The sequence below is a fragment of the Bacillus sp. NTK071 genome, assembly GCF_017303315.1.
Lineage (GTDB): Bacteria > Bacillota > Bacilli > Bacillales > Guptibacillaceae > Guptibacillus.
Window position 1 is genome coordinate 1 of record NZ_JAFKOI010000003.1, and the last position, 115343, is coordinate 115343.

Annotated in this window: 123 protein-coding genes and 2 pseudogenes (1 of these 125 running past the window's edge); 27 read left to right on the forward strand and 98 right to left on the reverse strand. The window is 42.6% G+C overall.

What is annotated here, in order from left to right; translation table 11 throughout:
- Positions 1–330: 330 nt before the first annotated feature.
- The 4 genes from glyA to JI666_RS07695 form a co-directional block, all read right to left on the reverse strand.
- Entirely contained in the window at positions 331–1578 is a 1248-nt protein-coding gene (gene glyA, locus JI666_RS07680; protein WP_206890417.1) for a serine hydroxymethyltransferase, read from the reverse strand.
- A gap of 137 nt (positions 1579–1715) precedes the next feature.
- A complete protein-coding gene (locus JI666_RS07685) occupies positions 1716–2282 on the reverse strand; it encodes a TIGR01440 family protein (RefSeq protein ID WP_206890419.1) in 567 nt (188 codons plus the stop codon).
- Positions 2283–2295: 13 nt separating this feature from the next.
- Positions 2296–2739 (reverse strand): ribose 5-phosphate isomerase B, encoded by a 444-nt coding sequence (rpiB, locus tag JI666_RS07690; RefSeq protein WP_206890421.1) that lies wholly within the window; start codon positions 2737–2739, stop codon positions 2296–2298.
- Between the two features lie 2 nt (positions 2740–2741).
- Positions 2742–3374, reverse strand: coding sequence for a low molecular weight protein arginine phosphatase (locus JI666_RS07695; RefSeq protein WP_286170679.1), 633 nt, complete (start codon positions 3372–3374; stop codon positions 2742–2744).
- A 154-nt stretch (positions 3375–3528) separates the two neighbouring features.
- On the opposite strand from JI666_RS07695, the gene hflK reads away from it, so the two are divergent.
- From hflK to JI666_RS21635, 4 genes and pseudogenes are all read left to right on the forward strand, one after another.
- Positions 3529–4494 carry an FtsH protease activity modulator HflK gene (gene hflK, locus JI666_RS07700; RefSeq protein ID WP_206890425.1) on the forward strand — a complete coding sequence of 322 codons (966 nt, stop codon included), beginning with the start codon at positions 3529–3531 and terminating at the stop codon, positions 4492–4494.
- A complete protein-coding gene (gene hflC / locus JI666_RS07705; RefSeq protein WP_206890427.1) occupies positions 4487–5419 on the forward strand; it encodes a protease modulator HflC in 933 nt (310 codons plus the stop codon). Before hflK ends, hflC begins: the two co-directional genes overlap by 8 nt.
- A gap of 312 nt (positions 5420–5731) precedes the next feature.
- Positions 5732–6928, forward strand: a pseudogene (locus tag JI666_RS21630) (Ig domain protein group 2 domain protein); the annotation flags it as partial.
- 33 nt (positions 6929–6961) lie between these two features.
- Positions 6962–7834: pseudogene (locus JI666_RS21635) on the forward strand (lamin tail domain-containing protein); the annotation flags it as partial.
- 177 nt (positions 7835–8011) lie between these two features.
- Here the strand turns inward: JI666_RS21635 and JI666_RS07715 are convergent.
- Entirely contained in the window at positions 8012–8569 is a 558-nt protein-coding gene (locus tag JI666_RS07715; protein WP_206890437.1) for a manganese efflux pump MntP, read from the reverse strand.
- Between the two features lie 138 nt (positions 8570–8707).
- Here JI666_RS07715 and JI666_RS07720 point away from each other — a divergent pair, with 138 nt between their 5' ends.
- A complete protein-coding gene (locus JI666_RS07720; protein ID WP_206890439.1) occupies positions 8708–8965 on the forward strand; it encodes a DUF2533 family protein in 258 nt (85 codons plus the stop codon).
- A 138-nt stretch (positions 8966–9103) separates the two neighbouring features.
- Here JI666_RS07720 and JI666_RS07725 read toward each other — a convergent pair whose 3' ends face one another.
- The 5 genes from JI666_RS07725 to prfA form a co-directional block, all read right to left on the reverse strand.
- The gene (locus JI666_RS07725) at positions 9104–10144 is read right to left on the reverse strand and encodes an L-threonylcarbamoyladenylate synthase (RefSeq protein ID WP_206890954.1); all 1041 of its coding nucleotides are present in this window, start codon (positions 10142–10144) and stop codon (positions 9104–9106) included.
- 188 nt (positions 10145–10332) lie between these two features.
- Positions 10333–10764 carry a GNAT family N-acetyltransferase gene (locus JI666_RS07730; RefSeq protein ID WP_206890440.1) on the reverse strand — a complete coding sequence of 144 codons (432 nt, stop codon included), beginning with the start codon at positions 10762–10764 and terminating at the stop codon, positions 10333–10335.
- Positions 10765–10850: 86 nt separating this feature from the next.
- On the reverse strand, positions 10851–11459 hold the full coding sequence (spoIIR, locus tag JI666_RS07735) for a stage II sporulation protein R (protein ID WP_206890962.1): 609 nt from the start codon (positions 11457–11459) through the stop codon (positions 10851–10853).
- Positions 11460–11556: 97 nt separating this feature from the next.
- Entirely contained in the window at positions 11557–12405 is an 849-nt protein-coding gene (gene prmC / locus JI666_RS07740; protein ID WP_206890450.1) for a peptide chain release factor N(5)-glutamine methyltransferase, read from the reverse strand.
- 4 nt (positions 12406–12409) lie between these two features.
- The gene (prfA, locus tag JI666_RS07745) at positions 12410–13480 is read right to left on the reverse strand and encodes a peptide chain release factor 1 (RefSeq protein ID WP_206890452.1); all 1071 of its coding nucleotides are present in this window, start codon (positions 13478–13480) and stop codon (positions 12410–12412) included.
- 140 nt (positions 13481–13620) lie between these two features.
- Between prfA and JI666_RS07750 the strand changes: the two genes are divergently transcribed.
- Positions 13621–14955, forward strand: coding sequence for a CoA-disulfide reductase (locus JI666_RS07750; protein ID WP_206890455.1), 1335 nt, complete (start codon positions 13621–13623; stop codon positions 14953–14955).
- A gap of 34 nt (positions 14956–14989) precedes the next feature.
- Here JI666_RS07750 and JI666_RS07755 read toward each other — a convergent pair whose 3' ends face one another.
- The 9 genes from JI666_RS07755 to JI666_RS07795 all read right to left on the reverse strand — a co-directional run bounded on the left by JI666_RS07755 (position 14990) and on the right by JI666_RS07795 (position 23755).
- On the reverse strand, positions 14990–15361 hold the full coding sequence (locus JI666_RS07755; protein ID WP_206890458.1) for a hypothetical protein: 372 nt from the start codon (positions 15359–15361) through the stop codon (positions 14990–14992).
- Positions 15362–15751: 390 nt separating this feature from the next.
- The gene (locus tag JI666_RS07760; protein WP_206890460.1) at positions 15752–16369 is read right to left on the reverse strand and encodes a thymidine kinase; all 618 of its coding nucleotides are present in this window, start codon (positions 16367–16369) and stop codon (positions 15752–15754) included.
- Between the two features lie 417 nt (positions 16370–16786).
- Complete coding sequence (gene rpmE / locus JI666_RS07765) at positions 16787–16987, reverse strand: 50S ribosomal protein L31 (protein ID WP_136946690.1); 201 nt, start codon at positions 16985–16987, stop codon at positions 16787–16789.
- A gap of 152 nt (positions 16988–17139) precedes the next feature.
- Complete coding sequence (gene rho / locus JI666_RS07770) at positions 17140–18405, reverse strand: transcription termination factor Rho (RefSeq protein WP_206890462.1); 1266 nt, start codon at positions 18403–18405, stop codon at positions 17140–17142.
- A gap of 520 nt (positions 18406–18925) precedes the next feature.
- Positions 18926–19894: a class II fructose-bisphosphatase gene (gene glpX, locus JI666_RS07775; RefSeq protein ID WP_206890965.1), complete on the reverse strand. Its 969-nt coding sequence runs from the start codon at positions 19892–19894 to the stop codon at positions 18926–18928.
- A 102-nt stretch (positions 19895–19996) separates the two neighbouring features.
- Entirely contained in the window at positions 19997–21286 is a 1290-nt protein-coding gene (gene murA / locus JI666_RS07780; protein ID WP_136946687.1) for a UDP-N-acetylglucosamine 1-carboxyvinyltransferase, read from the reverse strand.
- A 109-nt stretch (positions 21287–21395) separates the two neighbouring features.
- Positions 21396–22049 carry a fructose-6-phosphate aldolase gene (gene fsa / locus JI666_RS07785; protein WP_206890465.1) on the reverse strand — a complete coding sequence of 218 codons (654 nt, stop codon included), beginning with the start codon at positions 22047–22049 and terminating at the stop codon, positions 21396–21398.
- Between the two features lie 183 nt (positions 22050–22232).
- The gene (fba, locus tag JI666_RS07790; protein WP_206890467.1) at positions 22233–23096 is read right to left on the reverse strand and encodes a class II fructose-1,6-bisphosphate aldolase; all 864 of its coding nucleotides are present in this window, start codon (positions 23094–23096) and stop codon (positions 22233–22235) included.
- Positions 23097–23389: 293 nt separating this feature from the next.
- A complete protein-coding gene (locus JI666_RS07795) occupies positions 23390–23755 on the reverse strand; it encodes a response regulator (RefSeq protein ID WP_136946684.1) in 366 nt (121 codons plus the stop codon).
- 438 nt (positions 23756–24193) lie between these two features.
- On the opposite strand from JI666_RS07795, the gene JI666_RS07800 reads away from it, so the two are divergent.
- The gene (locus JI666_RS07800) at positions 24194–24721 is read left to right on the forward strand and encodes a DUF2529 family protein (RefSeq protein ID WP_206890469.1); all 528 of its coding nucleotides are present in this window, start codon (positions 24194–24196) and stop codon (positions 24719–24721) included.
- A gap of 261 nt (positions 24722–24982) precedes the next feature.
- On the opposite strand, the gene pyrG is transcribed toward JI666_RS07800, so the two are convergent.
- The 10 genes from pyrG to JI666_RS07850 all read right to left on the reverse strand — a co-directional run bounded on the left by pyrG (position 24983) and on the right by JI666_RS07850 (position 39800).
- Complete coding sequence (gene pyrG, locus JI666_RS07805; protein WP_206890477.1) at positions 24983–26599, reverse strand: CTP synthase; 1617 nt, start codon at positions 26597–26599, stop codon at positions 24983–24985.
- 523 nt (positions 26600–27122) lie between these two features.
- Positions 27123–27620 (reverse strand): DNA-directed RNA polymerase subunit delta, encoded by a 498-nt coding sequence (rpoE, locus tag JI666_RS07810; RefSeq protein WP_349769312.1) that lies wholly within the window; start codon positions 27618–27620, stop codon positions 27123–27125.
- A gap of 570 nt (positions 27621–28190) precedes the next feature.
- Positions 28191–31445 carry a fused isobutyryl-CoA mutase/GTPase IcmF gene (gene icmF / locus JI666_RS07815; RefSeq protein WP_206890974.1) on the reverse strand — a complete coding sequence of 1085 codons (3255 nt, stop codon included), beginning with the start codon at positions 31443–31445 and terminating at the stop codon, positions 28191–28193.
- A gap of 22 nt (positions 31446–31467) precedes the next feature.
- Complete coding sequence (locus JI666_RS07820; RefSeq protein ID WP_206890982.1) at positions 31468–32082, reverse strand: TetR/AcrR family transcriptional regulator; 615 nt, start codon at positions 32080–32082, stop codon at positions 31468–31470.
- A complete protein-coding gene (meaB, locus tag JI666_RS07825; RefSeq protein ID WP_206890485.1) occupies positions 32069–33067 on the reverse strand; it encodes a methylmalonyl Co-A mutase-associated GTPase MeaB in 999 nt (332 codons plus the stop codon). Before meaB ends, JI666_RS07820 begins: the two co-directional genes overlap by 14 nt.
- 14 nt (positions 33068–33081) lie before the next feature.
- Positions 33082–34224, reverse strand: a complete 1143-nt coding sequence (locus tag JI666_RS07830; protein ID WP_048311336.1) for an acyl-CoA dehydrogenase — start codon at positions 34222–34224, stop codon at positions 33082–33084.
- A 96-nt stretch (positions 34225–34320) separates the two neighbouring features.
- Positions 34321–35463 (reverse strand): acyl-CoA dehydrogenase, encoded by a 1143-nt coding sequence (locus tag JI666_RS07835; RefSeq protein WP_206890487.1) that lies wholly within the window; start codon positions 35461–35463, stop codon positions 34321–34323.
- Positions 35464–35483: 20 nt separating this feature from the next.
- Positions 35484–36338, reverse strand: coding sequence for a 3-hydroxybutyryl-CoA dehydrogenase (locus JI666_RS07840; RefSeq protein WP_206890983.1), 855 nt, complete (start codon positions 36336–36338; stop codon positions 35484–35486).
- A 14-nt stretch (positions 36339–36352) separates the two neighbouring features.
- Positions 36353–37531: an acetyl-CoA C-acetyltransferase gene (gene mmgA, locus JI666_RS07845; protein WP_206890489.1), complete on the reverse strand. Its 1179-nt coding sequence runs from the start codon at positions 37529–37531 to the stop codon at positions 36353–36355.
- Positions 37532–37691: 160 nt separating this feature from the next.
- Positions 37692–39800: a (Fe-S)-binding protein gene (locus JI666_RS07850; protein WP_206890491.1), complete on the reverse strand. Its 2109-nt coding sequence runs from the start codon at positions 39798–39800 to the stop codon at positions 37692–37694.
- A gap of 238 nt (positions 39801–40038) precedes the next feature.
- On the opposite strand from JI666_RS07850, the gene cls reads away from it, so the two are divergent.
- Positions 40039–41226, forward strand: coding sequence for a cardiolipin synthase (gene cls / locus JI666_RS07855; protein ID WP_206890493.1), 1188 nt, complete (start codon positions 40039–40041; stop codon positions 41224–41226).
- Between the two features lie 81 nt (positions 41227–41307).
- Positions 41308–42264, forward strand: coding sequence for a UV DNA damage repair endonuclease UvsE (uvsE, locus tag JI666_RS07860; RefSeq protein ID WP_206890496.1), 957 nt, complete (start codon positions 41308–41310; stop codon positions 42262–42264).
- Positions 42265–42273: 9 nt separating this feature from the next.
- Here uvsE and JI666_RS07865 read toward each other — a convergent pair whose 3' ends face one another.
- From JI666_RS07865 to bacA, 6 genes are all read right to left on the reverse strand, one after another.
- Complete coding sequence (locus JI666_RS07865; RefSeq protein ID WP_206890498.1) at positions 42274–42444, reverse strand: XapX domain-containing protein; 171 nt, start codon at positions 42442–42444, stop codon at positions 42274–42276.
- A 297-nt stretch (positions 42445–42741) separates the two neighbouring features.
- Entirely contained in the window at positions 42742–44403 is a 1662-nt protein-coding gene (gene argS / locus JI666_RS07870) for an arginine--tRNA ligase (protein WP_206890500.1), read from the reverse strand.
- Complete coding sequence (locus tag JI666_RS07875) at positions 44400–44825, reverse strand: YwiB family protein (RefSeq protein WP_206890502.1); 426 nt, start codon at positions 44823–44825, stop codon at positions 44400–44402. Before JI666_RS07875 ends, argS begins: the two co-directional genes overlap by 4 nt.
- A 297-nt stretch (positions 44826–45122) precedes the next feature.
- Positions 45123–46001 carry an agmatinase gene (speB, locus tag JI666_RS07880; RefSeq protein WP_206890987.1) on the reverse strand — a complete coding sequence of 293 codons (879 nt, stop codon included), beginning with the start codon at positions 45999–46001 and terminating at the stop codon, positions 45123–45125.
- A gap of 7 nt (positions 46002–46008) precedes the next feature.
- Complete coding sequence (speE, locus tag JI666_RS07885; RefSeq protein ID WP_206890504.1) at positions 46009–46836, reverse strand: polyamine aminopropyltransferase; 828 nt, start codon at positions 46834–46836, stop codon at positions 46009–46011.
- A gap of 369 nt (positions 46837–47205) precedes the next feature.
- A complete protein-coding gene (gene bacA, locus JI666_RS07890; protein ID WP_206890989.1) occupies positions 47206–47991 on the reverse strand; it encodes an undecaprenyl-diphosphate phosphatase in 786 nt (261 codons plus the stop codon).
- Positions 47992–48215: 224 nt separating this feature from the next.
- On the opposite strand from bacA, the gene JI666_RS07895 reads away from it, so the two are divergent.
- The gene (locus JI666_RS07895; protein WP_206890506.1) at positions 48216–50273 is read left to right on the forward strand and encodes a transglycosylase domain-containing protein; all 2058 of its coding nucleotides are present in this window, start codon (positions 48216–48218) and stop codon (positions 50271–50273) included.
- 29 nt (positions 50274–50302) lie between these two features.
- Here JI666_RS07895 and JI666_RS07900 read toward each other — a convergent pair whose 3' ends face one another.
- Both JI666_RS07900 and JI666_RS07905 read right to left on the reverse strand, forming a co-directional pair.
- Positions 50303–50551, reverse strand: a complete 249-nt coding sequence (locus JI666_RS07900) for a DUF2164 domain-containing protein (protein ID WP_206890508.1) — start codon at positions 50549–50551, stop codon at positions 50303–50305.
- A gap of 405 nt (positions 50552–50956) precedes the next feature.
- Entirely contained in the window at positions 50957–51484 is a 528-nt protein-coding gene (locus tag JI666_RS07905; RefSeq protein WP_206890510.1) for a YwhD family protein, read from the reverse strand.
- A gap of 187 nt (positions 51485–51671) precedes the next feature.
- On the opposite strand from JI666_RS07905, the gene JI666_RS07910 reads away from it, so the two are divergent.
- From JI666_RS07910 to JI666_RS07920, 3 genes are all read left to right on the forward strand, one after another.
- Positions 51672–52988, forward strand: coding sequence for an NCS2 family permease (locus JI666_RS07910; RefSeq protein WP_206890512.1), 1317 nt, complete (start codon positions 51672–51674; stop codon positions 52986–52988).
- Positions 52989–53143: 155 nt separating this feature from the next.
- Positions 53144–54355 (forward strand): EAL and HDOD domain-containing protein, encoded by a 1212-nt coding sequence (locus tag JI666_RS07915; RefSeq protein ID WP_206890514.1) that lies wholly within the window; start codon positions 53144–53146, stop codon positions 54353–54355.
- 277 nt (positions 54356–54632) lie between these two features.
- Positions 54633–55061 carry a hypothetical protein gene (locus tag JI666_RS07920; protein ID WP_206890516.1) on the forward strand — a complete coding sequence of 143 codons (429 nt, stop codon included), beginning with the start codon at positions 54633–54635 and terminating at the stop codon, positions 55059–55061.
- A 158-nt stretch (positions 55062–55219) separates the two neighbouring features.
- Here JI666_RS07920 and JI666_RS07925 read toward each other — a convergent pair whose 3' ends face one another.
- The 3 genes from JI666_RS07925 to JI666_RS07935 form a co-directional block, all read right to left on the reverse strand.
- The gene (locus tag JI666_RS07925; protein ID WP_206890518.1) at positions 55220–55714 is read right to left on the reverse strand and encodes a YwgA family protein; all 495 of its coding nucleotides are present in this window, start codon (positions 55712–55714) and stop codon (positions 55220–55222) included.
- A gap of 116 nt (positions 55715–55830) precedes the next feature.
- Positions 55831–57111 carry an HD domain-containing protein gene (locus JI666_RS07930; protein ID WP_206890520.1) on the reverse strand — a complete coding sequence of 427 codons (1281 nt, stop codon included), beginning with the start codon at positions 57109–57111 and terminating at the stop codon, positions 55831–55833.
- Positions 57112–57293: 182 nt separating this feature from the next.
- Positions 57294–58526 (reverse strand): dicarboxylate/amino acid:cation symporter, encoded by a 1233-nt coding sequence (locus JI666_RS07935; protein WP_206890522.1) that lies wholly within the window; start codon positions 58524–58526, stop codon positions 57294–57296.
- A 462-nt stretch (positions 58527–58988) separates the two neighbouring features.
- Here JI666_RS07935 and lipL point away from each other — a divergent pair, with 462 nt between their 5' ends.
- Entirely contained in the window at positions 58989–59822 is an 834-nt protein-coding gene (gene lipL / locus JI666_RS07940) for an octanoyl-[GcvH]:protein N-octanoyltransferase (RefSeq protein ID WP_206890523.1), read from the forward strand.
- Between the two features lie 47 nt (positions 59823–59869).
- Here lipL and pta read toward each other — a convergent pair whose 3' ends face one another.
- A complete protein-coding gene (gene pta, locus JI666_RS07945; RefSeq protein WP_206890524.1) occupies positions 59870–60844 on the reverse strand; it encodes a phosphate acetyltransferase in 975 nt (324 codons plus the stop codon).
- A 694-nt stretch (positions 60845–61538) separates the two neighbouring features.
- Here pta and hemQ point away from each other — a divergent pair.
- From hemQ to gerQ, 3 genes are all read left to right on the forward strand, one after another.
- The gene (gene hemQ / locus JI666_RS07950) at positions 61539–62285 is read left to right on the forward strand and encodes a hydrogen peroxide-dependent heme synthase (RefSeq protein ID WP_206890525.1); all 747 of its coding nucleotides are present in this window, start codon (positions 61539–61541) and stop codon (positions 62283–62285) included.
- 188 nt (positions 62286–62473) lie between these two features.
- On the forward strand, positions 62474–62905 hold the full coding sequence (locus JI666_RS07955) for a cell wall hydrolase (RefSeq protein ID WP_206890526.1): 432 nt from the start codon (positions 62474–62476) through the stop codon (positions 62903–62905).
- 23 nt (positions 62906–62928) lie between these two features.
- On the forward strand, positions 62929–63384 hold the full coding sequence (gene gerQ / locus JI666_RS07960; RefSeq protein WP_206890527.1) for a spore coat protein GerQ: 456 nt from the start codon (positions 62929–62931) through the stop codon (positions 63382–63384).
- A 209-nt stretch (positions 63385–63593) separates the two neighbouring features.
- Here gerQ and JI666_RS07965 read toward each other — a convergent pair whose 3' ends face one another.
- The 33 genes from JI666_RS07965 to flgB form a co-directional block, all read right to left on the reverse strand.
- Complete coding sequence (locus JI666_RS07965; RefSeq protein ID WP_206890528.1) at positions 63594–63962, reverse strand: DUF423 domain-containing protein; 369 nt, start codon at positions 63960–63962, stop codon at positions 63594–63596.
- A gap of 92 nt (positions 63963–64054) precedes the next feature.
- Entirely contained in the window at positions 64055–65302 is a 1248-nt protein-coding gene (locus JI666_RS07970) for an ABC transporter permease (protein ID WP_206890530.1), read from the reverse strand.
- Positions 65299–66000, reverse strand: a complete 702-nt coding sequence (locus JI666_RS07975) for an ABC transporter ATP-binding protein (protein WP_206890532.1) — start codon at positions 65998–66000, stop codon at positions 65299–65301. Before JI666_RS07975 ends, JI666_RS07970 begins: the two co-directional genes overlap by 4 nt.
- 48 nt (positions 66001–66048) lie before the next feature.
- The gene (locus tag JI666_RS07980; protein ID WP_206890534.1) at positions 66049–66294 is read right to left on the reverse strand and encodes a helix-turn-helix domain-containing protein; all 246 of its coding nucleotides are present in this window, start codon (positions 66292–66294) and stop codon (positions 66049–66051) included.
- Complete coding sequence (locus tag JI666_RS07985) at positions 66291–66437, reverse strand: YvrJ family protein (RefSeq protein ID WP_206890536.1); 147 nt, start codon at positions 66435–66437, stop codon at positions 66291–66293. Before JI666_RS07985 ends, JI666_RS07980 begins: the two co-directional genes overlap by 4 nt.
- Complete coding sequence (locus JI666_RS07990) at positions 66434–66997, reverse strand: sigma-70 family RNA polymerase sigma factor (protein ID WP_206890538.1); 564 nt, start codon at positions 66995–66997, stop codon at positions 66434–66436. Before JI666_RS07990 ends, JI666_RS07985 begins: the two co-directional genes overlap by 4 nt.
- Positions 66998–67153: 156 nt before the next feature.
- Positions 67154–67588, reverse strand: coding sequence for a YaaR family protein (locus JI666_RS07995; protein ID WP_206890540.1), 435 nt, complete (start codon positions 67586–67588; stop codon positions 67154–67156).
- Positions 67585–68100 (reverse strand): DUF6115 domain-containing protein, encoded by a 516-nt coding sequence (locus JI666_RS08000; protein ID WP_206890542.1) that lies wholly within the window; start codon positions 68098–68100, stop codon positions 67585–67587. Before JI666_RS08000 ends, JI666_RS07995 begins: the two co-directional genes overlap by 4 nt.
- Positions 68101–68115: 15 nt before the next feature.
- Complete coding sequence (locus JI666_RS08005; protein ID WP_206890544.1) at positions 68116–68901, reverse strand: FliA/WhiG family RNA polymerase sigma factor; 786 nt, start codon at positions 68899–68901, stop codon at positions 68116–68118.
- A gap of 26 nt (positions 68902–68927) precedes the next feature.
- On the reverse strand, positions 68928–69791 hold the full coding sequence (locus JI666_RS08010; protein ID WP_206890547.1) for a MinD/ParA family protein: 864 nt from the start codon (positions 69789–69791) through the stop codon (positions 68928–68930).
- Positions 69784–70965: a flagellar biosynthesis GTPase FlhF gene (gene flhF / locus JI666_RS08015; protein ID WP_206890550.1), complete on the reverse strand. Its 1182-nt coding sequence runs from the start codon at positions 70963–70965 to the stop codon at positions 69784–69786. Before flhF ends, JI666_RS08010 begins: the two co-directional genes overlap by 8 nt.
- Positions 70962–72995 (reverse strand): flagellar biosynthesis protein FlhA, encoded by a 2034-nt coding sequence (gene flhA / locus JI666_RS08020; protein WP_206890551.1) that lies wholly within the window; start codon positions 72993–72995, stop codon positions 70962–70964. The genes flhF and flhA overlap by 4 nt, the downstream gene beginning before the upstream one ends.
- Before the next feature lie 2 nt (positions 72996–72997).
- A complete protein-coding gene (flhB, locus tag JI666_RS08025) occupies positions 72998–74098 on the reverse strand; it encodes a flagellar biosynthesis protein FlhB (protein WP_206890552.1) in 1101 nt (366 codons plus the stop codon).
- 4 nt (positions 74099–74102) lie between these two features.
- Entirely contained in the window at positions 74103–74879 is a 777-nt protein-coding gene (gene fliR / locus JI666_RS08030; RefSeq protein WP_206890555.1) for a flagellar biosynthetic protein FliR, read from the reverse strand.
- 2 nt (positions 74880–74881) lie between these two features.
- A complete protein-coding gene (gene fliQ, locus JI666_RS08035; RefSeq protein WP_048311296.1) occupies positions 74882–75151 on the reverse strand; it encodes a flagellar biosynthesis protein FliQ in 270 nt (89 codons plus the stop codon).
- A gap of 11 nt (positions 75152–75162) precedes the next feature.
- Positions 75163–75846 (reverse strand): flagellar type III secretion system pore protein FliP, encoded by a 684-nt coding sequence (gene fliP, locus JI666_RS08040; protein WP_206890563.1) that lies wholly within the window; start codon positions 75844–75846, stop codon positions 75163–75165.
- A complete protein-coding gene (locus tag JI666_RS08045) occupies positions 75847–76434 on the reverse strand; it encodes a flagellar biosynthetic protein FliO (RefSeq protein WP_206890570.1) in 588 nt (195 codons plus the stop codon).
- A gap of 18 nt (positions 76435–76452) precedes the next feature.
- Positions 76453–77580, reverse strand: a complete 1128-nt coding sequence (gene fliY, locus JI666_RS08050; protein WP_206890572.1) for a flagellar motor switch phosphatase FliY — start codon at positions 77578–77580, stop codon at positions 76453–76455.
- A complete protein-coding gene (gene fliM, locus JI666_RS08055) occupies positions 77570–78553 on the reverse strand; it encodes a flagellar motor switch protein FliM (protein WP_206890574.1) in 984 nt (327 codons plus the stop codon). The genes fliY and fliM overlap by 11 nt, the downstream gene beginning before the upstream one ends.
- Positions 78554–78573: 20 nt before the next feature.
- A complete protein-coding gene (locus JI666_RS08060) occupies positions 78574–78774 on the reverse strand; it encodes a flagellar FlbD family protein (RefSeq protein WP_206890576.1) in 201 nt (66 codons plus the stop codon).
- Between the two features lie 37 nt (positions 78775–78811).
- Positions 78812–79609 (reverse strand): flagellar hook-basal body complex protein, encoded by a 798-nt coding sequence (locus JI666_RS08065; protein ID WP_206890585.1) that lies wholly within the window; start codon positions 79607–79609, stop codon positions 78812–78814.
- 73 nt (positions 79610–79682) lie between these two features.
- Positions 79683–80051, reverse strand: a complete 369-nt coding sequence (locus JI666_RS08070; RefSeq protein ID WP_206890586.1) for a TIGR02530 family flagellar biosynthesis protein — start codon at positions 80049–80051, stop codon at positions 79683–79685.
- A gap of 1 nt (position 80052) precedes the next feature.
- Positions 80053–80472: a flagellar hook assembly protein FlgD gene (flgD, locus tag JI666_RS08075; RefSeq protein ID WP_206890587.1), complete on the reverse strand. Its 420-nt coding sequence runs from the start codon at positions 80470–80472 to the stop codon at positions 80053–80055.
- Between the two features lie 12 nt (positions 80473–80484).
- Positions 80485–81684 carry a flagellar hook-length control protein FliK gene (locus tag JI666_RS08080; protein WP_286170683.1) on the reverse strand — a complete coding sequence of 400 codons (1200 nt, stop codon included), beginning with the start codon at positions 81682–81684 and terminating at the stop codon, positions 80485–80487.
- A gap of 22 nt (positions 81685–81706) precedes the next feature.
- Positions 81707–82555, reverse strand: coding sequence for a MotE family protein (locus JI666_RS08085; protein ID WP_206890590.1), 849 nt, complete (start codon positions 82553–82555; stop codon positions 81707–81709).
- 47 nt (positions 82556–82602) lie between these two features.
- Positions 82603–83061: a flagellar export protein FliJ gene (fliJ, locus tag JI666_RS08090; RefSeq protein ID WP_136946628.1), complete on the reverse strand. Its 459-nt coding sequence runs from the start codon at positions 83059–83061 to the stop codon at positions 82603–82605.
- Positions 83058–84377 (reverse strand): flagellar protein export ATPase FliI, encoded by a 1320-nt coding sequence (fliI, locus tag JI666_RS08095; protein ID WP_206890591.1) that lies wholly within the window; start codon positions 84375–84377, stop codon positions 83058–83060. The genes fliJ and fliI overlap by 4 nt, the downstream gene beginning before the upstream one ends.
- Positions 84367–85164 carry a FliH/SctL family protein gene (locus JI666_RS08100; RefSeq protein WP_206890593.1) on the reverse strand — a complete coding sequence of 266 codons (798 nt, stop codon included), beginning with the start codon at positions 85162–85164 and terminating at the stop codon, positions 84367–84369. The genes fliI and JI666_RS08100 overlap by 11 nt, the downstream gene beginning before the upstream one ends.
- Positions 85157–86170 (reverse strand): flagellar motor switch protein FliG, encoded by a 1014-nt coding sequence (gene fliG / locus JI666_RS08105; protein WP_414635135.1) that lies wholly within the window; start codon positions 86168–86170, stop codon positions 85157–85159. Before fliG ends, JI666_RS08100 begins: the two co-directional genes overlap by 8 nt.
- Before the next feature lie 10 nt (positions 86171–86180).
- Positions 86181–87833, reverse strand: a complete 1653-nt coding sequence (fliF, locus tag JI666_RS08110; RefSeq protein WP_206890594.1) for a flagellar basal-body MS-ring/collar protein FliF — start codon at positions 87831–87833, stop codon at positions 86181–86183.
- A 21-nt stretch (positions 87834–87854) separates the two neighbouring features.
- Positions 87855–88151, reverse strand: a complete 297-nt coding sequence (fliE, locus tag JI666_RS08115; protein WP_206890595.1) for a flagellar hook-basal body complex protein FliE — start codon at positions 88149–88151, stop codon at positions 87855–87857.
- Positions 88152–88169: 18 nt separating this feature from the next.
- A complete protein-coding gene (flgC, locus tag JI666_RS08120; RefSeq protein WP_206890596.1) occupies positions 88170–88616 on the reverse strand; it encodes a flagellar basal body rod protein FlgC in 447 nt (148 codons plus the stop codon).
- Between the two features lie 5 nt (positions 88617–88621).
- On the reverse strand, positions 88622–89014 hold the full coding sequence (gene flgB / locus JI666_RS08125; protein ID WP_206890597.1) for a flagellar basal body rod protein FlgB: 393 nt from the start codon (positions 89012–89014) through the stop codon (positions 88622–88624).
- Positions 89015–89255: 241 nt separating this feature from the next.
- Here flgB and JI666_RS08130 point away from each other — a divergent pair, with 241 nt between their 5' ends.
- Positions 89256–90074, forward strand: a complete 819-nt coding sequence (locus tag JI666_RS08130) for a flagellar hook-basal body protein (protein WP_206890601.1) — start codon at positions 89256–89258, stop codon at positions 90072–90074.
- Positions 90075–90085: 11 nt separating this feature from the next.
- Entirely contained in the window at positions 90086–90871 is a 786-nt protein-coding gene (locus JI666_RS08135) for a flagellar hook-basal body protein (protein ID WP_206890603.1), read from the forward strand.
- A gap of 48 nt (positions 90872–90919) precedes the next feature.
- On the opposite strand, the gene flgL is transcribed toward JI666_RS08135, so the two are convergent.
- From flgL to fliW, 15 genes are all read right to left on the reverse strand, one after another.
- Complete coding sequence (gene flgL, locus JI666_RS08140) at positions 90920–91798, reverse strand: flagellar hook-associated protein FlgL (protein ID WP_206890606.1); 879 nt, start codon at positions 91796–91798, stop codon at positions 90920–90922.
- Positions 91799–91812: 14 nt separating this feature from the next.
- The gene (flgK, locus tag JI666_RS08145) at positions 91813–93138 is read right to left on the reverse strand and encodes a flagellar hook-associated protein FlgK (RefSeq protein ID WP_206890607.1); all 1326 of its coding nucleotides are present in this window, start codon (positions 93136–93138) and stop codon (positions 91813–91815) included.
- Between the two features lie 31 nt (positions 93139–93169).
- The gene (flgN, locus tag JI666_RS08150) at positions 93170–93646 is read right to left on the reverse strand and encodes a flagellar protein FlgN (protein ID WP_206890609.1); all 477 of its coding nucleotides are present in this window, start codon (positions 93644–93646) and stop codon (positions 93170–93172) included.
- Positions 93647–93657: 11 nt separating this feature from the next.
- Positions 93658–93918 carry a flagellar biosynthesis anti-sigma factor FlgM gene (flgM, locus tag JI666_RS08155; RefSeq protein WP_206890612.1) on the reverse strand — a complete coding sequence of 87 codons (261 nt, stop codon included), beginning with the start codon at positions 93916–93918 and terminating at the stop codon, positions 93658–93660.
- A gap of 111 nt (positions 93919–94029) precedes the next feature.
- Positions 94030–94461, reverse strand: coding sequence for a flagellar basal body-associated FliL family protein (locus JI666_RS08160; RefSeq protein WP_206890615.1), 432 nt, complete (start codon positions 94459–94461; stop codon positions 94030–94032).
- A gap of 18 nt (positions 94462–94479) precedes the next feature.
- Complete coding sequence (gene motB, locus JI666_RS08165) at positions 94480–95274, reverse strand: flagellar motor protein MotB (RefSeq protein ID WP_206890991.1); 795 nt, start codon at positions 95272–95274, stop codon at positions 94480–94482.
- Complete coding sequence (gene motA, locus JI666_RS08170; protein WP_206890616.1) at positions 95264–96076, reverse strand: flagellar motor stator protein MotA; 813 nt, start codon at positions 96074–96076, stop codon at positions 95264–95266. The genes motB and motA overlap by 11 nt, the downstream gene beginning before the upstream one ends.
- 24 nt (positions 96077–96100) lie before the next feature.
- On the reverse strand, positions 96101–96472 hold the full coding sequence (fliS, locus tag JI666_RS08175; RefSeq protein WP_206890618.1) for a flagellar export chaperone FliS: 372 nt from the start codon (positions 96470–96472) through the stop codon (positions 96101–96103).
- A 12-nt stretch (positions 96473–96484) separates the two neighbouring features.
- Positions 96485–96862, reverse strand: coding sequence for a flagellar protein FliT (gene fliT / locus JI666_RS08180; protein ID WP_206890620.1), 378 nt, complete (start codon positions 96860–96862; stop codon positions 96485–96487).
- Positions 96863–96864: 2 nt separating this feature from the next.
- A complete protein-coding gene (fliD, locus tag JI666_RS08185) occupies positions 96865–98343 on the reverse strand; it encodes a flagellar filament capping protein FliD (RefSeq protein ID WP_206890630.1) in 1479 nt (492 codons plus the stop codon).
- Between the two features lie 89 nt (positions 98344–98432).
- Positions 98433–98795: a flagellar protein FlaG gene (gene flaG / locus JI666_RS08190; RefSeq protein ID WP_206890632.1), complete on the reverse strand. Its 363-nt coding sequence runs from the start codon at positions 98793–98795 to the stop codon at positions 98433–98435.
- 35 nt (positions 98796–98830) lie between these two features.
- On the reverse strand, positions 98831–99007 hold the full coding sequence (locus JI666_RS08195; protein WP_206890633.1) for a YjfB family protein: 177 nt from the start codon (positions 99005–99007) through the stop codon (positions 98831–98833).
- 290 nt (positions 99008–99297) lie between these two features.
- Positions 99298–100452, reverse strand: coding sequence for a flagellin N-terminal helical domain-containing protein (locus JI666_RS08200; RefSeq protein ID WP_206890635.1), 1155 nt, complete (start codon positions 100450–100452; stop codon positions 99298–99300).
- Positions 100453–100654: 202 nt separating this feature from the next.
- Complete coding sequence (csrA, locus tag JI666_RS08205) at positions 100655–100888, reverse strand: carbon storage regulator CsrA (RefSeq protein WP_206890636.1); 234 nt, start codon at positions 100886–100888, stop codon at positions 100655–100657.
- Positions 100889–101338 carry a flagellar assembly protein FliW gene (gene fliW, locus JI666_RS08210; RefSeq protein WP_206890637.1) on the reverse strand — a complete coding sequence of 150 codons (450 nt, stop codon included), beginning with the start codon at positions 101336–101338 and terminating at the stop codon, positions 100889–100891. It lies immediately after the preceding gene.
- 504 nt (positions 101339–101842) lie between these two features.
- Between fliW and pxpB the strand changes: the two genes are divergently transcribed.
- Genes pxpB through JI666_RS08225 form a run of 3 tightly spaced genes read left to right on the forward strand, consistent with a single transcriptional unit; the run spans position 101843 to position 104246 of the window.
- Positions 101843–102565: a 5-oxoprolinase subunit PxpB gene (gene pxpB / locus JI666_RS08215; protein ID WP_206890639.1), complete on the forward strand. Its 723-nt coding sequence runs from the start codon at positions 101843–101845 to the stop codon at positions 102563–102565.
- Entirely contained in the window at positions 102562–103329 is a 768-nt protein-coding gene (locus JI666_RS08220) for a LamB/YcsF family protein (RefSeq protein WP_206890640.1), read from the forward strand. Before pxpB ends, JI666_RS08220 begins: the two co-directional genes overlap by 4 nt.
- Positions 103326–104246 (forward strand): 5-oxoprolinase subunit C family protein, encoded by a 921-nt coding sequence (locus JI666_RS08225; RefSeq protein ID WP_206890641.1) that lies wholly within the window; start codon positions 103326–103328, stop codon positions 104244–104246. Before JI666_RS08220 ends, JI666_RS08225 begins: the two co-directional genes overlap by 4 nt.
- Here JI666_RS08225 and JI666_RS08230 read toward each other — a convergent pair.
- Positions 104243–104521, reverse strand: coding sequence for a hypothetical protein (locus tag JI666_RS08230; RefSeq protein WP_136946600.1), 279 nt, complete (start codon positions 104519–104521; stop codon positions 104243–104245). The two genes, JI666_RS08225 and JI666_RS08230, sit on opposite strands and share 4 nt — an antisense overlap.
- A 146-nt stretch (positions 104522–104667) precedes the next feature.
- Here JI666_RS08230 and JI666_RS08235 point away from each other — a divergent pair, with 146 nt between their 5' ends.
- The gene (locus tag JI666_RS08235) at positions 104668–106125 is read left to right on the forward strand and encodes an aldehyde dehydrogenase family protein (protein ID WP_206890642.1); all 1458 of its coding nucleotides are present in this window, start codon (positions 104668–104670) and stop codon (positions 106123–106125) included.
- A gap of 211 nt (positions 106126–106336) precedes the next feature.
- Positions 106337–106849, forward strand: a complete 513-nt coding sequence (locus tag JI666_RS08240; protein ID WP_206890643.1) for a GNAT family N-acetyltransferase — start codon at positions 106337–106339, stop codon at positions 106847–106849.
- 42 nt (positions 106850–106891) lie between these two features.
- Here the strand turns inward: JI666_RS08240 and JI666_RS08245 are convergent, their stop codons facing one another.
- Positions 106892–107185 carry a DUF5327 family protein gene (locus JI666_RS08245; RefSeq protein WP_206890644.1) on the reverse strand — a complete coding sequence of 98 codons (294 nt, stop codon included), beginning with the start codon at positions 107183–107185 and terminating at the stop codon, positions 106892–106894.
- 94 nt (positions 107186–107279) lie between these two features.
- On the opposite strand from JI666_RS08245, the gene JI666_RS08250 reads away from it, so the two are divergent.
- Positions 107280–107828, forward strand: coding sequence for a beta-class carbonic anhydrase (locus JI666_RS08250; RefSeq protein WP_206890646.1), 549 nt, complete (start codon positions 107280–107282; stop codon positions 107826–107828).
- Between the two features lie 38 nt (positions 107829–107866).
- Here JI666_RS08250 and JI666_RS08255 read toward each other — a convergent pair whose 3' ends face one another.
- Complete coding sequence (locus JI666_RS08255) at positions 107867–108391, reverse strand: type 1 glutamine amidotransferase domain-containing protein (RefSeq protein ID WP_206890648.1); 525 nt, start codon at positions 108389–108391, stop codon at positions 107867–107869.
- Positions 108392–108615: 224 nt separating this feature from the next.
- Here JI666_RS08255 and JI666_RS08260 point away from each other — a divergent pair, with 224 nt between their 5' ends.
- The gene (locus tag JI666_RS08260) at positions 108616–109437 is read left to right on the forward strand and encodes a MeeY/MeeF family manganese export membrane protein (protein WP_206890650.1); all 822 of its coding nucleotides are present in this window, start codon (positions 108616–108618) and stop codon (positions 109435–109437) included.
- Positions 109438–109473: 36 nt separating this feature from the next.
- Here the strand turns inward: JI666_RS08260 and JI666_RS08265 are convergent, their stop codons facing one another.
- A complete protein-coding gene (locus JI666_RS08265) occupies positions 109474–109851 on the reverse strand; it encodes a DUF1499 domain-containing protein (RefSeq protein ID WP_206890652.1) in 378 nt (125 codons plus the stop codon).
- A gap of 158 nt (positions 109852–110009) precedes the next feature.
- Positions 110010–111008: a sigma-70 family RNA polymerase sigma factor gene (locus JI666_RS21900; protein WP_206890653.1), complete on the reverse strand. Its 999-nt coding sequence runs from the start codon at positions 111006–111008 to the stop codon at positions 110010–110012.
- Positions 111009–111267: 259 nt separating this feature from the next.
- On the opposite strand from JI666_RS21900, the gene JI666_RS08275 reads away from it, so the two are divergent.
- Positions 111268–111459: a hypothetical protein gene (locus tag JI666_RS08275; protein ID WP_136946591.1), complete on the forward strand. Its 192-nt coding sequence runs from the start codon at positions 111268–111270 to the stop codon at positions 111457–111459.
- Between the two features lie 296 nt (positions 111460–111755).
- On the opposite strand, the gene fumC is transcribed toward JI666_RS08275, so the two are convergent.
- From fumC to JI666_RS08295, 4 genes are all read right to left on the reverse strand, one after another.
- The gene (gene fumC / locus JI666_RS08280; RefSeq protein WP_206890654.1) at positions 111756–113144 is read right to left on the reverse strand and encodes a class II fumarate hydratase; all 1389 of its coding nucleotides are present in this window, start codon (positions 113142–113144) and stop codon (positions 111756–111758) included.
- Between the two features lie 272 nt (positions 113145–113416).
- Positions 113417–113974, reverse strand: a complete 558-nt coding sequence (locus tag JI666_RS08285) for a DUF1850 domain-containing protein (protein WP_206890655.1) — start codon at positions 113972–113974, stop codon at positions 113417–113419.
- 41 nt (positions 113975–114015) lie between these two features.
- Positions 114016–114984, reverse strand: a complete 969-nt coding sequence (locus tag JI666_RS08290) for a TAXI family TRAP transporter solute-binding subunit (RefSeq protein ID WP_206890656.1) — start codon at positions 114982–114984, stop codon at positions 114016–114018.
- A gap of 212 nt (positions 114985–115196) precedes the next feature.
- Positions 115197–115343, reverse strand: partial view of an SLAP domain-containing protein gene (locus tag JI666_RS08295; RefSeq protein WP_206890657.1) — the end only. It continues 231 nt past the right edge of the window; only the last 147 of its 378 coding nucleotides appear in the window; its start codon lies off the right edge, out of view; its stop codon occupies positions 115197–115199.

The following is a 115343-nucleotide window of genomic DNA, read 5'->3' on the forward strand; positions in this document are numbered from 1 at the left end:
ACAGAGACTTAGAAAGATTTCTGGTGTTAATTTACTAAGCCTTTGTGAGAAACCAGTTTCCATGGCGGTTTTTCTTACAGATTTTCGATCAAATACATGATTAATTGTTTGAGTCAACGACCAAAATTGTGATTTAATACCCACATTATCTTCCTTCCTTAGAATATTCTTCTAGGAAGGATAACGTTTAAAGGCGGAGTATCAAAAACAATTAGCTTAGCTTGACGGCTATGGAGGCTCACCGCCCGCCCCGCGGAAAGCGAGCATCCTGGAGCGGAAATCAACCACTTTATAACATCAATGTTGAAAAACAGTCTAGAAAAAATCTATTTAATAAGTTAGTTCTTCATACATTGGAAACTTGTCAGTCAATGCTTGAACACGCTCTTCTGCTTTTTTAAGAACATCTTCGTTCTCGAGGTCTTTCAGGACATCGCCGATGATGCTTGCGATTTCCGCCATTTCCGCTTCGCCAAATCCGCGAGATGTGACTGCTGCTGTTCCAATTCTAAGACCGCTTGTCACAAATGGACTTTGTGGGTCGAATGGAATGGTGTTTTTGTTTGTTGTAATCCCAATATCATCAAGAGCTTTTTCAGCTACTTTACCTGTAATATCAAGGCTCTGTAGATTTAGTAGCACAAGATGGTTATCCGTACCATTTGATACAAGGTTGATGCCTTCTTTTTCAAGAGCCGAAGCTAGTTTTCTTGCGTTAGAAATGACTTTCTCAGAATAAGCTTTAAACTCATCCGAAAGTGCTTCACCGAATGCTACTGCTTTAGCAGCAATAACATGCATAAGTGGTCCACCCTGGATACCAGGGAAGATCGATTTATCAATTTTCTTCGCATATTCTTCTTTAGAGAGGATCATTCCTCCACGAGGGCCGCGAAGTGTTTTGTGTGTTGTTGTTGTTACAAAGTCTGCATATGGTACAGGGCTAGGGTGGTGACCTGTTGCTACTAGACCTGCAATATGCGCCATATCAACCATTAAATAAGCATCTACTTCATCTGCAATTTCACGGAATCGTTTAAAATCGATTTCACGTGGATAGGCACTTGCTCCAGCTACAATCAATTTTGGACGATGTGTTTTTGCTTTCTCCAGAACATCATCGTAGTTAATACGCTCGGAGTCTTTGTCTACGCCATACTCAACGAAGTTATACTGGACGCCACTGAAGTTAACTGGGCTTCCGTGTGTGAGATGTCCACCGTGTGAAAGGTTCATTCCTAGAACAGTATCTCCCTGCTCAAGGATCGTGAAATAAACAGCCATATTCGCCTGTGCACCTGAGTGAGGCTGAACGTTCACATGATCTGCGCCAAATAACTGCTTCGCGCGGTCTCTTGCAATATTTTCAGCGACATCGACATATTCACAGCCACCATAATAACGACGGCCAGGATAGCCTTCCGCATATTTGTTTGTTAGAACTGACCCTTGAGCCTCCATAACGGCTTGTGACACAAAGTTCTCTGATGCGATTAGTTCAATCTTGCTGCGCTGTCTACCAAGCTCGTCTTTCATTGCCTGTAAAAGTTCTTGATCCTGCTTTGCTAGGTTTTGCATTGATATCCCCTTTCCATCCCACACAATTTTCCATTCGTTTGCACGAACAGGAGTGATTCAATCTAGTTTGCATTGTACCATAGAAGTACGGAACCGTATATTAAATTAATGAACTAAATTATCGTTCGGTTTTGAGCCTAAAAACAGTGCTCATTTTTCCCAAGATACGATGCTCGTTCTCCACCTATTAACTTTGGTCTTGATCGTGCCATCGTTAAATGGGCATGTCCAATTGACTTATGTCTGCTTCTTACTGGTACTGCTACGTGCCTAATGTGCATACCAATAAACGTATCACCGATATCGATTCCGGCATCAGCAGAAATGAACTCGACTAGGACAGGATCACTCATTTGTGAGTACGCAAGCGTCGCCATGGAGCCACCTGCTCGCATCGTTGGAACAGCCGCTACAATATCATAGCCTTTCGCGTTTGCTGTCTCTCGTTCCACAACAAGGGCACGATTTAAATGCTCACAGCATTGAAACGCAAGTTGAACACCTGTTTCCTTCTGAAAGGAGTGAATACTTTCGTAGATCACCTCTGCTGCAGAAGTTGTGCCAGCTGTTCCAATACGCTCACCAATGACTTCACTTGAACTCATTCCTATTACGAGTAAGTGACGATTCGAAAGACGCGCATCCACTTGAAGATCCTGTAGTGCTTCAAGCGTATGTTGCATTAGCACTGTTTGTTCGTCCATACGTAACGCCTCCTTATGCTCTTGCTTCATACTCTGTTATTTTACTAACACGTTTAGCATGACGCCCAGCCTCATACTCGGTTTCTAACCACACCTTTGCGATTTCTGAAGCAAGCCCAGGTCCGATAATACGCTCACCCATGGCAAGCACGTTTGAGTCGTTGTGAAGTCTCGTTGCTTTCGCACTGAAGAGATCATGGACAAGGGCACAGCGAATTCCGCTCACTTTGTTAGCGGCAATCGACATTCCGATGCCAGTACCACAAATCAAAATTCCACGGTCCGCTTCACCAGAAGCTACTTTTTCAGCTACGGGAATAGCATAATCTGGGTAATCGACTGAATCACTACAGTCACACCCTAGATCAATAACGTCCATCCCAAGTTCTTTAATAACATGAATGATGTCTTCTTTAATGTTAACACCAGCATGATCTGCTCCAATTGCTACTCGCATGATTATTCCTCCAAGCCATTGTCTTTATTTATTTTCTCAATCATACGTTCTATTGCTGCTTCTATTTCAGCATAGGTTTCCCTATACTGTTCAATTGTACCGCCGAATGGATCGGAGATATCTAATGAAGGAAGCTTGAGCTCAAGTCTTTGTAATTCCTCAAGATCTTTCTTCAGCTCTTCTTCAAACTGATTACGCTTCGTTTGCTCAGCTTCGCCTTCGAAGCTCGTAATATCATGTGAAAAAGCCGCACGCTTCATTTCAATTTCAGCCGCTTTTTGCTGATACTCATTATATTTCTGTGCATCCTCACCAACTGCAAATTCTTTCAATGTATATACATTTTCAGCAAGCTCTGGGAAATCTCGAAGGACGAGTGCCTTGTGACTACTTGTCATCGTCAGTATGACATCTCCCCACTCTGCAAGCTGTCGATCGAGCATTTGTGCCGTATGATTGAAAGGAACATTCTTTTCCTCAAACAGGAGCTCTACCTGTCGACTTGCCGGAGAGCCATTCGCCGCAAAAACTCCTGCTGATTTCGCTTCAATTTCTACCTCTTTATTCTTCAAAACCACTTCTGCCATTGGACTGCGGCATGTGTTTCCTGTGCATACAAATAAAACTCTCACCATGACCACTTCCCTTCTCTCCTTATTATGAGAGATGGGCGTGGATAAATCCACCCTCTATCAATCTAGAATAAATGTGAAAAACCATGGGACTTTTGAAACCTTTTTGTTATCAGTACGTAATACTTGTTATAAGCAAAACAAGGGGGGAAACTACATGTCACAAAGAAAAATCGTTATTCTATCCGGGTCCATCGTTCTGTTTCTATTATTAGGGGTGGTTCTTGTTACAAGCTGGTATACAGTCGATGAATCTGAACAGGCGGTTATTATGACATTCGGAAAGGTAGACGAAGAAATTAGCGAAGCCGGTCTTCACTTCAAGTTGCCATGGCCTATTCAACAGGTAGATATTCTACCAAGAGAAACGTTCAGTTTAACGTTTGGTTATGATGAGGAAGATGGCAAAATCGTTGACTACCCAGAAGAAACAAAAATGGTTACTGGAGATGAAAACATCGTTCTCGCTGACCTCGTAGTTCAGTGGCGAATTACGAACCCTAAACAATACCTCTACTACTCAGACGAACCGAAAGAAATTCTTTATAACGCAACATCCGCTTCACTAAGGGGAGTCATTGGAAGCTCTGAAATTGACGAAGCACTCACATCAGGTAAAGCGGAAATTGAAGGAAATGTTCGAGATATACTAACAAAATTAATTGATCGATATGAGATTGGAATTTCAATTCTAGATGTAAAGCTCCAGGATGTTGAACTTCCGAATGATGAAGTACGTAAAGCATTCACTAACGTAGTAGATGCTCGTGAACAGAAGGAAACAACAATCTATGGTGCTAGAAAATATAAGAACCAGGAACTAAGCGTTGTGGAAGGGCAAAAGGATGCTCGTATATCAAGGGCGGAAGGTGATAAAGCGCAGCGAATTGAGCAAGCTCGTGGGGACGTTGCAACATTCAACGCGTTGTACAACGAATATAAAACCAATCCTGATATTACACGACAGCGTCTTGTTCTAGAAACGCTTGAAGAAGTACTCCCTGATACGAAAATCTACATTACAGATGGGGGTGGCGACACGGTAAAGTACTTGCCAATTCAGCCGGCGAAAGAGAAAAAGACTGAGACTGAGAAGCCGAAGGGAAGTGAAACGAATGAGTGATCAAAATGTTTTTAATATGGATGAGCATCGTCGGAATATGAATCCTCGTAAAATCGTTAAAAGCGCATTGCTTATCGTTCTACTTATCATCATCATCGGCTCGATTTTCAGCACAGTATTCGTCGTAAAAGAAGGAGAATACAAAGTTATTCGACAGTTTGGTGATGTTGTAACCATTGAAACAGAGCCAGGATTGAAATTTAAGATTCCTTTTATTCAGTCTGTCACAACCTTACCTAAATACAAGATGCTATATGATGTAAATCCTGAGGAAATTACGACTAGGGATAAAAAACGAATGACGGTAGACAATTACGCCGTTTGGTCTGTTAGCAACCCCAAGGACATGATTACGAACGCAAGAACAATTGAGAATGCAGAAGCGAAAATGGGCGAATTTATTTTCTCAGTGATTCGTTCTGAGCTAGGGCAATTGGAATACGAAGAAATTATTAATGAAGAAAAATCAAATCGAGGTAGTTTTAATGACAACGTTCGCGAACGTGTTAATAAATTGCTTGAGCGTGATGCATACGGCATTCAGGTAACGGATGTACGAATGAAACGAACGGACCTCCCTGATGCAAACGAACAATCGGTGTTCCAACGGATGATTTCAGAACGGGAATCAAAAGCGCAGGAATACTTATCACAAGGTGACGCTGATTCAGATCGAATTAAAGCAGAAACGGATAAAGAAGTCGATACGATTCTAGCAAAAGCAGATGCTGATGCACAGGAAATACGTGCAGAAGGTGAATCTGAAGCTGCGAAGATCTACAACAAAGCATTCAGCAAAGATCCTGAGTTCTACGAGCTTTATAGAACGCTTGAATCTTATAAGACAACGTTAAATGACGAAACCGTTATTATGTTGCCTGCTGATTCTCCATATGCAAGACTACTACAAGGGATTACTGAATAGCACCAAAGACAAAGCCGCTGGTTTATCAGCGGCTTTTTGTTGTGCAATTATTTAGTATGAAAATGTTATTTCAAACGTAATCTTCCTGTTGATCCTTGAATTTCCATTCATACCGCGAAGTGAGCTCCAAAAAACAATTAGGAAGACCTATTTAGAAAAATCCAAGATTAATGAGAAATTACCTATTCCTTTTCCATTTAATTCTTGAAATATTTCAATTAAACAAAATTCGACATATTTTGTTAATATTCTTTTAATATTTGTTCGTTAGGATACAGGAGTACCAGTTAACTACTAAGGAGGATGATGTAAGTGCACAAAAAGAATTGGTCCATTTTCAATCTCGTTACCGTCTTCGCTCTAAGTCTCTCAACCGTTCTCACACCTATCGCTGATGAAGCCTATGCGGAAGGTCCAGCGGATCCAGCTCCAGAAATTTCACCTGTAGGTACTCCGAGCGGGAAAGATATTTTGTTTGATAACACTCACGGTCAAACAGCAGGTGCAGCAGATTGGGTTATTGATGGTGCTTTCTCTGATCTTGGGAACGCTCTAGCAAACGAAGGTCATCATGTAAAAGAATTACGAAAAGACTCGCCTCTCACTCTCTCAGATTTAAGTACATATGAAGTTTTTGTTATTGGAGAAGCGAATATCCCTTATAAAGCTTCTGAACAAGCAGCAATGCTTCAATACGTCCAAAATGGTGGAAGTATTTTCTTTGTAGCGGACCATTACAATGCGGACCGAAATAAAAACCGCTTTGATTCTTCTGAGATCTTCAATGGTTACAGAAGAGGTGCCTGGTCTAACCCGACTAAAGGAATGAACTCAGAAGAAGCGGCTTCAGAAGCCATGCAAGGAGTAACGAGCTCTGATTGGTTATCAAATAACTTTGGCATTCGCTTCCGTTACAATGCAATTGGAAATGTAACGGCAAATGATATTGTTTCTCCTGATCAAGCTTTTGGTATTACGAGCGGCGTTTCAACAGTTGCGATGCACGCAGGCTCAACTCTTGCTGTAACTGATCCGGATAAAGCAAAAGGAATTGTATATCTTCCTCAAACGTCAGCTAAATGGTCTTACGCAGTTGATCAAGGTGTTTATAACGGCGGAGGGCGCGATGAAGGTCCATTTGCTGCAATTTCGAAAGTGGGTAAAGGGAAAGCCGCTTTCATTGGCGATTCTTCACCTGTTGAAGACTCTTCTCCAAAATATAAGCGTGAAGAAACCGGCGGCACTAAGACAACTTATGATGGTTTTTCTGAACAAGACGACTCTACTCTTCTAGTAAACCTTGTAGATTGGCTGTCAACTCAGGAAAATTATACAGATTTTACACAAGTAAGCGGACTTCAACTTGATCAGCCTACTCCTGTTCTAGCGATGGAGGATCCACAATCGTCAACTGAACCACAAGCTGAACCTTGGGCTCAACCAGATCCAGGCTACAAATGGTATGACCCTTCGACGTTCAAAGCAGGTTCTTACGGTTATGTAGGTGCTCCTTCCGGCGGTGGCGATCCATCCGGCGGAGAGAATGTTTACTTCTCTGAATATGTCGAGGGATCTGGCTATAATAAAGCGCTAGAAATTTTTAATGGCTCTTCTGCAGCTATTGATCTATCATCCTACTCAATTGAATCATCGAACATCACGACAAGCATTCCACTTTCAGGCACGCTAGCAAGCGGAGATGTGTTTGTGATTGCCAATCCGAATGCGTCATCATCCATCCTTTCAGTAGCAGACGCTCAGGATAGTTCAATCTCATTCAATGGTGATGATTCTGTTACGTTAAAGCACAACAACGTTACAACAGACACAATCGGTACAAACGGCACTAATTTTGGTTCAGATGTTACTCTCGTTCGAGATTCCTCTGTTGCAAGCGGATCAACGACGTATGTAGCAAACCAATGGAACTCATACTCAACAGATACATTTTCTTACCTTGGTAGCCACAGTGGATCAACAGCAACACTTGGCGAGGATTTCGAAACGGGTTCAAAGGGTTCCTATACAACTGGAGATGTTACGACTTCAACAGGATCATGGGCATTTACTAATGCTCTCCTTGGTGACCTTTCGAATGACAAGAAAAATGGCGCACAATCTGCAAGAATTAAAGCTTCTGGATCCATCGCTATGAATTTCGACGCACCTTCTGCGTCAAAAGTGAAACTAACTCATGCGAATTTCAGTTCAGATTCTGGCGCGACATGGAAGCTTCAGAAGTCTACTAATCAAGGAGCAACGTGGACAGATGTGACTAGTGCTTCTACAAGTGGTAGTACATTAACTGAAGAAACAATCGCTGTGAATGTTAACGCACCAGTAAGATTTAAAGTTGTCGCATCAGGGACAACAGGTGCGCGAATGAACATTGATGACTTTACGATTCTAAATTAATTACCCTGTTTTAGCCGCTGACATTCAGCGGCTTTTTTTAAAGGCTGTTTTCGTAGACATTGTCGCTATAAAACGATTGATTTCCGCTCCAGAATGCTCGCTTCAATCGGCTATGTGTGGCTTTTTATACAAAAACCTTTCAAAAGAAAAAAACCAACCTTTTAGAAAAATGGATTCTCAGATGATTAGCAGTTTAAGTCCAAACCCAAATAGAATACAACCACCAAGCAGCTCGCTGTATGATCCGATGTAATGCTGAAATTTGCGCCCCATCATTAACCCAGCCCAAGTTAGCATCATACTAAAGACGCCAAATAGAATAATCGTTACAAAAACGCGTGCTCCGTAAATTCCGAGACTGAGCCCAACTGAAAAACTATCAAGGCTAACACTTAATGAAAAAAGCATTAAACCAAAACCTAGTGGTGTTACGAATGGCTTATCACTTGAAGAAAGCGAGGATAGTCCCATTTGAAGGCCTAACAAGAGCAATAATCCACCACCTACCATTGTTGCGATTGTTCCGAAATGCTCTGATAAAAAGCGTCCAATCAACATGCCAGCGAGCGGCATCCCCATATGAAATAATCCAATCACAATCCCAATTTTGGCAATTTGGCGAAGCCTGAGCGGAATCATCCCCATTCCAAGTCCAACCGAAAAAGCATCCATACCGAGAGCAAATGCCATTATACTTAACGTTGCAAACTCTCCAATTAACGCAGTGGAAATCATTCCATCTCCTCCCGGGACGTGCTATTCAACTTTTATGCGTGTCCACTTGAAAATAGAAGGAAAAGAATGAATAATAGATTAGGAAGGGTTCGCTAAGGGTAAAGTTTAAGGATGAGCCGAATTGGAGGAACTAATATTATGAGCGTTCACAAAGGAATTTCAGATCAGCTTAGCCAAAAAAACCGCGAGATTAATTTATTTATACAGTTAGACAAAGAACGGGAAGAAGCTATCGCTCGGGCAGTTGCACGTTGTGAAGCAAACGAAGAATATACAACTGACCGCATCAATGAACTATCTTCTCAAATTAATGAACTTGCCAAACAAGGAAGCATTCCAACACGCACCTATGTAACAAACGCTATGATTCATGAATATTGCCAAAAGAAACGCTAACAAACGAGAAAGACCCGCTCAGGATCCTGAGCGGGTCTTTCTTTTAGCTAGCGGGTTAATTTCCGCTCCAATTAACGAAGGGTTGAGTTTTATTTACTAATTGTTTCAAAAGCCAATCTTTTAGAAATGAGCTTTCTTTTATTCTATGATAATCCGATTGTTAGCGGCTTTCGTTAATCGATTCATAACGGCTGCCCCTACACCCTCATGTGTAAACATTTCGCTATATATTTCATCCACATTTGATTCATCAAATTTCCTTAGAACATCATATAACCGATTGGCGACTGTGATGAGATCGTGTTTCGATCCGCAAGGAATAACAACGTCAGCTTTGAATAATTCTTTTGACTCCTCCGTTGCCAGCACACCAACTTTCAGTCCTTCTGCTCTTCGTTTATCCACAATTTCTTGGATAAACGAATAAGAACCATCCACAAGGGTTACCGGCGCGGTTGGTGCATAATGCTTATATTTAACTCCAGGTGACTTAGGTTGATGCCCATCATCACTAAGCGCTGGATCAGTTTTCACTTCTCCAACAACTTCTTCAAGCTGTTCTTTCGTTACGCCACCCGGTCTTAGAATCGTCACAACATCGAGAGAGCAATCAACGACCGTCGATTCCAACCCAACTCCAGTTGAACCACCATCCACAACCCCAGCAATCCGTCCGTCTAGATCATGAATGACGTGCCTCGCTGTTGTTGGACTCGGTTTACCGGATAAATTCGCACTTGGAGCTGCCAGTGGCAAATTCGCTGCCTTCAATAATGCGAGTGCTACTGGATGATCGGGCATTCTAACCGCAACCGTATCAAGACCTGCTGTTACATTTGTTGCTACACTCTTTCCACCAGGTAAGACTATTGTTAATGGTCCTGGCCAAAATGCATTCATTAATTGATCCGCTTGCTTCGGAATATTTGTTACTAACTTTTCCACATGTGGACGAGATGCGACGTGCACGATGAGTGGATTATCGGCAGGACGTCCTTTTGCTTCAAAAATTTTTGCGACAGCCTTCTCAGACAAGGCATTTCCCCCGAGACCATAGACGGTCTCTGTCGGAAAAGCGATCACTTCATCTTGTTTTAAGTATTCCGCTGCTTCCACAATCTGTGGATAATGTTTTTCACTGTCCACATTTTCATCCACATACCAAACATTTGTGTGGATACCTTCCACGTTATTCACCCTCTTACTTGATAAAGACTAGTAAACCCGCTTATTTCGGGATAATAAGTGGTTATTCCACAGAATTCTACACAATCTGTAAAAACGCTTCCTTTTGCTTTTTCATCATTCATCCACATTGTGTGGATAACATACGTTCGTTTTGTGTATAACATTGTTGATGAAACAAGCTAAACTAACCGTTTTCTCATAATGACTCGATTGCTTTCTTGATCTGTGAATAACCTGTTACTTTTCATTTGGATCGGTACGTTTTCTACGTTAATTGTCGAGAAACCAAAAACTTGGAAGAAAAAAGACTCTTCATTAGACGTGAGGTACAACTCGTCCAACTTTGTTTTCTTCGCATATTGAATGACTGATTCAAAGAACTTGAGCAACCCTTCAGAGGTTGATTCCGAGCTGTTTAAAACGAGCGCTCGAAGTAGACCTGCACCTCCAAACGTTTCAAGTCCAATAACACCGAATAGTTCTTTCGTTTCCGTTTCAGCAATTAGAAATGATTCAATCTCAGGAAGCCCGTCCACTTCAAGTCCAGATTGTTTCACAATGTTCCAAACAACAGATTCGTCTTCCGCTATTGCTTTTCTTAGTAGAAACAAATGAATCATCCTCCTTCATTCTTCAAATAAAGAGCACAAAACCGTTCTGTTATGGTCTTATGCGTAAAAGGAGGATAATAGACTAACTATTTAAATATTCCCTTGAACCAGTCTCCAACTCCATCAATTAGTTTAACAAGGAAGAAATCAACTTCCACTTCATCTGAAGGTTCTTGAACCTTTTCCTCATCGCCTGCAGCTTGTACGGCATCTCCATTTGCGAAGTCAAGGAAGCAAAGTGGAGGAAAAAGCACACACCACCAGTTATCCCCAAGTCCTTCACCGATGGTAATCAGTACAGCTTCATAATTCCCTGCAGGATAAACAAAATCACCATACAATTTCGTTGGGAAAGCAACTTCTTCAAACTTCACGGAAAATGATTCACTGCTCCCGACTTTTGCAAGCTCCGTCTTAACAATTGCTTCAATTTCACTTAAATGACCTTTAATCACTTTACGTGAAGCTTCAATGGAAGTTAAATCTGCAACCCAGCCGTTAATGGATTCATTTACCTGATCACGAATTTGGCGTTTAACCGTTTGGTCTTCATCGCTATTACTATTTGCTAGTATACGAAGACGAATCGCTTCGTCTGGAATCACCTGGTTTGCTGAAGCACCTTCCGAACCCTGGAGACTTGAAGCAAGAATAAAAATTGAGATTAATAGATTTATAAGTCCTTTTTGATTCATCATCTTGTATCCCCGTCCCTTCTAGCTCTCATTCTGGCCAGAATTACACGTTCTAAACGTATAACTCTTCACCAGAATGTGAGTAGATTCGACGAGACTAGTTTACAACACCAAATACCATGCGCTCTTTGCCACTAATGTCTTTTACCACTTCGACCTGAATCCGATCCCCGAAAGAGGCTTCTAACATACCGGCGACTGTTCTTGCTTGTGTGTCTCCGACTTCAAACCCGATTAACCCTGGGTTTGCGATAATATCCGTAAGATCGGTTGCGAGACGCCGATACAGGTCATATCCATCTTCTCCTCCAACAAGTGCCTGAATCGGCTCATTATCGCGGACAAGCGGATCAAGCTCTTGATAATCAGCTTCAGAAATATAAGGTGGATTCGATACAACAATATCCACCTTTCTTTCTTTAAGAGGATCAAGCAGATCTCCATGAACAAATGTAACAGGAGCTTGAAGATCCCGAGCATTTCCTTCTGCAACGTGAAGCGCTTCTTCCGAAAGGTCAACAGCCGTTACATTGCTATTGGTTAATTCAAGAGCAAGACTAATCGCAATCGCCCCGCTTCCTGTTCCAATGTCAGCAATCGACGCGCGCGCAGGATCAGGAAAAAGACGTTTCGCTCGAGATAGAATGCCTTCAACTAGTTCCTCTGTCTCAGGGCGTGGCACAAGTACATGATGATTCACCCGAAACGTTCGGCCATAGAATTCTTCTTTTTCACAAATATGCTGAACTGGAATGCCACTCGCATGCTGATGTATTTTGTCCTGAAAGCTTGAATAATTCGGCATTTCATCTCTCATCATGAGTAACAGTTCTGTTCGGGATAGATTAAGCTCATGTTTCATTAACCATTCTGCGGCTGAAGATTCTCTACCATGCTTTTCTAAAAAAGAAGAAGCCCATTTAAGGGCTTCAAATACAGTCGTCATAGGGTCACTCTCCAGCTTCTGCCATCAAGCGCGTTTGCTCTTCCGTAATAAGCGCATCAATAAATTCATCAAGCTTTCCTTGAAGAATTTGATCCAGCTTTTGAATCGTGAGGTTAATACGGTGATCTGTTACACGATTCTGCGGGAAATTATACGTACGAATTCGCTCTGAACGGTCCCCAGTACCTACTGCTGATTTACGATTGTCATCATACTCTTTCTGTGCTTCTTGCTGGAACTTATCATACACTCGAGCACGTAACACTTTCATCGCTTTTTCTTTGTTCTTGATCTGAGACTTCTCATCCTGACACGATACAACAACGCCTGTTGGAGTATGCGTTAGACGAACGGCTGACATTGTTGTATTAACACTCTGTCCACCAGGTCCACTGGATGTAAATGTGTCCACACGAACATCCTTGTCGTGAATCTCTACTTCGACTTCTTCCGCTTCAGGAAGAACAGCTACAGTTGCAGTTGACGTATGAATACGACCACCTGATTCTGTTGAAGGAACACGCTGAACGCGGTGTGCACCATTCTCATACTTCATCTTGGAATAAGCGCCTTCACCGTTAATCATGAAAATGATTTCTTTAAAGCCACCAAGCTCAGTGGAACTGTACTCGATTACTTCAGATTTCCATCCCTGCATTTCAGCAAATCGACTGTACATTTTGTACAAGTCACCAGCAAATAAAGCCGCTTCATCTCCACCCGCAGCACCACGAACTTCGATAATAACGTTCTTATCGTCGTTTGGATCTTTAGGAAGAAGAAGAATTCTGAGACGCTCCGCATACTCTTCTGCTTGCGGATTAAGTTCCGATAGCTCAGCCTTCACCATTTCACGCATTTCTGCGTCTTTCTCTTCCTCAAGCATGGCTTTCGCATCTTTAATGCCTTCAAGGACTTCCTTATATTCACGATATACTTGCACGGTTTCCTCAAGGCTTGACTGCTCTTTGGAATATTCGCGGAGTTTCGTTGTGTCATTAATGACTTCAGGATCACTTAACAACTGATTTAACTTATCATAACGTTCTTCTACTATTTCTAAACGGTCTAACAAGATCTTTCACCTCGTTTTCGTTGCATAACATTCTAATTATAGTATAGGACATTTCACCCGTCAAAAGCAAAAACAGCTTGAACTTCTTTTAAACGGGGTAAACTTAAAACAAGAGACCGTTAGAAGAAAGGTGATGGGTTATGAAAGTTGTGATTATAGGTGGAGACGCTGCCGGGATGAGCGCAGCAATGCAAATTGTTCGGAACGATGAAAATGCTGAAGTAGTAACGCTCGAAAAAGGAAATATTTACTCTTATGGACAGTGCGGACTTCCATATGTCATAAGCGGAAAAATTGAATCATCCGAGAAGCTTATTGCACGTACAGTCGATACATTTCGTAATAAGTATGGTATAGACGCAAGAGTTTACCATGAAGTTACCGAAGTAGATACTGATAACAAGGTTGTGAAAGGCACGAATCTAAAGACAGGTGAAGCTTTCACGGAAAACTTTGATAAACTTCTTATCGCAACGGGTGTAAGTCCAGTTAAACCAGGATGGGATGGCATTGACTTAGATGGTATACATACACTTAAAACGATCCCAGATGCAGAGAAAGTCATTATGGATTTAGATGATTCTATTAACAAAGTCGCAGTGATTGGCGGAGGATACATTGGCCTTGAAATGGCAGAGGCGTTTAGAGAGCTTGGCAAAGAGGTTCGTATTATTGAGTTAGGGCCTCAACTGGCGAGTATCTTCGATGAAGATATGGCAGAATTCATTCATGAAGAAGCTGAACGCAACAACGTTTCTGTGCATACGAACGAAGGTGTTCAATCATTCAAAGGCGATACGCGCGTGAAAAAAGTGGTTACCGATAAAGGAGAATACGAGGCTGATCTCGTTCTCGTTTCTGTTGGCGTTAAGCCTAACACAGGCTTCTTAAAAGATTGTGGCCTTCACATGACTGAGAATGGTGCTATCCAAGTAAATCGTTATATGGAAACTAGTATGGAGAATATTTATGCCGCTGGTGACTGTGCAACACACTATCATCGAGTAAAAGAACGGGATGATTTTGTTCCTCTTGGCACTACAGCAAACAAACAAGGGCGAATTGCTGGACTTAACATAATTGGCCAACCGAATACGTTTAAAGGCATTGTCGGATCATCTGTTATCAAGTTCTTTGAACTAACACTCGGTCGAACTGGTTTATCTACGAAGGAAGCAGAGGAGTTAAATCTTCCGTATGCAAATTGTTCCACAGAGGCAACGGACATTGCAGGGTACTACCCAGAAGCAAGAGAGCTTCGTGTGAAAATAGTGTACAGAGATGACAATGAACGCATACTCGGTGGCCAATTCATCGGAAAGTACGGTGTTGATAAACGTGTAGACGTTCTCGCTACAGCTCTCTACCACAACATGTCGCTTCATGATATTGAAGACCTTGACCTTTCTTATGCACCACCATACAACAGCGTATGGGATCCGTTGCAACAAGCAGCCAGAAGAGCTCAGCATTAACATATGTAACAAATAACCCTCTCAGCAGAGAGGGTTATTTAATTCTGACGTGAATTTTATATCTTGGTACTGTTTTGTAGATCTTCGCTGCAAGTTGTTTCTTCAGCCCATTCACGTCTTCCTTCGGATTGCCGAAATTCACATTAACCCAGGCATGATTGCCGGTGATTGAAATAGCGCCTGCATTATAGCCCTCTGCTTCCACAACTTCTCTAATCTTGTTCTGATCATCGCTAATGGTTGATTTATTTACACTCATATTACGATAGGACTGCGGGTTTAAGTTAATATCGGTATTTAACTGTTGCCCTTCTCCGGCCTGTCCATCAGCTGATGGTGGCTTAAGTGGTGAACATGCAGAAGCAATTAGAACAGTTAGTACCATCAAAAAAGTAAAAATTCTCATGCGTCTGACACCTCCTGTTCTTAAAGTGCCCAATGAACGAGGAGATAGATCAGTTAAAAAATGTAAATGAAAAAATTACTTCACTTAACATTGTGGCTATAAAAGTATGTTGTGGGTGATTTGCGCTTCAGGTACTCGCTTTCCGCGGGGCGGGCGGTGAGCCTCCTCGTCGCTAACGCTCCTGTGGGGTCTCACCTGTCCCGCTCATCCCGCATAACGAAAAGCGAAAGTGGGCGTTTAGGCTCGACAAGCGCTGGAACCTTTCAATTTGAACACGGTCTTTGTGTTCGGATTGAAAGGTGAAGCGACTCGAGAGCCTGCCCACTGCAGCTAGATCAGAAAAGCAGAAGTGGGCTTTTGAGGCAACAAAAAAAGCCCGGTATCCCGGACTTAATTCGATACTTCTTGTTGTTTAGGATCTCTTGCTGTTGGTTTACCGGGTACTTTATGGCAGTGACGGCAGCGCGGTTCATATGATTCTGATGCTCCTACAAGAATAATTGGATCATCATAATGAGCGGGCTTGCCATCGATTAAGCGTTGGGTTCTACTTGCTGGAGAACCACACACCACGCAGATTGCCTGTAGCTTTGTAACCGATTCTGCTACTGTAAGAAGTTCAGGTACCTGTCCAAATGCCATCCCACGAAAATCCTGGTCAAGACCTGCTACAATGACACGCACGCCTTCATCAGCAAGCTGCTGAGCAACTTCCACAATGCCATTATCGAAGAATTGAACCTCATCAACTGCAACCATATCCGTATCTTCTGAGACGCGGTCTAGAATAGCCTGTGAGTGGTCAACTGGAACAGCAATAACTGACATCCCATTGTGAGACACAACAGATTCTTCACTATATCTATTATCGACTTTTGGTTTAAACACCTGAACCTTTTGCTTTGCGTAAGTCGCTCTTCTTACTCGGCGAATCAACTCTTCTGACTTTCCTGAGAACATACTTCCACAAATAACCTCAATCCAGCCGCTGTGTTTCATGACATGCATGCAACCGCTTCTCCTTTCTCCAGCATAGGCATTAAAAAATCGGCCTAGCCACCATAGTGGCAACAGCCTGATCCATTGTTTACTGCTTATACTTTCATTCATTTTGATTTTTATTAATTAAAAGAAACAAGGGGATAGAGTAACACTAATAGCTACCACGATTTTTGGCTCATTCGAGTAAAACCTTAGTTTCACTCGCCTTTAAGGCCTTTAAGCGTAGCTTAAAGGTCGCACTTGTAGAAAGAAACGAGTGAGCAAACTCATTTGCTCCAACCGTTTCTTTCTACAAGTGCGGAAATGAGCCAAAAATCATCCCCATATAACACCACACCAACAACGTTTGCATTGTTCAATCATACTTATAGTGTTAAAAAAACAGGCAAGAAGTAAATACTTGCCTGTTTTCTATTATTAACCTTAACGGTTGTATTTTTTTCTAAACTTATCTACGCGTCCACCAGCGTCATTAAACTTCTGACGTCCAGTATAGAACGGATGACACTCAGAGCAAACCTCTACGCTGACGCCGTCCTGTTTTGTAGAACCAGTTTCGAATTCGTTACCGCAAGCACACCTAACAGTGATTTTTTCATAACCTGGATGAATTGCTTGTTTCATGAATTTCATCTCCTTCCGCCCTGATCCCTGAGGAACCAGAGTTATCTGAAGCTAGAAGGCAATACCTTCTAGCTTCTGCACACATAGAAGTATTATAGCAGGGAGATACCTACAATGCAATTGGTCATTCCTACCTCAAATCAGTTCAACCTTTAACGTGAAGAACCGCTTTTTTCTTTCTCAAATAGATCAAAAAATTCACTATTTGCTTTCGTTTTCTTAAGGCGTTTTAAGAAATTATCCACAAATTCAAATGAGTCATCCATGCTCTTACGAATTGTCCACAGCATTTCAAGCTGTTCTTTCGGAAGAAGAAGTTCTTCCTTACGCGTACCAGAGCGACGTATATCAATCGCAGGGAACACGCGACGTTCTGCAAGTTTACGATCAAGATGGAGTTCCATGTTTCCTGTACCTTTAAATTCCTCATAAATGACGTCATCCATACGAGAACCTGTTTCAACAAGGGCTGTCGCAAGAATCGTCAAGCTACCGCCTTCTTCAATGTTTCTAGCAGCACCAAAGAAACGCTTAGGACGGTGAAAAGCAGCAGGGTCAATACCACCTGAAAGCGTACGTCCACTCGGAGGAATAACAAGGTTATAAGCACGCGCTAGACGCGTAATACTATCGAGTAGAATAACGACGTCTTTCTTATGCTCAACAAGGCGCATGGCACGTTCAAGAACGAGTTCTGCCACTTTAATATGATTGTCTGGAGTTTCATCAAAAGTTGAATGCACAACATCGCCATCAACAGAACGTTCAATATCCGTTACTTCCTCTGGACGTTCATCAATTAGCAGAACAATAAGCTCTGTTTCTGGATGATTTGTTGTAATGCTGTTTGCAATTTCTTTCAATAGCATCGTTTTACCTGCTTTTGGAGGTGCCACGATTAATCCACGCTGTCCAAATCCAACGGGCGCAATCATGTCAATAATACGTGTTGAAAGACTACCCGACTGATTTTCAAAGTTCATGCGTTTCTCAGGGTAAAGAGGTGTAAGCGCAGGGAAATGGACACGTTCTTTGGATGAGTCAGGGTCTTCACCATTTACTGCCGCTACATGCAACAGTCCGTAGTAACGCTCATTTTCCTTTGGAGGACGGACTTTTCCAGACACACGGTCACCATTACGCAAATCGAATCTACGAATTTGCGATGCCGAGATGTAAATATCTTCTGCACTTGAAGAGTAATTAATCGGTCGAAGAAATCCGAATCCTTCAGAAGAAATGATTTCAAGTATCCCTTCCATGAAAAGAAGTCCAGACTGCTCTGCCTGTGCTTTTAATATGGCAAAGACAAGCTCTCTTTTGTTTAACTTGCTATAATACGAGACTTTATACAATCTTGCCTGCTCATACAGGTCTTTTAACGTCATTTGTTCTAATTCTGATAAATTTACTGCCATGTTGACACCACACTTTTTATATAATGATAGGTTTTATCCCCAAAATTGAAGCACGAAATGACAATTAGGTCACAGTGGGTTGCCACAAATAAGCGAAAACCTTGAGATCTAATGCAACATTCCTTTAAATCAATAAAACGTTTTTGAAGTCCAAAAGCTGTTTGAAAACAATAGAATTCTGCTGAGAGAAATAAACTAAATCGATCTTCGAAAATAAAGAAAGAGAGAAAAGAGTTTGTTGAGATCCTATGAGAGGCTATCCATTCAGGCATCTCTTAAGTGAGAGTAGAGGAAGAACACAACGAAGGTGTTGCTTAACAATCGTTACTCTTAGTTTAATTGGTCCAATAGCATTGAAGGTTTTCGGATGGTATTGAATCCGAAATGAACTAGCTTGTTTAACTACTTTGATAACTTACACGTTAATTATACAGCACCTTATAGTTTTACCAGATTCCACAAGAATATTCAACATGAAATGAGCGATGCTGTTTATCACAGCACCACTCTTTTCTATTCACTAAGCTCTGATGACCAGATCAGGCTTCTTTTTCAAGCTGTGTTTGCCGTCAATAAAGCGGACTGTTCCTGATTTAGCACGCATTACAACGGACTGTGTTGTTCCAGAAGTTCCCTTGAACCTTACACCTTTTAGTAATTCGCCATCTGTCACTCCAGTAGCAGCAAAAATGGCGTCATCACCTTTTACGAGATCTTCCATGTAAAGAACACGGGATACATCCTCAATCCCCATATGCTTACATCTAGCTAACTCTTCATCATTCTGGGGGAGAAGTTTCCCTTGAATTTCGCCACCCAAACATTTCAGGGCAACAGCAGCAAGAACGCCTTCAGGAGCACCACCTGACCCAAACAGAATATCAACTCCAGTATCTTCAAACGCAGTGTTAATGGCAGCTGCCACGTCTCCGTCTGTTATCAACTTGATTCTAGCACCTGCAGAACGAACTTCTTCTATAATATTTTCGTGGCGCTTACGGTCTAATATGACCGCCACACAATCTTCAATTTCTTTACCCTTCGCTTCAGCTACTGCTTTCAAGTTATCAAGCACGGAAGCATTAATATCGATTTTCCCTACAGCTTCTGGTCCTACTGCAATTTTGTCCATGTACATATCAGGCGCATGCAAAAGGTTCCCGTGGTCAGCAACAGCAAGTACGGCAAGTGCGTTCCATGTTCCTGCAGCTACAATGTTCGTACCCTCAAGTGGATCGACCGCAACGTCAACGCGAGGTCCATAGCCTGTTCCAAGCTTTTCCCCTATGTATAGCATTGGTGCTTCGTCCATCTCACCTTCCCCAATAACAACTGTTCCTTTCATTGGTACAGTGTCAAATACATCACGCATCGCAGTTGTTGCCGCATCATCAGCCTCTTCCTTCTTACCTCGACCCATCCAACGAGCTGAAGCAAGGGCAGCTGCTTCTGTTACCCTTACTAGTTCCATCGATAAACTTCTTTCCATCATGCTCTCCTCCCCGAATTAAAACGATCTCTGTATTTAAAACGCTTACACGAAAAGATTACAGAAAGGCGGTTTGCACCGCCGCTTCTGTTGCATACTACTTTAAGAGCTTTCTACTTCTTTCAACTCTTCCTGATCGAGCTTTTCTCGCCAAACTCGCGCACCAAGGTTATTTAGCTTTTCTACTAGTCGCTCATATCCTCGATCAATGTGCTCAAGTCCTGATATTTCAGTTACTCCTTCAGCCATCAGTCCTGCAACAACAAGCGCTGCCCCAGCACGTAAATCTGTTGCACGCACCTTGGCTCCCTGGAGCTTAACAGCGCCATTAATAATGGCAGATCGGCCTTCTACCTTAACGTTTGCTCCCATTCTGCGAAGCTCGTCAATGTGTTTAAATCGAGCTCCATAAATCGTATCCGTCACAATGCTACTACCTTCAGCATTAGTGAGCAACGATGTGAACGGCTGTTGAAGATCTGTTGGAAACCCAGGATAAACGAGCGTTTTCAAGTCTACACTTGTCCAACCTTCACGTGGAGACTTTATATACACTTGATCTTCATTCGTTTCTACTTTCACACCCATCTCACGCAGTTTCGAAATGAGCGATTCAAGGTGTTGTGAGATGACATTATCAATGACAACCTCGTCTCCCATCGCAGCTGCCATAATCATGTAAGTTCCTGCCTCAATTCGGTCGGGAATGATGGAATGGTAACAACCGCTAAGCTCGTCTACCCCATCAATTCGGATGACGTCCGTTCCAGCTCCTTTAATCTTTGCACCCATGCTGGATAGAAGTGTTGCCACATCAATAATCTCAGGCTCTTTTGCAGCATTTTCGATAACGGTGCGTCCTTTTGCACGAACAGCAGCAAGCATAATGTTAATCGTAGCTCCGACACTAACCACATCAAGGTAAATGCGGGCACCTTTTAATTCATCAGCACGGAGATAGATGGCGCCCTGTTCATTTGTTACCTTTGCTCCTAAGGCTTCGAACCCTTTAATATGCTGATCAATTGGACGCGGCCCGAGATTACATCCTCCAGGAAGTCCGATTACTGCTTTCTTAAAACGCCCAAGCATCGCTCCCATTAAGTAGTAAGAAGCACGTAGCTTTTTCACTTTCCCATTCGGCAAAGGCATAGCAATCATATCCTGTGGGTTCACAGTTAATGTATTTCCATTCAATTCAGCTTGTCCGCCGATCTCTTCAAGAAGATCACGGAGAATTCCCACGTCAGAAATGTTTGGTAAGTGATCAATCGTGACAGTGGAATCTGCTAAAATAGCCGCCGGGATTAAAGCAACTGCGCTATTTTTGGCACCGCTCACTTGAACGGTTCCACTTAAACGGTGACCTCCGGCGATCATCAACTTTTCCATAATGGTCTCCCTTCTTCGTCCGCATCTCATTCCTCTAGCAATGTCGAAATTTGATACTTCTTAAGAATAGTATGGGCAAAAACAGGAAGTTCATGCCAATTTGTTCTTGTTATTCCATCTCTTTTTTTGCTTCTTCCCAATCAGCAAGGAATTGGTCAATCCCTTTATCTGTAAGTGGGTGTTCAAGCATTTGCAAAACAACCTTAAGCGGCATTGTTCCAATATCAGCACCTCGAAGCGCTGCTTCAGTTACATGTAGAGGATGACGAATGGATGCAGCAATAATTTCTGTTTCGATACCATGTACAGCGAATAGATCTGAGATTTCAGAGATGAGATCAAGACCGTTGTGTCCGATATCATCGAGTCGTCCAAGGAATGGTGAAACGTACGAAGCCCCTGCACGGGCAGCTAGTAATGCCTGATTCGCTGAAAATACAAGCGTGACATTTGTTTTGATACCAGCTTCTGAGAAAGCTTTAACAGCTTTCATCCCTTCACGATTCATTGGCACCTTCACTGTAATATTTGGCGCAATATCAGCCAGTTGCTTTCCTTCTTCAATCATTTCCTCCGCTGTCGTTGAAACAACTTCTGCACTGACAGATCCAGATACAAGGCTTGTAATTTCTCTAAGACGGTCATGAAAATTCACTTTTTCTTTCATCACTAAAGAAGGATTTGTAGTTACACCAGCAACAACACCCATGTCATGTGCTTCTTTAATATCATTCAGGTTTGCAGAATCTATGAAAATTTTCATTACGTATGTCCTCCTTCAATTTAGAAAGCGTTTACGAGAAAAATTTTAACATATTTTGTTTTAAGTTAGACGATTTGAAGGTAAATAAATGAAAAATAGTCGCAAGGTAGTAGATGAGGGGTTAAAACGGAAATCAGAAACCGCCCGTAACCGAGCGGTTTTGATGATCCGATTTTAAGAAGTTTATGCTTTGTTAGAAGAACCGAACTCACGCATTTTACCGATTACTGTTTCTTTAATCGCATCGCGTGCTGGTCCCATGTATTTACGAGGGTCGTAAAGGTCTGGCTTCTCTTCAAGAACAGAACGAACTGCTCTAGCAGAAGAAATTTGGCTCTCAGTGTTCACGTTGATTTTAGCATGTCCAAACTTGATCGCTTTTTTAACGTCAGCTGTTGGGATACCAGTACCACCGTGAAGTACTAGAGGAACACCAGTCATTTTGCTGATTGTTTCCATGCGGTCGAATCCAAGATTAGGTTCACCTTTGTAAGGGCCGTGTACAGAACCTAGTGCAGGTGCGAAGCAGTCTACACCAGTTTCGTTGATAAGGCGCTCACACTCTTCAGGAATCGCGTAAGCAGCATCAGCGTCTTCAACAACAAGATCGTCTTCTTGTCCGCCAATACGGCCAAGCTCAGCTTCTACAGAAACACCAACTGCATGTGCAGCTTCCACTACTTTAGAAGTAAGTGCGATGTTTTCGTCTAGAGGGTAGTGAGAACCGTCGATCATAACAGAAGTGAATCCAGCATTGATCGCTTGCATACACTTATCGAAGCTAGAACCGTGGTCAAGGTGGATCGCAACTGGTACTGTAACCTTGTACTCTTCCATAAGAGCTTCAACCAATTTCACGATTGTTTTGAATCCGCCCATGTAACGAGCAGCACCTTCAGAAACACCAAGGATAACTGGTGATTGTTCTTCTTGTGCAGCTTGTAGGATCGCTTGAGTGAACTCAAGGTTGTTAAGGTTAAATTGGCCAACTGCGTAGCCTTCTGCTTTACCTTTTTCGAGCATTTCTTTCATAGAAACTAAAGGCATAATAAATCCTCCTCAATATAATTTAGAATTGCCAGGGTCTGACCTGGACCATCTTAATAACCAATACCTGCCGTTGAAGCATGCAGATGCATCCAGAAAAAACTGTCTTCTTCAAGATGGCACAAACATCGTGTTTTTATGTATGTCCCGTTCCAAGAATTTTCTGCTAATCTGAATCCATTACCTCTACAAATTCTTCAAAAACACGGTTCTATTATAGCATATGAATTCTATAAAAGAAGGGGGAAAAGCTTGATTTAATGGGATTTGTTTATGTAAGCGCTACCTCTTTGTTAAGAGAGCGCTGCTAATTCTTTTTTAACTGATGCTTTGATTTCATCAATGTCAAATGGTTTAGCAAAATGAGTAATCGCACCTAGGTCCATTGCTTCGTGAATCATGTCCAATTCACCGTAAGCTGTCATGATGATAACAAGTGCTCTTGCTTCCATTTTCTTTATTCGTTTCAAAATTTCAAGTCCATCCATGCCAGGGATTTTCATATCTAAAATAACTAAATCAGGGTCCTCACTTTTAACGATTGAAAGGGCTTGTACACCGTTCGCTGCCTGGAATGTTTGATAGCCTTCTTTTTGAAAGATTTCGTTAAGAAGGATACGAATGCCATACTGGTCGTCTACTATTAATATTTTCTCCATGTGTGAGCCACCTCTACTTTTCAGTTAGTCTTTTAGTCTTAGTGAGTTAATTCGATTAAAGTGATCAAATCCCTTCCTGATTATACCTTTCAAGCAGGAATTCGCAAGGAAACGTTGTACGCGTTATAATAGGTACCGGTAATTAAAGGAATGTTACGCATTTGCGGTGATGATTTTTGGCTCATTTCCGCCTTTTGAGGACGAAACGACTGGAGCAAATGAATTTGCTCGTTCGTTTCGTCCTCAAAAGCCGACCTTTCAGCAAGGCTGAAAGGCGAGTAAAACTTAAGGTTTTACTCGAATGAGCCAAAAATCGAGCGTATTCTTTTATTGAGTTCTTTATCAGTAGTAATAACATCATAATTACAAATACAAATACAAATCAAATAAAAAATTTTCAAGATAGAAAATCAAAGATGAAAGGTTGTGGGAATGTTGATGAAGATATTTACTACGCAATTGATGGGTAAGTTTAAGTTGATTCAAGATGATCATGAGATGGTGATTGAAGATATTTCGCGTTTGTTTGCACAGACGATTACTGGTGGAGGGACGGTTTACTTTTATGGTGAGCATGAGCTTCAGGGTGCGGCTCTTGAAGCTGTTTATGGGGCTGAAAAGCTGCCTTCTTGTTCTATTTTACATGATCCATCTGATTTAACGGAGAAGGATTGCGTTATTTTGTTTAGCCGATTCAATGACGATCAAGGATCTGCAGAACGAGCGAAGGCTTTTAAAGATAAAGGTGCAGCTGTGGTAGGAGTTTCTGCTACGCGAAAAGATACTCTTCCTGCTCTTGAGGAAAACGTGCATTTCCACATAAACACTGGACTGACGGCTGGACTTGTTCCAAATGATGATGGGGAACGTGTTGGTTACCCCTCTCTACTCACTTCTCTATATGTGTACCATGCCCTTTATTTAACGACGAGGGAAATATTGGAAGAACATGGTTACGAATTCTGATAGACGCAAATTCTCACAACAACAATCTTTTTGAAAGGCTCTTTTCTAAAAAATTGTTGCTTTTGAAATTGAATAAAAAACCAAACTTAGTCATTGGAGCGGAAGGATGCTCGACTCCTGCGGGACGAGCGGGACAGATGAGCATCCTGGAGCGGAAATTAACCCACTCATATAGCAACAATGTTTACGAAAAGAGCCTTTTGATAAGATTTATTGCAAAAAAACATCCACTTCAAGTCTGAAGTGGATGTTTTTTGTTCATTATCTATTGTTAGCAATTGTTGCGCCGATAAACTCTTTAAAGAGTGGCTGTGGACGTGTTGGACGAGATGTAAATTCTGGATGGAATTGTGATGCAACGAACCAAGGGTGGTCTTGCACTTCAACAACTTCAACAAGACGTCCATCAGGGCTAGTTCCTGAGAAAATAAATCCTGCCTCTTCCATTTGAGCACGGTATTGGTTACTGAACTCGTAACGATGACGGTGACGCTCGTATACAACCTCGTCATTATAAGCTTCGTACGCTTTTGTACCTTCAATAAGCTTACAAGGATATAGGCCAAGCCGTAATGTACCACCGAGATCTTCAACATCCTTTTGTTCAGGAAGAAGGTCAATAACAGGGTATTTTGTCGTTGGCTTGATTTCAGCAGAATGTGCACCTTCCAGGTTCAATACATTGCGCGCAAATTCAACTGAAGCAAGCTGCATACCAAGACAGATCCCAAGGAAAGGAACCTTGTTTTCACGCGCATATTGAATAGCCGTGATTTTTCCTTCAATTCCGCGATCTCCGAAGCCACCAGGTACAAGAATACCGTCAACGTCTGAGAGAAGCTCATGCACATTCTCCTGTGTAACTGTCTCAGAGTTAACCCATTTGATATCGATATCAGCATCGAATGCATAACCAGCGTGTTTCAACGATTCAACGACTGAGATATAAGCATCTTGAAGCGCAACGTATTTACCAACAAGGGCAATTTTCGTTTTGCCTGAAAGGTTCTGAACCTTCTCAACGAGCTGATTCCACTCTTTCATGTCAGCTTCTTGACAGTTCAATTTCAAGTGACGGCACGTGATTTCATCGAGCTTCTGCTCTTGAAGAGCTAATGGTACTTTATAAAGCGTGTCAGCATCTAGTGCTTCGATAACCGCATGCTCATCAATGTCACAGAACAATGCAATCTTATCTTTCATTTCCTGTGGAACTGGTTGCTCTGCACGAACAACGATTACGTTCGGTTGAATACCAAGGCTACGAAGCTCTTTAACGCTATGCTGTGTTGGCTTTGTTTTCATCTCACCTGCAGCTCTCAAATAAGGAAGAAGCGTACAGTGGATGTACATCACGTTCTCTTTACCGATATCGCTCTTGATTTGACGAATTGCTTCAAGAAAAGGAAGACTTTCGATATCTCCTACCGTTCCGCCGATTTCTGTAATAACAACATCTGCGTTCGTTTCGTTGCCAGCGCGGAAGATGCGCTCTTTAATTTCATTCGTAATATGAGGAATAACCTGAACTGTTCCACCAAGATAGTCGCCTCGGCGTTCTTTGCGAAGTACAGTGGAATAGACTTTACCTGTTGTTACGTTTGAATTCTTTGAAAGGTTAATATCAATAAAGCGCTCATAGTGTCCAAGATCAAGATCCGTCTCTGCGCCATCATCTGTTACAAATACCTCACCGTGCTGATACGGACTCATTGTTCCTGGATCGACGTTAATGTATGGATCGAACTTCTGAATTGTTACGCTCACGCCACGATTCTTTAAGAGACGTCCTAGTGATGCTGCTGTAATTCCTTTGCCTAGCGATGAAACAACGCCGCCTGTTACAAAAATATACTTTTTCTGTTTGCCTGCTGTCATATTTATGCCCCCTCATGGTTTGTATTCTGCCCTTCTTCAAAGGAAGGGAATTCATCCGAAACAGTTGATTTTAGATTTTTTTTAATAAAATCAATGCAGATGGTTAAAATGAAATTAATTTATTGGAAGGTTCACTTACTTTAGCCGCTCATTAGAGTCAAAATGAGTAGTGATTTCCGCTCCAGGTGCTCGCTTTCCGCGGGGCGGGCGGTGAGCCTCCTCGGCGCGCTAAGGCGCGCCTGTGGGGTCTCACCTGTCCCGCTAGTCCCGCAGGAGTCGAGCACCTTCCGCTCCAATCAGCCAAATTTGATTCTTTATTCAAAAATTCTTTCAAAAGCAACAATCTTTGAGAAAAGAGCCTTTTAAAAATAAGACAAAAACAAAAAAAACAAAAGTGGCACCTGTCCCATAAATGAGGGGGCACTTTTGTTTTTATATCGTATCTATAAATATATTAGTTTATTGGTGAAGCCCAAAAATGATTCTACCGATTTCGTTACTGAAAGTCAAGAAGCGAAAGAAATTATTTCTTGTCTTCTTCTGAATCGTCTTCTACGTCGTCATCGTCATCGTCATCAATGTCTTCATCGTCTAAATCTTCCGTATCATCATCAAAGTCGTCGTCGTCAAAGTCATCAAGATCATCTACTTCTAGGTCCTCAAGATCATCTTCATCATCTTCGTCAAAACCTAGCTCATCGTCGTCTTTAGACTTTTTGCGTTTCTTCGGCTTGATTGTAGTTGCTAGCTCTTCCTGTGATTGCTCAACAGGATACCAACCTTTTAATCCCCACTGGTTGTCGCCAAGCGTAACGAAACGGCCGTCTGTATTTAGGTTTGTGTATACTTCTGCAAGCATTTCTTGAAGCTGAGTAGAGCTAAGTCCTTTCATCTTCCCAATTCGGTCCATTAGTGTATAGAAAGAAACGGGTTTCTTCTCATCTTGCAAAATGAAATACATAATATCAATCATCGATGTTTCTTGAATGTCTTCAGCAGAAAGCTGCTTTAAGCTACTCACGATATCGGCACTCCCTTTCCATTATCCTACGCTACTTCTAATAAATGACTCGCGTGCTTCAGCTGGTCGCTCTCTAGTAAAAGAACAAGTTGAGAAACTAGCTTATCATTCATTCATAGCTATTATTACATCTAACCTGTAGATCCTAATACAAAACATACCATTCATTATAAACAAATTTCAGCAATCTATGCTACGATTTTTGAACAAATCTATTGAAATGCTGTTTTGCAGACCGCGTTCCTTTGAGAGAAAGGGTGATTTCCGCTCTAGGTACTCGCTTTCCTTGGTGCGGGCGGTGAGCCTCCTCGTCGCTACTGCGGGGGCTCGCCTGTCCCACTTATCCCGAAGGAGTCGAGTACCTTCCTCTCCAATCACCTTTGGATCTTTTAAGAAAATCCATTTCAAAACAACAACCTTTTAAGAGAGAGGCATTAAAAATAGAAGAATCAATCCTGTAAACTCTCTCTTTCCTTCAGTAATTCTTGGCTTTCCTCCAACGAAAAGGAGGAAAGCTTCCCTTCCTCCTACAATAATATGAACGCTTGCATTTGACAAGTTGTTAACCGTCTACATATTTCGACGATATTTCCCGCCAACTTCATAGAGTGCTGTGGTGATTTGCCCGAGACTCGCAACCTTTACTGTTTCCATTAATTCTTCGAAAATATTTCCTTTTGTAAGGGCAGCGCGCTTTAAGCGATTAAGTCCGTCATTTGTCTTGTCAGCATGCTCTCCTTGGAACTGTTTTAAGTTCGTGATTTGCTGCTCTTTCTCTTCCTTGCTCGCTCGCGCAAGTTCCATGTTCCACTCTTCTTCTGCAGGTGGATTCGGATTTTTGTACGTATTTACGCCAACAATTGGAAGCTCTCCACTATGCTTTAGCATTTCATAATGCATCGATTCCTCTTGAATTTTACCACGCTGGTATTGCGTCTCCATTGCGCCAAGAACGCCTCCACGTGCATTAATGCGTTCAAATTCAGATAGAACGGCTTCTTCAACAAGATCTGTTAGCTCTTCAATAATAAAGGAGCCCTGAAGTGGATTCTCATTCTTCGTCAATCCATGCTCTTTCGTAATAATCATTTGAATCGCCATGGCACGACGAACGGATTCTTCTGTCGGGGTTGTAACAGCCTCATCATACGCATTTGTATGAAGCGAGTTACAGTTGTCATGAATTGCCATCAAGCCCTGTAGCGTCGTACGAATATCGTTGAAATCCATCTCCTGTGCATGGAGTGAGCGACCGGACGTTTGTACGTGGTACTTCAGTTTCTGACTTCGTGCATTTGCGCCGTACTTCTCCCTCATAACAGTAGCCCAGATTCTACGAGCGACTCTACCAATAACGGTGTATTCTGGATCTAGCCCGTTACTGAAGAAGAATGATAAATTCGGTGCGAACTTATCGATATCCATACCACGGCTCAAGTAATATTCCACATACGTAAAGCCATTCGCAAGTGTAAACGCAAGCTGAGAAATTGGATTCGCTCCCGCTTCTGCAATATGATAGCCAGAAATGGAGACAGAATAATAATTTCGAACGTTTTCGTTAATGAAATACTCTTGAATGTCACCCATCATACGTAGGGCAAATTCCGTTGAGAAAATACACGTGTTTTGACCTTGATCTTCTTTAAGAATATCGGCTTGAACGGTACCACGAACTGTACTGAGTGTGCTTGATTTAATTTCCGCTAGCTCCTGCTCGGTTGCTTTACGTCCTTCTTTCTCTTCGAAGCGATTGATCTGCTGCTCAATTGCCGTATTCATGAACATCGCAAGGATGATCGGAGCAGGTCCATTGATCGTCATCGAAACTGATGTTGACGGTGCACACAGGTCGAATCCTGCATAAAGTTTCTTCATATCATCAAGCGTACAAATGCTAACCCCACTCTCGCCAACTTTACCGTAAATATCAGGGCGATAGTCTGGATCTTCTCCATACAGAGTTACCGAATCAAAAGCGGTACTAAGACGCTTGGCATCCTCGTTCTCAGAAAGGTAATGGAACCGGCGATTTGTTCGTTCCGGCGTTCCTTCTCCTGCGAACTGACGCTTAGGATCCTCTCCTTTTCGCTTGAACGGGAAAACACCGCCTGTATACGGGAAAGAACCTGGGACATTTTCTTTCAATACCCAGCGAACAATTTCTCCCCAGTCTTCGTACTTTGGAAGGGATACTTTCGGTATATCAAGACCAGCAAGACTTTTCGTTGTTAACTCTGTAACGATTTCTTTATCACGAATGACCGTTACAAATTCCTTGCCGCTATATTTCTCTTTCAACTCTGGCCAGTTCTCAATGATTTTTCTCGTTTCAGCATGCATGTCATCCATATTTTGATCTTTCATCCCTGACAACATCGAAATCGTCTCGTCATTTCCTTCTGTGCTCTCTAACATTTCAATTGTTCCTTGAAGCTGGAATGCTTTCCGAGCAAGCTGTACTTGCTTCTCCACATATTCATGGTAGCGACGAACAGAGCCTGAAATATCCTGCAAATATTGCTGGCGCTGTGGTGGAATGATTAAGTTTAATTTCTCAACGATATCGCTTGTTTCGATATCTGTTGCCCAATCATTGCGGCATTTGCGATGAATCGTATCAACAAGTGCTTTGAAAAGCGTATTGGTGCCTGGATCATTAAACTGACTGGCGATCGTGCCATAGACAGGCATCTTATCAAGGCTTTGCTCAAATAGCATATGACTGCGCTGGTATTGTTTCTTTACATCACGTAGCGCATCTTCAGAGCCTTTTCGCTCGTATTTATTAATCACAATTAAATCAGCAAAATCGATCATATCAATTTTCTCTAGCTGTGAAGGCGCACCGAATTCACTTGTCATCACATACATCGAAACATCGGCAATTTCAACGATCTCGGCATCCCCCTGGCCAATACCGCTTGTTTCAATGATGATCAAGTCATATCCGGCCGCTTTCACAACGGTTAACGCTTCTCGAATCGAAAGCGATAGTTCGGTCTTAGATTTACGCGTGGCAAGACTTCTCATAAAGACACGATCGTTATGAATGGCATTCATGCGGATACGGTCTCCAAGAAGGGCTCCACCAGTCTTTTGCTTTGTCGGATCAATCGATAGGATCGCAACCGTTTTCTCACTGAACTCATTAATGAAACGACGTACGAGCTCATCTGTTAAGGAACTTTTCCCCGCTCCACCTGTTCCTGTAATACCGATTACCGGTGTTTCCGTTGCCATTGATTTCAGCTTATCGAATACCTTCTCAGCTGTTGCTGCTGTCTCTTCTGTTACCTCCGCTCCATAGCTTTCAGCAAGCGTAATAAGGCTAGAGACGGCTTGAGGATCGCGCTCGTGAAGACGATCAATCTGGTTGTCGATTTGCTTAAATGTCGGAAAATCGCATTCTTTTATCATCAGATCAATCATTCCCTGAAGACCAAGATCACTTCCATCGTCAGGTGAGAAAATACGAGAAATGCCGTATTCATGTAGCTCCTTAATTTCTTTCGGAATAATTACGCCACCACCGCCACCGTAGATCTTAACGTGTGAAGCGCCTTTTTCTTTTAAGAGATCATACATGTACTTAAAGTACTCCATGTGACCACCCTGATAAGAAGAGATGGCAATTCCCTGTGCGTCCTCTTGAATCGCTGCATTTACAACTTCTTCAACCGAGCGATTGTGTCCAAGGTGAACAACCTCTGCTCCACTAGACTGTAAAATTCGTCGCATAATGTTAATGGATGCATCATGACCATCAAACAAACTTGAAGCGGTTACAAAACGAACGTGATGAACCGGCTTATACGTTTCCATTACACTCACTGCTATTCCTCCTCTAAACGTTTTTTGCTTCAACAGGATTCAGTGCTTGAATGATAAAAGCTTCCTGCATCTTTGTGTATTCTTCTATTGAATAACGAGATCTAAGCGCCCAGCGCCTGAACACCCACATTTGTCCTTGAACGAGAATATTATGGGCAGCCCCATATATTTCATCTTCTGAAAGATGAAGTTTTCCTTCTGCCACACATTCTTCAATCAGCTTCTCGAAGATTTCGGCCATCCCAAGTTCTTTTTTCAGTACATAAGGGAGTGTTTCACGTGGAAGGGACTTCGCTTCCTGGTACATGACAAGCACTTCATCCTGCATATCATCCATCACATGATAAAACGCATGAAGGGCCTGTCGTAACCGTTCAATTCCAGAGATATTCGGTTTTAACTGCTCTTCCAGACGCTCGCGGACTTCATCATAGATGCTGTCGCAAACGAGGTACAGTACATCTTCTTTTTTGCGGATGTATTCATAGAGCGTTCCGATGCTGAATCCCGCTACCCGTGCGATTTCTCTCGTCGTCGTACGGTGAAATCCCTTTTCTTTAAAAAGGGACACCGCCGCCTTAATCATTTGTTCACGTCTTTTCTGGATGAGTTTTTCATCCTTCACCATCGAAGGAACGTTCTTTTTCACCTTCCCATCCCCTTCCTCTTAGCGTTTGTCGACCAACATAATCCTCAAGCAGCCGAACCGCCGCTGAGTAAGGGTCAACTGAACCACTTGTCACTTCTTCGATCCAGCTTTTATCGCGAGATTCTTCTTGTTCAACGAGCTTTTTCATCATTTCCGCATGAACAACTTCAATGACTTCACGTTCAAGCGACGTCTTTCGTCTCGCCTCTCGCTCACCTGACTGCTTGCTGTATGCAAAGTGTTCCTGAATCTTCTCCCAGAGTTCCTCAAGACCTTCACTTCTTACAGAAACGGTTTTGACGATTGGCGGACGCCACGGCGCATCATGCTTCACAATATCAAGCATGCTTTCAAGCTCGGCTAGTAGCTTCGGCACCCCTGACAAATCTGCCTTATTCACTACAAAAAGATCCGCGATCTCCATGATGCCTGCTTTAAACACCTGAACGACATCACCGCTACCAGGATTCAATACAACTGCAATCGTATCGGCGATTTTCATAATATCGAGTTCGGATTGGCCAACGCCAACGGTTTCAATTAGAATGACGTCAAAACCAAACGCATCCATTAGCCGAACCGTTTCTTTCGTTGTACGTGATAATCCACCAAGACTCCCTCTCGTTCCCATGCTACGGATGAAAACACCAGGATCCGTAAAATGTTCCGCCATCCTCACCCGATCACCTAGAAGAGCACCTCCGCTAAATGGGCTCGTTGGGTCGACCGCTACTACACCAACGGATAACCCCTGTTTCCTAAGATAAGTAATGAGCCTGTTAACGAGCGAGCTTTTACCAGCACCCGGCGATCCCGTCATCCCAATATAATGAGCGCGTCCTGTCATTGGATGGATATCCTTTAGTAGCTCTAGCTTTTCTGCCGAATCATTCTCAACAAGGCTAATCGCTTTAGCAAGTGCACGTTCATCCTGATTTGACATTCGTTCTGCGAGTGGATGCATTGCTTTCACCCTTCTTAATCAGCCATCAACATTCTTGAAATAACAAGACGCTGAATTTCATTCGTTCCTTCATAGATTTGCGTAATCTTTGCATCTCTCATATAACGCTCAACTGGATAGTCTTTCGTATAACCATAGCCTCCAAACACTTGGACAGCTTCTGTTGTCACTTCCATTGAGATGTCACCTGCATACAATTTAGACATCGCTGATTCTTTGCCGTATGGTAGTCCCTGACTTTCCTTCCATGCTGCTTGATATGTTAATAGTCTTGCTGCTTCGATTTTCGTTGCCATATCAGCAAGCTTGAAGCCAATGCCCTGATTCTCTCCAATTGGTTTACCGAACTGCTTGCGCTCTTTCGCGTATGCCGTTGCAGCATCCAGTGCTCCTTGTGCAATTCCGACTGCCTGTGCTGCGATACCGTTACGACCACCATCTAGTGTTTTCATCGCAATCTTAAAGCCCTGTCCTTCATCGCCAAGACGATTCTCAACCGGAACGCGGCAATCTTCGAAAATAATTTCTAGCGTTGGAGATGAGCGAATTCCAAGCTTTTTCTCTTTTTTACCCATCGAGAATCCTGGCGTATCTTTCTCAACGATAAATGCCGTAATTCCCTTGTGACGCTTTTCTTTATCTGTTTGAGCAAACACGATATAAATATCTGCTTCGCCACCGTTTGTGATGAAAATTTTTGATCCGTTCAAGATGTAATCATCGCCATCAAGCTTAGCGGTCGTTTTCATGCCACCTGCATCCGATCCTGATCCAGGTTCAGTTAGGCCGTATGCTCCCATTAGCTTTCCTTCTGCCATCGGACGAAGGAATTTCTGCTTCTGCTCTTCCGTTCCAAACGCATTCACAGGCCAGCCGGCAAGAGACGTGTGAGCAGAAAGCGTAACGCCTGTCGATGCACAAACGCGGGAAAGCTCTTCTACCGCAATAACATAGCTTAAATAATCAGAGCCAATTCCACCATACTCTTCAGACCACGGAATGCCCGTTAATCCAAGCTCCGCCATTTGTTCAAACAAGTTGCGATCAAAACGTTCTTCCTCATCACGCTCTGCAGCTGTTGGTTCAACTTCCTTTCTTGCAAAGTCACGGACCATTTTACGTAGCATTTCATGTTCTTCTGATAGTTGGAAATTCATATGATTTCTCTCCTTTAGGTGGTTTGGACAATAAAATAAGATTTTGGACAATATATTTGATTTTCGGACAATAAACCGGGTTTCCGCGGCTAGTTTCTAGCGGAGTAAGTTCCTACTTATCACGATTTTCTGTATTTCACTCGTGCCTTCGTAGATTTCGCATACTTTTGCGTCTCTAAAGAGGCGCTCAACTGGGTAATCTTTTGTGTAACCATATCCGCCGTAGACTTGGACGGCTTCGATTGATGCTTTGACGGCTGCTTTCGATGCGAAGAGCTTTGCCATTGATACTTCCTGCATGCACGGCGTGCCGTGGTTCTTCAGGTCTGCTGCACGATAGGTTAATAGTTTCGCAGCTTCCACTTCCGTTGCCATATCAGCGAGTTTGAAACCAAGACCCTGGTTCTGGCCGATCGGCTTACCGAACTGCTCGCGTTCTTTGGCGTAAGCTGTTGCATATTCCAATGCGGCTTCTGCAATTCCAAGAGACTGTGCAGCGATCCCGATTCTGCCGCTTTCAAGGTTCGCCATCGCAATCTTGAAGCCCTGACCTTCTTCACCAAGACGATTCTCAATTGGTACACGGCAATCTTCGAAAATGATTTCTACAGTGTTGGATCCGTTAAGCCCCATTTTCTTTTCCTTTTTACCAACGCTAAATCCAGGCATATCACGTTCGATAATAAAAGCTGTGACGCCTTTACTTCCTTTTTCATCTTGATTCGTACGTGCAAAAGCAACATACGTATCAGCTTCGCCACCGTTCGTGATGAAAATTTTCGAACCGTTCAAGATATAGTGATCACCATCACGAACCGCACGTGTTTTCATACTACTTGCATCAGAGCCTGAACTCGGTTCTGTTAGAGCAAATGCTCCGAGATATTCACCTGTCGCAAGTTTTGGAACGTATTTCTGTTTCTGCTCTTCCGTTCCAAATGAAAGAATCGGCAATGTGCCAACAGATGTATGAACGGAAAGAATGACCCCAACCGTTGCACTCACTTTGGATAGTTCATGAATCGCGATGATATAAGATGTATAATCCATCTCAGCGCCACCATAGGCTTCCGGAATCGGGATACCCATTAATCCAAGCTCACCCATTCGCTTGATCAGTTCGCGTGGAAAACGGTCCGTTTCTTCCATTTCCTCAATAATTGGCGCAATTTCTTTCTCAGCAAAATCACGAACCATCTTCTGCATCATCTTCTGCTCTTCCGTAAATACAAGCTCCATGCTCGTTCCCCCTCTTGGTGTTAATCCTGGTATTGGTAGAAGCCTCTTCCTGTCTTACGTCCGAGCCAGCCGGCTTTCACATACTTACGAAGAAGCGGGCATGGGCGATACTTATCGTCGCCAAATCCTTCTTGAAGCGTTTCCATAATATAAAGACACGTATCAAGACCAATAAAATCAGCGAGCGTTAGCGGCCCCATTGGATGATTCATCCCTAGCTTCATCACGCTATCGATATCCTCAGGAGACGAAACACCTTCATACACTGTATAAATGGCTTCATTAATCATTGGCATCAAGATGCGATTGGATACAAAACCAGGGAAGTCATTTACTTCAACCGCTGTTTTCCCGAGATCCACTGCTAATTTCTCAACTGCCTGATAGCTCTCATCTGTCGTCGCTAAGCCACGAATGATTTCAACGAGTTTCATAACAGGAACCGGATTCATGAAATGCATACCGATGACTTTCTCAGGTCTTTTAGTAGCTGCAGCAATTTCCGTAATTGGAAGGGATGATGTATTCGTTGCAAGAATTGCATGCTCTGGTGCGATTTCATCAAGACGCGCGAAGAGGTTGCCTTTCACTTCCATGTTTTCAACTGCTGCTTCAATGACAATATCTACGTGCTTTGCATCGTGAATATCTGTTGTTGGCTTTAATCGATCCATCGTTCCATTTAAGTCTTCCTGTGTAATTCGCTCTTTGGAAACTTGTTTTGAAAGGTTTTTCTCAATTCTTGCAAGTCCTTTATCGATATATTCCTGCTTTAGATCGTTTAAATAGACAGTGTATCCGGATACTGCACATACTTGTGCAATCCCTGCACCCATTTGTCCTGCACCGATTACCATAATTGTTTTGATTTCCATCATCATTCCGCCTCCTATACTTGAACCATAATGGCGTCACCCTGGCCGCCACCGCTGCAGATTGCTGCAATGCCGATGCCACCGCCACGTCTTTTTAATTCATGGATAAGTGTAATTAGAATTCTCGCTCCACTTGCGCCAATCGGATGCCCCAGTGCGACTGCGCCGCCATGCACATTCACTTTTTCTTCATCAAGCGAAGCGATCTTGCCACTTGTTAGGGCAACTGCTGCAAAAGCTTCGTTGATTTCGAAAAGGTCAATCTCTTCAAGCGTCTTGCCTGTTTTCTTCAGTAGTTCATTAATGACTAGACCAGGAGTTTTTGGAAAGTCCTTTGCTTCGACGGCGATTGCGGTATGAGCTAGAATGGTCGCCATCACTTCTTTGCCTTCCTTAGCTGCACGATCTTCAGACATGAGGACAAGCGCCCCAGCTCCGTCGTTTACGCCAGGTGCATTTCCTGCGGTAATCGTTCCATCTGCACCAAAGACAGGCTTCAGCTTGCTTAATTGTTCAGTCGTTGTGCCCTTACGCGGTGCTTCATCGTGTTCAACAACGAGTGGATCACCTTTACGCTGTGGTACTTCAACCGGAACGATTTCCTCAGCAAAGATTCCTTCTTCCATTGCTTTCACCGCACGCTCCTGGCTTCTAGATGCCCAGCGATCCTGCTCTTCTCTTGATACTTCATACTCCTCTGCCGTTGTATTGCCGTATACACCCATATGACAACCGTCAAACGAACAAGTAAGCCCATCATGAACCATCAAGTCAACAATCTGCTTATCTCCCATTCGCATGCCCCAGCGTGCATCTTTCATAATGTAAGGCGCATTGCTCATCGATTCCATTCCACCAGCAACAATCACTTCTTCATCGCCAGAACGGATGATTTGATCACCGAGCGTCACACTGCGTAGTCCTGATGCACACACCTTATTAATCGTTTCCGTTTTCACTTCCCATGGAATACCTGCGTTTCTAGCAGCTTGACGAGAAGGGATTTGCCCCTGACCTCCTTGAAGGACAGAACCCATAATCACTTCACCAACAGAAGCAGGATCAACACCTGCACGCTTCAACGCTTCTTTAATCGCTGTTCCACCGAGCTGTGATGCTTCGATTGACTTCAATGCCCCACCAAACTTACCAAATGGCGTTCTTACTCCACTTACAATGACTGTTTTTCCCATTCGAAAAACCTCCTCTTGTTATTGAAAACGCTACCATAAAAGGGTAAAACACGACTGAACGCTCGCTCACCTTATCGACAAAGCGACAAAGGAAAGAGCTCATACAGGTTGTCAAAAACCTGCATAAGCTTACCCTTTGAAGAAACTTCTCTCTATCAACTTATTGAACGACTGCTTCTTTTTGAACAATAGATCGCTCTAGAATTTCAACGATATCAAGTGTTGCCACTTCTTCTTCTACTTCTTTCGCTTTCGTTCCATCGCTCATCATTGTTAAGCAATATGGACACGCACTTCCGATTACGGAAGGTTTGACACTAAGTGCCTGCTCAGTTCGAGTTACGTTGATGCGGGAACCAGTGTCTTCCTCTGTCCACATCAATCCGCCACCAGCTCCACAGCACATACCGTTTTCACGGTTACGATCCATCTCGATGACTTCTACACCAGGAATGCTGCGTAGAATTTCGCGTGGTGGATCATAAACTTCATTGTAACGGCCGAGGTAACAAGAATCATGATACGTAATTCTCTCGTTTACTTCGTGTTTCGGCTTTAGTTTTCCTTCTTTAATCCAGTCATACAATAATTCTGTATGGTGATAAACCTCTGCTTCAAGTCCAAATTCAGGATACTCGTTTTTCAATGAGTTATAAGCATGAGGATCAATCGTCACTATCTTAGTGATGTTATGTTTCTGGAACGTTTCAATATTCTTTTGTGCAAGATCCTGGAATAGGAACTCGTTCCCAACACGTCTTGGCGTATCGCCTGAGTTTTTCTCCTTGTTACCAAGGATTGCGAATGAAATGCCTGCTTCGTTCATAATCTTCGCAAAGGAAGCTGCAATCTTTTGGCTACGGTTATCATAAGAGCCCATTGAGCCAACCCAGAAAAGGTACTCAAACTCTTCACCAGCTTTTTCTTTTTCTTTCACAGTAGGTACAACGATATCATCACGCATATCGCGCCAGTTCTCACGCTCTTTACGGCTAATGCCCCACGGGTTGCCTTGACGTTCAATGTTCGTAATCGCACGCTGTACATCGCTATCCATCTTCCCTTCCATTAGGACAAGGTGGCGACGCATATCGATGATTTTATCAACGTGTTCGTTCTCTACTGGACACTGATCCTCACAGTTACGACACGTCGTACATGCCCAGATCTCTTCTTCTGTAATAACGTTACCAATTAATTCATCACTAACAAGTGATTCAGCAGCTGCTGCCGTTTCTTGCTGGCCACGTGACTGGTAAGCAATCTGGTTTCCTGCAGTATTTGAGAATGCATATGCAGGTACCCATGGCGTTCTTGATGTAACGGCTGCACCTTTTTCGGTTAAATGATCACGTAGCTTTACAATTAAGTCCATTGGCGAAAGAATTTTACCTGTTGCAGTTGCTGGGCACATGTTTGTGCATCGACCACATTCTACACATGCGTATAGATCAACAAGCTGTTTCTGATTAAAATCTTCAATCTTATTGACACCATATTCCTCTTGACTCTCATCTTCAAAATTAATGGAGGAAAGCTGACCGACTTTGTTTGTACGACCAAGGAATACGTTAACAGGTCCTGCAATTAAGTGCGCGTGCTTGGACTGCGGTACGTATACCATAAACGTTAGTAATACAAGAAGGTGAATCCACCAGAAGAAGAAAAAGAGTGCAATGGCAGCTGTCTCATTAATCCAGGAAAAGAGAAATGCAATTCCTGAAGCGATAGGAGCACTCCATGAATAATCAAGGTCATGCCAGAGGATTTCCATTCCGTTTCCAAATAGAACTGAGATCATTAAAAGCCCAATAAATAAAAGCACGAGTCCTGCTTTAAATCCTTTTTTCAACCTTGCAATCGCTTCAATATAACGACGATAAAATGCCCAAACGACGGCTGTCAAAATCATAAGCGTTACGAGTTCTTGAAAGAACGTAAACGCTGGATATAAAGGTCCAAGAGGAAGATGTGATTCCGGCGATAGACCTTTAATAACCATGTCAATCGCACCGAATTGAACGAGAAGGAAACCGTAGAACATCATCACATGGATGGTTCCACTCTTCTTATCTTTTAATAATTTCTTTTGCCCGAATACTTTGACCAGAATCGCTTCTAGTCGTTCTTTCATGGAATGATCAAATTCTGCTTTCTTCCCTAGCTTAATGTATTCATATCTTGTTTTCACAACATATCCAAACAAAGAGAATGCGTAAGCGGTTACAAGAATGAAAGCAATCCAGTTGGCGATCAATAAAGCATCCATGTTGGCAAACCTCTCCTTTCATGTCATTCCTTCTTGTTAGCACGCTTTACGATATCTGAACAGAGTCGGATGAACAGATAATTAATGAAAACGCTTTTAAGTCAGAATGAAAGTAATTTTCTGACTACAGTATAACACAAAATAAACTGAATGAGCATTCAGTCAGAGAAAAATTTTTACTTTTTTCTAATTTAGGACAAACTATGACAACTAACTTGATTGATCGGAGGGACATGGAATGGGATTCGTACTGGCACTCATACTAGCTATCATCATTTGGATCACGATTGATCTTATTCAGGGATCTAAGATAAGACATCATTCACCCCCTTCCGCCCAGTTAACCTTGAATGGAAATATTGAATTCATCGCAGATGGGGAAGACTTTTTTAAGATCTTGCTTGAGGATGTGGATAAGGCTGTTCAACATATTCATATGATGTTTTATATTTTTAGGGATGATGAAACCGGCATGAAATTCATTGAAGAGCTGTGCCGAAAAGCCTCAGAAGGTGTAAGTGTTTATTTACTTGCTGATTACGTTGGTAGCCATGGACTGAAGAAAACAACCATTGAACAATTGACATCTTGTGGTGTTCATTTTTCTTTTTCTAGGAAAATTTATTTGCCATTCTTGTTCTCTTCTTTAAATAAGCGAAATCATCGTAAAATCACTATCATCGATGGGAAAATCGGATACGTTGGTGGATTTAACGTTGGCGATGAATACGCAGGGAAGAAACCGAAGTTTGGGTATTGGAGAGACTATCATCTTCGCGTGACTGGAGAAGCAGTAATGGGACTTCAAAAGCAGTTTTTATTCGATTGGAAAGCAGATAACGCTCCATTACAAGTGGACGACTCTTTTTATCCACCTCTGCCAAAAGGTGAGACGGAGATTAAATACCATATTACAAATGGGTTTGGGGTTAAAGAATCGTTTGCAGAATATATTAACAAGGCTACCGCCTCTATCATTATTGGTTCGCCCTATTTTATTCCTGGTGAGATGGTACAAAAAAGCCTTGTTGATGCGATCCAGCGAGGTGTGTCAGTTAAACTGATTCTTCCAATGAGAGCCGATCACCCCCTGGTTAAGGAAGCTTCTTACCGATATCTAGTCGAGCTAATTGAAGAAGGCGGCGAAGTTTATCAATATATGAACGGTTTCTATCACGCAAAAGTAATGGTCGTGGATAATCAAATTTGCGATATTGGCACGGCAAATTTTGATCAGCGAAGTTTTCATATTAATGGTGAAATTAATTGCATCTTTCAAAGTAAAGAGGTTCTTGATCAGATTATGGAAGTGATTAATCGTGATTTTATCCAATCAGAACGTCTTGATCTTGCACGTCTTAAAAAGAGAACAATAAGCAACAGGTTAATCAGTCCATTTGCCCGACTCTTAAGCCACTTCTTGTAGTACGAATGTGTGGAGAGCCGTTTGGTTTTAGTGCTAGAGGGAATAAAACATCAGACACAACAGAGAAAGGAATGCCATGCTATGCAACTGCGCTTCGGCTATGTTTCCAATGCGCTTGCTCTCTATGAAGCGTCACCCGCTAGAACGATGACGTTTGCAAGTTGGTCAAAGCTCTCAAAAGAGGAGAGGGAAACAAAGCTTCACTCGATTACAGATACAAATCTCACAAGTACTCTTAGAGCGCTTCATTATAATATTGCTCATGAAATCGAATTATATCGCATGTCTTCTTCCATCGTTCCCCTTGCTACCCATCCAGAAGCAACGTGGGATTACATAACACCCTTTCGTGATAAATTTAAGGAAATTGGTGATCTTGTTAAAAAGCATAAACTCCGCGTTAGCTTTCATCCGAATCAGTTTACGTTATTTACAAGTCCTAAACAACACGTAACAGACAATGCGATTGGTGACCTTGATTATCATGTTGCCATGCTGCAAGCAATGGGACTTGATAAGCGTGCCATTACAAACATTCATATTGGTGGAGCATACGGGGATAAAGAGGAAACTCTCAAGCGCTTTCACATGAATTTCGATACCATTCCAGAACCAATTCGATCACACGTAACACTTGAAAACGATGATAAAACATACAACGCTTTAGAAACACTTGAGACGTGCGAACGGACAGGTGTTCCCTTCATATTTGATTACCATCATCATATGGCGAATCCAGGTGAAGGACTTCCTGAGAATTTTTTGGAGCGTGTTCACAAGACATGGCAATCTCATCACATACGACCTAAATACCACCTCTCATCACCTAAATCGGAAAAGGCTTACCGTAGCCACGCAGATTATGTAGATCATGAGTTTGCCCTTCCTTTTATTAAAATGTTGAAGGAGTACGGCGAAGACGCAGATATTATGATTGAGGCAAAGAAAAAAGACCTCGCAGCACTTAAACTAGTTGAAGATCTTTCAACAGTCCGCGGCGTCAAGCGTCTTAGTGGAGGGTCTCTTCTTTGGAAATAAGTCACCAACTTAAAGGGACAGAAATCCCGAAAGCCAATCATAAGCTTTAAACCCGAGATAGATTCCAATGATCCCTGCAATACCAGCAAAGGCTGGAGGCGCTGGGATCGGTAGCTTTAAAAAAGCAAAAACCAAGCCAACAATAAATCCGGTTAATGTTGCAATCAAAATCGTCTTCATTAAATCGCCCCTTTCTTAAAGTATGACCGAATAAGGAAATGACTATAAAAAGCTTTTCATAATTACGTTATAGTAGTTGGGAGCGATTTCCGCTCCTGTGGGACCCGTCCCGCTAGTCCCGCAGGAGTCGAGCTCCTTCCGCTTCAATCGGCTAAGTGTGTGCTTTTCTAACACCTCACAAAACATCAATCTTTTATAAAGAAAAGCGATAGAGAATCTAGTTACTGCAGCTAGAACTTAAAAGCGGAAGTGACCGAATAAAACCCCCTGCTGCTCGTGCAACAGGGGGTTTTTCGTTTACATTTTTTCTGGTGCTGTTACGCCAATAATTTCTAGTGTATTTTTAATTGTTTGGCGCACGGCTTTCATAAGTTTGAAACGTGCTGCACTTTTTGCAAGATCCTCAGAATCAAGCACGCGTTCAGCGTTGTAGAAGCTGTGCAGTGCTGCAGCAAGTTCGAATGCATAGTTTGTAATGCGGTGCGTCATACGCTTATCCGCTGCTTCAGAGATTGCTTCAGGAAGCTCTCCAAGCTTCTTCAGAAGATCCATTTCTTTCTCAGATGTAATTAGAGAAAGGTCTGCATCATCTGTTAAGCCCATCTCTTCCCCTTGACGAAGGATGCTACATACGCGAGCATGTGCGTACTGCACGTAATAAACAGGGTTTTCATTTGAACGTGATACGGCAAGGTCCATATCAAAATCAAGATGGGAGTCTGAACTTCTCATTGAGAAGAAATAACGCATTGCGTCAATGCCCACTTCGTCCATCAATTCACGAAGGGTAACAGCTTTCCCTGTTCTCTTACTCATCTTCATTTTCTCGCCATCTTTAAACAGGTTAACCATTTGAATGATTTCAACTTCAAGCTGCTCACGCTTGTATCCTAGAGCTTCAATAGCCGCTTTCATTCTTGGGATGTACCCGTGATGGTCAGCGCCCCAAATGTTGATCAGCTTATCAAATCCACGAGAAAGCTTATCCTGGTGATACGCGATATCTGGTGTTAGATACGTATATGAACCATCGCCTTTGATGAGTACGCGGTCTTTATCATCGCCGTAAGTTGTTGATCGGAACCACGTTGCGCCGTCCTGATCAAACGTCTCACCACGGTCTTTCAGTTTCGCAAGGACATCATCAATTTTACTTGACGCGTAAAGGGATGTTTCAGAGAACCAAACGTCGAATTCAACGCCAAATTCCTTCAAATCTTTTTTGAGCTTCTCAAGCTCACGCTCAAGACCATATTCGCGGAAATAAGCATAACGCTCTTTATCATCAAGTTGAAGTAAGCGATCGCCTTCCTTTTCAACAAGATCTTTACCGAATTGAACAATATCCTGCCCTTGATAGCCGTCTTCAGGCATGTCCTTTTCTTTTCCTAGCGCCTGCATGTAACGCGCTTCTAAAGAAACGGTTAGATTATGAATTTGGTTCCCAGCATCGTTAATGTAATATTCGCGTGATACATCATACCCAGCGCGATCCAGAATGTTACAAAGCGTATCTCCAACAGCCGCTCCACGTGCATGTCCTAAATGCAAGCTACCTGTTGGGTTCGCTGATACAAACTCCACCTGAATCTTCTCATTACGATTTGCTGATCGTCCGTACGCATTGCCATGATCAAGAATCGTTGGAATGAGTTCTGTTAGATAAGCTGTATCCATGAAAAAGTTAATAAACCCTGGTCCAGCAATATCAATTTGCTTAATGCCAGCTTTTTGCATATCAAGGTTCGCTTTCAAATCCTCAGCAATCGCACGTGGGGCTTTCTTTGCAATTCGCGCAAGCTGCATTGCCATATTCGTCGCATAGTCACCGTGCGCCTTATCTTTTGGTGATTCTAGAATAACTTCTGGAATCTCACTTTCTGATGCAAGATTCGCCTTCAGGACGGCCTGCTTAATTTCTTCTTTTAACTGCTCTTTCTTTTGTTCAACACTATTCATTGACTTGCTCCTTTCCAGGTTAGCGTCAGTTCATGCCGCTGTGTTTCATCTTCTTCAAGGTATAGTAAATAGCGAAGCGTCAGACGTCCTTTGTTCTTCTCACGATCCACTAGCTGTTCAATACGTTCTGTTCGTATTTGCATCGGCATTGATCCGAAAGGCGTTTTATAAAGAGACTCTGATACATGGCCAGGTGCAAACTGTTGGCGCATCGAGAGAGCTCCCCTGCGAATGACCGTCACTTGTTCTTTATCTATTTTAACAGTTGTTGAAACCTTACCAATTTCAAGGTCCTCTTCATAACGTATATAAAGTGCCTCTCCCTTTTCAACAATGCTTCCGTTCACTGTTTGTTTCGATGAATCTTTCTGATTCCCAGACTCTATTCGGGAATCGATCTTTAATTCAATCTCACTACTCATTCTTTCACGTCCTAACTAAAGCTTTAACTTTCTTATTATAAGAAAAGCGTAGGCGGCTTGTCCACCCCCGACAAGCTTAAGGCGGGTCTCAGTGTGACGCTTTTTGTCACAATGAGAATCGACTTAAGACCTCGAGGGGGTAGCCGCCGGAGCTAGATCAAGAAAAGCGCAGGTGGGTTGTCCACCCCCGACAAACTTAGGGCTTCAGTAATAAATGAATTAGACCACAGAAGTATATCCCTACTCTTCCAATAAAAAAGAGACTGTATTCAAAATGAATACAGCCTCAGAACAATTTTATTTCTTGTCTGTCCAGCCTAGTAGCATCTCACGGATAAATTTACTTGCCGCGATTGGCGTCTGTTCAGATGGATCATAAGCAGGTGCAACCTCTACTAGGTCAGCACCAACCACGTTCAAACCTGAGTTTGAAATGGCTGAGATAGCCTCAAGAAGCTCTTTAGACGTAATGCCGCCAGCTTCTGCTGTGCCTGTCCCAGGCGCATGCGCCGGATCAAGAACATCAATGTCGATTGTCACATACACGTTGCGTCCTTCAAGCGATGGAAGAACCTCTTTTAGCGGCTCTGCCACTTCGAATTTATGCATATGCATGCCGGACTCATAAGCGAACTGGAATTCTTCACGCATCCCAGAGCGAATTCCGAACGAGTACACATTCTCAGCACCAATTAACCCACAAATTTTACGAACTGGTGTGGAATGAGACAGCGGTTCCCCTTCATATTCCTCACGAAGATCCGCATGTGCATCAATATGGATGACGGCAAGATCATCATACTTTTTATGAAAAGCTTTAAGGATTGGCCACGTAACAAGGTGTTCGCCACCCATTCCAAGTGGAAACTTACCAGCTTCAAGTAATGAATCAATATATTCTTCAATCATATCAATGCTCCGCTTGGGGTTACCGAATGGAAGTGGAATATCGCCCGCATCGAAATAGCGAATCTCTTCAAGATGACGATCTGCATACGGGCTATATTCCTCAAGTCCAAGTGAAGCTTCGCGAATACGTCCCGGACCAAAACGAGAGCCAGGACGGAAGCTTACTGTCCAGTCCATGGGCATGCCATAGATGACAACGTTACTGTCCTCAAAAGAAGGATTGCTTAGAATAAAAACATTACCTGAATAAGCTTCATCGAATTTCATGCTCATCTTATTTCACTAGATCCTGTACGAATTTAGGAAGCGCGAAGCATGCAGTGTGAAGCTCTTTTGTATAATACTTTGTATCAATTTCATGGAAGCGACTTTCAGGGACCTCAAGCGGATCATTCTGTTTGGAACCGATTGTGAACGTCCAAAGACCACTTGGGTATGTTGGAATGTTCGCTGTATAAACGCGAGTAATCGGGAAGATTTCTCTCACATCACTTGATACTTGAGAGATCAAATCGGCTTTGAACCAAGGATTGTCCGTTTGTGCCACGAAAATACCGTCTTCCTTTAGTGCTTTTGAGATCCCTTCATAGAAGCCGCGCTCAAAAAGCTTAGCAGCAGGTCCAACTGGTTCTGTGGAATCAACCATGATTACGTCGTATTCCCCTTCACTCTTTGCAATGTGCATAAAGCCGTCATCTACAAGCACTTCAACGCGCTCATCTTCAAGAGCTCCTGCAATGGAAGGAAGGTATTTCTTAGAGTATTCAATGACTTTGCCATCAATTTCAACAAGCGTTGCTTTTTCAACAGATGGATGCTTTAATACTTCGCGAATAACACCACCGTCACCGCCACCAACAACAAGAACATGTTTTGGATTAGGGTGTGTGAAAAGAGGTACGTGTGCAACCATTTCGTGATAGACGAACTCATCTTTCTCAGTTGTCATAACCATGCCATCAAGGACGAGCATGTTTCCGAATTCTTCTGTTTCAATCATATCTAGACGCTGAAAATCAGTTTGCTCTGTATGCAGCGTTTGTTTAATTTTAGCTGTAATACCGAAGCGTTCTGTTTGTTTTTCTGTATACCATAATTCCATTTAAACCACTCCTCTATTTCAATCTGCTCTACTTCTCCGTTCCCGAATCACATTCGTCCAAACAGGATTAGTATATTGCAAAAGAATCTATCTAAACAAAGCACAAGAAAAGTATAGTCGACTCGCGATAAAAAGCAAGAGAAATTTATATATTCATTTAAAATGGGAAACGTCTACCTATAAGAGTAGTGGTTGATTTCCGCTACAGGTGCTCGCTTTCCGCGGGGCGGGCGGTGAGCCTCCTCGTCGCTTACGCTCCTGTGGGGTCTCACCTGTCCCACTAGTCCCGCAGGAGTCGAGCACCTTTCGCTCCAATCAACTATGATGTGTAGATCTTTATACAAAACCTCTTTCAAAAACAAAAAAATATTAGAAAAGGATCATCCACACAAAAAGAGCCAGCACGAATCGATAGATGGCAAACGGGATTAAGCGGACGCGTTCGATAAATTTTATGAACGTTACAATAGCTAAAAGCGCTACGAAGAAGGCTGTGAGGAACCCTGTCGCGAATAAAGGGATATCGGACACAGCTAAGTATTGATAGCTTTTCAACAAATCATATCCGCTTGCGGCAACCATCATTGGTACAGCTAGTATAAATGAGAACTCTGCAGCTGTTTTGTGGTTTGTACCAAGTAAAACGCCACCAGAGATTGTTGCACCTGATCGGGAGAAACCTGGCCAAAGGGCAAGGCATTGAAACAGACCAATCGAGAAGGCTTGACGCAAGGTTAGATCGTCAAGACTTGAGCTAGTTGGTGGACGCTGCTTTAGATCAGCTACAATCATTAGCACACCACCAATTACTAACCCAATGACAACAGTATATGGTGAGAATAAGTAGGTTTTAATAAGTCCATGAAGAAGAAAGCCAGCCACTACGGCGGGAATCATCCCGAGTATAAGGTGTGCGAGTGACAAACCACCTTGCTTTTTACCTGGAGATAGCAGATCAATAAACCTCTTCCGATACATGACAACAACAGCAAGAATTGACCCCAGTTGAATCACAATCTCAAACGTTTTAGCCCTTTCACCTGTGAAATCCAACCAGTATCCAGTCAAAATAAGATGACCTGTTGATGATACGGGTAGAAATTCAGTTACCCCTTCAACAATACCTAGAATAATCGCAATGATCATTTCCATTATCGTCTCTCCCCTAGCGCAAAATAATAATAAGTATCCCACATTCTTCTTGCAATAAGAATCCTACTAACAAAATAAAAGTAAGCTTACGGTTTCTCTTACTTCATCCTATTCACAAATTGGACAAATATATTTCTCTACTGGTTGGAAGTTTATCTATTTAAGCGTTTAAGAGTTTCTAGATTGTCACATACTAGATTTAAAACGACGAATGTGGGGTGAACCACATGAAATGGCTTAAGGAAGAGCGATTCCAGTATTGGAGACGCTGGGGAATGCTTCTTGGTAGGCTTATGATAATCGGTATTGTGTTGCTCGGGGTTTCATTCGGGTCTCTTTATTTGCTAGCTGTTGTCATTGGCGCTCCCGAAATTCAGGTGCCACAAACAACGATTTATTATGATTACGATAAAAACGTTATAGATGAAAGCAATAAAGAAGGACAGAATCGTTATTGGGTTAAACTTGATGACATTTCACCTAACGTGATTGACGCGACAATAGCAATTGAAGATCGGAATTTCTATACTCATTCTGGTTTTGATTTTAAACGAATTGGCGGTGCGATCCTAGCTGACCTTAAAGCGATGGCCAAAGTTCAAGGCGCTAGCACAATTACACAGCAATACGCGCGTAATCTTTTTCTTGAGCATGATAAAACGTGGAAACGGAAAGTTGTAGAAGCTTTCTACGCTTACCGTCTTGAGGTTCATTACTCCAAGAAAGAGATTCTAGAAGGTTATTTAAATACCATTTATTATGGTCACGGCTCCTATGGGATTGAATCGGCTGCAAGAACTTATTTCGGTAAATCAGCTCAAGATCTTACGCTCGCAGAAGCAGCGATGCTTGCTGGTGTTCCAAAAGGTCCCGGTTATTACTCACCTTATGCAAATGCAGAACGCGCAAAGAATCGTCAAGAAACAGTGCTTGACGCAATGGTAGCGAATCATTCATTAGATCAAGCTGAAGCACAGCAAGCTTTGCTAGAAAACATGGCATTGCAGACGTTTAGTGAAGAAACCGAGCCAGAAATAGCTCCTTATTTTGCAGCAGAAGTGAAAAAAGAACTTAAATCAAAGCTAGCACTTGATGAGCGGGTAATTGATCAAGGTGGCCTTCACGTCTATACGACGCTTGATGCAGATATGCAAAAAAAGGCGGATTACTGGGTTGCATCAAGTATTGATAAAGACAGTGACATTCAAGCAGCTCTTGTAGCGATGGAGCCAACAACCGGTGCAGTAAAAGCACTAATTGGTGGACGGAATTACGAAGAAAGTAAATTTGATCGCGCAACAATGGCAAAGCGGACACCAGGCTCGACTTTTAAACCGCTCCTATATTATGCGGCTGTCAAAAATGGGTTTACACCATCTACCCTAGTTCGTAGCGAACCAACAACGTTCTACTATGATAATGATAAAGAAACATACTCACCTCATAATTATGGAGATGCGTATGCAAACGATGAAATCACCCTTGCTCAAGCGTTAGCGCTCTCAGACAATATTGTGGCCGTGAAAACACATATGTTTCTAGAAGAAAAAACGCTTGTGAAGACAGCAAAAGACTTCGGAATCAAGAGTAAGCTCTCTCCTATTCCGTCACTAGCACTTGGGACAAAGCCCGTCGGCATGATGGAAATGGCTGATGCCTACAGCATGCTTGCGAATGGAGGGAAGAGTGTTACACCGTACTATATCGAGAAAGTAACGGACCGAGATGGGAAAGTTATTTATCAACATGCTTCTGAATCTGAGCTCGTTTTGGATCCAGCAGTTGCCTTCGTCACAACAGATATGATGACAGGAATTTTCGATGAATCATTAAACGACTATACACGTGTAACTGGTTCAGGAATTGATCATTTGCTAACACGTCCAGCAGCAGCCAAAACAGGTACGACCTCAACCGATAGCTGGATGGTTGGTTTCACACCGCAACTTACCGCTGCTGTATGGGTTGGATATGATAAAGGTGAAAAGTTAAATTATCGGAATGACGGTTTATATGCAAAAAAGATCTGGGCAAATTTCATTGAGGATGCACTAAAGGGAGAAGAAGTTCTTGATTTCGAACCTCCTAAAAATGTCATTGCTGTGGATATTGACCCGCAAACTGGTTTACTCGCAAGTGAAAATTGCCCAACCAAACGTCTAACTTATTATATAGAAGGAACCGAACCACACGAGCACTGTGCAGATCATCCAGGAGGAACTACTGAAGAAGGTAGAAAAAGCCACAAAGGGCTTCTCGATCGGTTCTTCCATTGGATTAGATAGTCATAACGGACGCCAAATGGCGTCCGTTATTATCTTCCTATTTCAGTTTTCTTAAGGGCCTCTAAATCCTGTTCAATACTCATCCATTTTTGTTCCGTCATCGAGATCGCATCTGAGATACCAGCATTGTAAAGTGTTGGGCCTATGTCGGACATAATGAAGTGAAGAAAATTCTCTGCTGCAAGTTCTCCAATTTCTTCATCACGCTCATCATAGAAATAGGATTGGATACGCTCTACAAGTTCTTTCTTTTTCTCTCTAGGAATCTGTTTCCACATGGCACTCATCCTTTCTGTGATTTTTCGTAGGCTTTGTAGCAATAAAAGTAGTGGATTTACGCTACAGGTGCTCGCTTTCCGCAGGGCGGGCGGTGAGCCTCCTCGTCGCTAACGCTCCTGTGGGGTCTCACCTGTCCCGCTAGTCCCCCATGAGTCGAGCACCTTCCGCTCCAATCAGCTAAATGTAGCACTTCAATCAGAACCTCTTTTAAAACAGCATTCTCTTAAAAAACAGCCTATTTTAATTTTGTAAGCGTTATTATATCCAAGTAACCAGAACAGCCCGGGGAAAGATTCCCCGGGCCGTTTTGGGTCCTAGCTATATGTGTTGCGTATAAATAAGTTTACGCTCAGTTTTCTAAAACCTCAAGACCTTTTGTCATTTATTCGAAAAACAAATTAAAGTTAGTCTTGAAGTCCCAGTTTTACCTCATCACTTGAACGCTCATACACATCTTTATCAAACTCAATTAAATACTCACGTAGCATCTTTTTAGATTTGGCATCCATATGGTCAACCACAACTTTACCTTTCATGGATTTATCCATGTTGTTTACGTGTTCAGGCATGCTTTTCCAAGCGCGTTTCGCTTCAGCATTAAGAAAGAACTCACACGCTCCAATTCCGTAATAGTGAGGACCATCCTCAGTTTTTTGAAGTGTTACCCAAACGATCCATGCCGTATGTCCATCGGGTACTTCTTCACGAGTCTTCACAAGCTTCTTCCGCTTCTCAAGAGCGCTTCTTGCATGAAGTGCACCAACGTCAACGTATATCTCGTCTGTTGTTGGATCAATAATAACGGGCGACACGTTATCAAGGTTGATCGTACCTACACCATATCCACCGTGCCCATCTGTTGAGTCACCGCTTAGAATATTAAAGCCTGTTGAAGGCTTCTTTTTCGGCTTTTGCTCTTCTTCATTTGCCATTTTTATCTACCTCCTTCAATCACAAATCTCCACTATCATTTTATCACAATTAATCCTACGTATTCATCCAGGAGCTCTCATGCTTGATATAATAGCTCCTATCAAATTTCCTCTTGTCAAAAGTGGTTTTTACGAATATTATAGTATTTGTGCTTAAAAAATGTTCGTATTTATTGGAGGTATCACCATGTTTAACTCCTTTTTTAGATTAAAAGAGAATGGAACTAATGTTAAAACAGAATTCCTTGCAGGACTGACTACATTCCTGACAATGGTATATATCGTCATCGTAAACCCAATTATCCTCTCGTCAACAGGCGTGCCGTTTGATACGGTATTTATTGCAACGATCATTGCAGCCGTTGTCGGTACACTTTGGATGGGACTTTTCGCTAACTACCCAATTGCCATTGCACCCGGCATGGGTTTGAATGCCTACTTTGCCTTCTCTGTTGTTGGTGGACAAAGCGGCGTCTCTTACCAAGTAGCTTTTGGAGCCGTCTTTATCGCTGGACTGCTCTTCATCATTCTTTCATTAACACCTTTCCGTGAAAAGCTGATTGAAGCGATTCCCACTAACCTAAAGCTCGGAATCACAGCTGGTATCGGTCTTTTCATCGCATTTATCGGACTTCGAATGACAGGCATTATTGTTGCAGATAAAGAAAACCTTGTAGGACTTGGCGATTTGCATTCACCAGCCGTTCTTCTCGCCCTAACCGGATTAATCATTACCCTGATCCTCATGGCTCGTAATGTGCCTGGAGCGCTTTTCTTCGGAATGATTATTACAGCATTTATTGCTGTTTTCACTGGACAGCTTGAATTCAAGGATGGCTTTATGAACACACCAAGTGCACCTGAGTTCTTCATCTTTGGCAGCCCACTTCAAGCCATTAAAGATATGATTGAATATGGACTATACGCTGTTGTGTTCTCGTTCTTACTCGTTACTTTATTTGATACAACTGGAACAATGGTTGGCGTTGCTGAACAAGCTGGATTAATGAAAGGCAAGAAAATGCCTCGTGCTCGTCAGGCACTACTTGCTGACTCCATTGGTACAACGGTCGGAGCGATCTTTGGGACTAGCCCAACAAGCGCCTACATTGAATCGTCGTCAGGGGTTGCTGCTGGAGGTAGAACTGGCCTAACATCCGTCGTTGTCGCTGTCTTATTCATCGTATCAGCGTTCTTCGGTCCACTTGTTGGCTCACTCTCTGGTCTTGCAGCAATCACTGCCCCGACGCTTATTATTGTCGGAAGTTTGATGATTGGAGCCGTTGGCAAAATCGACTGGAGCGAATTTGACGAGGCATTTCCTGCTTTCCTAATCATTTTAACGATGCCACTTACAGCTAGTATCGCAACAGGAATCGCGCTTGGTTTCATTACCTATCCAATCCTTAAAATTGTTAAAGGAAAGTGGCGCGAAGTTCATCCACTGCTTTATCTATTCGCTGTTCTTTTCTTCTATCAGCTTGCATTTCTACCACATGCTTAATGACACATTCTGCTCTTACAAAAGGGCAGAACTTTTTTGTGTCTAATGTATAGGTCATGACGTTTCTCCAAAAGAGCAAAATATAAATTGAATTATTTGCCATTTTGTTTATACTTATAGATAGAATATCTACGGGATACCTTTGGAGGGTACATATGGAAGCATTTATAGGACGTCAGCCCATCTTAACAGTCGATAAAGAGTTGTATGGTTATGAATTGCTCCATCGATCAAGCAAGCTTAACTCATATCAAGGATTTGATGGTACGCAGGCTACCGCAACTGTCATTTCTAATTCTTATTTAAGTTTTGGACTTGATCAATTATCAGATCAAAAACGTTGTTTTATTAATTTTACAGAAGAACTATTGGTAGACGAAGTGCCTACCTTCTTTTCTCCTGAATCGATCATTGTAGAAATTCTAGAATCGGTTAAGTTAACGGATAACGTGATTGCCGCTTGTCATAAGCTTAAAAGGCTAGGTTATAAACTTGCACTCGATGATGTGACTGACATGAGCAACTACGAGAAAATCATCGATTTAATAGACATTATTAAAGTGGACTTCATGGAGACCTCTAGGCAGAAGCGCCTGGAAATTGTTGAGCAATTTAGCCACTTACCGATCACCTTTCTTGCTGAAAAAGTAGAAACGCTTGAGGAGTTTGAGGAAGCTAAAGAGCTCGGTTATGTGCTCTTTCAAGGTTACTTCTTTAGTAAGCCAATCATTCTCTCAACAAAAGATATTAAACCGATGCCTCAACAGTACGTCAAAATGCTTGAGGAAATTAATCAACCCGTTCCCGACATTAGCTTAGTCTCCGAACTCGTTGAGCGAGACCTGGCTCTTTCTTATAAACTATTACGCCTCATAAACTCTTTAGGGCTACCTGTAAAGGTTAGCAACATTAGACAGGCGATTGTTTTACTTGGGTTATTTGAAGTAAAGAAATGGATCATGATCTTAATGCTTACGAAAGAAACAAATGAATCTTCAAAGGTCATTCAGCTGTCTCTTATTCGCTCAAGATTGTCTGAACGAATTGCTAGGAAGATTCGTATCAATCCGAGTGATGCTTCATTCATTGGCATGTTCTCGCTTCTCGAATGCATTCTGCAACGTCCGATGAGCAACATTCTACTGGATTTACCAATTGAAGATCATATCAAGGCAGCGTTAATGGATGAAAATCACACTTCGATCTATGCACATGTGCTTAAATTAGTGAAAGCCATTGAACAATGCGACTGGGAAACCGTTGATCTTATGCTAGTAAAAGTAAAAGTTTCAATGGATGATTTACAAGAGGATTATTTCGAAGCCGTTCACTGGGCGAATTCAGTTATAGACACGTTTAGACCTTAATACGAAAATCCAAATGACCATGCGACGTTGATTGCATGGTCATTTACATTTCTATAGATTCATAGGTCATAGAACCTTTCCTGATTCAAGAGAACTTTTCAGGTTACTCAGTAAACCTATTCACTATGTGACTTTTAGACCATTTTATCATTTCGACAAAAACTTCTTATTTCTACGACTTTTTTCCGCAAATTCTGAGCGTGGTGAACGATTATACTAATCTTCTAGCGGGTATTAATTGTAATGAACTCGAAACAATTGTAAAGAAGGTGGTAATATGTTGAAGGGATTACTTTATAAACCAGGGATAATCGGAAGTATGATTGGATTCATAGGCTCACTTGTTTACATACTCATACTGACAGCAGGCGGATTTAGTCATACCACATTAGCAGGCGTCATTAGCTTAGTTATTGTGCTTTTTGGCTATTACCTCCTTTCGACGCTATGGCTTCCTACCCTGCTTGAATCAAAAGAAGCGGTGGCTCTATCTACAGGTATCGCATTCCATATCTGTGCGTCCTTCTCACTCGTTTTCATGATGGCAGGCTCTTTACCAGAAATTCGCGAGCTTATTCTGCCATACACTAGCACTCTTCTATTCTCTCTTACTATGATTGCCTTACTTATTATTAGCGGATTTATACTTTCTAAATTAGAGCATAAGAAAGTGAATTCTCACAGTGAGACGAAGGTATCGATCTAGAATGGTCTTCGCTAAAAGGTTGTTGTTTTCAAAAGAGGGTTTGAATGAAAACCACACTTAGCTGATTGGAGCGGAAATCCCCCCTACTCTTAACAATGTCTCCGAAAACAACCATTTAAAAAAAGGTGCCTTAGAGGCACCTTTTCTGTTTCAATCTATTAACACCCAAGCTTCTCCATAAAGTCATAGGCTTGATCGATCTCTGTATCTGAATAGTTCTGTTTACTTTTGATCGTGCGGACCTTCTCAATAACCTCCGCCTTCGTTAGTCGATCAAAAAAGAGAATCGTAGAAACGAGCTCAAGAAAGCGAGAGCTCTGACTATTAATTTTAGGAATACAATCACTAAGTTCTGGCATATCAAAATCATAATGACTGAGGAATTCGCTTCCTTCGTTTGTCACCGTATATTTATATTGATAATAACCGCCTTTACTTTCCTTCACTTCTGTTACAAGTCCAAGGTTACAAAGCTCTTCAACCCGAAGTGTTAGTTCTTCTGAGTACGGCCCATAGAAATGAAATTGATATTTCTCATTAAATGGCAATTGCAGTTTTTTGCAAATGTAGACTACTTTCTGCAGCTTCTTACGTCCAATGACTTCTCCGGCTTCCTTCAACACAGCTATCACTTTCGCGTGATCTTCTAGCAACCTGCACCCCTCCCATGTACTTTTTACAGGTTGTCCAAAAAGCTTTCTTATTCTATAACGCATAACCTGTAGCGGAAGCGAACTTCATTCCAGGGGCTGCACTTCTTTTTGAACAGCTAATTTAGATTAAGCAATGACTTAATACGACGAGTAGCATCAGAATTTCCTTCCAAGATCAAATCTTGAGGAAAATAAAGTTTATGGTCTGTGCGTTTCTTTCCAGAAATCGCTTCAACCACTTCAGATTCACGTGAAAGCTCACGCAAATCACCACCTGGCTTAAGCAGATGAATAGGTAGACGTTCTTCTTCCTCACCTGGGCGATAGAAATCATATGGCAGATCCGAAGAAGAATCTACTTCTAGGTAATAATCAGGATCGATTCCTGCTTCTTTGAAGGAATCGTAAAGTTCTCTCCACGCATTCATTTGCATTGGATTAAATTCAATATACTTAAATAGTCGACGATTCATAAATCTTTCACATAAATCTCGAAGAATGGCATCGTCTTCTTCCTGCCAGATCTGGAAATAGAACTTTACGACAGAATCATCAAGCTTAAGGAAATCTTCGAGACTAATATCTTCCTTAAACAGAGAATAAAAGTGAGTGGGTTCCTGTTTGAACGCATACCCTTCTGCATACAACTTTTTCGCTCTGTGAAGAATTTTGCTTAGAATCACTTCCGCACTTCGCGTAACAGGATGGAAATAGACTTGCCAATACATCTGATACCGACTCATAATATAGTCTTCTACAGCGTGCATACCACTTTGCTTAATCACAATTTGATCGCCACCCGGACGCATAACCCGCAAGATTCGTTCAATATCAAAATGCCCGTAGCTCACCCCTGTAAAATAAGCATCGCGCAGCAGGTAGTCCATTCGATCCGCATCAATCTGGCTCGAAATTAAACTAACCACAAGTTTGTTCGTATGTGTCTTGGCAATGACATCTGCCACTTCTTCTGGGAAACTCTCGCTTACCTTTCGCAGTACCTGGTTAATTTCCGTATCACCAAGAATGACCATGCGGGTAAAATCTTCATGATCTAAATTAAACACTTTCTCGAAAGAGTGTGAAAATGGGCCGTGACCGACATCGTGCAACAGAGCAGCACACATGCTTAGCAACCGGTTTTCTTCGTCCCAGCTATCATATTGAGAAAAGATTTCGTTAATGCGTCTTACAATTTCATATACACCAAGTGAATGGCTGAAGCGACTATGTTCTGCACCGTGAAATGTTAAATACGTTGTTCCAAGCTGGTTCACTCTGCGTAAACGCTGGAATTCTTTCGTACCAATTAACTCCCAGATTAAACGGTACCGGACATGGATATAGCGGTGGACAGGGTCTTTAAATACTTTTTCTTCGTTTAATCGTTCGAGCATTTCTACGATGGACTCCTTCCGTCAAATTCATCCCCTAATTATATAACAGGTAATGGTAAATGAAAACCTTCCCCCTACGGCTTACACCAAATGGGAGAAGGTTCATGAATGTCGGGTATTACGAAAGAATGGAATGATTCTTCGTTCTAGCTTTCAATGCTAATCTGTTTAAAATGAGAAGATTAAAGAACTGACTTAACTTCTTTTCCTTCACGTTTTTCTTCTGATTTTGTAATGTACATCGCAGCCGCAGCATCACCAGTGATATTAACAGCTGTACGAGTCATATCGAGCAGACGGTCAACAGCAAGAATAAGGCCAATTGGCTCGACCGGAAGGCCAACTTGCTTAAGAACCATAGCAAGCATAATAAGTCCTACACCCGGTACACCTGCTGTACCAATACTAGCAAGAGTTGCTGTGATTACAACGATGATCAGTTGGGTAAATGTTAAGTCTACACCGGTAATTTGAGCGATAAAAATCGTAGCTACACCCTGCATAATCGCTGTTCCATCCATGTTAATTGTAGCACCGAGTGGCTGAACGAAACTACTGATTTGTTTAGGAATCTTTAAGTTTTCCTGTGCTGTTTTCATCGACACAGGAAGTGTCCCACTACTTGATGATGTACTGAATGCTACAGCCATCGCTGGAGCAAAAGCTTTAAAGAATTTAATCGGATTCTCTTTACATAAGAAATAGATTGCACTACCATATGTGAAAAGAAAATGAATGAGTAAAGCACCCAGAACTACAAGGAAGTACATTCCCATTGATTGAAGTGCTTCTTTACCTTGTCCACCTACAGCAGATGCGATAAGAGCAAATGCACCATATGGAGCTGTTTCCATGATGATCTTAACAAGATACATCATCACATCATTACCTTGCTCAAAAAGATCCCTTAACGCTTTTGTTTTCTCACCTAGAATAGCAAGAGCAAAACCTATGAAAATTGCAAATGCAATGATTTGAAGCATATTCCCTTCAACAAGTGCTTGAACGGGATTTGTTGGAATAATGTTTATAATGGTATCCATGACAGGTGGCGCATCTTGTGCTTCGAAATTCGCATTTCCTGAGAAGGAACCTTCAACACCTGGTTTAATTAAGTAAGCAAGTGCCATAGCGATTGAGATCGCAATTGTAGTTGTAATAAGGAAAAAGCCTACTGTCTTTCCTCCCATACGTCCAAGCTTCTTCGGATCGCTTATTCCAGCCGTACCTACAACGATTGAGAAGAATACGATTGGTACCACTAGCATCTTAATTAGGTTAAGAAATATCTGTCCTACTGGACCAAATAGATACTTATCGACAGGTCCAAATGCATCAGGTGCAAAAAGGTTAAAGATGACACCTACAAGGATACCTAATACAAGACCTGCAATAATTTTTACCGTTAACTTCATAAACATGTCCCCTTTCGTCCAATCGACGTTTAATCCACCATGAAGTGGCAGTCATACATCCATCGTAGATGAAGATTGACTACCTCTAGAAGTGAGATTGGTTGAACTATCATTCTTAATAGCCCCACACTATGCAATTTTTCATATTAACTATCTTATATGAAAGCTCTTACATACCTTTCCAATTCTTTGCTGTATATACCCGCTAACTAGCTAACTCGAAACTACCGTAATTATGATTATATCATTTTAGACAATTCTCGCAATTTCCTTTTTTTCGCAACCTATGAAATATCCTTTGAAATCAAAGTTTTATAGAGGAAATTTCTCATTAAATAGGAAAATAGAACGACGATTTTTTACGTCATCACCCGGGAAATACTGTCGGATGATGTCTTATGATTGTTCTTTTCTATCATGCTATAATAGAAAACGATTAGCTACAGAAGAAGGGATAAGATTATGACGAACGATTCCATACTATTCCAGCCGAAATGGCGGATCATTGATCAATCGACACTTGGTCCATCATTTGATGCACTACAATCTTTCGCCATGGATGATACACTTTGCAATTCAGCAGGAAGTGGCGATTCGCCACCCATTATGCGTTCATGGGTTCATCACAATACCATTGTACTAGGGATTCAAGATACGCGCCTTCCTTTTTTTGAGGAAGGAGTTCATTATTTAAAAGAACAGGGGTACCGGGTGATTGTCAGAAATTCAGGAGGACTCGCTGTCGTTCTCGATGCAGGTGTCTTGAACCTTTCACTCGTTTTGGCAGAAAAGCAGCAGCAAATTGATATTGATACTGGTTATGAAGCGATGGTGGATTTCGTCCAGCACATTCTCGCGCCATATCACGTAACAATTGAAGATCGAGAAATTGTTGGGTCCTACTGTCCAGGAAGATATGATCTTAGCATCAATGGCCGTAAATTCGCTGGGATATCTCAACGAAGACTACGAGGCGGTGTTGCTGTCCAAGTCTATCTGTGTGTGGATGGTAGTGGATCTGAACGAGCGAGTGTCATTCAGGAGTTCTACAAACGAGCTGTTAACGGAGAGCCTACAAAATTCACATATCCAGAAATCGTGCCTGAAACGATGGCCTCATTAAGTGAACTTATCGGGAAAGACCTTACTGTTAGTGACTTGATGATGCAAACTCTTAAAACGTTACAAACGTATGCAGATTCAATGACTACCGCACACCTCTCTATTTCTGAACTTTCTCTTTATGACTATAATTATCAGCGCGTTTTCACTCGAAATGAAAAAGCACTTGGTTAATAACGCAAAAACCCCCGAAGGAGATCCTTCGGGGGTTTTGCTTCTACTTATAAGCTTTGCATCGCTGTAATCAATGCTAGCTTGTACACATCTTCTTCGCTACATCCGCGTGATAGATCGTTAACCGGCTTATTCAGACCCTGAAGAACTGGGCCAACCGCTTCGTATCCACCGAGGCGTTGAACCATTTTGTATCCAATGTTACCTGCTTCAAGACTAGGGAACACAAATACGTTCGCTTCTCCTTTAAGTGGAGACTCAGGTGCCTTCTTCTGCGCCACTTCTGGTACGAAAGCAGCGTCGAATTGGAATTCGCCATCAATGACAAGATCAGGAGCCATTTCTTTAGCAATTCGCGTTGCTTCTTCTACTTTTTCAGTTTCAGGAGATTTCGCTGATCCTTTTGTAGAGAAGCTTAGCATCGCAACTTTCGGCTCAATACCAAACATTTTTGCCGTTTCCGCACTACTAAGTCCGATTTCGGCTAGATCGTTGCTGTCAGGAGAAATATTAATCGCACAATCAGCGAACACATACTTCTCATCGCCTTTAACCATTACGAAAGCACCTGATGTTTTCTTGATGCCTTCTTTCGTTTTAATGATTTGTAGAGCTGGGCGTACTGTATCACCAGTTGAGTGTACAGCACCGCTCACAAGACCATCTGCTTTGCCAGTGTGAACAAGCATTGTACCAAAGTAGTTCACATTAAGAAGGATTTCTTGTGCTTGTTCAGTTGTTGCTTTGCCTTTACGACGTTCAACAAATGATTCCACAAGTGCGTCCATCTCTCCGTATGTTGCAGGGTCCATAATCACAAGATCACTGTGCAATTTAAGACTTAAGCTTGATGCCTTATCTTTAACAGCTTCTTCTCCGCCAATTACGATTGGTTTAAGAATACCATCTTCTGCAAGACGATTAGCTGCTGCTAGAACGCGCTCATCTGTCCCTTCAGGAAAAACGATTGTCGGGTAACCTGATTTTACTTGGTCTTTCATGTTTGTAAATAGATCACTCATTGTATTCACCTCATTTATTTAATATCCATCCCTTACGATACTCCTTTTTCCCTTAAAACAAAAATAAATCCGGTAATGTAAACCTTTGCATACTAAAGTTCTATTTTTCTGACGATTAGACTTTAGATGGGAGTGAATTTCCGCTCCAGATGCTCGCTTTCCGCGGGGCGGGCGGTGAGCCTCCTCGGCACGCTTTAGGCGTGCCTGTGGGGTCTCACCTGTCCCGCTAGTCCCGCAGGAGTCGAGCATCTTCCGCTCCAATCAGCTAAGTGTGGCTCTTTTATACAAAACTTCTTTTAAAAACAACAATCATTTAAGAATTAGTCTTTTATAGCCTCTTCAATGGAAAGGTTATTACGAAATTGCCTCAAACTTATCCTGCACTATCCACCGCACAACAATACCGTTAAAAAATAACCCGCAATATTAAGTAAGTTAGAAACACTTCATCCACCTCAAGTTTCATGGAATCGTCATCCTCGATCGCTTTTAAAGAGGGAGAAGTATTGGTATAGTAGGTAGTGGAAAGTGAAACTTGGATAAGAGGGGCAGTTCTTTATCCTCCTCTTATGGTTAGTTGAACCAATCGGACCTTTAAGGGAAGTTGACCCGCACTTTAACGTCTTCATAAACCTGCGTAGGTGGGGTTTACTGCCACTTAAGGGTGGGATAAACGATAAGGAGTGAATCAAATATGAATGAAGCAGCAGTAACTCTTGATGGCTGGTATTGCCTTCATGACTTCCGTAGCATGGACTGGACAGCATGGAAACAGCTCTCAAGCAATGAACGTGAAGAAGCGATTAATGAGTTTCTTACTTTCCTTGAGAAATGGGAAGTAACAGCAGGACATAAGCAAGGTAGCCACGCTCTTTATTCCATCGTTGGTCAGAAAGCAGACTTTATGTTGATGCTCCTGCGCCCAACTATGGAAGAATTAAATGAAATCGAGAACGCTTTTAATAAAACAACATTCGCTGAATATACAATTCCGACTTACTCATACGTATCGGTTGTCGAACTCAGCAACTACATGGCTGGTAAAGACAGCGATCCTGATAACGACCCACGTATCCAGGCTCGTCTGAAGCCAGAATTAACAGAAGCTCCTTACGTTTGTTTCTACCCAATGAACAAGAAACGTGAAGGAAATGATAACTGGTACATGCTTCCGATGGACGAGCGTCGTGACATGATGCGAAGCCATGGCCTAATCGGTCGTAGCTATGCTGGCAAAGTGAAACAGATCATTACTGGATCTGTTGGTTTCGATGATTGGGAATGGGGCGTTACACTATTCTCTGATGATGTCCTTCAATTTAAGAAGCTTGTCTACGAAATGCGTTTTGATGAAGTGAGTGCGCGCTTTGGTGAATTCGGTAGCTTCTACGTTGGAACTCATCTTCCGAAAGAACGTCTTACACAGTTTTTATATGTATAAATAGGTCATCCCCTCTGAACATTTCGGAGGGGATTTTTTCGTGTTTTTTTCAACATGTATTCCCCATTTGATATCTCACCTTCTTGTCATATTCCTTCATTCAGTACATAGAATGAGTTACGTAGAGCCATGGCATTTTTAATACTTCTTGCATATGGTATTGGGCACAACTGAGAAGAGGTGTAGTTATGGCGGTAATTCAAACGAATGAGAATGATGTAAACCTTCTGGCACGTTTAATGAGAGCGGAGGCAGAAGGTGAAGGACAGCTAGGAATGCTGATGGTAGGAAATGTTGGCGTAAATCGAGTGAAGGTAAGATGTCTTGATTTCAAGAACATCAACTCGATGAACAACATGGTTTACCAGAATCCTGGTGGGTTTGAAGCTACGCAAAAGGGCTACTTCTATCAGAGAGCACGTGAAAAAGACAAACGTCTTGCACGAAAAGCAATTAAAGGGATGAAGTATGACCCGGCAAGTTACTCCCTTTGGTTCTTTAAACCAGGAGGCGCATGTCCTGAACAGTGGTATAACCAGTGGAATGCTGGTCGTTTCAAATCACATTGTTTCTACAAGCCTACCGAAAGTGAATGCTCTGAGGTGTACAACAGCTACTAAGAGAAAGCTTAAGGAGGGTTAAGATGAACAATCAATACTGGAATAAACCGGGTGCACAAAATCAGGGAGGCGGCTATCAGCAGATGGCACCACAGCAAGGACAGGGCGGACAGATGGGCCAATACCCATCAGGTTATCCTGGGCAAGGTCAGCAAGTTCAAGGTGCCATGACGCAGGGAGGAAGCCAGGGATTTCCCGGACAGCTACCTGTCGAGCAATCATACATTGAAAACATCTTACGCTTAAATCTAGGAAAAATCGCTACTGTTTACATGACATTTGAGAACAACGAGAAATGGAATGCGAAAGTGTTTAAAGGGGTTGTGGAAGCAGCCGGAAGAGATCATATTATCCTATCCGATCCTCAAACCGGTAAACGCTATATCCTCCTTATGATCTATCTTGATTACATTACATTTGATGAAGAGCTAGAATACAACTACCCTCTTCAGCAAATGGCGCAATATTCCCCTAGATAATAGCCGAAAAGCTGCCGGAATTCCGGCAGCTTTTCGTTTTGGCTAATATATTTAGAATTTGGCCAATATAATAAGATTTTAGCTAATATAATTGATTTTTGGACAATATCCTGAGATTTCGGCCAATAAATCAACAGCCTCGACACCGTTTGACAAATATCGGGTGGTGCCTGTCACCCGCGAATGCGCAAATGCACAAGCCGCGAACCCTACAGCTTAAACGCAGCGACAATCAGCAGAATCCACGCGGTAATAAACGCGACGCCACCAAGCGGTGTAATCGCTCCAAGGATTTTGATACCGCTTAAGCTCAGTACGTACAAGCTACCCGAGAAGAGCACGATTCCAGCAAACATGAGCCAACCTGCCCATTGAATGAGTCCAGTTGACTGGATCTTATCGGCAGCAAGGGCAATCCCGATTAAGCCGAGTGCATGGTACATATGGTATTGAACACCTGTTTTGAATGTTTCAAGCATTCTTTCTGACAATCTACTTTCTAAACCGTGCGCACCAAAAGCACCTAGTCCAACTGCAAGCGCAGCATTAATCGCACCGATGATTAAAAATAACTTCATCTCGTCATCCCTCCATCTCAATCTACTTCCCATCATAGCGGAAAGCATTTACAGGAAGCAACGAATTCCACAATTGTTCATACACCTTTCGATTATTGCGACGTTGAAGAAGGAACGACACCCTGATGCGACATCCGTAAACTTCCCTTCATCATAAACCAGCCACCTAACGGACAAAGCAAAACCCCTATCCATCCAGGAAACGCCACTCCTGTCATCATACAAAGCAGGATAAAACATGGCATCGTAAAGACTTTAACAGCTCGCCTTGCGGACAATTCTTTAAGCTGTTGCTCCCATTGAAATAACTGAGCATAACTCCCTTCAGAGAATTCATGCCAGTCCGCTTTGGAAAGGCCGATTAACGCATATAGCGCAAAAAGCAGCACGATCACTTTCACGGCTAATGGAAGCATGAAGATAGCAGCTGTCCCCCATCCGGTCACCTGCAAATAATACTGTCCCTTACCAGGCGAACGAAGCAGCCATTTCACATAGAGATCAACGATTCTTGTCTCTCTACTACCGTTCTTTCTTAGTCGCTTTGAACCTTTAAAAAGAAACGGCTTCTTTCGAGCAAACACGGTCCTTCCTGATGCAACACCCACCTGCCTCATCAGTAGTTTCGTTATGCTTTGTTTATAACCACGTTCGAGCATGACATCGTGAAAAAATGTTCCACTCAACTTTAGACGTTGATTTAACTGAACAATTAAAAAAAGCAGTAGAAAAGCAACGCCCCCAAGCACGAACCATGTAGACTTCCATCCTACTTGACTCACAATAACAAGAAACACAATCGAGACGACATTCATTAACCCAATTGGAATCCATTTAACCCAAACGGACTGAATGTTAAGCTCAATGAAATAGCGGCAGACGTTCACATTCCAACTCACAAGAAGCACAAAAACCCCAGTTATTATCACTCGCTCAATTCCCCAGCCCCAACCTGTTAGGAGGAATGGCAGAACAGCAGCGATGCCGAGGAGCGTAAGCACTAACCCTTTTAGAAGTGAATACATCATCCCCCATTTTTTCAAGCCATTCACGAGCCGATGATTTTGCAGGAGGTAGACTTGATCTGCTTCTTCCATATAGACCCTAAGCGACCATGACGTTGCAATCATAAATAACGGTATCATCACAACCTGCTCTGGAACGGAATCTAGCCATACTGGCGCGATGAGCCACCATGATCGATAATAGGCGACTGAAATAACGAGCGCTGGAATGACAATATATAGCCATACAGTCCAATCAATCGCTGTCCGAATATCGCGTAACTTATAATGGTGATCATCTTTTACCCGCTTTCGTAGCAACTGGAATGATGTCATATGCTTTGCTCCAGGAGGCTATCCACACAATCTAGAAGTGAACCATCTTCCAAGCCTGTTTGCTCCCTCAATTCTCCAAGCGTTCCTTTACCAGCTATTTCCCCACTTGAAATGAGCACAAATCGATCGCAAATTCGTTCTGCTGTATCCAAAACGTGCGTTGACATGAGCACCCCCGCTCCGCGTGCTCTCTCCTTTTCAATTAACTTTAGAAAGTCTTTCGTTGCTCGTGGATCTAGACCTAGAAAAGGTTCGTCGATGATATATAAATCAGGCTTAAGCATAAAAGCCGTGATGAGCATAACCTTCTGTCTCATTCCTTTTGAGAAACTAGATGGAAGATCATGAACAACATGATCCAGCTTGAAATAGCTTATGAGATCTTGTGCGCGCTCCTCCCATTCACCGTCCTGGAACGACACCGCCGCTGCGGCAAGCTCCAAATGCTCCCATAGGGTTAGACTGTCATAGAAAACAGGTTGTTCAGGGATATATGCATACCGAGCATCGCCCTCAAACGTTATGGACCCTTTCCACTCTTTTACGATTCCCAGAATCGTTTTGATTGTCGTACTTTTACCCGCTCCGTTCGAACCTAATAAACCAAGAAGCTCGCCACTTTTCACATGAAATGCTAGTCCTTTAATTGTTGTACTGTTCTTTTCATACCCTGCTTCTTCTATTTCAACATTTAGCATTGATCGTCACCTCTACCTTTACTACGAAATCAAAAAGGAAAAGGTTTCCTACCCTTTCCCTTTCATCCCCTTGATAAATTGCTCGAAGTTCGGCACATCCTCTATGCTGTACTTCTCGACTGCTTCTAGAATTTTCACGTAAAGCTCCTGCCTTAAATCATCACGATAGTCATAAGACGTCTGCCTGAGCTCCGCTTCAATCTTTTTCTCAAATTGACTGAAAATCAGCTCTAGCGCTTCTTCCTCATTTTGTTTCGCTTGCTGTAAAAGTGTATATAACCTCGCGTTCGTCATCTCTTTTTATCCAACTCCTGCTCAGAAATAGCATTTGTTAAATCATCAATTTTCCTCTCAAGTCGAAAAAGCAAATACAGTGAAACAACGATTGGGAACCCTAAATCACCTATCATGGCGTTAATTACGTTTGTAACGGTCATCGTATGCTCTCCTTTCGTACTTCTCTTAGCTTCTCAAGTGCTCGCTTTCGTCTTCTGCTAACAGCCTGCTGTGATATGCCTCTGGCCTCGGCGATTTCCGTATCGCTCGTTTCTAAACGGTAAGAAAGCTCTAATACTTCTTTTTGCTTTCCTGTCAGCCTTTTATAAGCAGAATAAAGAGAGCGAGACGTTAGCTGTTCTTCAAATCGAGCGCCTTCTTGAATATCCTCACTGCTGACCAGCTCAATCCACGTACTTCCTGACTCTCCTACAGGCTGATCAAGCGTTAGTGGATAACGAAGATGCTCAAGCCTCCGCTTACGATCGAAATTAATGGCTGTGTAGCGGATTAATTTCGTTAGATATGCAATAAAACGAATTTCAACATAATACATGTGGAACAGTGTATTTAAATTCATCAGCGCTTTCTGACTAGGGTCCAGAAGAGCCTCCCTAAAACTTGTCCAATGCACGTCTTCTTGAACGAACGATTTGAAAAGGAGGTTTTCCTTCAGTTCCTCATACGCTTTCGTCGTTATAAATGGACACTTGTTCATCATCCTCACCTCTCCCTTCTCTGTATGTAGGATAGAAAGTATCCTGGATGGCGAAAATCACAACCACTAATTCGAACGTATGTTCTTATTTCTATTATAGAAAAAACTCATGCTTTTTAACATGAGTCAATACTTCCTTTTTTTATTAGGTCAATCGTACTAGAGTGAAAGGTCAATGAGCATCCCTTTGATTTCACCGATTAGCGACAGCAAATTGACACCTTCCTTCTCTTTTTCAAGGATTTCTTCCTGCAATTCAACAAGCTTGTTCTCAACGGTTTCAACGAGCTTAAACGTTCGACTTCTACCAAAACGATCTGTTGAATTCCTCTCAGATAGTGTCAAACCCTGGTTGACAGCTTCTTCAAGAAACTGCTTTACCATTCGCTTATAAGCCGTTAGGTTCTGAAAGGTCCGTTCTTTGCTAAGGACTTTACCTTGTTCATCAATCTGATTGAGAAGACGCTCTAGTGCCATGCCTTTTAGCTCTTTCGACGCTTCACTCATAACAGATTGAAAACCCTTTTGTACATTACCCTTTGGCATGTCTTTCTTAAAAGGATCTAGAGTTGAATGACTCTGTTGAATTTTCATCGCTGTAGAGACCTTCCGTGCATGTTTACGATAAGCTCAATTTCACCTGTTCCACAATTAAGAAGTCTTGCGATATCATTTGCTGCAAATCCCTGTTGATACAGCTGAATCGCTTTTTGGTTGCGTTCGTTTTTCGCTGACGGATGCTGAATAATCATTGGGCTTCTCGGTTCAGGTTGCTGCGATTGAACTGGTTGCTGCGGGTAGTGAAATGACTCCTGCTGCGTCGGCTGTGTATACTCTGGTTCCTGCCGCGGTTGCTGAACAGGCTTTCCGGTCTGCTCAAGTACACGAAGACGAATGTCGAGCTGATTCTCCCGCTTCTCCACAAATGTTTTTACCTGAGTCATCAGTCGATCATTTTCAAGTTCGAGCTGTTCAATATACTCCTCCATACTTGATGCAACTTCTTCTCTCACTTCAGAGCTTTTGGACTGCTTTAAGTAAAGGAGTACGATGCATAGAAAGCTAACGAGATGAAGGGCGATACTTATGAATATGAATGGATACATCCTAAATCACTCCGATTACATGGATTGAACATGTTCTTTATTTGCTCGCAGTACACCCTTCATACGAAGGAGGGCTCTTGAATGAAGCTGAGAAATTCTGCTTGTCGATAAATCTAGAATTCTAGCAATCTCTGTGAGGGTTAACTCCTCGAAATACACGAGCGATACGACTAGCTTCTCTTTCTCAGGTAGTCGATCAATTGTCTCAGCCAATAGTTCTTTAATGAAGCGCTGATGCAAATGCTTCTCAGGAATGTCTGCCCGTTCGTTCTCAATGACACTATACCGTTCGATCTGCTGCTGGTCGTCATCGTGAACGGGTTCATCTACCGATATCATTGTAGAGAGAGAGGCGTCTTGAATAACCTGCTGAACTTCACCTACCGTCATATCAAGGTAGTTTGCCACATCCTGATCACTAGAGGAGGTTTGATTTTTCTGTTCGAGCACAGCATAAGCTTCTTCAATTCTGCGAGCTTTGTCACGAACCGATCTTGGTACCCAATCGTTTTGTCTTAATCCATCAATAATAGCACCTTTGATTCTCCAGCCTGCATACGTTTCGAACTTCAAATCACGTTCAGGTTCAAATTTACCTAGCGCATCTAGAAGTCCTTGATAAGCAAAGCTACTAAGATCGTCACGCTGAACAGAAGATGGAAGTGCAGCTGCATATCGTTGTACGGCAAAATCTACGAGTGGGCGATAGAGAGAGACCAGTCGATTCCCCGCCTCTTCATCTTTATCTTCCTTCCATGCCCTCCAGTATTCAATTGTTTCTTCTGTCATTTTGGATTTCATGGGATTCACCACCTGTACATTTCCCGTTATTTGTGAAACAGCATTTTCGTAAGGAACCCCTTTACACCTAGCTTATAAGTGGAAGGGAGATCTAGATACGTATGAACTAATTGAGTGATGGCTTCTGATGCTTTGGCGTTTGGATATTCTAGTAAGTACGGTGTTTGAGCCATAACTGCTTTTCGAACCATCACATCATCTGGAATCCAACCGAGTATATCAATCGTTTTATTTAAGAACTTCTCAGACGCTTGCTGAAAATTATACGCCGTTCGCCCTGCTTCTTGATCACTAAGCGCTCGATTAACAATCAACTTAACGGGTAGCTTTTGATCTCTAGCATGAAGTGCTTTAAGAACACCATAGGCATCTGTAATCGATGGTGGTTCTGGGTTAATGACGAGAAAGACATCATCAGCTGCTTGAAGGAACCTCATTCCTTCTTCAGATAAACCAGCTCCAGTGTCTAAAATAATATAATCAACCATTCCCTGAAGAACGTTAAATTCTTTGAAAAAGTGATTAAGTTGTTCGCCATCCAGTGAAAACACTTTACCAATTCCGTTCCCACCCGAAATATACTGAAGCCCGTTTACACCTTTTTGAATAACCGAATCAAGCGTTAAGTTCTTCTCAAGCATAGAAACAAGCGTTTCCTTCGGTGTAACTCCCATTAAAACATCAATGTTTGCCATGCCTACGTCTAAATCAAAAATCATCACTTTCTTATCCAGTGCAGCTAGGCTTAGGGCAAAATTCAATGAAACATTCGATTTGCCAACCCCACCTTTACCACTTGTAACAGCGATCACTCTCGTGCGTCTTAACTTATCTTCTGGCTGAATTCGTTTCATTACCTCTTGTCGGAGTCGATTCGCTTGGTCAGCCATACACTTTTTCCTCCGTAACTAAATTGAGAAGGAATTCAGGTGTTGTTTTGACCATATCATCAGGTACGTTTTGTCCTGTCGTCACAACGGTAACTGGTAACTTGTAATCTTCCATTAAGTTGAAAATCGGTCCTCTCACAGTTGTTTCATCCATCTTCGTCATCATGACCTCTGTGATTCCAAGCGGTTGGAAATTATCAGTAATCGATTTCATATCTGCATAACGATGGGTGAGACTTAGAATAAGATTAATTGAAATATCTTGATCTACTAGAAGCTGCTCTAGCTGACTAATAAACTTGTATTGCTGGTAGTTGCGTCCAGCTGTATCCATCAGAATAATATCGCACGATGCAAGGTTCACGAGCGCCTGCTCTAGTTCCTCTGGTGATTGTACGACTTCTAGTGGAATTCCTAGAATGTCCGCATATGTTCTAAGTTGATCGACTGCAGCGATTCGATACGTGTCAGATGTAATTAAACCAACTGATTTACGCTCTTTTAATAGAATATCGCCAGCAAGCTTTGCAATTGTAGTCGTCTTACCTACACCTGTAGGTCCTACAAAGCATCTAATTCTTTTGTTTGTATTTCCTATATTAGGATAATTCTTCATCCGTTTTGAGAATTCCTGTCTCATCCAGTCAAAAGTATCTTCTTTCGTGTATCCTGGCATCGACTTCGCTCTAATTAATAGCTCTGCCATGACACTGGATCTAATCGAATTCGTATACTCCTGTTCTTCAAGATAGGAATTAACAGGCTTCAAGAACTTTGGCAACCGCTCATTCTCCATCATTTGCATCATGATTTCCTTCATCGATCTGAGCTCACCGATCACATCAACTTCATCCCGCTCATATTGCATCGGTGGGATTTGCTTTTTAGGCTCTTCGAATTTCGGCTCCGCTTCCACTTGAACGACTTTCGGTGTTTCCTCACGTCGCTTTTTCTCAGACTGAAGAAGCGTTGCGAACTCCTCTGTTTCCTCTTTCGCTACTTTCTTTTCATCGAGCGCAGCAAGCACTTCAAGTCTTTGCTTCTGAAAAAAACCAAAGAATCCGCCTACTTTTACTTTTTTCGTATTTAAAATAACAGCATCCTGCCCGAGCTCTTTACGTATCAATGGCATCGCTTCTCGCAGGTGGGTCACAACATAGCGTTTAATCTTCATGGTAGATTAATCACTCCTACACTCTGGACTTCTACTTCAGGTTCTAGTTCACTGTATGAAAGAATCATCAGCTCCGGCATGTAGCGTTCAAGAAACTGACGTAAATACATTCGAATCGCAGGTGACGTTAATAGAATAGGCTGGATACCCGACTGCTGCAGACGGTTCACCTGTTGAAGAACTTCCTGGTAAATGGTTTGTGATGTTTCAGGATCTAATGCAAGATAGCTCCCTTGATCGGATTGCTGAACGGATTCTGCAAATCTCTTTTCTAGCCGTGCTCCTGCAGTTAACACTTTAACAGGCTCTCCAGGAACTGCGACCTGTGAAGTGATCTGTCTTGATAGCGACTGCCGCACGTACTCAGCAAGCACGTCCGTATCCTTCGTTCGAACTCCGTTATCTGCTAGTGATTCGAGAATCATATCAAGCGACCTGATGGATACTTTTTCTTTTAAAAGCCTCATCAGCACTTTTTGAACATCGCCGATGGTAAGGATATTCGGAATCAGTTCTTCTAGTACGGCTGGAGAAGACTCCCGGACGTTATCAAGTAAATGCTTCACTTCTTGACGACTTAGTAATTCATGCGCATGTCGTTTAATGACTTCAGTTAGATGTGTTGAAACAACAGAAGGCGGATCAACAATTGTATAACCTGATAGCTCGGCGCGATCCTTCATCTCCTCTGTTACCCAAAGAGCTGGCAATCCGAAGGCTGGTTCAACTGTCTCAATACCAGAGATAGATTCATCGTCAAGACCGCTACTCATTGCAAGGTACTGATCTAAAAGCACCTCACCACCTGCTACACGGTTTCCCTTAATTTTAATCACGTACTCATTCGGTTCGAGCTGGATATTATCTCGAATCCGAATAACAGGAACGACAATTCCAAGTTCAAGCGCAATTTGCCTTCGAATCATAATGACTCGATCAAGGAGGTCCCCGCCCTGCTTCTGATCAGCGAGTGGAATTAATCCATAACCGAATTCGAACTCGATCGGATCAACTTGGAGAAGGCTCGTCACACTTTCAGGCTTCTTCATTTCCTCTACTTCTTCATCGCCAGCTGCCGTTTCTGCTTCTTCTGCTTGAGTAAGGTTTTTCTGCATCGTCCAACCGGCATAGACGAGTAAACCTGCAATCGGAAACGTAAGCAGTGGATTGATCGGTGTTGCGACGCCAAGAAGTCCAATCACAGCTCCTACAACGTATAGAAGCTTCGGATAAGCAAAGATTTGGGCCGTAATATCTGAGCCTAGATTTCCGTCTGATGCGGCACGCGTTACAACAATACCTGTTGCTGTTGAAATAAGCAGTGCAGGAATTTGACTGACAAGACCATCACCGATTGATAGTAGCGTAAACGTCGTTGCCGCGTCGCCAACGGGCATGCCGTGTACGACCATTCCGATGATTAACCCACCGATAATGTTGATGAGTGTAATCACAATCCCTGCGATTGCATCACCTTTGACGAACTTACTCGCCCCATCCATCGCACCGTAAAAGTCAGCTTCTCGCTCGATTTTCTGTCTTCGTTCTTTAGCATCTCGGTCCGAAATCATCCCGGCATTTAAGTCAGCATCAATACTCATCTGCTTCCCTGGCATCGCATCAAGTGTAAAGCGAGCCGCAACTTCCGCCACTCGTTCGGACCCTTTTGTAATAACGATAAATTGAATAATAACAAGAATAAGAAACACAAGGAGTCCGATGACAACACTGCCGCCAACTACGAATGAGCCGAATGTTTCAATGACCTGTCCACCCGTTTTGTTCGTAAGAATGGATCTTGTAGTTGATACGTTCAAACCGAGTCTGAACAGCGTTGTTAATAGCAAAAGTGACGGAAAAATCGAGAATTGTAGCGCTTCTTTCGTGTTCATCGCGACGAGAATAATTGTTAGAGCGAGACTAATGTTCATCATAATAAGGAAGTCGAGGAGCAGCGGAGGAAAAGGAATAACCATCATAATGACAATCATGATGACGGAGACAAGTACGGCGTAATCTTTGATTTTCATGGTTAATTCCCTCCTCCTGGGTAGCCTTTAATGCTGTAGACGTAAGCAAGAATTTCAGCAACTGCTTTGAACAGATCCTCAGGAACACCGTCACCGATTTCTACCTGGTGATAGAGCGCTCTTGCTAACTGGACATTTTCAGTTGTAATAATGTCATGCTCTTTCGCTTTTTCCTTAATTTTAAGAGCAACGTAATCCATTCCTTTTGCAACGACAGTCGGCTTGTCCATTTCATTTGGATCGTATTTAAGCGCTACTGCAAAGTGCGTCGGGTTTGTGATCACTACATCCGCACTGGGAATTTCAGCGATCATTCTATTCACCCCAAGCGCACGCTGCTTCTCTTTCATTTTCGATTTAATGAGCGGGTCACCCTCGCTCTTTTTATATTCATCCTTAATGTCCTGTTTTGACATGCGGATGTTTTTTTCAAAGTCATATTTCTGATAAACATAGTCAAGTAGCGCCAGAAATAGAAGAAGAATTCCAACGGATAACCCCGTTTGTACGATTAGTGAGCCAACGAGTGATATGGCGTCTCCTATCGACTTCTGAGAAATTAGCATCACTTCTTCACGTTTGTTCCAGAGGACTGTGAAGGTGACGGCTGAGATAAACGTAATTTTAATTAATGATTTAAGAAGCTCAACAAGCGTTCTTGCCGAGAAAATCCGTTTTGCCCCTTTAAGCGGGTTAATTCGTTCGAGCTTTGCTTGTAGTGGATCTGTGGAAACTAGAAAACCAACTTGCATATAGTTTGCGACAACGCCCATAACGAGTGATATGCCCATTAACGGAGCGGCAATCACGGCTGCCTGCCAAACATTTTCTTTCATCATAAGATCAACATTCTGCTCTGTTAATGTCCAATTGGCAATATAGACAAAATTGCTTCGAATCATCGTTTGAAGGCCCTCAATGATCCATTCTCCTAGAAAAGACATAAAGAGGAAGACGCCGATCATCATAAAAGCAGATGGGATTTCAGCACTTCTTGCTACCTGCCCTTTTTTGCGAGAATCCTGTCTTTTCTGTGGTGTTGCTTTCTCCGTCTTTTCCTGCGAAAAAAACTGAAGGTTCATTTTCAAACGAGTTGTACGCATCGTGCTACCCACCCAATATTTGTATAAGCTGACCCATTGTATCGATCATTTCACGGAAAACGCCTCTTAATAGAAAGAAGAACGTTGGAATCGTAATGAGAATCAGAACAAAGCCGACAAAGATTTTCAGTGGCAGTCCAACAACAAAAATATTAACCTGTGGCACAGCTCTTGCGAGAAGACCTAACGCAACATCTACTAGAAACAGCGATGCAACAATCGGTAGTGCAAGTTGAAATGCCGAGAAAAACATGCCTGAGAAAACTTCCGCTATGAATCTTGTAAGTGACTGACTATCAGCCTGCGTTAGTAGGGCATCTGCAGGAAGAAGTTCATAACTTCTAACAAGACCATCTAGCATCATATGATGACCATCAACCGAAACGAGAAACAGTAGGGCTAGCATATACTTAAAGTTACCGATGATTGGAACCTGAGCTCGCGTCTGTGGATCAATAACGTTTGCCATCACAAACCCCATCTGGAAATCTATGAAAGCACCTGCAACCTGAACGGTATAAAGAATAAGGGACGCGATAAAACCAAGTGAAAGTCCAATAAATAATTCTTTAAGGATGTAGATCACAAATGCTAGATCAAGTGCGAGGTCCGTCTCTGCTCCGAGTCCAGCTGTAACGATCAGTGCGAAGAAAAAGCCTAGACCCACCTTGAAGCGGTTTGGAACACTTCTTGTTGAGAACACTGGTGCTGTAATGAAGAAAGACGTCGCCCTCATAAATACGAGCAAAAATAACGGTAGGGCATTAATGACACTTTCCATCGTTACCCGATAAACCTGTACAGGTTCTGATACAAATTCGTCGTGTAATCAATTAACGTTGTTAACATCCACGGTCCAAACAGAATGATCGTTAAAAGAACAGCAATAATTTTGGGAATAAACGCGAGCGTCTGCTCTTGAATCTGAGTCATCGCCTGAAATACACTTACAATCAATCCAACTCCAAGTGCAATTAATAGGAGCGGAGCTGAAACAATAATAACAATATAAACCGCATCTTCTGCGAGTGAAATGACCATATCTGGCGTCATCGTCGGCCTCCTTAGAAGCTTAGTAGAAGTGATTCGACAACTAGATACCAGCCATCGACAAGCACAAATAGTAGAATCTTAAACGGAAGTGAAATCATAACTGGTGGAAGCATCATCATACCCATCGCCATGAGCGTAGACGCTACAACCATATCGATAATAAGAAACGGAATAAAAATAATAAATCCAATTTGAAACGCTGTTTTCAATTCCGAAATTGCAAACGCTGGTACGAGCGCCGTTAGCCTGATCTCTTCTACAGACTCTGGCTTTTCAAGCTCCGCGTATTTATAGAATAGGGCAAGGTCTTTCTCTCGCGTATGCCCCGCCATAAATTCCTTAATAGGCAGTTCTGCGGCATCTAACGCTTCCTCCTGCCCAATTTCTTCATTCAAGTAAGGCTGAAGCGCTTCACTATTAATCTCAGAAAGAACGGGCGACATAACAAAAAAGGTAAGAAATAGCGCCAACCCTACTAACACCTGATTTGGTGGCATAGATTGTGTTGCTAGTGCCGATCTGACGAATGACAGGACAACAACTATTCTCGTAAAACAGGTCATGAGAACAAGAATAGCAGGGGCAAGTGACAGTACCGTTAGAAGAAGAACGAGCTGAACGGTAACCGAAACATCTTCTGTCGCATTAGAGCCAAAATCTAGTCCAGGGATCGTTAAGTTTATGAGTAAATCCATTTACTTATCGTCCCTTCCATCATCGTCATCCCAATATCTCGTCCGCTTGCTTCTCTGTCGCTTCAAGCTTGCTTGCACCATATCCTGAATACCGGTCTGCTTGTTATTCATAAACGAAAAGCTCGTTTTCTGATCTTCAGCAGCTTCCAGTATGTTTTTCACTTCTTCTTCATCATGAATTTCTTTTAGAAGATTAACCGTATCACCAACGCCAATCATATAAAGAGAGTTACCAACCTTTACCATTTGCACAGACTTGTTATTTCCAAGCGGCGTTCCACCAATTGGTGTGAAAACCGAATGGTGCTGAAGCTTATGCTGTCGCTTCGATAGAAATCGAATAAGCAAATAGATCAGCCCAACAACAACAATCGTATAGAATACTAACTTGATCAGAAGGAAGAAAATATTCGTATTTGCACTTTCCACTTCTGCTGGCTTTTCTTCCTGGCTAGGCGCATTTCCGTCTTCCGTCAGCCAGTCTTTAACACTTCCATCTCCATCAGTCGCTGCCCCTATTTCCTCTGGCGCAGCTAGCAAAAAGCTGAGCAGCAGGAGTGTCATGATGCCTAAAATAAGCTGTCTCACTCTTACACACTCCTTGATCTACCGCAGCTTAGATAACCGTTCCGCTGCACTAAGAATATCTGTTACTCTTACACCGAAGTTCTCATCGATGACAACAACTTCACCTTTCGCGATAAGCTTATTGTTGATTAGAATATCAACAGGTTCCCCTGCAAGCTTGTCGAGTTCAAGAATCGATCCATGTGATAATTCGAGAATGTCTTTCACAATCCGCTTTGTACGCCCTAGTTCTACCGTCACTTGAAGCGGAATATCAAGGAGCATATTGAGATTTCTTTGTTCACCATATGGATGATCGGCTTGACTGAAATTCGTGAATTGAACGTTCTGAATGTTCGGCTCAGGCTCACTTACTCTAGATGCGAATGGCTTCTCCCGCTCAGTCGATTCTTGTTGTTCTTCTTGTTGATCTTGGTATGGTTTTTGTTGCAAATCGGGTTTCTGCTCCTTCTGCGATTCTCTTTCGCTTTCCTTTGCTTCTGCTGCACGAAGTTCTTCTTCACTTACAAGCAGTTCACTCATCTGTTTCGCCACCGAGGCAGGCATCACGTGATGCACGACGGTTTTCACAATGGATCCAATGGAAAGTTCAAACGATACATCGATATAAGCACCCTCTTCAGACCCTTCAATTAGCACAGAGTTACTTGGTTCAGAAACAACTTGTAAATTGGTGAATGTGCCAGCAAATGATGAGCCTGAAGCCATGCTCAAGCCTTTATGTACACTTTCCATCATGCCTGTCACAACAGAAGTGAGGCTTTTATCAACGCTTGCTTCTTCCTCATCTCCCTTTGCAACAAGCCAGATATCAGCCATATCCTGAGCATCAGGGGGATTCAACATGAAAATCGCTTCACCAGAGGCTGCTCCTTCATAACGAAAAGACGCTTCTACGTAAGGAAGAGCTAACCCATTTTGAAATGCCTCATTCTCTAACACGTTCATCGTCACATTGGATACGATAACTTCTTGCATGAAAACAGAAGATAACGTTGTGGTCAGACTTCCCATCGAAACACTAAACAGTTCACTAAGTGCTTCCTTCTCAATCGATTGAAAATTCACGTCAAACTCCTCCTTTCCTGCTGCAGTCTCTTGAAACAGCGCATTAAGCTCTCCCTCTGACAGGCGATCATCCGTCATTGCCTTTGTCCTCCTCTTCTTCCTTCACTTCTGTAATTTGTACGGCCATACGACCTTTCGACGTTCCTGGCTGTCCATGGAACTTCACGCGGTTGTCGACCTTAACAACTAACGGATCGGTTACCGTCTGATCTAGCCGAATCACATCACCATCTTCAAGATTCAAAAACTCTTCAATCGTGATTTCTGAATGACCAAGCTCAGCAATAATCCCTAAGTTCGTTTTCTTCAATCGCTTTTCGAGCTCTTTACTTTCCTTAGGCTCTCGATCTTTCTTTTGATTGGAAAGCCAGTGATGTGCAGAAAGTCTTGGCATAATCGGCTCAAGTACCACATGAGGAAGACAGAGTCGAATATCTCCGCTCACGTCCCCAACTGTCACATTCAACGTGACGGTAACAACCGTTTCATTCGGAGAAACAATTTGCAGGAAGTGCGGGTTAACCTCTAGCTCCTTCAACTCTGTTTTCAGCTTCAATACCGAAGTCCAGGCATCCTGAAAACTTTCAAGAATTTTACTGAAAATACGTTCAATAACCATTGTCTCAATTTCAGTTAAATGCGTAAGCTTATCTGGCTGACCTCCCTGACCACCGAGCATCCGGTCAAGCATGGCATAAGCGAGTTCCGGTGCTACTTCAAGCACCATTTGGCCTTGAAGTGGCGAAGCGACAAAAAGGCTTAGAATGGAATTATCGGTAATGGACTTAACAAATTCCTCAAATGGCATTTGCTGAACAGAATGAACGGAGGCTTGAATAATCGTCCGAAGCTGTGCTGAAGAATAGGTTGTCATCAGCCGTGCACAGTTCTCGTGAATTCTTGTAAGAATGCGAATATGGTCCTGCGAAAAGCGAAGCGCTCTTTTGAAATCATACGTTTGAACTTTTCGTTCACTCATCGGCTTCTGACCTTTATGGTCTATCGCAGCCAGAAGCGCATCCACCGTTGCCGGTGATAGCATATCAGACAAACTCGTCACCCCCGTTCGTTCTACTGTTTATTCTTGTCTAACATGTTAATATCTCGATAAAAGTCAGTGATCAGCTGCTTCACTTCTTCCACTGATTCTGTGACAACATACCGCTTTCCGTTCGTAAGTAGAATCATTGTGTCTGGCGTTGATTCAATTGTTTCGATGTAAATAGCATTCAACATCATCGATTCCCGATTTAATTTCGTTAACGTAATCATATGTATAGAGCGGGCTGAGAACCCCAGCCCTTACCCCCTATCGTTTTAGGTTGACGATTTCTTGAAGCATTTCATCTGAAGTTGTAATCACACGTGAATTTGCCTGGAAACCACGCTGTGCTAGGATCATCTCTGTGAATTCTTCTGTTAAGTCGACGTTAGACATTTCGAGTTGGCCAGAGATGATACGAGATGCTTCCGGAATATCTTGTAACCCTCCAGACTTCCCTGTTAACCGATAAAGAGAGCCACCTATTTTTTCTAAACCTGATGCATTTTGAACGGTTCCTGTTTTTAGTTGAACAGTCGTTACTTCTTCAGTGTCGCTACTAACGTAAGTCAAAATGCCATTACCATCTATACTTACTATTTTAGAAATATCATCGATCGGTACACCTGCTTCATCTACTGTTCCACCCACAGGTATGGCAAGAACTTCTTGTCCTTCTGTCGTTACAAGCTTCCCTGATGTATTACCAGCGTCATCTTCTTCAACTTGGATTTGAAAAGCTGCTGAGCGAGTAAGATATTCATTGTCTCCGCTCCCAACTACAAAATATCCTTCTCCCTGAAAACTTAAGTCTGTCTTATTACCAGTAGTTATCGGAGATCCAGAAGTATGAATTGTATTAATAGATGATATGGAAGAACCAAGACCTACTTGAGTTGTATTAACAGAATCTCCGCCCATATTTTGACTGAGCAAATCTTTAAACATTACCGTACTCTTTTTGAAACCAACAGTATTTACGTTTGCAATATTATTCCCGATTACATCCAGCTTCGTTTGAAAGCCTCTCATTCCTGCAACGCCTGAGTACATGGATTTTAACATTTAGAATTCCCCTCTCGATTATGTCGCTGCTTCAATCGGTCCACAGCGATCGGCCTCCTGCTCGGTCCAGCCTTTATAGAATTAGTGCTGAGTCAATGTTTGTGACGATCTGGTTTTCCATGCTGTCCTGTTTCATCGCGGTAATGACTTTGTTATTCTTCACGCTTACGACAAATGCGAGGTCTTTCATCAACATGAGTGATTCTTTCGATCCTTTTTCTCTTGCTGATGCTACTCCCTCATTCAGCTTTTGAAGCTGGCTGTCAGAAAGTGAGATACCATGCTGTTCTAATCGAACTTTTGCGTGGTGACTGAATGATACTTCCGACTGGAGCGTTTGTTTAAGCTGATCCGCAAAAGATGTTTTGGATGTTTGTTGATTATGCGCTGTTTTCAGCGTTTGCTTTGGATAATACACCTGATTAACTTGAATGTTTGCCATGCTATTCCCCCGTTTCGATGCGCTCTAAGAGGGAGATATCGATCTGTTTGCCATCATCGAGTTCAGCAAGGACTTTACCTTCTTTGGACACAACAGCCTGTACCTTACCAGAGACAACTTGATTGTTTTCTGACCACTCGACACTTTTTCCAATTAGATGCGCATGATCAGTCATTGAGCTTTGTAGCTGGTTATTAAAAAATTTAGTCATTGAACTGTTCATGTTTGTCATTTGCTCTAGTGAGCTAAACTGTGCCATCTGTCCAATAAATTCTGTGTCCTGCATGGGCTTCATTGGATCTTGGTTCGAAAGCTGTGCAACTAGAATTTTCAAAAAATCATCTTTTCCGAGTATTTCCGGTGACTGTGCTGTCTTTTGCTGTTGTACAACTGATGCAGATGTTACCGAGCCAGTATTCATGGTTTATCCCTCCTATACAGCGTAATTAATTCCGCCATCAACACGCTCTTCTGTTTCCTGTGTGATCAGTGGATTCTCGTCTACTTCATAATTGCCATTACGTTCTGATCCTCGCTTACCCTGTTCAAACTGCTGACCCTGCTGTGAGCGGCCATCCTGCAACATGGAGCTTTGTGAAGGGGAAGAAGGTTGTTGAATCACCTCTACCTTATCGAGCTGAACACCCTGCTGAATGAGCGTTTGGCGTAGCTGATGGAGCTGAGACTCAATCATTTCTTTAGCCGCTGATGTTGCTGTTGCAATAAAAGCAGTCACTTTCCCATCCAATGTGGTTAATCGAATATCCAACTGTCCTAAATTCTCAGGAGAAAGTTTGATGCGAATGTGGGATTCATCACCATTTTTCATAACCTGCATTCGCTCCGTAATCATGTCACTTAAACTCGTATTTAATTGACGTACTGGTATAGGTGTATTTGTTTCCTTAACAAGCGACTGTGATGGCGCCTCGCTCGTTTTCATGTGAGGGAGGCTCTCAGGTTGTTCGTCAACTTGAGTTTTTGCTGATTCAAGATTTTCCGCAGCATCCATCTCAGTACTTTCAGCAGGCTGCTTTACTTCAGTGGTCTCTTCTGTCTTCTGAATAAGAGAAGTAAGTGAATCTTTCATTCTCGTTACCCCATCCACATCAAGTCTTTTTAACGTAGCTAAAAGATCGCTTTGTTCCTTTTTTGTTAACGTCTCATTGTTCTCTACGATTACTTTAGCAATCACTGCTTTTACTTCTTCAGTCGATACGGTCTTAGTCTCGACAAGCTTCACTAACAGTTCAGCTTCCGGATCGACCTTCAACAATTCACTTTTGATGAAGCCTGGAAGTTTAATCTCGCTAGTCTTCCCTTTATCAGCACTCCCTTGCGAAAGAAAAGCGCTGAGCTCGTCACTCGCTTCATTCGTATTCTGTGATGAAGGCTGTGGTTCACTAGATTGTTCAGTCGTCATGTTTACAAGAGCCATTAATGGAATGAAAGGTAATGTGGGTTCTTCTTTCATCTGCTTCTCCGACAACTCTGATTCTTTTGTAGACTGATCTGGCTGTTTTGTTTCAATAGCCTGCTTAACATTGGTTAATAACTGCGAAAATCCAGTTGCTTCACCATCGGCTTTTGCCTTTACAGATTGAGCGGGTGTCGCTCCAAGTGCCTGGATCATTGTTTTCACGTTTTCACCTCCCTCAATCAGCTAGTTCCGCAACATACATAGAAGAGACCGATTCCTCCATTTCCGCAAGGAGGGCAGTTCGTTTCGCTTTATCGATTTTTGCTAGAATGGAGGCACCTGTCGATTTGTCCTCATCGGTTGCCAGTTTCTCCAGAATGTCTGCCGCTTCGTCGTCAGGCATTTCTGATAAATTTTTCGCTACGTCTGCAATGGATAGAGAGCTATCTTTCCGATCAATTGCATTCATGAGAAGCTTCACCCGCTCTTGTAGAGCTGATAATTCTGGATCATCTGCTTTATCAAGATCTCGTAAGGCAATGGTAAGGTCTGCAGCTATCGTAGAATTCATTTTACCGAGTACTGCCGCCTGCTCCGTACTTCCCATGTTATCGAGTAACAACGCTGCTTCATTGAGTGTTAGCTTTTCTAGAATGGAGGCAGACTTTGAAGCAGACATTCCTTCATAGGTCTTTGCTAGTTCCTGAAGCTTCTTCTGACGCTCTTCCTTGTCCGCTAACTCTTGCTTCATGTCTTCTGTTAAGGACTCAAGCTCTGCCTGCTTTTGTTCAATTTCAATCTCTTGTTCATCAAGCTGTTTCTTCATACTCGTGATTTCACTATCTTTATTAGCAAGTTCTTGCTGAAGTTCTGCAAGTTCATTCTCTTTGTCATCCGATGCTTCTGCAGATATCGCATCACCTACATAAGCGATTGGTTTCTCGCTAATTGACGTGGCCATTCCAATAAGGTCATATCCTAGAAAAGGTAAGACCACTGCAAGTACCGTTGCCATAAAAGCAAGGGGGAGGAGAAAGCCGTGTATGATTCGTTCTTTCCATGAACTCTTCTGTTTTTTTCGCATCCGTCTCACGCCCTTAGCTCTCGTTGTTTAACAGTTTCATAGTTAGACTATCCGTTTCTCGCAAGCATGTAAGCACGTACTGTATTTAAATCATCCAGCTCGTTTTGCTCAAGTATTTGAAGATCGCGGTGAAATTCTTCTTTCCGTGTTTCTTTAATGGATTGCCACGTTTTCTCTTCTTTTACTTTAGCTGCTAAGGCGTCTTGCTGGCTGCTTAACTGAATGTTGATCAGTTTCAGTTGGTTCTTTTGTTCCTGAATCTGTCTCTCTAAGTAAGCAATGTGCTCTTCTCCTCTTAAAAGCTCTGTTATCGAAAGCCCGTCCAGCTGTCGTTGCTCAAGCCGTCCACGCATCGAGTAGATTTCCTGTTCGAGAGAAGAGATCGCACGTTCCAAGTCCACTTGTACCTTAAGCACCTCGGCCATCTCAAGCTGAGCCTGTGCCTTCTCGTTTTCTTTTACATCAAGAATTCGTTGAAATGGGAATTGAAAAGCGGCGATGGTTATTCATCCTTTCCAAATCGTGTTAATAGCCACTCCTGACTATCTTCAAAAGATGCCTCATCATCGATGCCCTGCTTAATGTACTTCTCAATTTCTGGATGACTGGAGATTGCTTTGTCGATGTTGCTGTTCGTACCAGCTTTATATGCACCAATATTAATCAAATCTTCGGATGAGACATATACAGCCAGAAGACGTTTGAATTCTTCCGCTGCTTTCATATGCTTAGATGTCACTATTTCCTTCATAACACGGCTAACGCTTTGTGATACGTTGATGGCGGGATACTGTCCTTTTTGTGCGAGCTTACGATCGAGAACAATATGTCCGTCAAGAATACCTCTTACTGCGTCCGCAATCGGTTCATTCATATCGTCACCATCAACTAAGACGGTGTAAAACGCTGTAATCGAACCTGTTTCAGACGTTCCTGATCGTTCTAACAATTTTGGCAAAAGTGCGAAAACACTCGGTGTATAGCCCTTGCTTGTAGGTGGTTCTCCGATGGCTAATCCGACTTCCCGCTGCGCCATCGCAAACCGTGTGACCGAGTCCATCATGAGCATGACGCTCTTTCCTTGATCTCGGAAAAATTCAGCTATGGCCGTTGCTGTTAGAGCCCCTTTGATGCGCTGCAACGGTGGTTGGTCGGATGTTGCTACAACGACCACGGATTTCTTTAATCCTTCTTCGCCAAGATCACGCTCAATGAAATCTCTCACTTCTCGTCCTCGTTCACCGATCAGCGCAATGACGTTTACATCTGCTTCTGAGTTACGCGCTGCCATGCCCATTAACGTACTTTTACCAACGCCACTTCCAGCAAAAATACCTATCCGCTGACCTTGACCGACTGTGAGAAGGCCATCAATAGCTCTGACACCAAGCTGAAATGGAGTCGTAATTCGAGGTCTTGTCATTGGATTTGGTGGTTTTCGATTTGTTGAGACAGCTTTCAATCCCCCGGGCAATTCCGAATAATCAAGTGGCCTGCCCCTGCCATCCAAAATCGTCCCTAAGAGAGAATAGCCCACTTTCACTTCAAGAGGTTGACCCGTCGCAACAACAAGACAGCCAGGACCAATCTCCGATAAATCATGCATCGGCATAAGTAAGACCCGGTTCTCACGAAACCCTACTACCTCTGCTTCAATTGGCGTCCGTGATGGTCCAGGATACAGATAGCATAGCTCACCGATTTTCACCTCTGGACCGAGTGATTCAATCGTCAATCCAATGACCTGTGTGACTTTCCCATATTTCTGGACGGTTTCCATAGATTCAAGTAGCGAGAGATAAGGGTCGACTTTAATGCTCATCTGTTTTTCTCTCCTCAAACATCGAAAGCAGTTGTTTCTTAATTTCAGAAAGCTGACTATTTATCGAGATATCATAGGAGCCACTCGGTGTATGTACAAGTCCTGACCCTATTTCCAAATCACTCATTGGTATAAGTTTAAGGCTTGCATTCACATCAAGCTGTTTCTCAAGTTCATCGACCATCGGCATCATATGCTGATAGTCTTCAGCCGACACTTGAAAAACAACCTCTCCGCGATCCTGAATTTTCTTAAGCGTATCCTTCACCATCTCAAGCATCGTTTCGGGATTCTGTTCCATTTCTTTCAGCATAATCTTCTTTGCGATCGCTGTACTTAGTGAAAGAAGAAACGGTTCAGCGCTTTGAATCAATTCTTCCTTTTTGTCATAAGCACCCTTTACCATCGCTTCCATCTCTTGCTTTTGATTGCTTAGTTCAAAATGAACCTGCTGCATCCCCGCTTCATAACCAGAGGCATACCCCTGCTCCTCCGCTTCGCGGTACGTTTGTTTCGTGATTTCCTGCCATTCAAGCTCTTTTTGCTTTTGCTTTTGCTCAAGGTTCTGATGAACGTTCGCTTCTTCTTCGCTAAGCTTCGTTCGAATGGTGTGGTACATGTCTTCGAGTCGAATCATCATTTCAAGAAGCTGCGACTTTTTCTCGTCAATCGTTGTTGTACGAGTCGGCAGAATTCGCTGTTTTTTCGTTTCGGCAACTGTTCTTTGCTCCAAAACTTTTGGAACAGCTCTTTTAGCTCCAGATGTATTCCGAATGATGTTAGACAATCAGATCATCTCCCCCGCCACGTGCAATCATCACGTCACCTGTTTCTTCAAGATAACGGATAACGGAGACGATGCGCGACTGCGCTTCTTCCACTTCTCTGAGACGAAGAGGGCCCATCAATTCGATTTCCTCTTTTACTGTATCTACACGTCGGTTAGACATATTGCGGTAAATTGTATTCTTCACTTCTTCGCTTGCTACTTTTAGTGAAATAGACAGATCTTCGTCCTTCACTTCGCTGATTACAAGACGAATGGAGCGATCATCAAGCGTAACGATATCTTCAAATACAAACATGCGCTTCTTGATTTCTTCTGCTAGATTTGGATCATCTTTCTCAAGCGTACTAAGAATTGTTCTTTCGGTGCTCCGATCAACACCACTTAGCACTTGAACGATCGCTTCGACTCCACCAGTAAAGGTGTAATCCTGAGCACCCGTTGCGTTCAACTTGCTTTCAATAATGTTCTCGAGCTGACTGATCACTTCTGGTGAAGTGCTATCCATTAAGGCAATTCGCCTCGCTACATCTGCCTGACTTTCTTGCGGCAATGAGGATAATATTTTAGAAGATTGCTTGGCATCTAGATAAGAGAGAACAAGGGCAATCGTTTGAGGATGCTCTTGCTGCAAGACATTCAGAATCTGATCTGGATCTGCTTTCCTCGCAAACGAAAATGGCTTCACTTTCAGATTTGCTTTAAGACGGTTAATGATTTCCTCCGCTTTCTTCGGACCAAGCGCTTTCTCAAGAATCTGGCGGGCGTATTCAATTCCCCCAACAGCGATATAGTCTTTTGCCTTCACCATTTGAATGAATTCATCCACAACGGCTTCGCGCTCTTCAGGCTCTACTCGTCGAAGCTCAGAAATACCAAGCGCAAGCTGATCAATTTCCTTTTCGCTTAAATGCTTGAAAGTCTGCACTGACAGATCTGGTCCAAGAGAAGTAAGAAGGATCGCAGCTTTTTGTGTACCTGATAATTCTTCTACATTAGACACAATCCAACTCCTCCTATTCTTCGTTCATCCATAGTCGTAGTAGTTTCACAAATTCTTCTGGATCATTTTTTGCTAGACTCTCAATTTCTTCTTTCCCAATTAGCAACTCAGGCGTCATATCCACTTCACGTTCTTCCCGCGGTAAGTAGTGGTCTTCAGGTGTTGCAGTAGGAGAGGGTGCGCTGTAGGATTGCTCGAACTCCATAAAGTCGTCTTCCTCTTCTTTTCTTCCACGTCTACGGAACAGCATCATCATACCGCCGATAAGGAGTATTCCAACACCGCCACCAACTGCATACATCACCCATGCTGGCACTGAGTCGGTCATCGTTTGGAAGAATCCAGCTTGAGGTTCGACATAACCTGGACGTCCCTTAAATTCATTTGCGAATACAGAAATTCGCTCTTCTAATGCTGGGTCATCAAGTGGCACATCACTTCCACCTAATGACGTACGGACAACATTCTTGAGCACAGTGCGAATATCTTCTATAGATGCTGCTGTTAAGGTTGTGGCATCGTCAGCCACAGGTGGCTCTACACCAACATTAATCGTAATGTCATCGATTACATACGGACTTTCTTCGATCTCTTTATGAATCCGATTCACTTCACGATTGATACGGTCTTCTACTTTCTCGTAAGAACCGTCGCCCTGTGCATTCGGATCATCTGCGTTATAGTTAGGAATTTCGCCTTCATCTGTTCCTGTTCCGCTTTCAGCGGCATTCGGATCTCCTGAATACGATTCTCTTATCTTTTCAACGCTGATATCGATTCCTTCTCCCGTCTCTTCATCTACGGGTTCAACTAAATCTTCCGTTCGTTTCTCTTTTGTGAAATCAACACTAGAAACGACAGACACAACAACTTTATCCTGACCTAGAATCATTCCAAGCATTTGCTGCAGTTCCTGTTGCAGGTCTTTTTCTATGTCTTTACGAATATCCTGCTGCTGTTGATAAGCAGACAGCGTTGTGTCAACTTGATTCTCGCCATAGTCAAACGCTGTTCCATTCTGATCCATTATGACAATGTTTTCGACTGGTAGATTGGGTACACTTTTACTAATGAGATGATAGAGTCCCGTTATTTGTCCCTGATCAAGCTGAGCCCCAGCATCTCTTGTTACGACAACAGAAGCCGACGCAACGTCGCCTTCTTCATCTAACCAGACACTTTCAGCCGGGAGAGTAATCATCACTTTCGATTCATTAATGCCAGCGATTTGCTCAATTAAATAGCTGAGTTCATTTTGCATCGCATCCCGTTCAACAACATCAAACTGGCGATCCGTCATCCCCATCCCCATGTTCTCACTGAAAATGCTGTAATTAACATTACCGCTTTTTGGAATTCCTTCAGCTGCAAGACTTACTTTCAAATCAGATGCCTGATCTTTCGGTACACTAATGGTTGTCCCATCGGATGACACTTCTACAGGGATGCCCTTCTGTTCAATTGCACCCTTAATTTCACCAGCTTCAGTTGGTGTCAAATTCGAATATATTGGTGTTAAATTTGGTTTAGACATCCAGAAAACAAGGAATAGAAGCAAAAGAAGGGTAAAGAGAAATGTGCCTCCAATGAGCCACTTCGTTTTCTTTGAATAGCTTCCCCAGGTTTCTACCCAGCGACTTTTGAAATTAAGTAGTTGTTGGTTCATCTATTATTCATCCCTGACATACTACATTTGCATACGCATGATTTCTTGATATGACTCAATCACTTTATTCCTTACTTCTACAGTTAAGTTAAGGGACAGTGAGGCTTTTTGAGCTGCAAGCATCACTTCGTGAACATCCTGAACTTCACCGGTGACGAGTTTATTCGTCATTTGTTCAGACTGTACTTGATTCGTATTCACCTGTTTAATCGCATCTTGTAGCATCTGACCAAAATCAGACGTCGCTTCACCTGAAGAAACAGTTGGTTTTTGTTGCTGCAGAGCTGGTAGTTGCTGCAGTGCACTAATCGAGTTCATATTACCCTCCTAAGCTCATCACTTTCCTAATTCTAACGCTTTCATATACATACTTTTTGTCGCGTTAAGTGCCGTAACGTTTGCTTCATAGGAGCGAGAAGCTGACATCATATCAACCATTTCCTTCACCATATCCACGTTCGGCATTTCAACATACCCATCTTCATTCGCATCAGGGTGTGTTGGATTATAGACAAGTTTAGTTGGAGCTTGATCTTCTTTAATCGTCGCTACTTTCACGCCTAAAGAAGCTGCATTACCCTTCCCCATAGCAGACTGTAACTGTCTTTCAAATGAATGCTTTTGAAGCTCCACGACTTTTCTTTTGTAAGGCTGCCATTCCCCGTCCACTAATTCAGAACGAGTTGTTTCTGCATTGGCAATATTAGATGATACAACATCCATTCTAAGGCGATTTGCCGTTAGCGCTGAAGCACTTGTATTGAATCCATTAAATAAATTCATTTCAATTAGCTCCCTCTAATAGCCGTTTGCAAGTCACGGAACTGGCTGTTTGTTTTCTCAATCATTGCGTTATACAATAGCTGGTTTTTGGCGAGTTCTGCCATTTCAACATCCATGTCAACGTTATTTCCATTCGAATTGTTCAATGTATTGTGATCTGTTCTCACAACCGGTTTCGTTGCATTCGTCTCGTTACTAAAAGGTACATGTTTGGGGTTTGATTTGTAGCTTTGGAAGTTCTTATTCATCGCTTCCTGCAGGTTATCTTGAAATGAAACGGTTTGACGTTTGTAATTAGGGGTGTCGACATTCGATATGTTAGACGTGATGGTACGCTGTTGCACCATCGAAGCGTTCAGCGCTTGTTCAAGCGGTTTAATCGAATTAAAAACGTTCACGAAGCTTTTCACACTCCTCGTAAAAATATGTAACCATTTCAAATAAATGGTTTTATGGGTAAATACATACTCTTTCGACAATATTTTCGTTATTGCTAGCATAGCATTGTCAAAAATAATAGTAAATGAGAGTTTTAACCTAATAAACTACTTTTTTCACTTATTTTTTCCAATATTCAACGTTATAATGGGAGTAATAAACTAAAAGTACGTTCCATAGTACTACGTTAGGAGCGAGTCAATGTTTAAAGGTTTGTATACCGCTACTTCCGGCATGATGGCAAGTGAACGAAAGCAACAATACCTCACAAACAACCTATCCAACGCAGAAACGCCAGGCTTTAAGCAAGATGTCGCAACATTGCGTTCATTTCCTGAATACTTATTGAAAGAGCGTAATACAAACGCATCTCAGGCAAACTCATCGGTCGGCACGCTACAAACTGGTGTGTATACACAGGAAGGTATTCCGAGCTTTACGAGTGGCTCTTTAAAGGAAACAGGGAAGTTAACGGATCTTGCACTTGTTGATGAAGGACTCCCAATTGATGAGGAAACGGGTAAAAAAGGACTGCTTTTATTCGGGGTTCAGCTTGACGATAACTCGATTCGCTACACGAGAAATGGAAATTTTTCAGTTGATGAGGCTGGGTATCTTACAACTAGTGAAGGTTATCGTGTTGTAAACGAACAACTACAACCGATCCAACTCACGAGTGAATCTTTCACAATAGAAGATGGAACAATTACTGAAGAGAATGGAAATGAACAGAACTTGTGGGTTGGTTATACAGGCAACCCTGAACAGTTAACACAGCAAGGAAACGGTGTATTCGCATGGTCGGGGGATGAAAATGCAGCGCCGCAGAGTGTACAAGCAACCGAATTCAACCAATACGCTGTTAAGCAAGGATTCCTAGAAGGATCGAATGTGGACATGACGACAACGATGACGGATATGCTTAATACGTATCGCTTATATGAAGCCAATCAGAAAGTTCTTCAAACGTATGATCAAAGCATCGATAAAGCGGTTAATGACATTGGTCGAGTTTACTAGGAGGGATACGAGTGAATATCCAGATGGCAACAGCGTCCTCTTCACTAAGTCAGACACAAAAGAAAATGGATACAATCGCAAATAATATTGCGAATGTGAACACGGCAGGTTACAAAAGTCGAGAAGCAACTTTTCAAAACCTATTAACTCGTGAGTATGAGAACCAAACCGGTGAAGCAAATGAACCAGGCAGGCAAACACCCGAGAACTTAAGGGTTGGGTTTGGCTCAAAGGTTGGGTTAACAACACTTCGTTTCGAACAAGGCTCTGCACAGGAAACTGGTCAAGAGCTTGATGTGATGCTTGAAGGAGATAACGTTTATTTTCGTGTACAAAACGGTGATGAGGTTCACTACACGAGAGACGGATCGTTCGAATTTCAAAATGAAAACGGTGCAATGACCCTCGTTACGAGTAGTGGAAGTCCAGTTCTAGATGTGAACGGTAATGAAATCACCTTTGCAAATAATCCTGGAAAACTGACGATTTCTAATGAAGGGGGAATTCAGGCTGAGAACGGTCAAACGTTCCAACTAAGCGTGGCAAAAATTAACCGTCCTCAATCTCTCGTTAATGAAGGCGGTAATGAATTCTCTCTAAATGCGGCAGATGGAAATGCAGTGGTTGTGCCAAGCGAAGAGTTTAAAACGAGGCAAGGGTTTCTTGAGATGTCGAACGTCGATCTTACAAAAGAAACGACTGATATGATTTCAACGCAGCGTTTGCTTCAATTTCAGAGTCAGGCTATCAAAATGGCAGATGAGATGATGGGGCTAGCGAATACCATTAAACGATAAAATCATAGAAATGCACAAAACACCTCGCCGCCGGCGAGGTGTTCTTTGTTATCTTAGAAAATCTAATAGTGAGGGCTGGATGATTTTTGCGCTTGATGCAAGTGTCGCCTGATAGACGTTCTCTTCTGATTTCAATTTCATGATCGCTTCTGCGAGATCAATATCTTCATTCTTTGAAAGAAACGATTGAACTGAAATGTTTTCATCTTTCAAGCGCTGGTTCATGCTTTCGACTCTCGATTGACGGGCACCCATGCCAGTCCAGCTCGTAAGGACTTGATCTGAACCTTTTTCAATTTCACCGAGCGCCGCGTTCATTTCTTCTGTGTTACCGTTCGTTAAGGCTTGTGAAAAGGAATCGAGCGCTTTAAACAAATTCACATTTCCATCAAAAACTTCATCCGCACTTACGTTTATTTTCACTTCACTAAACGGTGAAATCCGTTGCTTCATTGTTCCGTTATCAAATGTAAGATCACCGTTTGCTTCAATGACGATCGGCTGATCTGTTTTCTGGCCATTGAAGATGTATTTACCATCAAGTTTCGTGTTGGCTAGACCTTCAAGCTCTTGGCGAAGCTGCTTAAATTCTTTCGCCATCGTTTCTAATTCGTCCTGTGAATTTGTTCCGCTTGAAGCTTGAACACCAAGCTCGTTCGCTCGTTGAAACACATTTGATACGCTAGATAATGTTTTTTCCGTCATATCCATCCAAGACATCGCGTAATTTGTATTGCGCTCAAATTGTTCATTTCTTGCTAGCTGCGATGACAGCTTCAACGATTTCTCCGTTCCCATCGGATCATCTGATGGTTTGTTAATTCGTTTCCCTGTGGACACCTGTTGGTTTGCATTTTCCAGGTTGGAGAGATTTCGGTTCATTTGAGTTGTCATATTACTTGTTAGCATTTGCTGCGTAATTCTCATTCCCCTACTCCTCCCTATACACCCATACGGTTAATAATCACATCGAGGATTTCATCCGTTGTACTTATGTAGCGCGCTGCTGCATTGTACGCATGTTGAAATTGAACAAGATTTGCCATCTCTTCATCTAGCGAAACGCCGCTAACCGACATGCGGTTGTTATCAATTGATTGGAGAACAGACTCATGATTCGACACCGTCCGTTCCGAAGACTGAGCACTTGAAGCAAGACGTGTGACAAGCGTGCTGTAGTAGTCATTCACATTCGTTGTAATGGAATCGTCCGAACCAGCTAACTTAAAAGTGAACGTTTTATTTCTCAAATCGCTGATGGCTGAAGCAATATCACCATTGCTAATTGCGTCATTTTTTGACGAAGCTCCAATCGTTGAAGGATTCGCTTTCACTGCTTGGTTGATGGTCGTTCCTTCAAGAAATGGTTCATTTCCATCTGAAGTGAAAAGCGGCTTGCCCTCCTGCATCGTTCCATCGGCATTTCTGATAAGAGAATAGCCAGACTCCATCAGGTCGTTCAATCCCGTTACTTTCCCTTCTGTTGTAGTTGCTTCCTTGCCGGAAATTAACGTTTTGAACATTTCGTTAAGATCATTTTTCATATTCTCCGTTAATTGAATAGAATCTTGAATTCCTTTCAGCTTCCCGCCCACTACTTCACCATCTGCAGTACTAACGAGTCCAGATAACTGATCCTTTAGTAGATCGCGACGATCCATTAAATCGTTCGCATTTCCATTTTTGGAAATCTGCTTATTTAAACTTTCAATCTGCGCTGAAATAGAGCCGATTTGATTTTGAACGGCCACTTCTTGCTTTTCTAGGCTATCTTTTAGACTAGTAAGTCCTTTGTTGAAAGATTTCGCCTGATCTAAGAGCTCTTCTGCTCGCCCTACAACAACTGATCTTGCGGCGGTGCTATCAGGATTTGACGCAAGGTCTTCCCAAGCTGACCAGAAGCGATCCAAGGAGGCGCTGATACCATTTTCACCTGGTTCGCCAGATAATGATTCGATCTGCTGCATTGTTTCAAGCTTCATAGACTCTGAACCTAACATTGAATTGCGTTCGCGGTATTGACCGTCTAGATATTCTGAACGAATTCGTTCAATCGATTGGACACTTACACCAGTTCCAAGCTGTGAGGATGTACTTCCCGTTTGGTAAGGGTACGTGATCGGAGAAGTTGCCTGCATGTTCACGCGTTGCCTCGAGTACCCAGGCGTGTTGGCATTTGCAATATTGTGCCCTGCTGTTGTGAGTGCTGCCTGCTGGGTGTATAGACTTCTCTTTCCGACCTCTAATCCATGAAATGTAGATGTCATTTCGTCACGTCCCTTTCCTTACCTGACTGCATCAGGCCTTCGTATCAAAATATCCTCTTGTTGCACCTGTAGACGGCTTTTGATTGGGCCTGCCGTAAGTGATCGATTGTTCCCGAGGAGTTGTTAGATGACCAATCATATGATGGATAAATGCCATCGCATCCTTTAACAACTCTTCATTTTGTTCATTAAGTGCTTTAAGCGTTTCAGCTTGCTTCTTTAACTCAGTCGCACGGCTTTCGACCATCCGTCTTACTGGAGGACTGAGTAACCCGAGCACTCCTTTTAACGTTTGTTCTTTATCGCCAGAAAGCTCACCGGTCAGCTCCTGACGCATTTCTTCCTTAGCACGTAGCTCCTGCAGAAGATCCTTCTCGTTTTTCATTACTTCCGTTAGACTTTCCATATCTCGTTCAACGAGAGCTGTATGCTTCTGCTCTGACACCTTAATCAATTTCTCGTGCAGGCGAATCATGTCACTCATAACGGTCAATAACTGTTGTCCCATCGTGCCGCCTCCTAGAACCACTTATCAAACAGCTTCTCGGCTGTTTTCTCACTATCGACACGATACGTACCTTCTTCAATTTGCTTCTTAATAGCAGTCACTTTGGCTTCGCGTTCCTGTTCTGTTTTCATGTCGTATAGTTCTCTCGCTTTGCTAGAGATTTGGAGCTCATCTTCACGAGGAGCTTTTTTGGCCTGCTCTACTTTCGTAACAGGGTTATGCTTCTGGTAAGGGTTTACAATTGGCGGTGCTGACGGTTTGTTGACGTTCATAGCCGGTCACCTCTCTCCGATAAATTATAAATCTACTCCTATTCTATTATTCGTACCCGAATTTGAGCATTCTACCGTTATTATCGGAATTTTTTTGAAAAAGTTAACCGTTTACTGGATTTTAAAGTCTGTAATCAATACTCGTTCGACTTGACCATCGTGTAAAACCTTGTTTGCTTCTGCTTGAATGGTATCAGCAAACTTCGAAAGGCCTTCTGATCCTTTCAAATCGTCACGGGATAAGCCAGCAAGTGTTGAGATTACGATTGCTTTTAGCTCTGGTGTACGAACTTCAAGCTCTTTATAGCTCTTCTCACTATCTGCAAGTAAATTCAACTGAACGACAGCATAATGTTCAGACGATAAATTTGTCGTAAGCGACTCCATGCTATAGCTTCTTGCAGCTAGTTCTTCTGCCGTCGGTTCTTTCTCTTCCTGTGCAATCACTTCTTTTAAATTGATATCGAGAAAGAATACAGCCGCCACCCCGCAAGCTCCAACAATCCCAATTGCAGCCAGAAGGATAATCAAAATTTGCTTCATTGTTTCCACCTCATCATCTTAATTCTCAACGTTGTACGGGAGGATCAGCACTTCTACTCGACGGTTCTTCGCTCTGCCTGCATCGGTCTTATTCGTGTCAACCGGTCGATATTCACCATAACCCGTAAAGCTAAACAGCTGAGGCTTTAAGTTCTTATTCTCCAAAAGTTCTGTCATGAAATTCAGCGCGCGCTCTGAGCTTAAATGCCAGTTTGATTGGTATTGGGACGTCTTAATCGGACGATTGTCTGTATGACCCGTTACCGTAATCCGACGCGGTGGATCTGTAACAAGAAGCGAGGAAATTTCTTTCGCAAGTTCCTTCGCGTCACCTGTTAAATTCGCTTTCCCACTCCTGAACAGCGCCGCTTCTTTAATGGTAATCAGAAGACCCTCTTCCGTTAATTTCGTCTGTAGGAAAGCATCTAGATCCTGCTCTGAAATATACGAATCAATCCGTTCTTTCAGCTTCTCAAGCTTATTTAGATCTTCCGCTAGCTCTTCTTCGGACTCTTCCTCTTCAACGTCCTTCTCTTCTTCTTCCTTCTCCTCTTCAGGATCGTCAGCTAGTCCAACAAATGATCCGTCTTGAGGCTGCATGGTAGATGGCTCGCTTTCAAGTATTCCTGTTCCGCCATTCAATACTTCTTCAAACGATTTCGTAATCGCTTCGTACTTTTTCACATCAACGGTACTTGCCGCAAACAATACGATGAACAGTGCAAGAAGAAGCGTAAGCATATCCGCATAAGGAATGAGCCAGCTTTCATCAACGTGCTCTTCATGCTCCTCGTGCCTCTTCTTACGCATCAGCCCCTACCCCTTCGCCAACCGTCTGATTCGAGTCTACTTCATCAAGATTACGCTCTTTACTTGGCAGATAGACGAGTAGCTTGTCTTCAACCATTCTTGGCGATGCACCAGACTGCACAGCAAGAAGACCTTCAAGCATAATCATCTTAATGCGCGCTTCAGCACTTGATTTCCGCTTCAGCTTATTCGCAAAAGGATGCCAGAGAACGTATCCAGTGAAAATCCCAAATAGCGTTGCAATAAAAGCCGCCGCGATTGATTTACCTAGCAACTCCATATCACCAAGGTGACTAAGTGCTGCAACTAGACCAACAACTGCTCCAAGTACACCAAGCGTTGGCGCATACGTACCAGCTTGTGTAAAAATTCCTGCACCTGCCTTGTGACGATCTTTCATTGCTTCAATATCTTCTACAAGAATTTCCTCGATAACTTCATGAGAATGACCATCAATCACCATTTGAAACCCACCTTTTAGAAACGGATCATCAATCTTCTCTAGGCTGTTCTCTAGCGAAAGTAATCCTTCCCGACGAGCAACAGTTGCCCATTCACGAAACAGTGGAATCAATTCTTTCTCAGTGAGAAGGGTTTGATTAGTGAAAAGAATTTTCAGCAGAACTGGAAATTTCTTGATTTCATTAAACGGAAATGCAATTAATAGCGCCGCTGCTGTTCCTACGAAAATAATAACGAGTGCAGCGGGATTTAATAATGCTGCCGGATTTGCTCCTTTAAGAATTAATCCACCAATGAGGACGAAGAAGCCAAGCAGTACGCCAAGCAGAGATGTTTTTTCCATTGCATTCACCCTCTTTGTGTCCCTTTATTTCATCTGTTCCATTGCTGTTTTCCACGTATTGCGGAATTCCTCAGCTAATTCTTCTACTTCTTTCAGCTTGCTCGGATCATTGGTGATATTCGCTGAAACTAACTGTGAAATCATGTATTCATAAAGTGAGTCCATCGACTCTGAAAGTTCGATTTCCATATTTAGAGAGCCACGAAGCTCCTGAAGAATGTTCTGTGCTTTAATGATGTTCGTGTTCTTCGCTTCGATGTTCTTCTTCTCCATGGCCATTGCAGAAAGACGGATAAATTTAATGCATCCGTTATAAAGCATTAAGGTTAATTCCTGCGGTGAAGAGGTTGTGACTGCATTCTGCTGATACGTTTGATAAGGATTTTTCATTGCCATCTTACGTGCCTCCTATTTTCGCTGATCGAAAAATGCGCCGTCTGTGTACGATTGTCCCTTATACTTCCCTGCAACTGCTTTCCCTTGTTGTAGGCGTCTCATCTGATCAGAAAAGGCTGCATATAGCTCAGAAAGCTTAGGTTGAATCGTCTCCTCAAGCCCACTCAACTGCTCAAGCAAATGCTGCTCATCTGTTGACCAGTCGTTTCCTTCTTCTCTCAACGCCTCATCTAGAAGCTTAATCGTCTCTTCACGACGACTAATAATGTGATTAATCCCATCAAGGTCACTTTGCTCATTGTCATCCATTGAAGGCTTTAACCCTTCAAGCGACATTGCGATCTGATTTGTAATAACGTGCATCTGATGCAGTGCATCGATTCTTTTCATCTTTACATCCCACCAAGTAAGTTTTGTTGTACCCATAAGCTTTGTTGATTCATTCTGTCCATTGCCGTCTCAAGTGCGCCAAACTGTTTCCAGTAGCGGTTTTCCACCGTTTCCAGCTTGCCTTCCCACGTTCTCATTTGTTCATCTAAATTCTTTAATCGGGTTGAGAGAAAACTACTATCAATAAGTGACCCCGGCGTACCTGCTTTTTTGCCAAGCTGATCAATGCCTTTGTTCACGCTATCGTATAGTCGGTCACCAATCCCGTTACTACCACTTGTAAAAAGATTCATCACTTCATCAGGCTTCTCTTCAAGAGCGCTTTTTAGCTTCGCTTCATCAATGAAAAGCTTTCCGCCATCTTGATAATTCCCTGTATTAATGCCAATTTGCGAAAGCATTGAGAGTTCCCCTGCCGGAATGCCTTCTACAGGAGACATCCACGCATTTCGCAAACTGCTCGCAATTCCTCGAACTGTCGAATCACTTTGCAATAAACCGCTTCTCGCCTTTTCCTCCCAGAGCTCAATTTCCTTCTCGGTTAAATCTTCTCTCTGAGCATCCGTTAACGGTGGAAAGTCGCGATTTCGTTTCTCAGTAAGCAACCCCTGCGTTTTCTCAACAAACGCATTGTATTTCTCTACAAACGTTTTCACCATGGCAAAAGGGGCTTGTGTGTCACTCTGGACAGATACGGTAGACGTTCCTTTTTGAACAAGATCGATCTTCAAATTATTAATTGTAGTAGCATTCGTTTTCAAATTATCAACGACGATACCATCAAAAGAGACCGAACCATACGCACCCGTTGCAGTGGCTTTATTTGTTCCGCCTAACAATCTCTTTGCGACTCCGTTATCGCTAAAAGATGATAGCGTAAACGATTCGTCTCCACCCATGGCTTTCGTTGAGATGAAAAAGCGCGATGTGGTATTGTCGAAGTTCGCTCTCATTCCAAGCGTCTCTCCCGTCGCATCATCTGTTGCGCCGGCGATTTTCTCTGCTAGACTTTTGAATGTATCGGAAGCCGTTATCGTTATGGTTGCCTTCTGTCCTTTTGCATTTGTGAGCTCAAAGGTTGTGTCTTTATCTTTTGCAAAAAGGACTTTATCTGTTGCTTTCGAATTTGTGCCTGCTTCATTCTGAATCGCTGCTCCAGAAACGTACTTCGCACTTTGAGCAAGCTCGTTCACTGTAACCGAGTACGAACCAGGCACAGAAGAAGACGTTGACGTAGCCTTAACTGCGCTAGCATTGGAAGAAACCGCTTTGTAGGCGTTATATCCGGACTGCAGGCGCATAGAAGATGCTGCAGTCCGCATCTCAGACATCATGGTGTTTAGCTCTCGATACGATTCCTTCTGCCATTCAACTACTTGCTTCTGTTGAGACAATTTATCGAGCGGAATTCGCTCCGCTTTCATGAGATCTTTTACCATCTGATCAATATCCATTCCCGTCGCTAACCCGGAAATTCTCATGAACATCTCCTCCGTTCATTCCTCTTATACATTCTATCGGCAGGGTGGGGAAAGAGTTTAAGGTGTAAAAAGACCTAAAAAAAGAACTCTCAGGATGAGAGTTCAAGAAAATCATATTTTCCATCCACCATAAACCCAAGCAGCTCAGCCGTTGCCGCATATCGATCAAGAAATTTCTTCGAAGGAATCTCTTTCACCACTTCTTCTGTAGTTGTGTCAATGATTTGAACATAGAACTCATTTAGTTTGTCGTGTAGCTGAAACTTGATGCTTGTGTTGGTTGGCTGGATGAAGTCGTTCAGCTCGTTTACTTTATTGACGACCGCTTCTTTGGAGAATTCTTCTTCCTGTAGCTCACTTTGCTCGAGAGGTTCTTGCTTGATCTGATTATCCGCTTGCAGCGCTTTTGGTACACTACCAGAAGCCATTTGTGGCACGTTTGAAATTTCCATTGTTTTCGCTCCCTGTCAACGGAGTACAATGGGTTCTATCCTTTGATGTTCACATGACTCCCAAGATGAGGCTGAACCGATTGCTCCAACATTTTTACAAATTGATTTGAGTTTTCCTGTGCTTGATTCATTGCTGTTTTCGTTAGTGTAACATTCACCTGTTGATGAATCTTCGCCTGATTTAACACCATTGAAAGTGCTGCAATATCCAAAACACATCTCACTCCTTTATAGAAAAGCTCTAATGGTGTGGTTAATTTCCGCTCCAGGATGCTCGCTTTCCGCGGGGCGGGCGCTGAGCCTCCTCGGCGCGCAAGAACATCGCGCCTGCGGGGTCTCACCTGTCCCGCTAGTCCCGCAGGAGTCGAGCATCCTTCCGCTCCAATCAGCTAAGTGTGGTTCTCTACTGCAAAACCTTTTCAAAGCAAGAATTCTAGAAAAGAGTTAATTATAAAGAAAGACCTTAGAAGAAGATCTAAGGTCTTTCAAGGTATTAAGTAGATTAACGAAGAAGTTGAAGCACTTGTTGTGGAGCCTGGTTAGCTTGTGCTAGCATAGCCTGAGCTGCCTGAGCTTTAATGTTTTCCTTCGTCATGTTCATCATTTCTTTCGCCATGTCTACGTCACGGATACGAGATTCTGAAGCTGAAATGTTTTCTGAAGAAGTGTTCAAGTTGTTAATTGTATGTTCTAAACGGTTTTGGAATGCTCCTAGGTTTGATCGTTCAACAGAAACTTGCGAAATGGCTTCATCAATAGCTCCAAGTTGTTGATCAAACGGACTTGTTGCAAACTGAGTTACATCAATGTCTGAAACCTTAATTGTGTCACTTCCTAATTGATCTGCTTTCATGTTATTTACAGAAATTGATAACTTTTGGTTCTGGTTAGCGCCCGTCTGAATGTCAATGCCACTTTTGTCTACATTAAATTGACCTCCAGCACCAGAGAGATCACTTAGGTCTACGCCTGCTTTGTCATCATCCCGTAGTTGAAACTTAACTCCTAATTTGTCAAAGTCTAATACGTCTCCATTATTCATAGTAGTAACATCAGTTACAGAAATTGTTTGAGATAAGCTGCCATCGGCGCTAGTTAGTGTAAATTCATTAACTGAGACTCCATCAGTAGATGATAATTGGTAACCATCAGCTATAGATGCTCCAGTAACATCTAATATCTTCAAAGCATCATCTGAACCATTTACGCTAGCACCTTCATTCGAAGTAGTAGCGCCGAGGGTACCATCTAAAAGGTTTTTTCCATTAAATTGTGTTTTTTCACCTATACTAGTCATTTCCTTGCTTAACTGAGAGATCTCTTGCTGTATTTTTTCTAAGTCTTCAGATTGGTTGGTACCATTCCCTGCTTGGACTGTTAGTTCACGCATACGTTGAAGAATGTCGTGAGTTTCACTTAAAGCCCCTTCAGCTGTCTGAATTAGTGAAATACCATCCTGAGCATTTCGGCTTGCTTGGTCTAATCCACGAATCTGCCCACGCATTTTCTCAGAAATTGATAAACCAGCTGCATCATCAGCTGCTTTATTGATACGAAGTCCAGATGACAACTTCTCCATTGAACTACTCGCTGCATTTTGGTTTACATTCATCTGACGGTACGTATTCATCGCTCCAATATTATGATTAATAATCATTCTTAATCTACCTCCGTGTAATGTTTTATCAAGAAAGTCCACATCCGTTTGGACTTCCTAACACTCCTATTATCGGCAGGTGATTTTAAACGTTTAATAGTTTATTTGGAAAATTAGTAAGAAATTTAAATTAATTAAAAAGAACTCTATCATTTCCTGATAGCGGTTCAATTCTAAGAAAATTATTTAAATGTGTTAATCACTACGAACTCGTCTTCTTCCGAAACTCCTTCAAATCTTCCATACTAAACTCCTGCATCGCCGCAAGTTTATTCTCTGACTGAATCGCTTCATAGACCTCTTTACGGTGAATCGCAATATTTTTAGGCGCTTCAACACCGATCTTTACCGTGTCGCCATCAATGCTAATAATCTTAAGCTCAATTTCATCGTTTATGACGATTGATTCGCCTTTTTTCCGTCCAAGTACTAGCATTTACTCACCCTCCTGCGCCGTCACTTGCTTCAGCAAAGGTTCTTTAATGCCGTATTCCTGTTTCAGGACCATCTGCTTTCCGGTTCTAGCAACTGTATTAAAAATAAGCGGTGCTTTTAAGTTCATCGTTGCTTCTTGTAATGAGCCTTGAACAGTTAGAATCGATAGCACGAGCGCATGCTCGGGATCGTTGAGTTCAAGCTGATTCAATGTGCCGTCGTCCAAGTTGACTTCGTAATTTGGATAGAAGGAAAAAGGGTCTGCGAGGAAGAAGCAAAGTCCTCTCTCTTCTGTTGATTGTAAAAAGTAAAAAGGAGACTCATCTTTGTCGTCGGCGGGTAATAGAAAGTATGTTTTAAAGTGCTCGAGGCCGGGGATGCCGTTTGCGAACGTCATGAGACGTTCTTCATGAACATCTATTTCTCCAAAGCGTGCAGTATCTATTTTCATAACGATCTCCTTTGTTGATCACATTCTAACTTCATTATAAGGGTTTTAGCTTGATTTTCCATGAATAATTTGTTGTAATTTTGAAATTTCGGTAAAATGAAGGAAGTGATCTAGTCGATTTAGAAGGCTGTTTTGTTAGACATTATTGCTGTAAACGGGAGACAACTATTAAGTGAGGTTTTTAAGAGGTTTTAAAAACAAGAATCTTTTAGTAAAGCTCTTTTCTAAAAGATTGTTGCTTTTCAAAGGTTTTTCTATAGAGAACCTCATATCGAGTTGATTGGAGCGGAAGGTGCTCGACTCCTGCGGGATTAGCGGGACAGGTGAGACCCCGCAGGCGCGATGTTCTTGCGCGCCGAGGAGGCTCAGCGCCCGCCCCGCGGAAAGCGAGCATCCTGAAGCGGAAATCAACCACTACTTTTATAGCAACAATTCGCAAAAAGCCATAAAAAAACACATGCCAGTATTAACGTACTCTCTTATTAGTAGAAAGGAGCGTTATTCATGTCAATTACCTTTCACCCGCTTGGAGAAGCTGCCGTTAAGGTATCGTTTCATCAAGCCGTTTCTCAATCCTTGAACAAAACAATTAAAGCATTCTGTACGAATCTCTCATTAAAAGATCCAGGAATAATCGAATGGGTTCCTGCTTATGACTCTGTCACCGTTTATTATGATCCTTGGATTTATACGTATCAACGGCTTACAGAATTACTTAAGAAAAAAGCTCTTGAAATCGATCATCAGCCTGGCAACTCCAAAACCATCGTTACCATTCCAACTCTTTATGGCGGAGAGTACGGCCCTGATCTTGATAAACTCTCCAAATCCAAGAAGATGAATACTGATGACGTTATTTCACTACATACAAACGGAGACTATCTCGTTAATATGATTGGTTTTCTACCTGGCTTTCCTTATCTTAGCGGTCTTGACGAAAAAATCGCCATGCCACGTCTTGATGAACCAAGGCAAACAGTACCTGCGGGATCAGTTGGCATCGCAGGCAGTCAGACAGGCATCTACCCACTCGAATCACCTGGTGGTTGGAACCTGATTGGGCGTACGCCGCTTCGCCTTTACGATCCTGAAAGAGATAACCCTTTTCTTCTTGAGCAAGGTGATTATTTACGGTTTAAATCGATTACGGAAGAAGAATTCAAACAAATAAAACGAGAAATTGACGAAGGTTCTTACAAGCTTGAACGTAAGGAGGAAACGAAATGACGTTTCATATTGATCTAAACAGTGATCTTGGCGAAAGCTTTGGAACGTATGTGATCGGGCAGGATGAGTCTGTTCTTGAGCTTGTTTCATCGGCTAATGTAGCGTGTGGTTTTCACGCAGGGGACCCTCACATTATGAATAAAACGGTGAAATGGGCGAAGGAGCATCACGTTGGGATTGGTGCGCATCCTGGATTTCCTGATTTAATGGGATTTGGGCGCAGGAATCTTAACGTGACACCTGAAGAGGCGTATACGCTTGTTCTTTATCAAATCGGAGCACTGCACGGGTTTTGCAGTGCTCATGATGTGCGTCTTCAACATGTTAAGCCTCACGGAGCGCTTTACAATATGGCTTCGAAAGACCCTGAGCTTGCGAATGCAATTGCTCAGGCAGTGAAGGATTTTGATCCAGAGTTGATTCTGTTTGGACTTGCGAATTCTGAACTGATTCGCGCTGCACAGGACGCTGCACTTCCTTACGCATCAGAAGTATTTGCAGACCGTACGTATCAGCCAGATGGTACACTAACGCCTCGGGTTGAAAAGAATGCGATGATTCGTGATGAACATACGGCGATCGATCAGGTGATTACGATGGTAAAGGAAGGCAAAGTGACGGCAGTTGATGGCTCGATCATTGATATTGAGGCAGATACGGTTTGCGTGCATGGAGACGAGCCATCTGCGCTTGCGTTTATTAAAGCACTTCGGAAAAGATTTGATGAAGAAAACATCGTCATGGAAAGGATCGGAAACTTGTGAACTTATTTATAGTTGAGAAACCAGGATTGTATACGACCTATCAGGATTTAGGACGAACGGGATATATGAAGTACGGAGTACCAACGTCCGGTGCACTTGACCGCTTTGCTCTTGAAGTTGGTAATATTCTTGTTGCGAACGCGCGAGGGGCGACAGGTCTTGAAGTCACAATGCAGGGACCAGAGCTTATTGCCCAGGAAACGTTCGTACTGGCGGTAACAGGTGGAGATCTATCACCGATGATTAACGGTAAGCGGATTCCGCTCTGGAAGTCTGTTCTGATTAAAAAAGGACAAGTGCTTGAATTCGGAAAGCCGAGACAGGGGGTTCGAGCATACATCACGGTTTCTGGAGGATTTGAAGCAGCAGAATATATGGGAAGCACATCTGTTTATGAACCTGCAGGACTAGGACGTAGACTTCAAGCACGCGATGAACTTTATGGTGATCCTAAGAAATCAAAAACAGGAACCGGGTTATATTACACCGAGATTCCTGAGTATGCTCGTCATGTTGAAGTTCGAGTTGTAAAAGGACCACATCATGAGCAAATATCGGAAAGCGTAGTGGAAAGTTTCTTCTCCTCTACCCATGAAGTATCTCCTCAATCGAACCGAATGGGGTATCGCCTTAGCTCAGATCTTGAAACCAATCATGATGGCGATGTCATTTCTGATGCTGTGCCAATTGGTGGAATCCAGCTCCCTGGAAACGGTCAGCCGATTATTCTTCTCGCCGATCGCCAAACGACGGGCGGTTATACAAGAATCGGAACGGTCATCGGTCCTGATTTGCCTTTAATCGCACAGCTTCCGCCCGGTGGAACGATTCGTTTTAATGAAGTTAGCGTTGAAGAAGCTCAAGAAGCCGCCATACAGCTCGAACGAAAGCTTCGAATTTGGAGTCGGATGACTTAACGAAGGTGCAGGTAGCTGTGAAGCTCATCCTTCACAAGCTCACCTTGATCCTGTTCGGTCATTTGCAGGCGATAGTGGTCTCCTTCAACCTCCGCTTGGAAGTTATAGAAGCCTTTATTATTAAGATAGTCGCTTAGATCTTCAATTTTTTCACAATGAGAGAACAAAATTTTATTGCCCACATAATCATCGTTAACATAAACGTTATAGGTATCATGTGCATTTTTTATGGAATCAGCTTCCGCTGGATAAAAAATCGGGAATTGTTCCGGCATTCTGTCTCCCTCCTTTCTTTAGGGATTACTATCAATTTGTCCTTCCCGAGCTTTTTGTATGTTGGAAAATCATTCTGCATACTGCTTGGTTTATTTCTTTTAACAAGCGGGAACCTTCTTTAACATACACCAAAGGAGGATTATTCATGGCTAACACATATACAAAGCAATTTATTGACGGCGAATGGGTTACGGGTTCGAGCGACAAAACTGTAACAAATTATAATCCATTTTCCGGTGAGGAATTATTTACATTACAATCAGCATCTGAAGAAGATCTTGATCACGCATATAAAGTCGCGAAAGAAGCTCAGAAATCTTGGGCTCAGACAACACCTGGCAAGCGTCAGCAAATTCTTGATAAAGTGGCGGCACTAATGACCGAACGGAAAGAAGAAATTATCGACTGGCTCGTTAAAGAGTCCGGTAGTACGAAGATCAAAGCAAATGTCGAATGGGCAGCAGCTGCTCGCGTTGTGAAAGAGTCTGCCTCTTTCCCATATCGTATGAAAGGTCAAATTGCACCTTCTGATACACCTGGTAAAGAAAACCGCATTTACAAAAGTGCGAAAGGCGTAATCGGCGTTATTGGACCGTGGAACTTCCCGCTTCACCTTTCCATGCGTTCCGTTGCACCAGCGATTGCTACAGGTAACTCCGTTGTATTGAAACCTGCATCAGAGACACCTGTAACAGCTGGTTTCTTAATTGCAGAGCTATTTGAAGAAGCTGGTCTACCGAAAGGCGTGCTAAACGTTGTAGCCGGTCGTGGTTCTGAGATTGGCGATGCGTTTGTCACACATCCAATTCCGAAGTTGATTTCTTTCACAGGTTCAACGGAAGTTGGTCAGCATATCGGCGAGCTTGCTGGGAAGAACATTAAAGAAACAGCTCTAGAGCTTGGTGGTAATAACGTCTTTGTCGTGATGGACGATGCGGATATCGATCAGGCCGCTGAATCTGCCGCATTCGGTAAATTCCTGCATCAAGGTCAAATTTGCATGGCCATTAACCGCATTATCGTTCACGAAAGCATTCATGATGAGTTCGTAGAAGCGTTTAAAGAAAAAGTCGCTTCCCTACAAGTTGGCGATCCAGCTGACGCGAAAACAGCTGTTGGTCCACTTATCAACAAAGATGCTGTTGAGCGTATTCAAGAATCGCTTAACAAGTCTCTTGAACAAGGCGCTGAGAAAATTTATGGTGGCGAAGTGGAAGGCAACGTGATGCATCCAGTTATTCTAACGAACGTTACGAATGACATGCCGATTGCGAAAGACGAAATCTTCGGTGCCGTTGCACCAATTCTAAAATTCAGCACAGATGAAGAAGCGATTGAAATGGCGAATGCTTCTCAATATGGTCTTAGTGGCTCTGTTCATTCTCGCGACTTAAACCGCGGTGTTCAGATTGCTCATCAAATTGAAACAGGCATGGTTCACATTAACGACCAGCCGGTTAACGATGAAGCGCATATGGCATTCGGTGGTGAAAAGGAATCCGGTCTCGGTCGATTTGGCGGAGAATGGGCTCTTGATAAATTCACAACTGTGAAATGGATTTCTGTTCAGCAAGAACGCCGTCAATATCCGTTTTTCCAATAAACTGTTTTTCGCAGACATTGATGCTATAAGAGTAGGGATAATTTCCGCTCCATTCAGCTAAATGTGTAGTTTTTTAATGAAAACAACATCCTTTACAAAAGGAAGCTAACAATATACATTCAGAGTCCTCGTTTCCTCGAGGGCTCTTCTTTTAAGTTGCTTTTTATTTTCATTTTTGAAAAAATAAGAGATGACATGGGGAGGGACACATATGATTGAAATTCGTGAGGAAAACGCGGCTGACCATGGAGCGATTTTGAAGATTTTAAGGGAAGCCTTTAACGGAGAAGATGAGGTCCAGCTTGTGAATCGAATTAAGGACTCTGAAAGCTTCATTCCAGAGCTATCGCTTGTTGCACTGCATAACCGCAGTGAACCTGTCGGATACATCCTTTTCACCAAAATTGAAATACTCACAGAAAAAGGACGGATCCCTTCCCTAGCTCTTGCGCCAGTTGCCGTAGTGCCTGAACTGCAAAATGAAGGTGTTGGCAATCTGCTTATTAAGGATGGCATGATGAGGGCAACATCTCTTGGCTACCGACATGTCGTTGTTCTTGGTCATAAGGATTATTATCCGAAATTCGGTTTTGTTCCGGCTTCCGAAAAGAACATCACAGGACCGTTCAATGCAGGAGATTCATTCATGGTAAGAGAACTTAAGAAAGACTCTCTGAAAGAGGTAAATGGAGAAGTTGTCTACCCTTCTGCTTTCGGCGTGTAGATTTTTGACACAAAAAAAAGCCGCTTCATTAGCGGCTTCACGTTAGAAGTCGAAGATGGATTCCTCGTTCGCATCTTCTTCTTTCATCGGTTTTGAAGAGAGAGACTGTTGTTGAACTGGTGCCTGTGGTGGTCGCGCCTGCTGTGCGAGCGGTTGAGTCTTTCGTTTAGGCTTTGATTCCGATGCCTGTATCAACATGTCACAATAGGTTTTGATGGCAATGAGCTCTTCGCGAATGCCATCCACATCTGCGTCATTTTCTTCAACGTTATACGTTAGCTGTTTCATACGAGAATTCATTTGATGAACCAGCTGATCAATTGGTATATCTTTCATGTCGGTAAACTCCTTTAAATTGAAGGATCTTTATCACAAGTGTACCAAATCAAAGCGTAAATGAACAAAATTATAAAAGGTAGGAGATTAAACAATGGATACACTTAACGAAGTACTAAAGTTTAACGAACAGTTTGTTGCGAACAAAGAGTACGAACCTTTCGAAACTACAGGTCTTCCTGATAAAAAGGTTGTCATTCTATCTTGTATGGACACACGTCTCGTTGAATTACTTCCACGTGCCATGAATTTAAAAAATGGTGATGTGAAAATCGTAAAGAATGCCGGTGCAGTCGTTAGCCACCCATTTGATAGCATTATGCGAAGCCTTCTGATTGCGGTTTATGAACTTCAAGCTGAAGAAGTTTGGGTTATCGGCCACCATGATTGTGGCAATGGGAAAGTCGATCCTGATGCGCTTATACATAAAATGGAGGAAAACGTGACAGAAGAAGTAGTCGCTTCTTTAAAGCACGTTGGGATTGACCTTCATTCATGGCTTAAAGGCTTTAAAACCGTTTATGAGGGTGTAAACGATAGCGTTTCAGTGATTCAAAATCATCCTCTTCTTCCGAAAAACACACCTGTTCACGGACTTGTGATTGACCCTGCTACTGGGAAATTAGAGCGAGTGACAGAATAATCAAAAGCTCACTCCTAAGGACAGGAGTGAGCTTTTTTTTAAGAATTAGCTAAAACGTCTGCGAACGCTTTTCCGTATTGCGGTAGATCTGGTGGGCGACGAGCAGATACGAGATGACCGTCAATCACGACAGGTTCATCAATCCACGTTGCACCGGCATTTTCCATGTCATCTCGGATGCCTGGCGTGCTTGTGACTTTCTTACCTTCAAGTACTTTTGCAGAAATCAGCACCCATCCCGCATGGCAAATTTGTCCGATTGGCTTTTTGTTTTCTTCCATATGCTGCACCATTTTCAGAACAGAAGGGAAACGGCGAATCTTATCTGGTGCCCAGCCTCCTGGTACAAGAATTGCATCATAATCAGCTGGGTTAATGTCGTCATACGCATAGTCGGATACGACAGGTACACCGTACTTTCCGATATACTTCTCGCCAGCTTTTTCCCCAACGTAGTGAACGGTTGCGCCTTCTTCAATCAAGCGGTAATAAGGGTATGTGAGTTCAAGGTCTTCATATTCATGATGAACAAGACTAATGACTTTTTTATTTGATAAACGCATGTTACCACCTCCATGTTCTACGATATACCATTTTAACCCGATTTCAAAACGAATGCGTTTTTCATTTTGTTAATAGGGTAAGAAATTGGTACCTATTCCATTTGCTACAGAATAGCGCAAAACGCATTCAAATTCATTGCTATCAAGGACTTTTGCTCCCCACGCTCTTCTAGTAAAGACATTTCAATTTGGGGATACTACATAGTATTAAAGGAGAGATACACATGGATGTTGGTCTTCTACTGGAATATGGCTGGGTGCTCCTCGTTCTAATTGGTCTCGAGGGTGTGCTTGCTGCAGACAACGCTCTCGTAATGGCAATTATGGTAAAGCATCTCGATCCAGTAAAACGTAAAAAAGCACTATTTTATGGATTAGGCGGAGCATTTGTCTTTCGTTTTGGCTCCCTCTTTATCATTTCATTTCTTGTTGATATCTGGCAGGTACAGGCGATCGGGGCAATCTATCTCCTGTTTCTCAGCTTAAATCATATTGTGAAAAAATTTGTTCTTGGTGATCGTAAAAAAGATAATCAGAAGAAAAAGCCGAAAGAAGGTTCAGGTTTTTGGACGACTGTTTTAAAAGTGGAGCTTGCTGATATTGCGTTTGCGGTAGACTCCATTCTAGCTGCAGTAGCATTAGCTCTCACACTCCCGAACACGAACCTGCCTAAAGTCGGTGGCATGGACGGTGGTCAGTTTGCTGTTATCCTTACAGGGGGTATTATCGGTCTTATCATTATGCGGTTTGCTGCCAACTATTTTGTTAAACTGCTTCACCGCAAACCAGGATTGGAAACAGCTGCTTTCGTCATCGTTGGTTGGGTTGGGGTGAAACTTGCTATCTACACACTTGCTCATCCAAATCTTGGCATTCTTGCTGAAGACTTCCCTAAAGAGCCAGCCTGGAAAATCACTTTCTGGGGTGTACTCGTTGCCATTGCGCTAGGGGGTTGGTTTCTTTCTTCAGAAAGAGACGAAAACGAACGGGAAGACGAGAACGAAGATACGCTTGAAGAAGAAGACGACGAAGCAGATGAGTTCTAAAAGTAGAAGAACAGGTGCCGATTCGGCACCTGTTCTTTATTTCTGGAAAGCTTCCTTGATTTCTTCCATACGCTTTTTATTAACGCCAAAGTCCGAATATCCTTTACGTGAAGCGGAGCGGAAATGGATGTGTTCACTCGCTGTATCAATGTAAAATTCAATGTCATCTACAAATTTCATGAGCTTAGACGTTTCCTCCGCACGTATGTAGTGCGTGTCTGTCTCTACAATCTTCGTACGATCCCGATTGGATAAGATGGCTTTTAACTTGGTTACTGCCTCTTCAGCAGTTCCTGTATAAGGAATTGGTTTCATTCCATGCTTCTCGTCCGTACTCTGACTTGCTACACAGTTTGGTTTATCTGGACAGGGAGCTAATTTTCCTTGCTTAACACCTAGTTGTTCTGAACTCATTTCGATCGCCTCCTGATATAATTGCTCTACTTTCGTTATACCCTTTCATGTTAGGTCTTGAACATATTATGGCTTACTTTAGTGAAATCAATAGCACATTGATGAATAATGGGGGTCAGGCTCGAGCCTGACCCCCATTACGTTAAAGCATTAAAACTTCATTCATTTTTCTTACTCGCCTGATATACCTTCAGTAACTCTTCTACCTCTACTCCATCAATTGTCATACCTTCTAAATCCGATTTCTCAATCTTAACACCCTTCAAATTACAATCCGTCAGTGTGCTACCATGAAGGTCGCAGTTTTCAAAAAGAAGCGGGAGGTGCTCTTCTCTTCGCCCTGCTGCAAAATGGTCCTCTGGTGGCAAACCTATATTCCGAAACACCGCCCCTCCCATTTGTGCATCTTCAATTTTAAGATCGCTGAGATCAATGTCACGAAATGATATGCCGCTCATATTCATATTCGTAAAGGTGGCTTCTACCATATAGGCATCAGAAAAAATGGATTGCGCCAGATTAGAGTTCATGAAATTGGCATTCGTTAACTCAACCTGGTCAAAGAGTGCACTACGAAGGCGTAGCTCTTTAAATACTTTCCGCTCGAATTCTTCTCCAACATTTTGTTCATTCAATTTCTTTTCAACCATCTCAATCAGCTCCTTTTTCATTCTAGCTCGTGCTCGGCGAATACGACTTTCAACAGCTGACGTTGTGAGTTCTAACATAGACGCGATTTCAACCATGGAATAACCACCCATATAGAAAAGCACGACAGGTGTCCGAACGTCCTCATTCAAACCATTTAGAGCCTGCCACACCACTTCATTGGGCTCAAGATTTTCATCTTCAAAGTGATGTAATAGCTCTTTCTCCTTAAAAGATTCCTCAAGTGCACGAACCATTCTTTTTCGTTTTCTCTTCCAGTCTAGACTCATATTTCGAACGATACTCGTTAGCCAGCTTCCCACTTTACGAGAATCCTCTAGGGTTTCCTGTTTAAGGAATGCTTTAATAAACGCCTCCTGTGCAACATCCTGCGCGAGATGGTAATCGCCAAGGATACTGTAAGCTATAGCATACAGTGCGTTCCCATAATGATGAACCACCTGTCGAAACCCTTCTTCTGTTTGCCATTCCACCTGTTGTTGACTCACATCTCTCACCTCACCAAAGCTTTCACTTATATAGACGTCTCTCACTCTTGGATTCCGTCGCCAACTAAAAAATAGTGCACTCACTTAGTCCGCTCTAGAAAGACAAATGTGTGTGAAGGGGGTCAGGCTCGCGCCTGACCCCCTTTTATATTCATTTAAAAATAAAATTCAAAAAGAGGACAGATAGGGGTCTTCCCACTCTTTTCGCTGCATATATTTGTAGGGCAATAAAAATATTTCTTTCAAAGGGAGTGCTGATATGTTGGATCGAACATTGCTTTTCGTAGCCGCTATGATTGCTGGTTTTGCTTTGGTTCGTCTGTCTGAGGCTGATTCATTCTTGTCTAGTCTCAATCCAGTCTTCGAAGTTGTTGGCTTTGTAGCAGCGCTATTATTTGCACTTGTCTTGATCTACAAAGGCGTCATGGCTATTTTACCTCGGAAAGCGTAAGCGCTTTCCACTCCTGAAAGAAAAGCGTAAGTAGCCCGTTAAGATCCATAGGATGTTGGAGCTCTTTAGAATGAGACGCTTTTTGTCTCAATCTAAAGAGTGAAACAGCCGGAGGATTTGGGCTACTGCAGCTGGACACGAAAAGCGTAAGTAGCCCGTTAAGATCCGTAGGATGTTGGAGCTCTTTAGAATGAGACGCTCTTTGTCTCAATCTAAGGCGTGAAACAGCCGGAGGATCTGGGCTGCTGCAGTTGGACAACGAAAAAGCGGGATCTCAGCGACCCCGCTTTTTCGCATTATTCTTTTGGTGCAATCATGTCTTCCGGACGAACGATATCATCGAACTGTTCCGCAGTTAATAACCCGCTCTCAAGAGCCGATTCGCGAAGCGTTGTGCCATTCTCGTGCGCTTTCTTCGCAATCTTCGCAGCATTTTCATAACCAATGTGCGGGTTAAGGGCCGTTACAAGCATTAACGAGTTCTTCAAGTAATCTTGAATCACTTCTTCGTTTGGCTCAATACCAACTGCACAGTTATCGTTAAAGGACTTCATCCCATCTGCAAGTAAACGAGAAGACTGCAGGAAGTTATAAATGATAACAGGTTTAAAGACGTTCAGCTCAAAGTTCCCCTGACTTGCTGAGAAACCGATCGTAGCATCATTCCCCATTACCTGTGCTGCAACCATTGTAAGTGCCTCACTCTGTGTTGGGTTCACTTTCCCTGGCATAATAGAGCTTCCAGGCTCGTTAGCTGGAATGTTCAATTCACCAATGCCGCAGCGCGGTCCACTTGCAAGCCAGCGTACATCGTTAGCAATTTTCATTAGATCTGCTGCCAACGCTTTAAGAACACCGTGAACATGAACCACTTCATCGTGACTTGTAAGTGCATGGAATTTATTCTCCGCTGATGCAAATGTCTTGTCTGTCATTTTGCTAATTTCTTCAGCAACCATGTCACCGAATTTCGGATGTGCGTTCAGTCCAGTACCAACTGCTGTACCACCGATTGCAAGCTCCTTCATGTATTTCACACTTTCTAGAAGCATGCTTTCGCACTTCACAAGCATACGGTGCCAGCCGCTGATTTCCTGACCGAGCGTAAGTGGCGTTGCATCTTGAAGGTGTGTACGGCCAATTTTGATAATATGATCATAATCCTGCATTTTTTGATAAAGGGTTTCTTTTAGTTCAATAAGAGCTGGATAGAGATGGTCTTCAACAGATAGGACTGCAGCAACGTGCAGTGCTGTTGGGAATGTATCGTTAGAAGACTGAGATTTATTCACATCATCGTTCGGATGAATGCGTGCTTCGCTTCCTTGTTCTTGTAAAAGTTCATTCGCTCGATAAGCGATTACTTCATTCATATTCATATTGGACTGCGTACCGCTACCGGTTTGCCACACTACGAGCGGAAAATGCTCATTATGCTCGCCGTTAATTACTTCATCCGCTGCTTTCACAATGGCATCTGCTTTCACATCTTCAAGCTTTCCAAGACGTTGGTTCGCGAGTGCTGCGCCCTTCTTCAGAATCGCAAATGCTTTTACAACCTCAAGCGGCATTTGTTCGATACCGATTTTAAAGTTTTGCTTACTCCGCTGCGTTTGGGCACCCCACATTTTATCTGCTGGTACTTTGATTTCTCCAATTGTGTCTCGTTCAATACGATAATCCATTGTGATCCTCCTTCAGAGTATAAGCTAACAGGTTCCACTTCGATAAAAAGCAGTGAAGTCCTTTTTCTTAAATCAATTTCTTTTTATGACGACGCTTACATCATATCACACTCTTCTTCTACCTGGAATCCGCATACTGTCACGTTTTTTCTCATAAAAAAAGCCGCCCATAAATGTGAGCAGCTCATTACGCATTAACAAGTTCTGTCTCCTAGTTATCCTTTCATGTGCATTAAATACTAGAAAGATCGCTATATACAGTTGAAAGACGGTTACTGTTCAAGAACATTAACTCCTTTCATCCATTGCCATAAGCTAATCGATGCTGATTCTAGATGCACCCTGGAGCCAGGTTTAATAAACGTACTTAGTTCAATTTCTTTACCCTGTACAAGAAGAATATGGTTTGCGACAACCTTACCTGTTCTAAGATCAATGGAGGGAAATTGTCGATTCATATCTTTAATCTTATAACCATCCTCATCTTGCACAAATCGCTCACCTTCCCCTGCATTTGAAGGCATTCCGACACCAAACGTTTCATAGGCTAGTTCATACTGCACGATTTCCCCTGACTGAGCAATATAATACGACTCCTGCACAGGTGTTTTATGAACGGAATGAGTGTAGCGAATATCAAAACTAGAAGGATCATCTTCGAATGGCATATAAGCAATAACCTTCCCCGATTCTCCATTTTCAACAGCCATGACTGGAAAGAATGGGTACATAAAAATAATCAATATAAGCACAAGTGCTACACTAATTTGAAAGAAAAATTGTTTTGTGGAATTAGAAGGGTTCATAGTAAGAAGACGCAGGCTTTTCACCTGAGTCCATCACATCCTTTTCTAAAAAATTTACAGGACCGTTACTCTACTCCCTTTTCATCAAAGTACTTTTTCGCACCTGGATGAAGATCGATTCCAACACCTTCTAGAGCTGTGTCAGCTGTGATAAATTCACCCTTTGCATGCGTAATCTTATCTGAATTATCAAAGATCGCCTTCGTAATTTGATACACATAATCTTCATCTAGATCTGAGCGTGCCACTAGCATCGCTAGTACTGCAACCGTTTTGACTTCATTTTCAAGGCCATATGTTCCTCTCTTAATTGTATCTTCAGCATAGTAAGGATATTTTTCAATTAGTTGAGTAACTTTATCGTCTTCAATTGGAATAATCGTTACTGGCTTTATAGCTGAAAGTCCTTCAACTGCACCTGTTGGTGTTCCAGACGTAATAAAGGCAGCATCAATCGTACCTTCTTGAATACCTTCAGTTAATTCATCAAACGCAAGGTGTTGGGCATCTATGCCTTCCATTGTAATACCATGAATTTCTAGTACCTGTTCTGCGTTCGCATATGTTCCACTACCTGGAGCACCAACTGATACTTTCTTACCTTTTAAATCAGCTACTGAGGAAATGCCACTTTCCAAGAGTGTGACAATTTGAATGGTTTCAGGGTAAAGCGTTCCAATCGCCTGGATGTTATCCACTTTGCCATCTTCAAACATTAATTCACCTTTTGTGGCATATGCTGCAATATCTGTTTGGGTAAAAGCAATATCACCCTCTCCATCTTGGAGAATTTGCATGTTTTCAACAGACGCGCCAGTAGACTCAACATTCGCACTCTCGTTGTCTGTTTGATTTTGGATAATAGTAGCAAGCTCTCCACCGAGTGGGAAGTATGTTCCACCTGTTCCACCTGTTAGTAAACTGAGCTCTGAAGGTGATCCATCTGCTTCTTCGTCTGATCCCCCACAAGCTCCGATTACCATCACTAGTGATAGTGCAGCTACGAATAAACTAAGTAGTCTTTTCTTTCCCATGCCAACTCCCCACCTCAATAATTAGAAAATTTCAAATTCACTATACCATATTGCTTCATTAAATGGTACGGGACGCTGTAACAGCTGTATTCACAAATGGCTGTTATAAAACAAAAACACCTACAGTTCTACTTAATCCGCTTTTATTCGACTACTAAACCTTACGGAATATTGTCGAACAAAAGAGAAAATCAGTTGAGTGCAGATGTTTTTTACTTATGATTGTTTTTTAATGAAATTCCCCAAGTATGAAGAGAAGGTGGTCGAATAAACGAGTTGGGTTGAAAAATAAATGTCCATGGGACGGCTGTCTGTGAAGGAACAAGCAGATTATGCGTGAAACGCCCCTCAGCCAATAC

Coding starts and splice junctions, on each gene's coding strand:
- glyA (WP_206890417.1), bottom strand. CDS start 1,578: ATGCAAAACCTAGCAAAGCAGGATCAAGAACTTTTACAGGCAATGAAA.
- JI666_RS07685 (WP_206890419.1), bottom strand. CDS start 2,282: ATGGACGAACAAACAGTGCTAATGCAACATACGCTTGAAGCACTACAG.
- rpiB (WP_206890421.1), bottom strand. CDS start 2,739: ATGCGAGTAGCAATTGGAGCAGATCATGCTGGTGTTAACATTAAAGAA.
- JI666_RS07695 (WP_286170679.1), bottom strand. CDS start 3,374: ATGGTGAGAGTTTTATTTGTATGCACAGGAAACACATGCCGCAGTCCA.
- hflK (WP_206890425.1), top strand. CDS start 3,529: ATGTCACAAAGAAAAATCGTTATTCTATCCGGGTCCATCGTTCTGTTT.
- hflC (WP_206890427.1), top strand. CDS start 4,487: ATGAGTGATCAAAATGTTTTTAATATGGATGAGCATCGTCGGAATATG.
- JI666_RS07715 (WP_206890437.1), bottom strand. CDS start 8,569: ATGATTTCCACTGCGTTAATTGGAGAGTTTGCAACGTTAAGTATAATG.
- JI666_RS07720 (WP_206890439.1), top strand. CDS start 8,708: ATGAGCGTTCACAAAGGAATTTCAGATCAGCTTAGCCAAAAAAACCGC.
- spoIIR (WP_206890962.1), bottom strand. CDS start 11,459: ATGAATCAAAAAGGACTTATAAATCTATTAATCTCAATTTTTATTCTT.
- prmC (WP_206890450.1), bottom strand. CDS start 12,405: ATGACGACTGTATTTGAAGCCCTTAAATGGGCTTCTTCTTTTTTAGAA.
- JI666_RS07750 (WP_206890455.1), top strand. CDS start 13,621: ATGAAAGTTGTGATTATAGGTGGAGACGCTGCCGGGATGAGCGCAGCA.
- JI666_RS07755 (WP_206890458.1), bottom strand. CDS start 15,361: ATGAGAATTTTTACTTTTTTGATGGTACTAACTGTTCTAATTGCTTCT.
- JI666_RS07760 (WP_206890460.1), bottom strand. CDS start 16,369: ATGCATGTCATGAAACACAGCGGCTGGATTGAGGTTATTTGTGGAAGT.
- rpmE (WP_136946690.1), bottom strand. CDS start 16,987: ATGAAACAAGCAATTCATCCAGGTTATGAAAAAATCACTGTTAGGTGT.
- rho (WP_206890462.1), bottom strand. CDS start 18,405: ATGGCAGTAAATTTATCAGAATTAGAACAAATGACGTTAAAAGACCTG.
- glpX (WP_206890965.1), bottom strand. CDS start 19,894: ATGGAAAGAAGTTTATCGATGGAACTAGTAAGGGTAACAGAAGCAGCT.
- murA (WP_136946687.1), bottom strand. CDS start 21,286: ATGGAAAAGTTGATGATCGCCGGAGGTCACCGTTTAAGTGGAACCGTT.
- fsa (WP_206890465.1), bottom strand. CDS start 22,049: ATGAAAATTTTCATAGATTCTGCAAACCTGAATGATATTAAAGAAGCA.
- fba (WP_206890467.1), bottom strand. CDS start 23,096: ATGCCTTTAGTTTCTATGAAAGAAATGCTCGAAAAAGGTAAAGCAGAA.
- JI666_RS07795 (WP_136946684.1), bottom strand. CDS start 23,755: ATGGAGAAAATATTAATAGTAGACGACCAGTATGGCATTCGTATCCTT.
- JI666_RS07800 (WP_206890469.1), top strand. CDS start 24,194: ATGAAGATATTTACTACGCAATTGATGGGTAAGTTTAAGTTGATTCAA.
- pyrG (WP_206890477.1), bottom strand. CDS start 26,599: ATGACAGCAGGCAAACAGAAAAAGTATATTTTTGTAACAGGCGGCGTT.
- icmF (WP_206890974.1), bottom strand. CDS start 31,445: ATGGAAACGTATAAGCCGGTTCATCACGTTCGTTTTGTAACCGCTTCA.
- JI666_RS07820 (WP_206890982.1), bottom strand. CDS start 32,082: ATGGTGAAGGATGAAAAACTCATCCAGAAAAGACGTGAACAAATGATT.
- meaB (WP_206890485.1), bottom strand. CDS start 33,067: ATGCATCCACTCGCAGAACGAATGTCAAATCAGGATGAACGTGCACTT.
- JI666_RS07830 (WP_048311336.1), bottom strand. CDS start 34,224: ATGAATTTCCAACTATCAGAAGAACATGAAATGCTACGTAAAATGGTC.
- JI666_RS07835 (WP_206890487.1), bottom strand. CDS start 35,463: ATGGAGCTTGTATTTACGGAAGAGCAGAAGATGATGCAGAAGATGGTT.
- JI666_RS07840 (WP_206890983.1), bottom strand. CDS start 36,338: ATGGAAATCAAAACAATTATGGTAATCGGTGCAGGACAAATGGGTGCA.
- mmgA (WP_206890489.1), bottom strand. CDS start 37,531: ATGGGAAAAACAGTCATTGTAAGTGGAGTAAGAACGCCATTTGGTAAG.
- JI666_RS07850 (WP_206890491.1), bottom strand. CDS start 39,800: ATGGATGCTTTATTGATCGCCAACTGGATTGCTTTCATTCTTGTAACC.
- cls (WP_206890493.1), top strand. CDS start 40,039: ATGGGATTCGTACTGGCACTCATACTAGCTATCATCATTTGGATCACG.
- uvsE (WP_206890496.1), top strand. CDS start 41,308: ATGCAACTGCGCTTCGGCTATGTTTCCAATGCGCTTGCTCTCTATGAA.
- JI666_RS07865 (WP_206890498.1), bottom strand. CDS start 42,444: ATGAAGACGATTTTGATTGCAACATTAACCGGATTTATTGTTGGCTTG.
- argS (WP_206890500.1), bottom strand. CDS start 44,403: ATGAATAGTGTTGAACAAAAGAAAGAGCAGTTAAAAGAAGAAATTAAG.
- JI666_RS07875 (WP_206890502.1), bottom strand. CDS start 44,825: ATGAGTAGTGAGATTGAATTAAAGATCGATTCCCGAATAGAGTCTGGG.
- speB (WP_206890987.1), bottom strand. CDS start 46,001: ATGAAATTCGATGAAGCTTATTCAGGTAATGTTTTTATTCTAAGCAAT.
- speE (WP_206890504.1), bottom strand. CDS start 46,836: ATGGAATTATGGTATACAGAAAAACAAACAGAACGCTTCGGTATTACA.
- JI666_RS07895 (WP_206890506.1), top strand. CDS start 48,216: ATGAAATGGCTTAAGGAAGAGCGATTCCAGTATTGGAGACGCTGGGGA.
- JI666_RS07900 (WP_206890508.1), bottom strand. CDS start 50,551: ATGTGGAAACAGATTCCTAGAGAGAAAAAGAAAGAACTTGTAGAGCGT.
- JI666_RS07905 (WP_206890510.1), bottom strand. CDS start 51,484: ATGGCAAATGAAGAAGAGCAAAAGCCGAAAAAGAAGCCTTCAACAGGC.
- JI666_RS07910 (WP_206890512.1), top strand. CDS start 51,672: ATGTTTAACTCCTTTTTTAGATTAAAAGAGAATGGAACTAATGTTAAA.
- JI666_RS07915 (WP_206890514.1), top strand. CDS start 53,144: ATGGAAGCATTTATAGGACGTCAGCCCATCTTAACAGTCGATAAAGAG.
- JI666_RS07920 (WP_206890516.1), top strand. CDS start 54,633: ATGTTGAAGGGATTACTTTATAAACCAGGGATAATCGGAAGTATGATT.
- JI666_RS07930 (WP_206890520.1), bottom strand. CDS start 57,111: ATGCTCGAACGATTAAACGAAGAAAAAGTATTTAAAGACCCTGTCCAC.
- JI666_RS07935 (WP_206890522.1), bottom strand. CDS start 58,526: ATGAAGTTAACGGTAAAAATTATTGCAGGTCTTGTATTAGGTATCCTT.
- lipL (WP_206890523.1), top strand. CDS start 58,989: ATGACGAACGATTCCATACTATTCCAGCCGAAATGGCGGATCATTGAT.
- pta (WP_206890524.1), bottom strand. CDS start 60,844: ATGAGTGATCTATTTACAAACATGAAAGACCAAGTAAAATCAGGTTAC.
- hemQ (WP_206890525.1), top strand. CDS start 61,539: ATGAATGAAGCAGCAGTAACTCTTGATGGCTGGTATTGCCTTCATGAC.
- JI666_RS07955 (WP_206890526.1), top strand. CDS start 62,474: ATGGCGGTAATTCAAACGAATGAGAATGATGTAAACCTTCTGGCACGT.
- gerQ (WP_206890527.1), top strand. CDS start 62,929: ATGAACAATCAATACTGGAATAAACCGGGTGCACAAAATCAGGGAGGC.
- JI666_RS07965 (WP_206890528.1), bottom strand. CDS start 63,962: ATGAAGTTATTTTTAATCATCGGTGCGATTAATGCTGCGCTTGCAGTT.
- JI666_RS07970 (WP_206890530.1), bottom strand. CDS start 65,302: ATGACATCATTCCAGTTGCTACGAAAGCGGGTAAAAGATGATCACCAT.
- JI666_RS07975 (WP_206890532.1), bottom strand. CDS start 66,000: ATGCTAAATGTTGAAATAGAAGAAGCAGGGTATGAAAAGAACAGTACA.
- JI666_RS07980 (WP_206890534.1), bottom strand. CDS start 66,294: ATGACGAACGCGAGGTTATATACACTTTTACAGCAAGCGAAACAAAAT.
- JI666_RS07985 (WP_206890536.1), bottom strand. CDS start 66,437: ATGACCGTTACAAACGTAATTAACGCCATGATAGGTGATTTAGGGTTC.
- JI666_RS07990 (WP_206890538.1), bottom strand. CDS start 66,997: ATGATGAACAAGTGTCCATTTATAACGACGAAAGCGTATGAGGAACTG.
- JI666_RS07995 (WP_206890540.1), bottom strand. CDS start 67,588: ATGAAAATTCAACAGAGTCATTCAACTCTAGATCCTTTTAAGAAAGAC.
- JI666_RS08000 (WP_206890542.1), bottom strand. CDS start 68,100: ATGTATCCATTCATATTCATAAGTATCGCCCTTCATCTCGTTAGCTTT.
- JI666_RS08005 (WP_206890544.1), bottom strand. CDS start 68,901: ATGAAATCCAAAATGACAGAAGAAACAATTGAATACTGGAGGGCATGG.
- JI666_RS08010 (WP_206890547.1), bottom strand. CDS start 69,791: ATGGCTGACCAAGCGAATCGACTCCGACAAGAGGTAATGAAACGAATT.
- flhF (WP_206890550.1), bottom strand. CDS start 70,965: ATGAAGATTAAACGCTATGTTGTGACCCACCTGCGAGAAGCGATGCCA.
- flhA (WP_206890551.1), bottom strand. CDS start 72,995: ATGAAAATCAAAGATTACGCCGTACTTGTCTCCGTCATCATGATTGTC.
- flhB (WP_206890552.1), bottom strand. CDS start 74,098: ATGCGTACAACTCGTTTGAAAATGAACCTTCAGTTTTTTTCGCAGGAA.
- fliR (WP_206890555.1), bottom strand. CDS start 74,879: ATGGAAAGTGTCATTAATGCCCTACCGTTATTTTTGCTCGTATTTATG.
- fliQ (WP_048311296.1), bottom strand. CDS start 75,151: ATGACGCCAGATATGGTCATTTCACTCGCAGAAGATGCGGTTTATATT.
- fliP (WP_206890563.1), bottom strand. CDS start 75,846: ATGGATTTACTCATAAACTTAACGATCCCTGGACTAGATTTTGGCTCT.
- fliY (WP_206890572.1), bottom strand. CDS start 77,580: ATGACGGATGATCGCCTGTCAGAGGGAGAGCTTAATGCGCTGTTTCAA.
- JI666_RS08060 (WP_206890576.1), bottom strand. CDS start 78,774: ATGATTACGTTAACGAAATTAAATCGGGAATCGATGATGTTGAATGCT.
- JI666_RS08065 (WP_206890585.1), bottom strand. CDS start 79,609: ATGTTAAAATCCATGTACTCAGGCGTTGCAGGAATGAGAGGCTTTCAA.
- JI666_RS08070 (WP_206890586.1), bottom strand. CDS start 80,051: ATGGCAAACATTCAAGTTAATCAGGTGTATTATCCAAAGCAAACGCTG.
- flgD (WP_206890587.1), bottom strand. CDS start 80,472: ATGAATACTGGCTCGGTAACATCTGCATCAGTTGTACAACAGCAAAAG.
- JI666_RS08080 (WP_286170683.1), bottom strand. CDS start 81,684: ATGATCCAGGCACTTGGAGCGACACCCGCTCAATCTGTAAAGGCAAAA.
- JI666_RS08085 (WP_206890590.1), bottom strand. CDS start 82,555: ATGCGAAAAAAACAGAAGAGTTCATGGAAAGAACGAATCATACACGGC.
- fliI (WP_206890591.1), bottom strand. CDS start 84,377: ATGAGCATTAAAGTCGACCCTTATCTCTCGCTACTTGAATCTATGGAA.
- fliF (WP_206890594.1), bottom strand. CDS start 87,833: ATGAACCAACAACTACTTAATTTCAAAAGTCGCTGGGTAGAAACCTGG.
- fliE (WP_206890595.1), bottom strand. CDS start 88,151: ATGAACTCGATTAGTGCACTGCAGCAACTACCAGCTCTGCAGCAACAA.
- flgC (WP_206890596.1), bottom strand. CDS start 88,616: ATGAATTTATTTAATGGATTCAATACAAGTGCTTCAGCGCTAACGGCA.
- JI666_RS08130 (WP_206890601.1), top strand. CDS start 89,256: ATGTTTAAAGGTTTGTATACCGCTACTTCCGGCATGATGGCAAGTGAA.
- flgL (WP_206890606.1), bottom strand. CDS start 91,798: ATGAGAATTACGCAGCAAATGCTAACAAGTAATATGACAACTCAAATG.
- flgK (WP_206890607.1), bottom strand. CDS start 93,138: ATGACATCTACATTTCATGGATTAGAGGTCGGAAAGAGAAGTCTATAC.
- flgN (WP_206890609.1), bottom strand. CDS start 93,646: ATGGGACAACAGTTATTGACCGTTATGAGTGACATGATTCGCCTGCAC.
- flgM (WP_206890612.1), bottom strand. CDS start 93,918: ATGAACGTCAACAAACCGTCAGCACCGCCAATTGTAAACCCTTACCAG.
- JI666_RS08160 (WP_206890615.1), bottom strand. CDS start 94,461: ATGAAGCAAATTTTGATTATCCTTCTGGCTGCAATTGGGATTGTTGGA.
- motA (WP_206890616.1), bottom strand. CDS start 96,076: ATGGAAAAAACATCTCTGCTTGGCGTACTGCTTGGCTTCTTCGTCCTC.
- fliS (WP_206890618.1), bottom strand. CDS start 96,472: ATGGCAATGAAAAATCCTTATCAAACGTATCAGCAGAATGCAGTCACA.
- fliT (WP_206890620.1), bottom strand. CDS start 96,862: ATGAAAAGAATCGATGCACTGCATCAGATGCACGTTATTACAAATCAG.
- fliD (WP_206890630.1), bottom strand. CDS start 98,343: ATGAGAATTTCCGGGTTAGCGACGGGAATGGATATTGATCAGATGGTA.
- flaG (WP_206890632.1), bottom strand. CDS start 98,795: ATGGAAATTTCAAACGTGCCACAAATGGCTTCTGGTAGTGTACCAAAA.
- JI666_RS08200 (WP_206890635.1), bottom strand. CDS start 100,452: ATGATTATTAATCATAATATTGGAGCGATGAATACGTACCGTCAGATG.
- csrA (WP_206890636.1), bottom strand. CDS start 100,888: ATGCTAGTACTTGGACGGAAAAAAGGCGAATCAATCGTCATAAACGAT.
- fliW (WP_206890637.1), bottom strand. CDS start 101,338: ATGAAAATAGATACTGCACGCTTTGGAGAAATAGATGTTCATGAAGAA.
- pxpB (WP_206890639.1), top strand. CDS start 101,843: ATGTCAATTACCTTTCACCCGCTTGGAGAAGCTGCCGTTAAGGTATCG.
- JI666_RS08220 (WP_206890640.1), top strand. CDS start 102,562: ATGACGTTTCATATTGATCTAAACAGTGATCTTGGCGAAAGCTTTGGA.
- JI666_RS08230 (WP_136946600.1), bottom strand. CDS start 104,521: ATGCCGGAACAATTCCCGATTTTTTATCCAGCGGAAGCTGATTCCATA.
- JI666_RS08235 (WP_206890642.1), top strand. CDS start 104,668: ATGGCTAACACATATACAAAGCAATTTATTGACGGCGAATGGGTTACG.
- JI666_RS08240 (WP_206890643.1), top strand. CDS start 106,337: ATGATTGAAATTCGTGAGGAAAACGCGGCTGACCATGGAGCGATTTTG.
- JI666_RS08245 (WP_206890644.1), bottom strand. CDS start 107,185: ATGAAAGATATACCAATTGATCAGCTGGTTCATCAAATGAATTCTCGT.
- JI666_RS08250 (WP_206890646.1), top strand. CDS start 107,280: ATGGATACACTTAACGAAGTACTAAAGTTTAACGAACAGTTTGTTGCG.
- JI666_RS08255 (WP_206890648.1), bottom strand. CDS start 108,391: ATGCGTTTATCAAATAAAAAAGTCATTAGTCTTGTTCATCATGAATAT.
- JI666_RS08260 (WP_206890650.1), top strand. CDS start 108,616: ATGGATGTTGGTCTTCTACTGGAATATGGCTGGGTGCTCCTCGTTCTA.
- JI666_RS08265 (WP_206890652.1), bottom strand. CDS start 109,851: ATGAGTTCAGAACAACTAGGTGTTAAGCAAGGAAAATTAGCTCCCTGT.
- JI666_RS08275 (WP_136946591.1), top strand. CDS start 111,268: ATGTTGGATCGAACATTGCTTTTCGTAGCCGCTATGATTGCTGGTTTT.
- fumC (WP_206890654.1), bottom strand. CDS start 113,144: ATGGATTATCGTATTGAACGAGACACAATTGGAGAAATCAAAGTACCA.
- JI666_RS08290 (WP_206890656.1), bottom strand. CDS start 114,984: ATGGGAAAGAAAAGACTACTTAGTTTATTCGTAGCTGCACTATCACTA.